Annotated in this window: 92 protein-coding genes and 3 pseudogenes (2 of these 95 cut by a window edge); 41 read left to right on the top strand and 54 right to left on the bottom strand. The window is 47.1% G+C overall.

Going from position 1 to position 115,343, the window contains the following annotated elements:
- Positions 1-1,183, bottom strand: the 5' portion of a protein-coding gene (locus AC1RR2_RS07325) for a PAS domain S-box protein (RefSeq protein WP_493221634.1). The gene continues 1,334 nt to the left of window position 1, outside the view; only the first 1,183 of its 2,517 coding nucleotides appear in the window; it begins with the start codon at positions 1,181-1,183; its stop codon lies off the left edge, out of view.
- Positions 1,184-1,724: 541 nt separating this feature from the next.
- Between AC1RR2_RS07325 and AC1RR2_RS07320 the strand changes: the two genes are divergently transcribed.
- The 10 genes from AC1RR2_RS07320 (at position 1,725) to prfA (ending at position 13,184) form a co-directional block, all read left to right on the top strand.
- The gene (locus AC1RR2_RS07320; protein WP_493221633.1) at positions 1,725-2,018 is read left to right on the top strand and encodes a hypothetical protein; all 294 of its coding nucleotides are present in this window, start codon (positions 1,725-1,727) and stop codon (positions 2,016-2,018) included.
- 335 nt (positions 2,019-2,353) lie between these two features.
- The gene (locus tag AC1RR2_RS07315; protein ID WP_493221632.1) at positions 2,354-2,647 is read left to right on the top strand and encodes a hypothetical protein; all 294 of its coding nucleotides are present in this window, start codon (positions 2,354-2,356) and stop codon (positions 2,645-2,647) included.
- 493 nt (positions 2,648-3,140) lie between these two features.
- Positions 3,141-3,923: a septum site-determining protein MinC gene (minC, locus tag AC1RR2_RS07310; RefSeq protein WP_493221631.1), complete on the top strand. Its 783-nt coding sequence runs from the start codon at positions 3,141-3,143 to the stop codon at positions 3,921-3,923.
- 48 nt (positions 3,924-3,971) lie between these two features.
- Positions 3,972-4,787 carry a septum site-determining protein MinD gene (gene minD / locus AC1RR2_RS07305; protein WP_493221630.1) on the top strand — a complete coding sequence of 272 codons (816 nt, stop codon included), beginning with the start codon at positions 3,972-3,974 and terminating at the stop codon, positions 4,785-4,787.
- Position 4,788: 1 nt separating this feature from the next.
- Positions 4,789-5,055 (top strand): cell division topological specificity factor MinE, encoded by a 267-nt coding sequence (gene minE, locus AC1RR2_RS07300; protein ID WP_493221629.1) that lies wholly within the window; start codon positions 4,789-4,791, stop codon positions 5,053-5,055.
- A 143-nt stretch (positions 5,056-5,198) separates the two neighbouring features.
- Entirely contained in the window at positions 5,199-5,891 is a 693-nt protein-coding gene (locus AC1RR2_RS07295; RefSeq protein WP_493221628.1) for a response regulator transcription factor, read from the top strand.
- Between the two features lie 320 nt (positions 5,892-6,211).
- A complete protein-coding gene (locus AC1RR2_RS07290) occupies positions 6,212-7,927 on the top strand; it encodes a FecR family protein (RefSeq protein ID WP_493221627.1) in 1,716 nt (571 codons plus the stop codon).
- Between the two features lie 115 nt (positions 7,928-8,042).
- Positions 8,043-10,505: a CHASE2 domain-containing protein gene (locus AC1RR2_RS07285; RefSeq protein WP_493221626.1), complete on the top strand. Its 2,463-nt coding sequence runs from the start codon at positions 8,043-8,045 to the stop codon at positions 10,503-10,505.
- Between the two features lie 90 nt (positions 10,506-10,595).
- On the top strand, positions 10,596-11,870 hold the full coding sequence (gene hemA / locus AC1RR2_RS07280) for a glutamyl-tRNA reductase (RefSeq protein ID WP_493221625.1): 1,275 nt from the start codon (positions 10,596-10,598) through the stop codon (positions 11,868-11,870).
- A 234-nt stretch (positions 11,871-12,104) separates the two neighbouring features.
- Entirely contained in the window at positions 12,105-13,184 is a 1,080-nt protein-coding gene (gene prfA, locus AC1RR2_RS07275) for a peptide chain release factor 1 (RefSeq protein ID WP_493221624.1), read from the top strand.
- A 136-nt stretch (positions 13,185-13,320) separates the two neighbouring features.
- On the opposite strand, the gene AC1RR2_RS07270 is transcribed toward prfA, so the two are convergent.
- The 13 genes and pseudogenes from AC1RR2_RS07270 to AC1RR2_RS07210 all read right to left on the bottom strand — a co-directional run bounded on the left by AC1RR2_RS07270 (position 13,321) and on the right by AC1RR2_RS07210 (position 26,332).
- The gene (locus AC1RR2_RS07270; RefSeq protein ID WP_493221623.1) at positions 13,321-14,100 is read right to left on the bottom strand and encodes a type 2 periplasmic-binding domain-containing protein; all 780 of its coding nucleotides are present in this window, start codon (positions 14,098-14,100) and stop codon (positions 13,321-13,323) included.
- Between the two features lie 108 nt (positions 14,101-14,208).
- The gene (locus tag AC1RR2_RS07265; protein ID WP_493221707.1) at positions 14,209-14,691 is read right to left on the bottom strand and encodes a sensor histidine kinase; all 483 of its coding nucleotides are present in this window, start codon (positions 14,689-14,691) and stop codon (positions 14,209-14,211) included.
- A gap of 27 nt (positions 14,692-14,718) precedes the next feature.
- Positions 14,719-15,366: pseudogene (locus tag AC1RR2_RS07260) on the bottom strand (histidine kinase dimerization/phospho-acceptor domain-containing protein); the annotation flags it as partial.
- 210 nt (positions 15,367-15,576) lie between these two features.
- Positions 15,577-16,926 (bottom strand): annotated as a pseudogene (locus AC1RR2_RS07255) (CHASE domain-containing protein); the annotation flags it as partial.
- 393 nt (positions 16,927-17,319) lie between these two features.
- Positions 17,320-17,817 carry a GNAT family N-acetyltransferase gene (locus tag AC1RR2_RS07250; RefSeq protein WP_493221622.1) on the bottom strand — a complete coding sequence of 166 codons (498 nt, stop codon included), beginning with the start codon at positions 17,815-17,817 and terminating at the stop codon, positions 17,320-17,322.
- A 253-nt stretch (positions 17,818-18,070) separates the two neighbouring features.
- Positions 18,071-18,892, bottom strand: a complete 822-nt coding sequence (kce, locus tag AC1RR2_RS07245) for a 3-keto-5-aminohexanoate cleavage enzyme (RefSeq protein ID WP_493221621.1) — start codon at positions 18,890-18,892, stop codon at positions 18,071-18,073.
- 130 nt (positions 18,893-19,022) lie between these two features.
- Positions 19,023-19,295: a hypothetical protein gene (locus AC1RR2_RS07240; RefSeq protein ID WP_493221620.1), complete on the bottom strand. Its 273-nt coding sequence runs from the start codon at positions 19,293-19,295 to the stop codon at positions 19,023-19,025.
- Between the two features lie 497 nt (positions 19,296-19,792).
- The gene (kal, locus tag AC1RR2_RS07235; protein WP_186892694.1) at positions 19,793-20,200 is read right to left on the bottom strand and encodes a 3-aminobutyryl-CoA ammonia lyase; all 408 of its coding nucleotides are present in this window, start codon (positions 20,198-20,200) and stop codon (positions 19,793-19,795) included.
- Positions 20,201-20,408: 208 nt separating this feature from the next.
- A complete protein-coding gene (gene kamE, locus AC1RR2_RS07230; RefSeq protein ID WP_314859232.1) occupies positions 20,409-21,173 on the bottom strand; it encodes a lysine 5,6-aminomutase subunit beta in 765 nt (254 codons plus the stop codon).
- A gap of 10 nt (positions 21,174-21,183) precedes the next feature.
- Entirely contained in the window at positions 21,184-22,746 is a 1,563-nt protein-coding gene (gene kamD / locus AC1RR2_RS07225) for a lysine 5,6-aminomutase subunit alpha (protein ID WP_493221619.1), read from the bottom strand.
- On the bottom strand, positions 22,743-23,861 hold the full coding sequence (gene kamB, locus AC1RR2_RS07220; RefSeq protein WP_493221618.1) for a lysine 5,6-aminomutase reactivase subunit KamB: 1,119 nt from the start codon (positions 23,859-23,861) through the stop codon (positions 22,743-22,745). Before kamB ends, kamD begins: the two co-directional genes overlap by 4 nt.
- A gap of 12 nt (positions 23,862-23,873) precedes the next feature.
- Positions 23,874-24,920, bottom strand: coding sequence for an L-erythro-3,5-diaminohexanoate dehydrogenase (gene kdd / locus AC1RR2_RS07215; RefSeq protein WP_493221617.1), 1,047 nt, complete (start codon positions 24,918-24,920; stop codon positions 23,874-23,876).
- A gap of 230 nt (positions 24,921-25,150) precedes the next feature.
- The gene (locus tag AC1RR2_RS07210) at positions 25,151-26,332 is read right to left on the bottom strand and encodes a KamA family radical SAM protein (RefSeq protein ID WP_493221616.1); all 1,182 of its coding nucleotides are present in this window, start codon (positions 26,330-26,332) and stop codon (positions 25,151-25,153) included.
- Positions 26,333-26,516: 184 nt separating this feature from the next.
- On the opposite strand from AC1RR2_RS07210, the gene AC1RR2_RS07205 reads away from it, so the two are divergent.
- Positions 26,517-26,960 carry an Lrp/AsnC family transcriptional regulator gene (locus tag AC1RR2_RS07205; protein ID WP_493221615.1) on the top strand — a complete coding sequence of 148 codons (444 nt, stop codon included), beginning with the start codon at positions 26,517-26,519 and terminating at the stop codon, positions 26,958-26,960.
- 96 nt (positions 26,961-27,056) lie between these two features.
- Here AC1RR2_RS07205 and AC1RR2_RS07200 read toward each other — a convergent pair whose 3' ends face one another.
- From AC1RR2_RS07200 to AC1RR2_RS07185, 4 genes are all read right to left on the bottom strand, one after another.
- Positions 27,057-28,298 carry a tetratricopeptide repeat protein gene (locus AC1RR2_RS07200; RefSeq protein ID WP_493221614.1) on the bottom strand — a complete coding sequence of 414 codons (1,242 nt, stop codon included), beginning with the start codon at positions 28,296-28,298 and terminating at the stop codon, positions 27,057-27,059.
- 203 nt (positions 28,299-28,501) lie between these two features.
- On the bottom strand, positions 28,502-28,948 hold the full coding sequence (locus AC1RR2_RS07195) for an SRPBCC family protein (RefSeq protein WP_493221613.1): 447 nt from the start codon (positions 28,946-28,948) through the stop codon (positions 28,502-28,504).
- Between the two features lie 91 nt (positions 28,949-29,039).
- Positions 29,040-29,621, bottom strand: coding sequence for a DUF6151 family protein (locus AC1RR2_RS07190; RefSeq protein ID WP_493221612.1), 582 nt, complete (start codon positions 29,619-29,621; stop codon positions 29,040-29,042).
- 157 nt (positions 29,622-29,778) lie between these two features.
- Positions 29,779-30,318 (bottom strand): hypothetical protein, encoded by a 540-nt coding sequence (locus AC1RR2_RS07185; RefSeq protein WP_493221611.1) that lies wholly within the window; start codon positions 30,316-30,318, stop codon positions 29,779-29,781.
- A gap of 403 nt (positions 30,319-30,721) precedes the next feature.
- Between AC1RR2_RS07185 and ald the strand changes: the two genes are divergently transcribed.
- Entirely contained in the window at positions 30,722-31,837 is a 1,116-nt protein-coding gene (gene ald / locus AC1RR2_RS07180; RefSeq protein ID WP_493221610.1) for an alanine dehydrogenase, read from the top strand.
- A 127-nt stretch (positions 31,838-31,964) separates the two neighbouring features.
- Here the strand turns inward: ald and AC1RR2_RS07175 are convergent, their stop codons facing one another.
- Together AC1RR2_RS07175 and AC1RR2_RS07170 are read right to left on the bottom strand one after the other, a co-directional pair.
- Positions 31,965-32,597: a head GIN domain-containing protein gene (locus AC1RR2_RS07175; RefSeq protein WP_493221609.1), complete on the bottom strand. Its 633-nt coding sequence runs from the start codon at positions 32,595-32,597 to the stop codon at positions 31,965-31,967.
- A gap of 215 nt (positions 32,598-32,812) precedes the next feature.
- Positions 32,813-33,214: a hypothetical protein gene (locus AC1RR2_RS07170; RefSeq protein ID WP_493221608.1), complete on the bottom strand. Its 402-nt coding sequence runs from the start codon at positions 33,212-33,214 to the stop codon at positions 32,813-32,815.
- Between the two features lie 457 nt (positions 33,215-33,671).
- Between AC1RR2_RS07170 and AC1RR2_RS07165 the strand changes: the two genes are divergently transcribed.
- Both AC1RR2_RS07165 and AC1RR2_RS07160 read left to right on the top strand, forming a co-directional pair.
- Positions 33,672-34,136, top strand: coding sequence for an Hsp20 family protein (locus tag AC1RR2_RS07165; RefSeq protein WP_493221607.1), 465 nt, complete (start codon positions 33,672-33,674; stop codon positions 34,134-34,136).
- Between the two features lie 183 nt (positions 34,137-34,319).
- Positions 34,320-35,723: an IgA Peptidase M64 gene (locus tag AC1RR2_RS07160; RefSeq protein ID WP_493221606.1), complete on the top strand. Its 1,404-nt coding sequence runs from the start codon at positions 34,320-34,322 to the stop codon at positions 35,721-35,723.
- Between the two features lie 59 nt (positions 35,724-35,782).
- On the opposite strand, the gene AC1RR2_RS07155 is transcribed toward AC1RR2_RS07160, so the two are convergent.
- Positions 35,783-36,688: a LysR family transcriptional regulator gene (locus AC1RR2_RS07155; RefSeq protein WP_493221706.1), complete on the bottom strand. Its 906-nt coding sequence runs from the start codon at positions 36,686-36,688 to the stop codon at positions 35,783-35,785.
- Positions 36,689-36,907: 219 nt separating this feature from the next.
- Between AC1RR2_RS07155 and hmgA the strand changes: the two genes are divergently transcribed.
- The 6 genes from hmgA to AC1RR2_RS07125 all read left to right on the top strand — a co-directional run bounded on the left by hmgA (position 36,908) and on the right by AC1RR2_RS07125 (position 45,010).
- A complete protein-coding gene (gene hmgA, locus AC1RR2_RS07150; RefSeq protein WP_493221605.1) occupies positions 36,908-38,203 on the top strand; it encodes a homogentisate 1,2-dioxygenase in 1,296 nt (431 codons plus the stop codon).
- A 121-nt stretch (positions 38,204-38,324) separates the two neighbouring features.
- Entirely contained in the window at positions 38,325-39,653 is a 1,329-nt protein-coding gene (fahA, locus tag AC1RR2_RS07145; RefSeq protein WP_493221604.1) for a fumarylacetoacetase, read from the top strand.
- A gap of 297 nt (positions 39,654-39,950) precedes the next feature.
- A complete protein-coding gene (locus AC1RR2_RS07140) occupies positions 39,951-40,646 on the top strand; it encodes a DUF2846 domain-containing protein (RefSeq protein WP_493221603.1) in 696 nt (231 codons plus the stop codon).
- 141 nt (positions 40,647-40,787) lie between these two features.
- Complete coding sequence (locus AC1RR2_RS07135) at positions 40,788-41,540, top strand: transporter substrate-binding domain-containing protein (RefSeq protein WP_493221602.1); 753 nt, start codon at positions 40,788-40,790, stop codon at positions 41,538-41,540.
- Between the two features lie 817 nt (positions 41,541-42,357).
- Entirely contained in the window at positions 42,358-43,740 is a 1,383-nt protein-coding gene (locus AC1RR2_RS07130) for a sigma-54-dependent transcriptional regulator (protein ID WP_493221601.1), read from the top strand.
- Positions 43,730-45,010 carry a sensor histidine kinase gene (locus AC1RR2_RS07125; RefSeq protein ID WP_493221600.1) on the top strand — a complete coding sequence of 427 codons (1,281 nt, stop codon included), beginning with the start codon at positions 43,730-43,732 and terminating at the stop codon, positions 45,008-45,010. The genes AC1RR2_RS07130 and AC1RR2_RS07125 overlap by 11 nt, the downstream gene beginning before the upstream one ends.
- A 32-nt stretch (positions 45,011-45,042) precedes the next feature.
- On the opposite strand, the gene AC1RR2_RS07120 is transcribed toward AC1RR2_RS07125, so the two are convergent.
- The 5 genes from AC1RR2_RS07120 to AC1RR2_RS07100 form a co-directional block, all read right to left on the bottom strand.
- Entirely contained in the window at positions 45,043-45,807 is a 765-nt protein-coding gene (locus AC1RR2_RS07120) for a DUF6090 family protein (protein WP_493221599.1), read from the bottom strand.
- A 93-nt stretch (positions 45,808-45,900) separates the two neighbouring features.
- On the bottom strand, positions 45,901-48,291 hold the full coding sequence (locus tag AC1RR2_RS07115) for an ABC transporter permease (RefSeq protein ID WP_493221598.1): 2,391 nt from the start codon (positions 48,289-48,291) through the stop codon (positions 45,901-45,903).
- Between the two features lie 18 nt (positions 48,292-48,309).
- Positions 48,310-48,990 (bottom strand): ABC transporter ATP-binding protein, encoded by a 681-nt coding sequence (locus AC1RR2_RS07110; protein WP_493221597.1) that lies wholly within the window; start codon positions 48,988-48,990, stop codon positions 48,310-48,312.
- 40 nt (positions 48,991-49,030) lie between these two features.
- Positions 49,031-50,329, bottom strand: a complete 1,299-nt coding sequence (locus tag AC1RR2_RS07105; RefSeq protein WP_493221596.1) for an efflux RND transporter periplasmic adaptor subunit — start codon at positions 50,327-50,329, stop codon at positions 49,031-49,033.
- A 140-nt stretch (positions 50,330-50,469) separates the two neighbouring features.
- Positions 50,470-52,980: a tetratricopeptide repeat protein gene (locus AC1RR2_RS07100; protein ID WP_493221595.1), complete on the bottom strand. Its 2,511-nt coding sequence runs from the start codon at positions 52,978-52,980 to the stop codon at positions 50,470-50,472.
- A gap of 556 nt (positions 52,981-53,536) precedes the next feature.
- Here AC1RR2_RS07100 and AC1RR2_RS07095 point away from each other — a divergent pair.
- Positions 53,537-55,420, top strand: coding sequence for a pre-peptidase C-terminal domain-containing protein (locus tag AC1RR2_RS07095; protein WP_493221594.1), 1,884 nt, complete (start codon positions 53,537-53,539; stop codon positions 55,418-55,420).
- A 164-nt stretch (positions 55,421-55,584) separates the two neighbouring features.
- Complete coding sequence (locus AC1RR2_RS07090; protein WP_493221593.1) at positions 55,585-55,920, top strand: zinc ribbon domain-containing protein YjdM; 336 nt, start codon at positions 55,585-55,587, stop codon at positions 55,918-55,920.
- Between the two features lie 116 nt (positions 55,921-56,036).
- Here the strand turns inward: AC1RR2_RS07090 and AC1RR2_RS07085 are convergent, their stop codons facing one another.
- The 6 genes from AC1RR2_RS07085 to AC1RR2_RS07060 all read right to left on the bottom strand — a co-directional run bounded on the left by AC1RR2_RS07085 (position 56,037) and on the right by AC1RR2_RS07060 (position 61,800).
- Positions 56,037-56,672, bottom strand: coding sequence for a LysE family translocator (locus tag AC1RR2_RS07085; protein WP_493221592.1), 636 nt, complete (start codon positions 56,670-56,672; stop codon positions 56,037-56,039).
- A 47-nt stretch (positions 56,673-56,719) separates the two neighbouring features.
- Entirely contained in the window at positions 56,720-57,109 is a 390-nt protein-coding gene (locus tag AC1RR2_RS07080; protein ID WP_493221591.1) for a hypothetical protein, read from the bottom strand.
- A gap of 65 nt (positions 57,110-57,174) precedes the next feature.
- On the bottom strand, positions 57,175-58,869 hold the full coding sequence (locus AC1RR2_RS07075; RefSeq protein ID WP_493221590.1) for a PAS domain-containing sensor histidine kinase: 1,695 nt from the start codon (positions 58,867-58,869) through the stop codon (positions 57,175-57,177).
- A complete protein-coding gene (locus tag AC1RR2_RS07070) occupies positions 58,836-59,360 on the bottom strand; it encodes a hypothetical protein (protein WP_493221589.1) in 525 nt (174 codons plus the stop codon). The genes AC1RR2_RS07075 and AC1RR2_RS07070 overlap by 34 nt, the downstream gene beginning before the upstream one ends.
- A gap of 170 nt (positions 59,361-59,530) precedes the next feature.
- The gene (locus tag AC1RR2_RS07065; protein WP_493221588.1) at positions 59,531-59,956 is read right to left on the bottom strand and encodes a pyrophosphatase; all 426 of its coding nucleotides are present in this window, start codon (positions 59,954-59,956) and stop codon (positions 59,531-59,533) included.
- Between the two features lie 125 nt (positions 59,957-60,081).
- Positions 60,082-61,800, bottom strand: a complete 1,719-nt coding sequence (locus AC1RR2_RS07060) for a response regulator (RefSeq protein ID WP_493221587.1) — start codon at positions 61,798-61,800, stop codon at positions 60,082-60,084.
- 332 nt (positions 61,801-62,132) lie between these two features.
- Here AC1RR2_RS07060 and AC1RR2_RS07055 point away from each other — a divergent pair, with 332 nt between their 5' ends.
- Both AC1RR2_RS07055 and AC1RR2_RS07050 read left to right on the top strand, forming a co-directional pair.
- Positions 62,133-66,218, top strand: coding sequence for a sensor histidine kinase (locus AC1RR2_RS07055; RefSeq protein ID WP_493221586.1), 4,086 nt, complete (start codon positions 62,133-62,135; stop codon positions 66,216-66,218).
- A gap of 130 nt (positions 66,219-66,348) precedes the next feature.
- Complete coding sequence (locus tag AC1RR2_RS07050; protein WP_493221585.1) at positions 66,349-70,437, top strand: DEAD/DEAH box helicase; 4,089 nt, start codon at positions 66,349-66,351, stop codon at positions 70,435-70,437.
- A 1,398-nt stretch (positions 70,438-71,835) separates the two neighbouring features.
- Here the strand turns inward: AC1RR2_RS07050 and AC1RR2_RS07045 are convergent.
- From AC1RR2_RS07045 to AC1RR2_RS07025, 5 genes are all read right to left on the bottom strand, one after another.
- Complete coding sequence (locus AC1RR2_RS07045) at positions 71,836-72,315, bottom strand: hypothetical protein (RefSeq protein ID WP_493221584.1); 480 nt, start codon at positions 72,313-72,315, stop codon at positions 71,836-71,838.
- Positions 72,316-72,324: 9 nt separating this feature from the next.
- Positions 72,325-72,654, bottom strand: a complete 330-nt coding sequence (locus AC1RR2_RS07040; RefSeq protein ID WP_493221583.1) for a hypothetical protein — start codon at positions 72,652-72,654, stop codon at positions 72,325-72,327.
- A gap of 181 nt (positions 72,655-72,835) precedes the next feature.
- Positions 72,836-73,603 carry a LytR/AlgR family response regulator transcription factor gene (locus AC1RR2_RS07035; protein WP_493221582.1) on the bottom strand — a complete coding sequence of 256 codons (768 nt, stop codon included), beginning with the start codon at positions 73,601-73,603 and terminating at the stop codon, positions 72,836-72,838.
- 19 nt (positions 73,604-73,622) lie between these two features.
- Positions 73,623-74,861: a sensor histidine kinase gene (locus AC1RR2_RS07030; RefSeq protein ID WP_493221581.1), complete on the bottom strand. Its 1,239-nt coding sequence runs from the start codon at positions 74,859-74,861 to the stop codon at positions 73,623-73,625.
- Between the two features lie 150 nt (positions 74,862-75,011).
- The gene (locus AC1RR2_RS07025; protein ID WP_493221580.1) at positions 75,012-75,725 is read right to left on the bottom strand and encodes a YceH family protein; all 714 of its coding nucleotides are present in this window, start codon (positions 75,723-75,725) and stop codon (positions 75,012-75,014) included.
- Between the two features lie 195 nt (positions 75,726-75,920).
- On the opposite strand from AC1RR2_RS07025, the gene AC1RR2_RS07020 reads away from it, so the two are divergent.
- The gene (locus AC1RR2_RS07020) at positions 75,921-76,463 is read left to right on the top strand and encodes a cytochrome b (protein WP_493221579.1); all 543 of its coding nucleotides are present in this window, start codon (positions 75,921-75,923) and stop codon (positions 76,461-76,463) included.
- Between the two features lie 76 nt (positions 76,464-76,539).
- On the opposite strand, the gene AC1RR2_RS07015 is transcribed toward AC1RR2_RS07020, so the two are convergent.
- Complete coding sequence (locus AC1RR2_RS07015; protein ID WP_493221578.1) at positions 76,540-77,514, bottom strand: alpha/beta hydrolase; 975 nt, start codon at positions 77,512-77,514, stop codon at positions 76,540-76,542.
- A gap of 172 nt (positions 77,515-77,686) precedes the next feature.
- On the opposite strand from AC1RR2_RS07015, the gene AC1RR2_RS07010 reads away from it, so the two are divergent.
- Positions 77,687-78,985, top strand: coding sequence for a dipeptidase (locus tag AC1RR2_RS07010; protein WP_493221577.1), 1,299 nt, complete (start codon positions 77,687-77,689; stop codon positions 78,983-78,985).
- A 51-nt stretch (positions 78,986-79,036) separates the two neighbouring features.
- On the opposite strand, the gene AC1RR2_RS07005 is transcribed toward AC1RR2_RS07010, so the two are convergent.
- Positions 79,037-80,221, bottom strand: coding sequence for a pyridoxal phosphate-dependent aminotransferase (locus AC1RR2_RS07005; RefSeq protein ID WP_493221576.1), 1,185 nt, complete (start codon positions 80,219-80,221; stop codon positions 79,037-79,039).
- A 173-nt stretch (positions 80,222-80,394) separates the two neighbouring features.
- Positions 80,395-84,057 carry a response regulator gene (locus tag AC1RR2_RS07000; RefSeq protein ID WP_493221575.1) on the bottom strand — a complete coding sequence of 1,221 codons (3,663 nt, stop codon included), beginning with the start codon at positions 84,055-84,057 and terminating at the stop codon, positions 80,395-80,397.
- A 509-nt stretch (positions 84,058-84,566) separates the two neighbouring features.
- On the opposite strand from AC1RR2_RS07000, the gene corA reads away from it, so the two are divergent.
- Entirely contained in the window at positions 84,567-85,532 is a 966-nt protein-coding gene (corA, locus tag AC1RR2_RS06995; protein WP_493221574.1) for a magnesium/cobalt transporter CorA, read from the top strand.
- 127 nt (positions 85,533-85,659) lie between these two features.
- Here the strand turns inward: corA and AC1RR2_RS06990 are convergent, their stop codons facing one another.
- On the bottom strand, positions 85,660-86,406 hold the full coding sequence (locus AC1RR2_RS06990) for a TorF family putative porin (RefSeq protein WP_493221573.1): 747 nt from the start codon (positions 86,404-86,406) through the stop codon (positions 85,660-85,662).
- Between the two features lie 170 nt (positions 86,407-86,576).
- Positions 86,577-86,876, bottom strand: a pseudogene (locus tag AC1RR2_RS06985) (winged helix-turn-helix domain-containing protein); the annotation flags it as partial.
- Positions 86,877-86,976: 100 nt separating this feature from the next.
- Here AC1RR2_RS06985 and AC1RR2_RS06980 point away from each other — a divergent pair.
- The 3 genes from AC1RR2_RS06980 (at position 86,977) to AC1RR2_RS06970 (ending at position 91,176) form a co-directional block, all read left to right on the top strand.
- Positions 86,977-88,503 (top strand): DUF4118 domain-containing protein, encoded by a 1,527-nt coding sequence (locus AC1RR2_RS06980; RefSeq protein WP_493221572.1) that lies wholly within the window; start codon positions 86,977-86,979, stop codon positions 88,501-88,503.
- Positions 88,500-89,207 (top strand): response regulator, encoded by a 708-nt coding sequence (locus tag AC1RR2_RS06975; protein ID WP_493221571.1) that lies wholly within the window; start codon positions 88,500-88,502, stop codon positions 89,205-89,207. The genes AC1RR2_RS06980 and AC1RR2_RS06975 overlap by 4 nt, the downstream gene beginning before the upstream one ends.
- Positions 89,208-89,274: 67 nt before the next feature.
- Complete coding sequence (locus AC1RR2_RS06970) at positions 89,275-91,176, top strand: potassium transporter Kup (RefSeq protein WP_493221570.1); 1,902 nt, start codon at positions 89,275-89,277, stop codon at positions 91,174-91,176.
- 54 nt (positions 91,177-91,230) lie between these two features.
- On the opposite strand, the gene AC1RR2_RS06965 is transcribed toward AC1RR2_RS06970, so the two are convergent.
- Complete coding sequence (locus tag AC1RR2_RS06965; RefSeq protein WP_493221569.1) at positions 91,231-91,626, bottom strand: DUF2845 domain-containing protein; 396 nt, start codon at positions 91,624-91,626, stop codon at positions 91,231-91,233.
- Positions 91,627-91,949: 323 nt separating this feature from the next.
- On the opposite strand from AC1RR2_RS06965, the gene AC1RR2_RS06960 reads away from it, so the two are divergent.
- Positions 91,950-92,819 (top strand): rhodanese-like domain-containing protein, encoded by an 870-nt coding sequence (locus AC1RR2_RS06960; protein ID WP_493221568.1) that lies wholly within the window; start codon positions 91,950-91,952, stop codon positions 92,817-92,819.
- Between the two features lie 79 nt (positions 92,820-92,898).
- Here the strand turns inward: AC1RR2_RS06960 and AC1RR2_RS06955 are convergent, their stop codons facing one another.
- Positions 92,899-93,807, bottom strand: a complete 909-nt coding sequence (locus tag AC1RR2_RS06955) for a C13 family peptidase (RefSeq protein ID WP_493221567.1) — start codon at positions 93,805-93,807, stop codon at positions 92,899-92,901.
- Positions 93,808-94,052: 245 nt separating this feature from the next.
- Between AC1RR2_RS06955 and AC1RR2_RS06950 the strand changes: the two genes are divergently transcribed.
- A complete protein-coding gene (locus tag AC1RR2_RS06950) occupies positions 94,053-95,096 on the top strand; it encodes an oxidoreductase (RefSeq protein WP_493221566.1) in 1,044 nt (347 codons plus the stop codon).
- A gap of 181 nt (positions 95,097-95,277) precedes the next feature.
- Here the strand turns inward: AC1RR2_RS06950 and AC1RR2_RS06945 are convergent, their stop codons facing one another.
- A complete protein-coding gene (locus AC1RR2_RS06945) occupies positions 95,278-96,681 on the bottom strand; it encodes an amino acid permease (protein WP_493221565.1) in 1,404 nt (467 codons plus the stop codon).
- 512 nt (positions 96,682-97,193) lie between these two features.
- Between AC1RR2_RS06945 and AC1RR2_RS06940 the strand changes: the two genes are divergently transcribed.
- Positions 97,194-97,616 carry a MarR family winged helix-turn-helix transcriptional regulator gene (locus AC1RR2_RS06940; protein ID WP_493221564.1) on the top strand — a complete coding sequence of 141 codons (423 nt, stop codon included), beginning with the start codon at positions 97,194-97,196 and terminating at the stop codon, positions 97,614-97,616.
- A 95-nt stretch (positions 97,617-97,711) separates the two neighbouring features.
- Here AC1RR2_RS06940 and AC1RR2_RS06935 read toward each other — a convergent pair whose 3' ends face one another.
- Positions 97,712-98,149 carry a hypothetical protein gene (locus AC1RR2_RS06935; RefSeq protein WP_493221563.1) on the bottom strand — a complete coding sequence of 146 codons (438 nt, stop codon included), beginning with the start codon at positions 98,147-98,149 and terminating at the stop codon, positions 97,712-97,714.
- A gap of 335 nt (positions 98,150-98,484) precedes the next feature.
- On the opposite strand from AC1RR2_RS06935, the gene AC1RR2_RS06930 reads away from it, so the two are divergent.
- The 3 genes from AC1RR2_RS06930 to AC1RR2_RS06920 all read left to right on the top strand — a co-directional run bounded on the left by AC1RR2_RS06930 (position 98,485) and on the right by AC1RR2_RS06920 (position 100,121).
- The gene (locus AC1RR2_RS06930) at positions 98,485-98,760 is read left to right on the top strand and encodes a nuclear transport factor 2 family protein (RefSeq protein ID WP_493221562.1); all 276 of its coding nucleotides are present in this window, start codon (positions 98,485-98,487) and stop codon (positions 98,758-98,760) included.
- A gap of 221 nt (positions 98,761-98,981) precedes the next feature.
- Positions 98,982-99,203, top strand: a complete 222-nt coding sequence (locus AC1RR2_RS06925; RefSeq protein ID WP_493221561.1) for a nuclear transport factor 2 family protein — start codon at positions 98,982-98,984, stop codon at positions 99,201-99,203.
- Positions 99,204-99,242: 39 nt separating this feature from the next.
- Entirely contained in the window at positions 99,243-100,121 is an 879-nt protein-coding gene (locus tag AC1RR2_RS06920; RefSeq protein ID WP_493221560.1) for an ankyrin repeat domain-containing protein, read from the top strand.
- 39 nt (positions 100,122-100,160) lie between these two features.
- Here the strand turns inward: AC1RR2_RS06920 and AC1RR2_RS06915 are convergent, their stop codons facing one another.
- Positions 100,161-101,273, bottom strand: coding sequence for an MBL fold metallo-hydrolase (locus AC1RR2_RS06915; RefSeq protein ID WP_493221559.1), 1,113 nt, complete (start codon positions 101,271-101,273; stop codon positions 100,161-100,163).
- A gap of 114 nt (positions 101,274-101,387) precedes the next feature.
- On the opposite strand from AC1RR2_RS06915, the gene AC1RR2_RS06910 reads away from it, so the two are divergent.
- The 3 genes from AC1RR2_RS06910 to AC1RR2_RS06900 all read left to right on the top strand — a co-directional run bounded on the left by AC1RR2_RS06910 (position 101,388) and on the right by AC1RR2_RS06900 (position 103,980).
- Complete coding sequence (locus tag AC1RR2_RS06910; RefSeq protein WP_493221558.1) at positions 101,388-101,996, top strand: TetR/AcrR family transcriptional regulator; 609 nt, start codon at positions 101,388-101,390, stop codon at positions 101,994-101,996.
- A 153-nt stretch (positions 101,997-102,149) separates the two neighbouring features.
- Positions 102,150-103,187, top strand: coding sequence for a M14 family zinc carboxypeptidase (locus AC1RR2_RS06905; protein ID WP_493221557.1), 1,038 nt, complete (start codon positions 102,150-102,152; stop codon positions 103,185-103,187).
- Positions 103,188-103,197: 10 nt separating this feature from the next.
- Complete coding sequence (locus AC1RR2_RS06900) at positions 103,198-103,980, top strand: alpha/beta fold hydrolase (RefSeq protein WP_493221556.1); 783 nt, start codon at positions 103,198-103,200, stop codon at positions 103,978-103,980.
- Between the two features lie 11 nt (positions 103,981-103,991).
- On the opposite strand, the gene AC1RR2_RS06895 is transcribed toward AC1RR2_RS06900, so the two are convergent.
- The 4 genes from AC1RR2_RS06895 to AC1RR2_RS06880 form a co-directional block, all read right to left on the bottom strand.
- Positions 103,992-104,525, bottom strand: coding sequence for a DUF1203 domain-containing protein (locus AC1RR2_RS06895; protein WP_493221555.1), 534 nt, complete (start codon positions 104,523-104,525; stop codon positions 103,992-103,994).
- 98 nt (positions 104,526-104,623) lie between these two features.
- On the bottom strand, positions 104,624-105,631 hold the full coding sequence (locus AC1RR2_RS06890) for a serine hydrolase domain-containing protein (protein WP_493221554.1): 1,008 nt from the start codon (positions 105,629-105,631) through the stop codon (positions 104,624-104,626).
- A gap of 50 nt (positions 105,632-105,681) precedes the next feature.
- The gene (locus AC1RR2_RS06885; protein ID WP_493221553.1) at positions 105,682-106,833 is read right to left on the bottom strand and encodes a nuclear transport factor 2 family protein; all 1,152 of its coding nucleotides are present in this window, start codon (positions 106,831-106,833) and stop codon (positions 105,682-105,684) included.
- 206 nt (positions 106,834-107,039) lie between these two features.
- The gene (locus tag AC1RR2_RS06880; protein ID WP_493221552.1) at positions 107,040-108,077 is read right to left on the bottom strand and encodes an AraC family transcriptional regulator; all 1,038 of its coding nucleotides are present in this window, start codon (positions 108,075-108,077) and stop codon (positions 107,040-107,042) included.
- A gap of 306 nt (positions 108,078-108,383) precedes the next feature.
- On the opposite strand from AC1RR2_RS06880, the gene AC1RR2_RS06875 reads away from it, so the two are divergent.
- Both AC1RR2_RS06875 and AC1RR2_RS06870 read left to right on the top strand, forming a co-directional pair.
- The gene (locus tag AC1RR2_RS06875; RefSeq protein WP_493221551.1) at positions 108,384-109,508 is read left to right on the top strand and encodes an SPFH domain-containing protein; all 1,125 of its coding nucleotides are present in this window, start codon (positions 108,384-108,386) and stop codon (positions 109,506-109,508) included.
- Between the two features lie 97 nt (positions 109,509-109,605).
- The gene (locus tag AC1RR2_RS06870; RefSeq protein WP_493221550.1) at positions 109,606-110,688 is read left to right on the top strand and encodes a TFIIB-type zinc ribbon-containing protein; all 1,083 of its coding nucleotides are present in this window, start codon (positions 109,606-109,608) and stop codon (positions 110,686-110,688) included.
- A 236-nt stretch (positions 110,689-110,924) separates the two neighbouring features.
- On the opposite strand, the gene AC1RR2_RS06865 is transcribed toward AC1RR2_RS06870, so the two are convergent.
- The 3 genes from AC1RR2_RS06865 to AC1RR2_RS06855 form a co-directional block, all read right to left on the bottom strand.
- Positions 110,925-111,359 carry a type 2 periplasmic-binding domain-containing protein gene (locus AC1RR2_RS06865; RefSeq protein ID WP_493221549.1) on the bottom strand — a complete coding sequence of 145 codons (435 nt, stop codon included), beginning with the start codon at positions 111,357-111,359 and terminating at the stop codon, positions 110,925-110,927.
- A 17-nt stretch (positions 111,360-111,376) separates the two neighbouring features.
- Complete coding sequence (locus AC1RR2_RS06860; RefSeq protein WP_493221548.1) at positions 111,377-112,540, bottom strand: hypothetical protein; 1,164 nt, start codon at positions 112,538-112,540, stop codon at positions 111,377-111,379.
- A 1,072-nt stretch (positions 112,541-113,612) separates the two neighbouring features.
- A protein-coding gene (locus AC1RR2_RS06855) for an alpha-2-macroglobulin family protein (RefSeq protein WP_493221547.1) crosses the window boundary here: on the bottom strand, positions 113,613-115,343 show its final stretch. Its footprint extends 3,384 nt past the window's final position; 1,731 of the gene's 5,115 nt are visible here — the last part of the coding sequence; the start codon falls outside the window, past its right edge; the stop codon is at positions 113,613-113,615.

The raw sequence follows: 115,343 nt of genomic DNA, 5'->3' as shown, positions 1-115,343 counted from the left end.
CGACGGTCTCAGTGCCATCTCTGGCAAAAGCGGTTAACTCGTAATTAGTCACTCGACTCTCGCGCAGTACGCGGCGGATTGCAACTTCAGCACGCTCTGGATCGGTAAAATAATTTTTAAACGGCGCACCGATCAGTTCGTCACGTGTGCATCCCGTCAATGATTCCATTTGCTGATTAACGTCGGTAATAATGCCGCGCGGATCGGTGGTCATTAAAGCGTCTATGTTCGATTCTATCAATGACCTTGTATAAAATTGTTGATCGCGCAGACGTTGATCTAGGAGTGCCTGTTGCGCCTCCACCTGCTTGCGGGCTGTGTTGTCAGTGCCGATCAGGAGATAACCAATAATCGCATTTTGATCGTCACGTAATGCCGTCACCGATACCACGGCTGGAAAACGACTGCCATCTTTACGAATATAGGTCAGCTCATAAATGTCCTCGATACCGCGTGACGCCTTGAACACCAAAGCATCAAAACCTGGCGTGATCAGCGTGCCGAGTTCTATGCTCAATTCGCCAGCCCGGGCGATCACTTCTTGTGAGTCAGAAATATCAGCGGGTGTGATTTTATCCACCACGTCCACCGCGCTGTAACCCAACATTCTTTCGGCACCGACATTAAAAATTTGAATCACACCTTTAGCATCAGTAGCAATGCTGGAAAAATTGGCACTATTAAAAATCGCATTCTGCAAAGCGCCTGCTTTGAGCAAAGCTTGTTCCGCTTGTTTGCGCGCGGTGTTATCAGTACCGATCAAGAGATAGCCGATGATGTTTTCTTGCGCGTCACGCAAGGCGGTTACCGACACGATAGCGGGAAAACGGCTGCCGTCTTTGCGGATGTAGGTCAGTTCGTAGATATCTTCGATACCACGCGAAGCCTTAAATACCAAGGCTTCAAAACCCGGAGTAATCATAGTGCCCAACTCTACACTCAGCGCCTCGGCACGGGCAATCACTTCCTGCAAATCAGAAATATCAGCGGGTGTGATTTTGTCTACCACATCGGCCGCAGAATAACCCAACATACGCTCAGCTCCGACATTAAAGATCTGAATCACGCCTTGGGCATCCGTAGCAATACTGGAGAAATTAGCGCTATTAAAAATAGCGTCTTGCAAAGCGCCGGCTTTCAACAAAGGCTGCGGTGCATCTTGCAATGAAGGGTCGAGTATCAAGGTTTTTCCTATTTATTTGTATTTGACAGCCACCGCCTACAAGCGGGATGGGAAGCAAGTCTTACGGGTACGCTAAAAATCTAAATTTCGTGCTGGTGTATCAATGCGAAAAAATTTTGAATTGTAAGAGCGGTCCTTACAGCATTTTTTCGGGAATTGAGTAAGTCTTGCTAGCGATGGCTAGGCGGATAAAGCTTTGACAGTCCGATGCGCTCAAATAGACAGCAGCGGCTGGGGGGATGGAATTGTCAGGAGTATGACATAGAAAGCCCTGCGCTTACGGATGCTAACTTAAATACAATCGTCCTTACTTCAGTCGCAACAATTATTTCTGAAAAAAGGACTTTTACAAGACAAATTTTTAAGCCCTTTTTTAAGCGCTATTACCAATTGAAACAATTAACATTTACATTGCAAGCCAACATTGCCGAATCGCAAGTATTTGTTTCATAAGAACTATTTTCAATAGAGATCAGAAATTTAGCTAAAGTTTTGACATCTTTCAGCCGTTACCAGCGAGTGTCTTTTTATTGATGAAATCATGTTCCCGCTGCAACTCTCACGTATTTTTGATTATCAACAACCCGAAACCGACGTTTATCGTTCGGAGCAATCGCGCGTTGCTCATGGTGTGAGGCCAAGCTTGCCGGCAGTTTCTATCGTGGTCGAAGAAAGACGTAAAGTGAGCGAGCGCAGGACTGATGACCGGCGCTTAAAGCAGCAGGCGACCTTTCTCAATACACGCAAAACACAAGGCAGAAGACGTTCGCCCGGTCGTCGCGCTACCGATTTAGAGAACATGACACAATATCGCCCGATTTCACTTAAAGGTTGATCTCGACACAAACCATGCGGGTCTATTTTGTCGCGCTGTCGGCGCCCCCCAGACATTACATGTAAAAATTCGTAGAGCAAGGCGCTTAATCCTGCTTACACGTAAATTCAAATACCTCTACAGTGAAATCAAAGGCCAGCCCCCCCTCAAAAAACCGCTGAGCAAGTGGTGTACCGTAGTTCAGGCATGAATCATGCTGATAGCCTGTTACCACTAAACTATGCATTAGGGGAAACGTCGCATCTACCGAAGCAAGTCGAATCGGTTGTGAACTGAAGTTTGCTAATTCAGAGAACTAGATGTGAACGTCCTCGATCAGTAAGCAAGGAAACACCATGACTATCCTGAGGATTTTTCAAGTATTTGACTTTTTTAAGTCTGACATCGCGCATCAGGCTGAGATTAGTTCGGGATCAAGTCCAGAACCTCGTGCCACGATTACTCCACAGCGAACCTACATCGCCAAAGATGGCAGCGTTCAAATTGATCGCAGGGGCGAACCAGATCGTCGGCATCGCGAACGTCGTAAAACGAATAGTCACCCGTATTTGGACACACGAAAAAATAACGGCAGAAGGCGCAGTTTTGGACGACGTTCGCGCGACCTTGACTCGGAAACGGCATTTTGATTTCAACACCCCGGCTCTGATCGTTTCGCTTTTTGCCTTGGCTTCTTAGCTAATTCATACCAACAGGGATTTCCTGCTCGAGCATGCCGCTCGTGTGACGCATTGATCATGGCATCAAGCTCTTAGCAGGCTGCGATCACGCCTTGATTTCCCAAATACGATGCATTTTCTGACGCATGCGGTGAAGCAAATTATTATTGCCTGACGTCGTCAGTCCCATCGCGGAATACAACAAACACTTGAAGCGCTAGAAATTTGCTTAGAATTCGAGCAAATATGGGAATTTTTATGCAGTTTTTTTGCTAAGCGGGCAATCAATTGGTAGGATGGAGCCTGCGCGTAATTGATGACGTTTTTTGGGCTGTTTTTGCCACATTTGAGTGGATACTTGGCAAACTTCGCTTGTTTTAACAGAATCTCTTGCTTTTCTTACCTTTAATGCTCATTTGTTTTTTTGCTCTTATTTTTACCATTTTCAATGTGAAGCAGCTTTATGCAAAATAGCCTGACCCGTAAACCCATAGAAATAAAAATATCCACGGTGGTGGCAGTGTCTGTCATTTTAAATGAGGCAGCACTGGCGACTTTGGAAGTCGCACTAAGAGAAATGACGGGCGGCACACCAGATTTTTTTGACGATGAATTTGCCATTATCGATGTAGAGAACATCGCGCACGAGACACTGGACTGGGCTGGCCTGATTGCCTTGTTTAAATCATGTGGTCTCCATGCCGTCGCTGTACGCAATGCAGCCGAAGAGCAATATGCAACGATACGTGCACATGATTTAAGCATCGATGTCGTGAGTAAGGCAAAACCAGAGTTGCCGAAAGAAGTAAGTCCTGTTGCGCTAGAGATCAAAGCCGAGCCTGCAGTAACAGAAACGCCTGTAGTTGCTGCGCCTGCACCAACTGCCATGCCTGCGGCGTTGGAACATATACCCGCCATGGTGATCGATACGCCGATACGCGCCGGTCAACGCGTGTACGCCCGTGGTTGTGACTTAATTATTACTGCCTCGGTGAACAACGGTGCTGAAGTCATCGCCGATGGCAGCATACATATTTATGCGCCACTGCGTGGGCGCGCCCTTGCTGGTGCGCGTGGCAATACCAATGCACGTATTTTCACCACCGCGATGGAAGCAGAATTAGTGTCAATTGCCGGTATCTATCAGACCTTTGACGCCGGCTTTCCTAAATTGGCAGCGAATCAAGCAGTACAAATCAAGCTGGTGGGTGACAGTATTGAAGTATCATCAATAAAATCTAGTTAATCCCGTTTTAGTACAAAACATAATTCAAGTTCATCGAAGGAGTACCCTGTGGCAAGAATCATCGTTGTGACATCCGGCAAAGGCGGTGTAGGCAAAACCACTTCAAGCGCGAGTTTCGCTTCTGGTTTAGCTCTGCGTGGACATAAAACAGCCGTGCTCGACTTTGACGTCGGCCTGCGCAATCTCGATTTGATCATGGGCTGCGAACGCCGTGTCGTATACGACCTGGTCAATGTCATCAGCGGCGAAGCGACCTTGAATCAGGCGCTGATCAAAGATAAGCATTGCGATAATCTATTCATCTTACCTGCGTCACAAACCCGTGACAAAGATGCATTAACTGAAGATGGCGTGGAACGCGTCCTGAATGATTTGATCAAAATGGACTTTGAATACATCGTCTGTGACTCACCAGCTGGTATCGAACGCGGTGCGGTGATGGCGCTGACCTTTGCTGACGAGGCGATCGTTGTCACCAATCCGGAAGTATCTTCGGTGCGTGATTCAGACCGTATTCTCGGCATTATTCAAGCCAAGTCCAAACGCGCTCAGGCCGGTGGTGAACCGGTAAAAGAACATTTGCTCATCACACGCTACTCACCAAAACGAGTCGATGCCGGTGAAATGCTGTCCTACACCGACGTCCAAGAGATTTTACGGATTCCGTTAATCGGCGTTATTCCAGAGTCAGAAACCGTTTTGCATGCATCTAACCATGGCAATCCAGCGATCCACATGAAGGGCAGCGATGTCTCAGAAGCTTATGGCGACGTGGTCGCGCGCTTCTTAGGCGAACAGCCGCCACTGCGTTTTGTGGAATATGAAAAACCAGGTTTGTTGCAACGTATTTTTGGAGGTAAGTAAGATGGCTTTGCTTTCTTTTTTGTTTAACACTAAGCCAAAAAGTGCGAATGCAGCAAAAGAGCGTTTGCAAATCATCATCGCACGTGAACGAAGTGGTGGTCGCGAAGGCTATGACTTTCTACCTGCATTGAGGGAGGAATTGATTGCTGTTATTTCTAAGTACACAAAAGTGAACCCCGAGGACATTAAAGTGTCTTTAGATAAACAAGGTAATTTAGAAGTCTTAGATGTCAACGTGATTTTGCCTGATGCCGAGTTACGTAACTAAATAGCACAACTAAGTTACACAACTAAGTTACACGACTAAGTTGCACAACTAATTTGCACCCTGTATGTATGCAGTGAAAAAACCTAAGCCCGTTTTTTCACTCTCTTCGTCACATTCTTTACCGAGCTTTTATCCAAGACCCTATGAGAATTGCCATACTAGATGATGACCAAAATTTGTTGGACCTGACCGTCGCGACTTTGACGGATGCGGGTCACACTTGCCACCCGTTCACCAGTGGCAAAGCAATGATGCATCAATTGCATCGTGAAAGTTTTGATCTGCTTATCTTAGATTGGCAAGTACCCGATTTGAGTGGTACGGAGATCTTGCATTGGGTCAGAGAAAAGTTATCGGCCACATTGCCTGTCCTGTTCATGACCAGCCGCTCTAGTGAAGACGATATCGTGACAGGACTGGCGGCAGGTGCGGATGATTACATGATCAAACCGATACGCCGCGCTGAATTAATCGCACGCGTCAACGCACTACTACGACGTGCTTATCCGACTCAAACTGCAGCCGAAATTGTGCAATTTGGCCCTTACGAATTTGCTGTCCGCAGCAGCCGCGCCAAACTCAATGGTGCAGCGATAGAGCTAACTCAAAAAGAATTTGATCTCGCTTTATTGTTATTCCAAAATCTGGGTCGCCCCTTATCGCGTGCTTATATTTTGGAAGCGGTATGGTCGCGCGATATAGAAATTCCCTCGCGAACGATGGATACCCATATCTCACGGGTACGCAGCAAACTGGATTTGCGCCCTGAAAACGGTTATCGATTAGCACCTGTTTATAGCTACGGCTACCGCCTGGAACAAATCGCTAAAGAATAAGTCAATAGTGCGCCATTAGCCAAATTGCGTTGGGAATAAATGCCTGCAATCGCAAGTGCGATTAATTTTTAAATTTTTATAGGACCTAGGCAAAATTGCGCTGGCTAAACGTGGCGCTGCAGACAGTGCAGTTGCACGACGCGGGTGTAGTGAGGAATTCAAGCGGCCCCCGCTTGCTCACTTAGCAGATAACAAATGCTTGTGTTATCGCGCCCAGCAAGGGAACGCAACAAGGCCAACGTCTGTTTTTCGTAAGTCCTATTTTACTGGCGGTCTGAAGAATGCCATGTTCTCAGATCCCGTTTGTGCTGGAGTAAGGTATGAAGCAATATGGTAGCAATTGTCTTTCTGTTCTCGCTAACCCCAAGTCCGCGCTGATTTATTTCTTGCTCAGCTGCGCAATCGGGGTGGTCAGCGCGCCCAGTTTGGCGCAAAAATTAAAAGGCAATCCAGGTACTTTCAGCGTCACTCCTGCGGAAGTCACCTACTACGCTTTGGAGCGCGATACGCTCACTAGCATCGCCAAACAATTTACCGACAAACCCAGCAACTGGGACTTGATAGGCAAACGCAATAAGATAGGCAATGACAGAACCATACCTGTCGGTTCCGGCATTATTATTCCTGCTGAGCTCTTAGCAGAAGAAATCAGCTCCGCGAAAGTGTATGCAATGGCGGGCAAAGTGCTGGAGATTAAAAAGAATGGGCTTGAAAGCGAATTAGAAGTAGGCAGTATCGTCACAGAAGGCAGTCAGATTGTGACCGGCAAAAATAGCTTTGCGACGCTAGTGTTAGTAGATGACTCCCGTGTTTCGGTGCCATCGAATAGTCAAATCAACCTGGCAAAACTCAGAGTCACCAAATACACCAAAAGTCCACGTACTGAGATTAAATTAGTACAAGGAAAAGTGGAGTCAAAAGTGACGCCCTTAAGTCAAAACAAGGGGCGCTACGAAGTGACCTCGCCCTTAGCCATCGCCGGGGTACGTGGCACCCATTTTCGGGTGGGCATCAACGACAACGGCATAGGCAATGAAGTATTAGAAGGTGGTGTCGCCGTCGGCAAAAAAGAAACCCCGAACGCTATCCTGCTCCCGGCGGGTCAAGGCAATGTGGTGAGCGCGACTAGCGTCGGCAAAGCTATAGAACTACTGCCAACACCAAGCTTAGTCGATGGCTATCAATTACAAGAGCGTCCAACACTGCAATTCACATTGAACCCGGTGAGCAATGCGGTCGCCTATCGGGCTCAAATCAGCACGGATGCGCAAGCTCAAAATATCGTAAGCGAATCACTCAACAAAGAGGCTCGTTTTAAATTCGACAATCTGATTGACGGTGCCTATTTCATCCGCGTCACGGCGCTCGACGCCAATAACTTAGAAGGCGTTCCTGCTATTCAGGCGTTTGTTTTGAAAGCACGCCCAGAGCCACCATTTCTACTACAACCTAAACATAAAGTCCGCGCCGAGTCTGTCACATTTAAATGGACAGAAACCAACATCGCCAAATCTTATCGACTGCAAGTGGCGAGCGACCTTCATTTTAAGAACATCGTACTGGATCAAGACAAAATCAAAGGCGTAGAATTGAGTACGTCCCGATTAGGTCTTGGTCAATATTTCTGGCGCGTCGCTACCGTCATTGAAAAAGACGCGGCACCTGATCAAGGACCATTTTCGTCGGCGCAGGCATTTAGTGTTTTGGCGCCACAAGGCATGAATACGGTCAACGATACGGGCGAAAATAACATGAACTTCAGTTGGCCCGCGGAACCGGGTCAGAGCTTTCTGGTACAGATAGCGCGAGATCCCGACTTCAAAAAAATCTATTTCAGCAAAGATCTGGATGTTGCCAGCCTCACTATCCCACGTCCTGAAAACGGCGTGTATTACATCCGGGTAAGAGCTACTGATGCTGACCGTTTTATCGGTAATTTCTCACCTGCCCAGAAATTTGAAATTCGCCTGCGTTGGACCACGGGCAACGGCGAACCACTCAACTCCTCGGGTGGTGCCGTACGTCCGGTTAACTAAATAGACGGGCGCTTACCCAAACCATAAACTGGGGTAAGCGCGACGCCGTTGCTTCATTTGCCTAAGCCTCAATTATTCGTTTACTCATAGCAAAGACAAGACGTCCAGGATCGTGATGAAATCGCCCAAACCCACCCAGACGCACAATGTCGCACTACGCGAATGGTGGATTTTGGTGTGTGCTTTGCTATTGTTGACGGTGCTGATGGTCGCGACAACGATGACCGCACGACTCGACCAAACGGTGTATGACCGCCTCTTGCAAACCCAAAACAAAGCAGCTCGTGAAGACATTATCATCGTCGCGATAGATGACTATAGTTTGGCTGAATTGGGCAAATGGCCGTGGCCCCGCAGTCGCCACGCGGAACTGATCAACAAACTCAATCAGTCTCAGGCTTTAGCCATCGGTGTCGATATCTTATTTTCTGAAGCTGAAAACAATCAAGCCGCCACCTCCGACAAGTTGGCGCAAGATGGCGATACGCAACTGGCACTGGCCATCGCCGCCAAAGGCAATGTGGTATTACCTCTCATCTCAGAGCAAGCTGGCAAGGGTTTGCGTGCAGCGCCGCCGATTCCAGCCTTGAGCAAAGCCGCTCATGCATTAGGTCATATTCATATCGAACTCGATTCAGATGGCGTTGCCCGTAGCGTCTTTTTGCGTGAAGGTATGCGGGCTCAGTGGTGGCCACACTTTGCCTTAGCGATGCATGATCTGGGTTTAGGCATACAACGTGATATGACCCAATCCACCAACTACGCTGGAACAAGGTCTTTCGCGCAAGCATTTTCCAACGATGGCAAATGGTGGCAGCGCGACTGGCAAATGCATATTCCTTATTATGGCAGCAGCGGTCACTTCAGCGCCGTGCCTTATGTCGCCGTATTACGCGGCGAAGTACCGGCAGATTTTTTCCGCGGTAAATATGTTCTGATTGGCCCTACCGCGACCGGTATGGCCGATGCCTTCCCTACGCCCGTGACTTCAAATGAAGGCACACTATCGGGGATAGAAATTAATGCCAATATACTCGCTAGCTTACTCGATGGTCGCAGCATCAAATCGCTCGCGATCTGGCAAACCGCTTTGATCAGCAGCATTGCGGTGTTGATTGCTTTGCTCAGTTGTTTCCTATTTTCGCCCCGCATTGCTTTAATAGCCGTCGCTTCGCTTTGTGCTACGATGTTACTGGCCAGCTTTCTTCTATTGTTGGCCGGCGTTTGGTTGGCGCCCTCGAGCGCCATCATTGTGCTGCTGATAAGCTACCCTTTATGGAGCTGGCGCCGACTTGAAGCAGCCATAGGATTTCTGGGTGAAGAATTTATTTTGCTCGATCAAGAACCGCATTTACTGCCTGAATTCAATCCAGATCTGACACTGAAAGAAGATAACACCCGCATCGCCCGACAAGAAATCCAAGACAAGTTAGGACGACACATCAGCGCCATGCGCGCTGCTGCACGCCGGGTGCGAGATTTGCGCCAATTCGTGACCGATAGCCTGTTTAGTCTGCCTGACGCGACCATGGTGACCACTACCGATGGCAATGTGGTCTTAACCAATCCAGCTGCCGTAGATTACTTCAAGAGCATAGGCATGCCGCATGTGATTGACACCTTGGTGCCCTACTTGTTCGCGAATATGAGTCATCCGCATACCGAATATCTTGTGGACACGCATAACGCAGGCAATCCGAATTTTAGCTGGTGGCATATTCTGGATCTGCAACAAACCCAGTTATTGAGTAAAGGCGTCGAAGTCATCGATCCCAAAAACCGCGACCTGATCATTAAGAGTGCCCCTTGTTACTCGGGACAAAAAGTCTTGATAGGCTGGATTATCAGTATTCTCGATATCTCAGAGATTCGTCAGGCAGAACGTCGCCGTGACGAAACCCTGCACTTCATTTCGCACGATATGCGCGGGCCGCAAGCCTCGATACTGGCATTAATAGAATTACAGAAAAGCAGCAAAACCGCGATCGCCCACGAAGACTTTTTAACTCGCATAGAAAAAGCCGCCAATACGACCCTCAGTCTCGCCGATAGTTTTGTGCAACTCGCGCACGCCGAATCGAATGAGTATCGCTTTACGACTATCGACTTCCAAGATTTATTGCTGGATGCGACCGAAGAAATGTGGACACTAGCAAGATCCAAACGCATCAAAATTGTGACTGAAATTCCCGAAGGTGATTTTCCGGTGCGGGTCGACCGCAGCTTAATGACACGGGTACTGACCAATCTACTGTCGAATGCAATCAAATATAGCCCGACCGATACCACCGTGACTTGTACGCTGGATTTCAATACCAAGAATCTCAACGACAGCATCGTTTGCCGCATACAAGACCAAGGCTATGGCATTGCCCGCTCCGAACAGAGCCGGCTGTTCCAACGATTTCAACGCCTGGGGCATGGAAAATCCGCGGAACAAATCAAGAATGACGGCATCGGACTGGGTATGGTGTTTGTCAAAACCGTTATTGACAGACATTTTGCCCATATCAGTTTTACCAGCGTGCCCGCCGAAGGTACTTGTTTTACGATAGAAATACCGGCACATAATATGTAAATAGCAATTGATTCTCCGCAAGAAACCTAAGCCATCCATGAACTGCTTGACGAGTCGCGCTATAATGACGCCCTCAAACCTCTAAATCCTATGCAACTACTCGCCGTCGGCCTCAATCACACGACTGCCCCTGTCTCTCTGCGAGAAAAGGTGGCCTTCTCTCCTGAGCAGATTTCTCAGGCGGTGGTTGGCGCGCGCGCCTGGTTTGCCCGTAGCGGTTCTCAGTTAGCATCCGAAACAGCGGTACTCTCAACCTGCAACCGCACTGAGTTGTATGCCGTTGCCGATGTGGATAATCCTATCGACATGACGGCGCATTTTTTGGCGGATTTTCATAAGCTGCCTTACGCGGATTTGCGTCATCATCTGTATACGCTGCCGCAAGACAATGCAGTGCGTCACGCATTCCGTGTGGCATCAGGCTTAGATTCTATGGTCTTAGGTGAGCCGCAGATATTGGGGCAGATGAAAGAAGCGGTACGCCAGGCTGACGAGGCCGGTGGACTTGGCACTTATTTACATCAATTATTTCAACGCACTTTCGCGGTCGCAAAAGAAGTCCGTTCGACGACCGAGATTGGTGCACATAGTGTTTCCATGGCGGCAGCGGCAGTACGTTTGTCACAACGCATCTTCGACAAGATTTCAGATCAAAAAGTGCTCTTCATCGGTGCCGGTGAAATGATAGAACTGTGCGCCACTCACTTCGCAGCACAAAATCCTAAGAACATCACCATCGCCAATCGCACTTTAGAGCGTGGCGAAAGCTTGGCACATCGCTTTGGCGCGAAGGCGATTCGACTAGCCGAATTGCCAAATTGCCTGCATGAATTTGACATCATCATTTCATGTACTGCATCGTCGCTCCCCATCATTGGTCTCGGCTTAGTAGAACGCGCCATCAAAGCACGCAAACATCGTCCTATCTTCATGGTCGACCTCGCCGTACCGCGCGATATTGAATCCGAAGTTGCCAAGCTCGATGACGTATTCTTGTACACCGTGGATGATCTCGCCAGCGTGGTACAAAGCGGCTTAGAAAACCGTCATGCCGCTGTCGCGCAAGCCGAAGCGATTATTGAAACGCGCGTACAATCGTTTATGCACTGGGTTGACGGTCGCCACGTGGTTCCTGTTATTCAAGATTTGCACGAAAGCAGCGAGCATGTACGTCAACACGAATTGGAACGTGCCCGCAAAATGCTGGCACGTGGCGATGATATTGAAGCTGTTTTAGAAGCCTTATCCAAAGGCATCACGGCCAAATTTCTGCACGGTCCGCAACAAGCTTTGCATCAAGCACAAGGCGAAGAGCGCGCACATCTTGTGCGCCTGTTACCACAATTATTCCGCACTAAGCGTTAGCTGCTCCATTTCAATTTTCACGCAATCAACTTGCGACATGCTTTGCACTGCTTTGATGGCTGCCATAGCCAGAGCCGAATTTCTATTTAAATCTCACATCATGAATTTGAAAACCCCTCAACGCCGAGGCGCCGAGACACCGAGGAAAAACGGAGTAAGAACTCTGCGCCTCTCTGCACCTCCGCGTCTCGGCGTTGAAGGGTTTTAAGACTGTCATTTTTCGTAAAGAACATTATGAAACCATCCATGCTACACAAGCTCGATCAACTCTCAGAACGCTTGGTCGAAGTGGGTCAATTACTGGTACAAGAAGGTGTCACCAATGACATGGACACCTATCGCAAACTCAATCGCGAACATACCGAACTAGAGCCTTTGGTCGCGCTGTATCACAATTATCAGCAAGCACAAAGTGACATCGTCGAAGCGCAAGCGATGTTGAACGATCCCGACATGAAGGAATTTGCGCAAGAAGAAATTCAAGCTGCGAAAGATCGTATCGAAGCGCTGCAACGCGAATTACAAACTATGTTGCTGCCCAAAGATCCTAACGATGAACGCAATATTTTGTTAGAGATTCGTGCTGGAACGGGTGGTGACGAGGCCGGTTTGTTTGCCGGTGATTTATTACGCATGTACACCCGCTTCGCCGAACGCAATCGCTGGCAAGTCGAAGTGATGTCCGAATCGCCTTCCGAGCTCGGCGGCTACAAAGAAGTCATCATTCGCATAGCTGGTTTTGGTGCGTACTCCAAACTCAAATTTGAATCGGGCGGACATCGTGTACAACGTGTACCAGCGACGGAAACTCAAGGCCGTATTCACACCTCTGCTTGTACCGTGGCGGTCATGCCCGAAGCGGATGAACTGACCGACGTCATCATCAATAACGCCGATCTGCGCATCGATACCTTCCGCGCCTCGGGTGCCGGTGGTCAGCATATTAACAAGACCGACTCCGCAGTACGTTTAACCCACATCCCAACCGGCATCGTGGTCGAATGCCAAGATGGTCGCAGCCAACATCAAAACAAAGCTCAAGCCATGCGCGTATTAGCGACTCGCATCATGGACGGTCAGCTCCGTAAAAAGCAAGCAGAAGAAGCCGCCACCCGCAAGAGCTTGATCGGTTCAGGTGATCGCAGTGAACGCATTCGTACCTACAACTACCCACAAGGTCGCATGACGGATCATCGTATCAATCTGACTTTGTACAAACTCGACTTCATTATGGATGGTGAGCTGACTGAGTTGACCAATGCTTTAGTCGCGGAGCATCAGGCGGAGTTGTTGGCTAGTTTGGGGGATGATTAAGTGTCGACGCAATGCGGTCTAAAGGCGAATACGGGCGGACTATATCCTGGATGAATGCTGACTGAGTGCTTGATGTGCTAGGTAAAAATCAAGAAGCACAGATGGTCTTGTGTTTTTTGATTAGGCTTGCCAACACTCACTGCGGAAACCACTTAGCCTGTATCTTCTTGATAACGCCATTCTTTTCTATGATTTGAAATCCACGATCAAACTGCTGTGATAGAAACAAGCCTTGCGCATGCTTCAGGCTAAAACCTATGGAGCCAGTCTGAACGCCGCAGTTGAATGCAAACCGCACTTTTTGCTCAGTACCCGCCAATTCACTTTTATGCATTTTTGATTGGTAGTCATTCGTCATAATGATGGACGCTAGGAATCGTTTTGCCGCTAACATTTTCAGGCTGTTGATGTCGGTCACCGATTCAAGAAAAATAGCGCCCTCACTTCTAAGTGCGATAACCTGATCCGGATATTCGTAACCGCGCGTCAAAGCGATGCGATCACCTTTCTTAAATTTACAACTTGATTCAGCAGTACGCGGTAACGGCCTTTCTATATGTTCGAACACATCGGCATTCACCTTAAATAGGGGCTTACTAGAAAATTTTAATACGCCTTGAAACTCAGGAAGCCAGCCCATACTAAAACAAGCGGGGACAGTACCTGACAAGACCCTAGATTTGCAACGCGAATAGGGAACTACACCCAGCTTCACTTGTATTCCGACCTCTTTAAATGCAGCTAAAACCAAATCATTCGCATAACCGCTGCCGTCCGGCTTTGACCAGGGGTCAGCGGCATCTTCCACCAAGATATGAACGACTTTTTGCCCAGCCTCTTGAGGTACTGCCAACGCTGGCCAATAACACAGCAAGAGAGCAAGCAAAAAGATTTTTTTTAGATTACCAAGTAGCATAAAAAACTATTAAGAAATAAGCCTGTCAGGGTGACGCTTTAATCAAATTCAGACTCAACTACCTTCACATCAACGGCTACCAATAATATCAAAAATAGACGCGCAGAATTATCCTCTGCCAGTACGTACATCGGCTATTTTCATGTCGATATAAAAGATTGATCCTTTCCCTATCTCACTGGAAAAACCGATAGAGCCGCCCATTTTTTCTATCATGGATTTTGCCAAACTTAGTCCCAAACCGGTGCCCGAATGTTTGCGTGTAACTGAGCTATCACCTTGGGTAAATTTTTTAAAGATTTGTTGACTGAAAGCCGCATCAATACCTATGCCATGATCACAGATTTTGACTCTGACAATATCGCCCATGCGTTCCACCACAATGTCGACCACACCATGGGGATGGGAAAATTTAATTGCATTCGAAATCAAATTACAAAGCACTTGCATATAGCGATTGTCATCAATACTCACATGCACATCGGAAAAACCTTCAGCTACGACGTTAAGCTTTACCGAGAATTTTTCAGCATAACCCATATTGTATTCAACTGCTTTATGCAATTGCTCAACCAAGCGATGGTTCTCCATTTTAAATAGCATGCCGCCATATTCTAACTTTTCAAAATCGAGAATATCGTTGATGAGCTGATGTAAGCGCTCAGCATTATTACTTGCGAGCTTAATCAATTTGAGAGCCGCTTCTGGAATCTCTCCTACCGCCCCACCACTGAGTAAACCCAGCGAACCACGGATCGATGTTAGCGGCGTGCGCAATTCATGCGACACCGTGGAGACAAACTCACCCTTAATTTTGTCCAGGCGCTTTCTCTCTGTCAGATCGTGCATGACCACGATATAGATCGATTGATCCTGTTGCGTAATTTTGGCGATAGCCAGTTCCAGGGACACCAAACTAGCATCCGACCGTCGCCTTTGCACTTCTATCATAGGCTTAGCGATGTGACTAGTACACGCAATAATCTGCGCAAAATTTAAGGCATCACCATGTTCATCCAGAAACAGATCCCCTAATGTGACCGCAGCTGCCGTTCCCGAAATTGCACGACTATCCACATCCAGAAATTTCTCTGCGGCCCGATTGCCTGACAATATCAATCCGTTAGCAGCGACAGTCAGGATGCCATCTGCCGCATGCTCCAGTATCGCTAAACGATTTTCTTCACTTTCCTGCAATTGTCTGGTTCTCTGTACCACCAAGGCTTCAATCTGAAAAGCTCGTCCGCTAATCGTCAAAAAATACATACCGACTAAGCCTGAGAACAACATGCCTGCAACCAAAGAAATCCATGCCGCCCAGGGACGGTGTTGCTCCAGATACGCATCCGTTGGTCTGGCCTGCAACTGCCATTCCCGCCCACCAAATTTTATCTTTTGACTGACCTCGGCAAGACTGAGATCATTGCCGAAATCATCTAAAAAAATGTCTGGCCTGAGTAGCTCACTACTAACATCAAGCAATCTTAGTTTGATCTCGTGCCTATCTTGTTCACTCAATAAATTGCGCAGTACATCACTCGGTCGCAATACGCTGACTACGATACCGAGTACAGCATCCAAGTTCTCAGGATGAGTCGAGGTCCGCGACTGACCATGGTCTATGTCGCGCACCGCCGTTATCAACACCGTACTTAGCTTACCGTGTTTTTCTTGAACGATAGTCAATGGCTCCGTCGCCACCGTACGCCTATATTTAATGGCCTCTTGTATGCTGGCACGTCGATTTGGCACTGAATACAAGTCGAAACCCAATGCTCGCTCATTACCGGCAAAAGGTGCGACATAGAGTATGGGGAAATACAAGTCGCGCAGGCCAGCGTTCTGCATATTTTTGTGCTGATCACGCTCAAGGATAGAGAATTTTTGTTGCAATGAACTAGCATGTTCGAGTTCAAAGGCCTTACGGTCTGCATTCAATAGTTTCGGCGCCCATTCGACGGCCGCCAACTCGCCCTTGTATTGCAACAAAGGTGCAGCTATTGACTCAAACTGCGGCAAACTCAGGTGAGGGAAATTTTCAAAAACCGTGGCTAATTCTTTTTGTCCTTCGACGTGCGCTTGCAGGCGAGATTGAAAGCCATGTACGATATTTTGCAGGCGATGTTTGAACTCTTGCGCCTGACGGTCTTGCTCCCAGTTTCGTACAGAGATATAAGTCACCATCATTAAGAATAAAATCAGCAACTGGGGCAGCAACACCGAATAACGACGTCCAGCCCATAAAGGTCTGGGTGACGCAAACAATACAAAGACGATAGGCGTAACAACTAATACACCTAAACAATCACCACCCCACCAGGTAATCCAATTACTAAACATGACACTGACCGGCATGATGCCAGCAACAAATAGACTACTGATTCCTACACTAGCACTGACTAGGCAGGAAAAAGGCCCCGCCAGCACCATAAATTTGAAAATTTCATCGTGATGATTTAGCTCTAAGGAAGTGGGTAAGAACTTCCTCACTAACCAACAACCGAAGACGGCTTGTGTCATCGCACCCAGCGCGATCACGGTAACCAGCATATAGGCGGTCAGCGATATGGCATGTTGGGTTTCCCAGGTAATCCAGAGATTTAATAAGATAGAGCCGATTGCAACGCCTGGCGCAAATCGATAACCGGCGATCAAAACAGCCGCCACCGCTAGCCCAGCAGGCGGGTAAATCGCCATGGCATAACCAGGCGGTATAGCTAACAGTAGAGAGAGGCGCCCAAGTATCAAATAAGCAAGGGCAAGAGCGCAGTTACCAAGAACGACTTGTCGCCACGGGTGACTCGATTCTGATAAGTTGGCATGCATCAGCTACGCTCCGAAGCCATGATTGAATTGCTAGGCGTACTCATTTTTCGGTAGGCCAAATTAAAACCAAAATCGAAGTTGGATAATCAGAAAACGATGCGATTTCGTTAAAATATCGTCTCGCTCACACTGGGTTCCTTAGCCCGCATGAAGTACCTTCACAAAAAATTGCAAGCCTGATAAAGATTGTGCGGGATATCCAATTTCATGGCAAGTGCCGCAGCTAGTTTGCTTAATCCCTGTGGCTGGATAGAAACGCGCAGTTTGGCTTCGGCATGTTTGCTACAAATTCACCACACCGTGTCGAACTAAGGCTGGTACATGGTAGGGATATTTTTATCACATTCGCGAACAACTAAAAAAGCACCGCACAACTGTTTGTGCAAGTGATTTTTAGTCACCTCTTGATAAATTGTATCGATAGAACTTGCTATCAATTTCCATTGCAAAAAAGTGCGATGGAAGCTCGCTCTTTGCCACTTCTTGAAAGCCATGTTTTTCATAGAAGCGATGCGCGGCTAAAAATTGTGCTGTCGTTCCCAAGTAAATGTCTTGAATCTTGTTCTGTTTGGACCAAGTCAATAGGCTGCTTAACAGGGATTTGGCGACACCGTATTCGGCACCTCGATGACTGGCTCTAACAAACATCTTACGTAAAGCAGCATGCGCATGTCCGATATCTTTCAAAGCGATACTTCCGACCACTTCATCGCCATCCAAAGCTAACCAAAAATTACCAACCCCTTGTTGATAAAATTCCGGGATAGCCAATAAATCTTGTTGCGTATCCAGTCCGACTGACAAGCCATATTCTTGCTGCTGGATTGGCAAAATCAAATCGATCACTGCTTGCGTATAGGCTGGCGTAAATGTCGTAATTTGTAAGTTCATTTTGGTTACACGGTCAGATAGATTCACCCACTATCAATTGAAGTGAGCACAAATTAATACCAAGCAGTATTGAATGTTGACGAGCATATGGCTGCAATATCGAGAAACTCAATACTTGGCTATCACTCATTACAGAATTCTGAATTTTAAGAGACACGCTTCGCCTATTCTCATGCTTAGCTCAAAAAAATTCAGGCCACCCCACCCACAAAAGGACGAGATGACCTGGTTCAATTCAAATTAGTAGCGGACCTTAGCTACGCGCAGACATACCCAAAATCTGCCGTGCTTCAGCAGGTGTCGCCACAGCTCTATCATGTTCACGGCTGATGCGTGCCACACGTTCAACTAATTGCGCATTACTGGTAGCGAGTTCACCTTTGCGGTAATACACATTGTCCTCAAAGCCAACACGGACATGACCACCAAGAATAATCGCCATAGTCGCCAAGGGCAATTGCGCTGCGCCAATACCAGCGACTGTCCAACTTGCATCCGCTGGCAATTGTGAGCGCATATACATCAAAGCCTCTGGCGTGCCAGCCATCGCGCCGGGAATACCAAGCACGAAATCAACATGCAAAGGTGCAGTGATTAAACCCTTTTTCAACCAGCGATTGACGGTGCTGATCATGCCGGTATCGAAGACTTCATACTCTATTTTGACACCCAAGTCTTTCATGGTCGTCGCGAAGATATCCATGTCGTCGGGATGATTCATAAATACATCGTTACCGAAATTGACTGAGCCCATCGACAGAGTTGCCATTTCTGGCTTCAACGTAACTGGCGCGAGGCGCTCCTGCGCTGTCATGCCAACTGCACCGCCAGTTGAAACCTGTACGATCACATCGCAACGTTCGCGTACTTTGGTGATGATCTGGCGATAGACTTCCTTGTCTTGCGTTGGTGTGCCGTCATCGTAACGTCCATGTACATGAACGATGGAGGCGCCAGCTTTGGCGCATTCGAATGCGGCATCGGCGATTTCGTCTGGGGTGATGGGGAGGTTAGGTTGTTGTTCGCGGGTGACTTCAGCGCCTGTTAGGGCTGCTGTGATGATGAGTTTTTCCATGATCTTGGTCTCTTTATTTAGTACATTCTTTGCGCATTCTTGCACAGATTGTTTAACTTATTTGTAGGGCGGGTGCAACCCGCGTTTTTTTCTTTTGTACTTCGTTTTTGCTTTCGAGTTTGCTCGTCGTTCACAGGTCGGGTGTGGCCCGACAGCCACTTCCTTTCTTTGCTTCGCCAAAGAAAGGAAGCAAAGAAAGGCGACCACGCTGCCACTGCCCTTCGGGTTCCCAATTATGCAGGACAAAAATGGGAAAGCTTCGAAACTCGCTTCGCTCAGACAACGAAGCTTTCTTTATCCATTTTCTGTCCTGCACAATTGGCAGTGTCAGAAGTGGATGAAAGTCAAAATCAAAAACAACTTCAAAAACAACACCAAAACAATCAGAGCCTACGGCATTCAATTTTCTATTAACCGTTGTAGGTCGTTGTTTTTGACTTTGCCTTTGACCTACCCCCGTTTGAGACGATGTAATTTGTGCTTCACAGAAAATGGATAAGAAAGTGTCGTTGTTTGAGCGAAGCGAGTTTCGACACTTTCCCATTTTTTGTGACGCACAAATTATGCTGAAGCGTAGCGTAAGCACCCGAAGGGCGAGTCTACGGTCGCCTTTTTTGGCTTACCTCTTTTTTGGCGAAGCAAAAAAGGTAAGTGGCCGTCGGGCCACACCCGACCAAGTACATGTTTCGCATCCGAGAACGTCAAATCAAAATACGAAAAACAAAGCAGCGCGGGTTTCACCCGCCCTACAGAACCTAAAACCCATCCCCATTCCAACCTTCCCCTTGAAGGAGAAGGAGTAAAGCGAGCGCTCTATCCGGATGCAGGCAAATCGCCATTTTTGTTGACAATGATTAGATTACCATTGCTCTACAATCGGCAATCACTCAACAAGTACGATTAGCGCTTAATCCGCTGAAAATCCGCCGGCACCACACAAGTCCCAGAAGCCTTGCAAACCACCACAGGCTCAGCCAACACATCCGCAGCAGAAACCTGTCCAGCAATCTTCGCAGGCGAAATCACCTTACGCGCTTCAAACTCCATCTTACGTGAAGTCTTGCCCATAGAAACAATACGACCTGTCGCTTCAATATAATCACCAGCAAACACCGGCGCCATAAATTGCACATTATCGTAGGCCACAAACAAACCTTCATCGCCGTCACTACGGATCAACAATTCTGTCGCGACATCGCCAAACAAATTCAACATCTTCGCGCCATCGACCAGATCACCTGCATAGTGCGCGTCGTGCGAACCCATGCGCAGGCGTATCAAACTCGTGTACTTGGATAAATCTTCCATCATTACCTCTTTTAAATTCGGTTCATTGCTCCCTTCTCCCGCAAGCGAGAGAAGGGTTGGGGATGAGGGGCGTTCTAATTCGGATAAAGTGATTTAGTACAAAAGACTATCCGTCTCCGCCGTCGTTTACCCACCAATGACCTTACAGCTTCAGAACCACCCTCACCCTAACCCTCTCCCGCATGCGGGAGAGGGAACATATATTCGATTACGCCGCGTGGCGCTTAATCCATTCATGAATCGCAAACGACGCCACATCTTCAGCATAAGACTTGGTACCAAAGCCGGCATCGTAACCCAACTCCTTCGCCAACTCATGCGAAATACGGGGACCACCAACCACCAAGATCACCTTATCACGCAAGCCTTCTGCTTCTAACAAGTCGGACAACTTGGTCAAATTATCGAGATGAATATTTTTTTGCGTCACGACTTGCGACACCAAAATCACGTCGGCTTTTTCTTCGATGGCACGCGCGATCAATTCTTCAGAATCGACCTGCGCACCCATATTGATGGCGCGCACTTCGTGATAGCTCTCTAGACCTTTGTGACCGTTATAGCCCTTCATGTTCATGATGGCGTCAATACCCACGGTATGCGCATCGGTTTCAATACAAGCGCCGATCACGACCATACGACGGCCCATCTTCTCAGCGATCAAAGCATCAATCGCATATTTATCGAGCGTTTCGTATTCTGGCTTCACGACTTGGAAGCTAGACAAATCGACTTGATGTTTGCACTGACCATACACGACATAAAAGCTAAAGCCTTTACCCATATCTTCGCAATGAACAACAGAGGGTTCTTCCAAGCCCATCAACAAAGCCAAACGCTTCGCGCCTTCTTTAGATGTTTCATCGAGTGCGACCGGCAAGGTGAAAGAAACCTGTACACGACCATCGTTCATGGTGTCGCCATACGGCTTAACCCACTGTTCTGGTTTTTTGATATCTGCCATTGTTGTCATGTTTTTCTCCTTAGGCTGCATGGGTTGGCAACGTCGTTGGCAACATCAATTGTGGGAATGGATTGTAGTAATCCGCGGCTTTAGTGATCACGCCAGCCAAACCTTTACCGCCGGTTGGTGTGCGTGAGATCTCTGCAAAGGTGCCCTTACCAATCGCTGCTGACAAGCCCATTTTTTCTATCTCTGCCAAGATGCTTTCTGTTTCTGCCAAAACTTCTTGTGCACGTGTTTCTATCTTACCGCCTGATTTGAATTCGATTTCAGAGTTCAAATCCTTCATGGTGCCGAATACATATTTCGCATTTTGAATCGCCAAGAAACGGTCTTGAATAAATGGCGTATGAATCGCTTCGGTCATCATTCCTAGCAAGTGAATATTTTGATTGGTGACCGTACTGACGATATTGAACAAGGTGTCCTGTACCTGGCCTTTGAAAATATTGCCTGTCATGTGTTTAGTCGGTGGCATGTATTTCAAAGAGGCATCTGGGAAAACCTGACGCACTAATTGGGCATGCGCCATTTCCCACAAGAAGCCGTTTTCTAATTCTGGGTGAATTTCGAATGCATGACCGAGACCCATTTGATCTGGCTGCAAGCCTGACAGATACGCAAACTGCTCGTTAATCAATTGTGATGCCAAGACCGTATGCGCGGCTTCATAAGCATCGGCTGTCGTCAAATAATTATCTTCACCGGTATTGATGATAATGCCCGCGTAAGCATTCACCATACGTGAGAAGAATTGATCGATGAAGGTACGCTTCATATTGATGTCGCGGAAGATGATGCCGTACATGGAATCATTGAGCATCATATCGAGACGTTCAATCGCGCCCATCGCTGCGATCTCAGGCATACACAGACCAGAGCAGTAGTTGGTCAAACGAATATAACGACCGAGTTTTTCACCAACTTCGTCCAAAGCGGCGCGCATCAATTTGAAGTTTTCTTGCGTCGCGTAAGTACCGCCAAAACCTTCGGTGGTTGCGCCGTAAGGCACATAGTCGAGCAAACTTTGACCAGTCGAGCGAATCACTGCAATGATGTCTGCGCCCTGCTCTGCAGCCGCACGTGCTTGCACTACGTCTTCATAAATATTGCCGGTCGCGACGATCAGATACAACCATGGCGTTGGTGCTTCACCCATCGTCTCGATTTGTTTGGAACGGTAAGCGCGTTGATTGGCGATACGTTCGCACATGATCGCCGCTTGCGCTTCGGTTGCTTTGCGCGCAGCATCTGCGTCTTTTGGCAAAGCCAAAGTCAGCGTGCCTTTAGAAACCGCCTCAGCAACTTCTTGCGCTGTCATCTTATTTTCTTGCATAGCAGCGACCACGATCGGTGCCGCGCCATGCTGCAATAAGTTTTGCGCTTGCAAATGATCAACGACCACGTTTGGCAAAGGCACATAGTTTTCATCAATGCCGTCAATGCCCAGCAAACGCAAAGTCGCGCGTTCTACCGTTGTGGTTGTGTACTGTGACATTTCATCGAACACTTGACGTGCGATGCGGCGCGCTGAATCGCGTGCGCGATCGATTTGTGCCTGATCTAGTTGTAATTGGCTCATGCTGCTTCTCCTGTTTCTTTAATTTTTTCGTCCGATGTCGCTTCTAGTACAACGTCACATACGTCGTAAGCGATGAAGGCATTCTTTGCCACATCCAAAAACTCAGCAGCGTCAAAACTGCCACCCATGGGCGAAAATGGATTCAAAGTAATCCCGGTCAGATTAATACCACGATACCCGACTAATTTCGCACCGAGCTTTTGAAAGATCAACAAATCGGTGTTTTCTATAAATAATTTCGTGCCATCTGCAACAACCACGGTCAATGCTGGATGACGTTCCGCCAAACTACTTAAGGCGCGCCACAATTGACGCCCAACTGCACCACTAACCGCAATCGTGCCCACATCGGCGTCGATGAATTCCATCAATTTCGCGCCAGCATTTAAAGTAGCAATTTCTTCTAAAAATAGCGTCTTGCCCTGTTGATCCCAAATACCAACACCGCCTTGTGTGAACACGGCTTCGCATTGCGCCTTTATGCCTTCATCCGCTTGTTTGATGCCGAGAATACCAAGACGATCACGCGTCTTGCGAATCACGTCTTGTATGCCACCACCGATTGCAGCACCGGTTGCCAGAATCACGCCGTCAGCAATCGCTGGAGACGCATGGTGACTGCGGCCTAAAGCGCCATCCAAAATCACCAAACTCGCGCCGCATTGACGCAAACGTGCGATCACTTTTAACTGATCACTGCCACGCGACGCACCAGCGACTTCCATCTCACCATATTCCATGACTTTGACGACCAAAATCTCACCCATAGGGCTATCGATCTGCGTGGAGTCAATCAACTTCCAACGCACTTTAGCGCGCTGCAAAGTTTCGCGTGCGGTAGCAACTAAATTTCCTGGCCACACCATGATCGGTGGTTTTGGGTTGAAAAATACTTGATCGCGGTCTTCACCATCACGACCGATCGAGGTTAAACCGATATCGACTTGCCCCGCCGCTGCTTGCGCCAGAACGTGATTCATCGCAACCGTCTTACCGGTATTTTTGGTCATGCCCATGACCGCTAAAGTCTGCATGCCACTATCGTGGATGCGTTGCCATAGCGGGCTGGTTTTGATGCTACTTAAATTGGGATGTTTGAACTCCATCGTCGGCATCTTTCTATGCTGTTAAACGTAGAGTTCAGTGAACAATTTGCGCAGTGTTTCACTCTCGCGCAGCAAGGCTAAAGAATGTTCTGCGTGACCAGTTGCGTAGCCATTGCCGACGATCATTTCCACGTCTTTACCTACACCTTCTGCGCCGAGAGCGGCTGCAGTAAAGCTAGTTGCCATAGAGAAGAAATAAATTTTACCGTGCTGTTTGGTGGACAAGATGCTGCCCATCTCGGTGTTCTGAATATTCACGCAATTGATGACTAAATCGGCCATTGCGCCATTGGTCACTTTCGCTACGGCTTCCATCAAGGCCAAAGCATCGGTCGCATCGACTTGTAAAGTATGATCAGCCCAACCTAATTCTTGCATGCGTTTGCAGTCTTTTTCAAACGGAGAAACACCGATCACGCAACCGTTTTTGCCAGCGCGTTTTTTCGCTTCGTACACACACAAAGTACCGGACTTGCCACCACCACCGATGACGACAACGGTGTCGCCTTCTTTGACCAAACGCGCTGTTTGAGCAGGCGCACCAGCAACGTCCAAAATCGCGAGCGCCATCTTTTCATCGATGTCTTCTGGCAGTTTCGCGTAAAGGCCAGTTTCAAACAAAATCGCTTTGCCTTTGATATCGACCTGATCTTTTTGCATGTGAATCTTGACGATTTCATCAATGCGCAGAGGTGTCAATGACAAGGAGACCAAGGTAGCAATTTTGTCGCCTACTTTTAAGTCAATCTTGCCAGCTAAGGCTGTGCCAATTTCCAAAATCGTACCGATTAACATGCCACCAGAACCCGTCACAGGATTGTGGTGCTTGCCGCGCTTTTCGACTATGCCTTTGACGATCTCAGCAACTTTGGCTTCATCGCCATTCGCTTCTTGTTTGATTTGCGTGAAGCTGGCAGCGTCGATATTTAAAGCAGAAACATCGATCAGGATTTCGTTGTCGGTGATCTCCATCGTGTTATCGATTTTCCACGCGCCTTGTGGCAATACGCCTTGTGGTTCGATAACGCGGTGGATGCCGTAGGGGGAGCTTGGGGTTGTGAATGTCATGATGAGCAGATTGGGATAGTTAGGTAGATGATCGCCGCTAATGTCCCCTCTCCCGCAAGCGGGAGAGGGTTAGGGTGAGGGTGATTGAAATAGTTGCATCATTGGAAAAAAGCAATACCGAAATTCATTCCAATAACGACCAACATTCATAGCTGAACGCCTGTCAAAGCATGCTTTGACTCCCTCCCCTTCTCCCGCCTGCGGGAGAAGGGCTTTGATACCGAAGCAGATTAGTTACTACGCGTAGGCAAACTAAAGTTATGACCCAAGCCAGGCATGTCGATGGTCATGCCTTTGTAGTTACGGCACTTCACTGTCGTACCGCTACCGTCTGGTAACTCTTCTTCACGTACATACGTCGGAATGATAGGCAATTTACCCAAACCACCCAAACCATCGACCACAAAGGTTGGCACTGCTGGACCACTGATCCAACCACGCAAACCTTCATACAATTCAATCATGCGGTGATGTGGCACGATGAAGTGTGCAGCACCTTCCACCATGTCAGTGGAATACACGTAGTAAGGACGTACACCCATTTCTATCGTTTGCATAAACAAATCACGCATCACTTCGACGTCATCATTCACGCCTTTCAAACACACGGTTTGCAAGCCCATCATGATGCCGGCTTTTTGTATCATCTTGACGCGTTGACGCAGCAAAGGGGTGATTTCTTTTGGATGACCGATATGGATGTTGATCATCTGTACGCGATGCTTTTCCAGGACAGCGCACAACTCTGGAGTAACGCGTGTTGGCAATTGCACGACCATACGTGAACCCATGCGCAAGAAGCGAACATGCGGTGCACGGCGACGAATTTCACCGAGGATGTAATCTAAACGCTCATCCGTAAATGTCAACGGATCGCCACCAGACAAGAGTACGTCGTCAATCTGTGGATTGCTTGCGATGTAATCGATAGATGCTTCGATTTCGTCTTTGGCCACTGAACCATCAGGCTGAGACACCATACGCTTACGTGTGCAGAAACGGCACAAAGTCGCACAAGTATTGGAAACCAAGAACAACACACGACGTGGATAACGATGGACCACGCTAGTACCAGGAATCGTATCGCCCTCTTCGCCTAATTGATCCAAAGAAGTCGCGAAACCAGGAATGGTTTGTTCGTGATGTGAAGGCATGTATTGCAAACGGATAGGGCAATTTGGATCATCTTTATCCATCAATTTCGCCATGTAAGGCGTAATCGCTACCGCGAATTTTTTGTAGACTGTGTTATCCACATCTTCCACATTATTCAATACACCCATCAATTCAGAATGGTGAGAATAACGACGTGTAAACTGTTTTTGCCAAGATTCTGACTCTGGATCATAAGCGTCTAATTCTTCGCGTGTCAGTAATTTCTTGATAGGATTAAATTCGACTTTTTGTTCCATGATGTCTCTCTCTTTATGTAACTAATGACGGCAAAATGTGATGGGTACCCATACGGGCAACAGGGAGATAGTGTAAAGAGGAGTTGTGCCGCGTCAAACGCACAAAATGACTTAAACATCAGAAAAAAATCAGTCATAATGTATGACAATCAAACAAAGTGCCTGAAATTCAGCAAAAATAGCAATGTCACAACAATTAGATCCACTAGACCAGCAAATCATTGACCTGCTTAAAGTCAACGCGCGCCTACCGATAGTCGCGATGGCAAAAGCCCTAGGCTGCGCCCGCAGTACGGCTCAATTACGCCTCAAGTCTTTAGAAGACCGCGGCATCATCAGCGGCTACACAGTGGATGTTTCGATTAACCGCAGTCGCCCCAGCATACGCGCCATGGTCTTGATTTCTATAGAGTCTCAACACGAACCAGAAATCATGCGCGCGCTTACTAAGCGCCATGAGATCATCAAGCTCTATACCGTCAGCGGACGTTACGATTTATGTGCGATGCTGTCGACCGAATCAACACACGAGCTCGATGCCGTGATTGATAAGATCCGTTTAATTAAAGGCGTTGTGGATACGTTTTCGACGATTTTGTTGTCGACTAAGTTGGATAGGCCAGAATAAAGCCACCTCAATTGAAGCTAATCGAATTGACCGACAAGCCTGTTCCGCTAATTCGAACCCTAGTTTGAATTAAATACTCAAGCCGGGCTAATTGCTCTATTGAGGTATTGGGCTTGGACGAAGCGCGTATTTGTCGATAAATTGTTGTATGCCTAATGGATGTAATTTTTTCCAGCTCTCAAATTCGCTTCTATACGATTCGTCAAAGAAAAATACAAATATAGCAGCCTCAATTTGACCATCTTTGACAAACTGACGCAGCCGTTGCAATAAAGGGTCTCGCAATTTGGTGTTTTTGTGCTCTTCTTGGAATACGCTATTCCAGCTAAGGCGCTCCACGTCAAATGGCTTCGCCCCCTTACTCATAGACTTGAGATTCGCATCTCCAATTTCCTTAGCAGCAAGAAAATTGACTTTGCTTATGCCATATTGCAACCAAACGGCGCTATCAACATCGGCACCCTTAGCGTCGATCTTGGGATCAATCTCTATCGTGTAACTTTGCGCCCCGTCTTTATTCTCGACTTTTAGACGAACAGGGCGTTTCGCATTTAATACCTGCAAGGGGCCATCGCTCATTTGAGTCAAGGCTGAATATTGATCCCAGGCAGGTAAGTAATTAGGCTGAATTTCTATCGATTTCATCAAAGACAATTTCACCATTTCAATAGGACGTCCCATTTTTGTCTGTGCATGCGCCAGGAAGCGCCAAGCCTGAAAATGACGTGGATTGACGTCGATAGCTCTTCGATAGCGCAACTCTGCCTCATCAAATTTAGCTAATTGAAAGTAGCAATCCCCGGCGTACAAGATCGCTTCAGCAAATGTGGGATCGAGGCTGAAGGCGTTTTCATATTTGCTGATTGCTGCCAGAAAATCACCAACTTGAAAAAGACGCTCGCCCTCATTAAACAGATCTATCGCCTCCCGATTCGTAGAGGAAAGCCCTGGTGTGGTGGGTGCCGCCAATGAACGCAGTGTTTCTTGCGCCATTGGATCCCCCACAAATAATTCCAGCGCCCGAGTGGCTGCGGCTCGCGCTCTATCACGATATTCTTGAACAAACTTGGGATCGGTTTTAGTCGATGCAAACAAATAGAGTGCGGCTGTATGCGACCATGGAGCTGAAGCTTTTGGATCAGCTTTACTTGCAAGGCTAAATTTTTCCAGAGCTTCATTGATCTTTGATTTTGACCAAAAGACATTTCCCTCTTGAATCAAGGATTTCGACTTCGCGTTTCCAAACAGCACATCCTCGTCGGTTTGAGCATATATATCAGACGCGAACAAACAACACAGAAAGAATACTATTTTTAAGAGGTATTGAGTCATGGACATAAAATGAGAGTGCGCTAGAAAAGATTAATTAGAAAATCGCTTAATTACAATTGCGCAGAAAAACCATAAACACGACCAGACCAATCAGTGCACCCGCGATTGCGTCCATCTGCCTGAGATACCAAGCTCTGTCCTTTTTATGCACGGTGATGGCCCATCAAAATCCATACTTGCCCGAGAAGCACATCGCCCAAGTTCAAGTTTCAACCCGGAATTTCAGGCTCTACCAAGTTCGCCAACTGCAACAAAGACTCTTGCCATCCCAAATAACACATTTCCACAGGAATCATTTCTGGAATGCCTTCTTGTGTAACGCTCAGTTCAGTACCGCAAAGCACTTGCTTGAAATTGACCGTCACCGTCATCACTTCCGGCATGGACGGATCATCAAATTGATCGGTATAACGCAACAAAGATCCATGTACCATCTCTAGGTACTCACCACCGAAAGAATGTCCATTGCCAGTAGAGAAATTACGGAAAGACATTCTAAACGTACCGCCTACTCTCGGATCCATATGATGCACTTGGCAGGTAAAGCCATAAGGTGGAATCCACTTCGCCATCGCATCGGCTTCGACAAAAGCGCGATAGAGTTTATCGGGGCTAGTACGAATCACCCGGTGTAATTTAACGGTATTGCTTGGCATGATGTCTCCTTGTTTACTTGTGCAGAATTCCAGAAAAAATTAACTCACAGTGTCAACATTGTTCACTATGCGTATGCTTTTCAAGCATATCTTATCGACTTTTAAGCTCCTTGAGCTGCGCTGGCGTCAAAATCTCCGCCTGCACTATGGGCAGACCTTGGGCGTCAAAGAAAGGCGATTTTTTATAACTCCCACTCAAGCGTGCAGCTAAAGTCATCGCGATAAAGCGCAAGACAACGGGCAGTACACCTTTCTGCACAGGTTGCGTTTCACCCAGCGCTGCTTGCGTCTCCATCCAGGCGGTCACGGGGCCAAAATCTTTTTCGATACCGGCAGGATCCAAGGCACTGTGTATCAATCCGATAAACGCCATTTTAGGTTCAGCCATGATATTGCCTAAGGGTGACTTACAACAAGTGGCATACCAACGCAACATACCCTTATCACTCAGCCTTACTGCAGCAAGAAATTCTCGCCCCTTTACCAAGCGCAAACGTGCCTGACTGACTTGGACAATTTCCGTTCCACCTTGCGCATCCAAGACTTGCTCAGCGCGACCAAGGAAATGCGCAAAAGCCCGGCAATCACTGCAGTAACAAATAATGCGATTGTGTATCCCCTCGCCTTCCAGATGCGCCCGAACTCCGCCGCATTGACATTGAATGGTGTGCATCACGTAATTTCCTGATTAGATTAATGAACATGGTCCAACACAGACTAAGGTTTTTGTAGCGAACGGCCTAAATTTTCCAAATGAGGCGGCACCGGTTTATGCTCAAACCAAGCGAAAAAACTCAGCGCATTTAGTTTGTTTGAATCGAATACTTAATTTATGAATTGAGATTGGCAGCGTCTCTTAAAACAGCATTCACTTGACGGATAAATCGCCAGTGAATGATCCAAAGAATGATCGCCAACAGTCCCGCGATCGAACCAATTTCATTGGGCAGTAAAGACACTATCTGCGCAGCACACCAACCAAGACCAGACAACAGACCGAATCGTTTAAACCTATGAAGTGCCAAATTATGCTGCGCTTCTTGTTGCAAAGATTTCGCCACGTTCGCAATGATAAAGAAATCCTCAACGAAATTATAAGGAATGAGAAACATCAACCAAACGCTGTTTGGCTTAGCTGTCCTAGCACTTGGGTCTACCAAGGAAAGTGTTCGATGAAGATCACGACAATATAAAAAAACGATTGCGAGAAAAACCGTCACGAGAACCATGCTTCCTAGGAAACCAAGTAGCTCAATTTCTTTAAAAACTCCTCCCGTTGCGGCCGGATGCAAGAAAGGGAAAACTAAGGCATAGCTTACTGGGAGAGTAAGTGCGATTTTGAACAAGACGAGCGCAATATTTCGATTCATTTTCTACCGGATAAACATTTCTATTAGTTGCTGCAGAGTTAAAGTTAAGACATGCTAACTTGTGAATAGTTAAAACTCAACTCAATTAGCCGTCTCCAACGGTTTATCTAATCAAGCTCAGATTGATAGCACATTGAATTCCGTCACGTTTTCAATACAAACACTGAGATTTTGTAAGAAATTCCGTACATTGTGCGAATGCACAATTACTCACCATCAGCAAAATCAAGTCTTTTGAACTATTACCTAAACAGCCCATTTTTCCGGTGCCATAATCAAACCCGGCTGATTACCCATCTAGTCAAACATAACAATAAGAAATGGCGTCGGGAATAAACTTCCCGACGTCTTCGTTTTTTTTCAATAATTTTCCAAAAAAATTCCATACCAAGAAAGAGACATCATGATCGTAGGCGTACCTAAAGAAATTAAAAACCACGAATACCGCGTCGGTATGACACCCTCCTCAGTGCGTGAATTAACCTCACGTGGACATCAAGTGCTGGTACAAAAAAATGCAGGTACCGAGATTGGATTAAGTGATGAGCAATACCTAGCGGTCGGTGCAGAATTAGTCGAAACCGCGAAAGAAATATTTGAACGCGCGCAGATGATCGTCAAAGTTAAAGAACCGCAGCCTGTTGAATGCGCGATGCTGCGTCCGGGTCAAATTTTATACACCTACTTGCACCTCGCACCCGATCCAGAACAAACAGCCGCTTTGGTCAAATCCGGCGCTATCTGTATCGCCTACGAAACCATCACAGGTGCGAATGGCGGCTTGCCTTTATTGGCACCGATGAGTGAAGTTGCAGGTCGTATGGCGATCCAGGCTGGTGCAGCACATCTGGAAAAATCCAAAGGCGGTATGGGTTTGTTATTAGGTGGTGTACCAGGTGTCGCTCCCGCGCATATCGTGATTATCGGCGCAGGTGTAGTCGGTACCAATGCGATGCAAATGGCGGTTGGCACCGGCGCGCGCGTGACAGTGTTAGATAAAAGCGTTGATCGTTTACGTCAATTAGATCTGGTGTATGGCAATCGAATTTCCACACTTTATTCCAATGCACAATCTATCGAGGAAGCGGTACTCTCCGCCGATTTGGTCATCGGTGGTGTCTTGGTACCAGGTGCAGCCGCGCCAAAATTGGTTAGCCGTGATCTGATCTCACGCATGAAAAAAGGTGCCGTGGTAGTGGACGTGGCGATTGATCAGGGCGGATGTTTTGAGACCTCTCATGCCACCACGCATGCTGAACCAACTTATGTCGTTGATGGCGTGATTCATTATTGTGTGGCGAACATGCCAGGCGCGGTGGCACGTACTTCCACATTCGCCTTAAATAATGCGACAGTCGGACATGCGGTAGCCTTGGCAACTAAAGGTTGGAAACAAGCTCTGCGCGACGATGTGCATTTGCGCAATGGATTGAATGTATGCGAAGGTAAAGTGACTTATGAAGCCGTGGCGCGCGATTTAGCTTATGAATATGTCGCGGCGGATAGTGTATTGAGTTAAACCCGTAGGTGCGCTCGACGTATCCAGAGTAGTCCCGTTAGCGCAATGATCTTCGATACTCAAAAAGAAATGCCGACCTGAGATTAACTCTTCCAGGTCGGCATTTTTTTATTCGTAATAAGAACGCTTACTTGCCAGCACTGACGCCACCAATACCGTCGACCGTTTTGCTAATCGACTTTGGATTGCCAAAATAATTCAAGGAACCGATACCCTGTACATTCGCTTTGAGTTTCTCTGTTGCGGTCACTTCAACGGAACCTATGCCTTCCACCGTTGCATCGACGTTTTCGGCGACTAAAGCTTTAGCATCAACAAATCCAACACCTTGCGCACGCAATTTAAAATCGCGGACTTTGCCGCTCATTTTCAACAAACCAACGCCTTCATAATTCAACTCAAACCGGTCGCCAGCAATTTTACTAACCGTGGTCAAGCCGGCACCTTCCATTTTGAATTTGGTCAATGCGGGCATGGTCACGATTACTTTTAAATCATCGGAAATGCGGATATTCTTTTTTTCTTTGTAGCTGATCAAAAGCTCGTCGCCAGAAATATCGGTAATGATTTTTTCCATGTATTTATCATCGCCTTTGACCGTGATCGAATGCGTACTGCCAACTACAACTTCTACCGATAACGCACCTTGTGTGCGTATCGTACTAAAGGGCGTCACCTTACGCACTTGCTCACCGGCAGTGGCTAAAGTACTGGCCAGAGCGAGGCCTATTGTGAAACATGAAATCCAAATTTTGCGCATAATGAGCTCCAAAGGCGAATGAATTGATAATTGATCGGTAGGTTTCTTTGACAACAAAATTGCAATAGGAGCAGTTTGCCTATGTTTTTGTGTTTTGTGTGGCAAACCCGATGAAATGTCATTTTATGGGTTCAGAATGCAAATTACTTATCAGCAAACGTAATACAAATAAAAACGGCGCATGAAGCGCCGTTTCTATTTTGCGAAAGACCAGATTATTTCGCTGGTGTAGCTGGTACCGAAGCCGCTGCTTTTTCTACTGCTTTCTCGGTGTGCTTTTTAACTGCTTTCTCAGCATGCTTAGCAGGCGCAGTCGCCGCTTTGACATCGGCGCTAGCTGCAACTTTTGCAGCCGCCGGTACGCTAGCCGCTGTAGAAGCAACTGCTGCGGCTGCGGCTGGCGCGGGTGCTACTACGCTCGCTGCTTTCGCTGCTTCAGCTTTCACCGCTGCTTTAGGAGCAGATGCTACGCTTGCCGCAGCGGACGCTGCTGCTGGTGCACTTGCAGCTTGCGTTGCCGTTGGTTTTGCTGGCGCTGCTGGCGTTTGATTAGCGTGTGCCAAAGCTGCGCCAAAAGAAATTGCTGTTGCAACGAATGTCAATGCGATTTTTTTCATGATAAATTCCCTGTAAATTGAACTGCAAAATTGAGCTACATAAAAGTAAGTACTAATCCGGTGCTGCATTTTTTTCTTGCTGATTCGCAGTGCTTGCTGCGTACTCCAATAACGAGGCCCATCTTTTATCTGTTGACACGAATTTCAAATATTTTCTAAATCTTTTTTTTGCATAGACTGAAATTGATCTAATTCATTAGGTCGCTAACTAGCCACTACTTAGTCGCAAGTACCAAGCTTAAAACAATTTAACAATTCAAGTAATTTCGTTCTCCTAGCCCCCAAAAAAACAAATTGAATTGGGGATGGATTGACCGCTTTCAAGTCCCCTAAAAATTTAAATAATTTCTCTTGAAAAGTCTTTTTCCCATCTGCATATCGGTATCAGCAGATGCTCAAGTGAGGTCTGCAAATTTTCTTAAACCACATATCGCTTCACTTTATAAGGATATATATCATGCGTAATTTTGACTTTTCTCCACTCTATCGTTCTGCCATTGGTTTTGATCGTTTGGCTCATTTATTTAATGAGGCACAACGTGCCGAGGCAACACCGAGTTACCCACCTTACAATATTGAATTGGTCACAGAAGACCAATACCGCATTAGTATGGCTATCGCTGGATTCGACCGTAGTGAGATTGAAATTGAAACCGAGCGTGATGTATTGAAAATCGTCGGCCGCAAAGCAAAACCTGAGACTCAGGGCACGTATTTGCATCGTGGTATTGCGACACGCGATTTTGAACATAGTTTCCGCTTGGCGGACCATGTCAAAGTAGTGGGCGCACGTTTAGATAATGGTCTGTTAAACATAGAATTGCAACGTGAGATTCCTGAAGCGCACAAGCCACGCCGCATTTTGATAGATGGTGAAACGCTGCGTTCGGTAGGCCCTGTTGATCAATTGCAGGCAGCATAAAATTCAGAAAACGCCTGTAGTAAAATTTTTGTAACTACTTCTTTTTTAGTTCCCCTCCTGGCGTGGCTGGCAACAGTCACGCTTTTTTTCGTCATACATCTTCATTAAGTTTTTTCATAGGACTTGCCAAATCGACTCTGTTAAGATGCTCATTAATCAAGCAAAAAAATCGGAGGAGGAACTATGTACTATCTTAGAAGAATGCTTACAGCTGGTTTACTGTTCATCACACAAGTGGCCTACGCTCAACAAACAGCAACCGTGCGTGTCGATTACCTACACAGCGGCAATGCAAAACAAGAGCACTATGCCTTAGATCGTGTGCTAATCGAACCCTTGCCTTGGCCAGGCAATCTTAAGAAAAATATTGATCACACGAATCGCGGCCTTAATTTATTTGAGGTGCGTGACAAAGCAAGCGGTGAACTGCTTTATTCGCGCGGCTTTTCTACGGTGTTTGGCGAATGGCAAAGCACCGAAGAAGCAACGAAGTTAGATCGGGGCTTTCAAGAATCACTGCGTTTTCCTAAGCCCAACAAACCGGTCAACCTCCGCGTTTTAAAACGCAATGATAAGAATCAGTTTCAGACAGTATGGAGTGTCGATATCGATACCGATGCACAAGATGTCATTAAGAAGCAATCAGAATCCAAGCTTAAGCCTATTCCCATACATGTCAGTGGCAACTCTGCAGACAAAGTCGATTTACTCATCATCGGCGATGGCTACACACAAAAAGAGATGGCAAAATTTGCGTCCGACGCCAAACGCATGAGCCAATATTTATTCACGGTTTCTCCTTTTAAAGAAAGGGCGAAGGACTTCAATATTTGGGGACTGGCGGTGGCAACTAAGGAATCCGGCGTATCTCGTCCTTCAACCGGACAATATCGTGCTTCCAGCCTCGGTGCGCGTTATGATATTTTTGGTAGTGAACGTTACGTGTTGACCTTAGACAATCGCGCTTTGCGCGACATCGCACAAAATGCGCCTTACGAATTTATTGAGATATTAGTCAACAACGAAACCTATGGCGGTGGCGGTATTTTTGGACAATTCTCCACTGCGGCGGCAGGCAATGACTGGGCTAATTATTTGTTCGTACATGAATTCGGACATCATTTCGCTGGACTGGCAGACGAGTACTACACTTCGCCGGTCGCCTATCAAACTGGCGGCGAAATTAAACAAGAGCCATGGGAACCGAATGTCACAGCCTTGAAAGACCCCAGTCAATTAAAATGGAAACAGCATGTCAAAGCGGGCACAAATTTACCTACAAAATGGCCAAAAGAAAGTTATGAGGAGGCCTCACGAGCCTACCAAAAGATACGTGCAGACTTAAGAAAAAACAATCGCCCTGAATCAGAAATGAGCGCCTTGTTTAAAAAAGACTTGATCGAATCCACCCAACTATTTTCTAAAGATCCTCACTATCACAGTATAGGTGCCTTTGAAGGAGCCAACTATGAAGCGCAAGGCTATTATCGTTCACAAATGCAGTGCTTGATGTTTGACCGCAGTGAGAAATTCTGCCGCGTCTGCCAGGATGGAATCAGCGGCATTATTGACCTGTATTCAAAGTAGAAGAATTACTGAGTTTTCAAGCACTAACTTAAGCAGATGTCTTCAATTTTTTAGCGTGCCTATTCTGAAAACATCTGGACCAAAAGATTACGTAACCAGAGATTGCCTTCATCCTGTGCAAAACGTCGGTGCCAAAAAATATTCGTCTGTAACTTTGGCAACTTGATCGGCGGTTTTGTGAAATTTAATCCGAAAGCCTTGGCGGCACTAAGCGCCAGCTTTTGCGGTACGGTGGCCACCAGATCCGTAACGCTGAGGATATAAGGCACTGAAGAAAAATGCGGCACAGTAAAGTGTGCTGTGGCACTAACGCCTGCCTTTTCTAAACTATGATTAATCTTGTCGTAGGGGCTTTCTTTGGTCGACACAATCAGATGCTCAGCACTTAGAAAGTCTTTTACTGATACGCCCTCTTTCAAAATCGGATGCTGTTGCCGATACAGACACACATAGTCTTGCCGAAATAAACGACGGTGATACAAGGCGCCGGACATGGATTCAAAAGCGCCTATCGCCAGGTCTATCCTACCGGTTTCCATTTCTGCCATTAGATCGACGCTATTGGCACGGATTGTTGAGATTTGTACTTGCGGGGCGTAACGGCGACATTGTTCAATCAAAATCGGCATAAAATGCATTTCACCGACATCCGTCATCGCCATCGTAAAGTGTCGCCTACTGCTGGATAAATTAAACCCATCTTGCTGATTAAGTGCCTTGGTTATATTAAGTAAGGCTGCCGCCACCGGATCGGCTAGTTGCTGTGCGAAAGGCGTCGGTTGCATACCCTGTGATGTACGTACAAATAGCTCATCATTAAAAGTCTTGCGCAAACGCGCCAAGGCATTACTCACCGCGGGCTGTGACAAACTGAGCTTGCGTGCGACGTTAGATATTTGCCGCTCTTGAAACACTTCCTGAAAGACCACCAGTAAGTTTAAATCTATATCTTTAGCTTCTATCATATTCTCTCTCAACCACCCATTATTGATATTGTGAATGAGCTTCATTTTAGTATTTATATCGTAAAAATGCAGAAATTGCACTACATTACTGATCTGATTAAGACCGATTCAAATTCTTACAATACAGAGAAATTCAAGACTCAATTTATTGCCTCTTACATTTCTCCTTGCCTCCGTGACCGTGAGTTAAGAGGCTTTAAGCTTTTTTGAGGATAAAAAATGAACCAACACTATATGAGCGGTTTCGCAAACGAATTTGCTACTGAAGCCCTGCCAGGCGCCTTGCCACTCAATCAAAATTCACCACAGAAGTGCGCCTACGGCCTATATGCCGAGCAAATTTCTGGTACCGCATTCACCGCCCCTCGTCATGCCAATCGCCGCACCTGGACTTATCGCATCCGCCCAGCGGCCATGCATCAGCCTTTTGTGCAAATCGATAGTGGCAATTTGACCAATGATTTCGCACAAGTACCGAGCACCCCCAATCAATTGCGTTGGGATCCGCAGCCAATGCCGACGACACCAAACGATTTTATCCAAGGCTGGATGACCATGGCTGGTAATGGTTCTGCTGATGTACAAACCGGTTGTGCCATCCATCTGTATGCGGCAAACCGCGATATGACAGATAAATTTTTCTACGATGCCGATGCGGAGTTACTCATCATTCCGCAGCAAGGTCGTTTGCATATTAAGACTGAACTCGGCTTGATTGATATTGAGCCGCAAGAGGTCGCCGTGATTCCACGTGGGCTGCGTTTTCAAGTGAACTTACCCGATGGTGAAGCACGCGGTTATGTGTTTGAAAATTTTGGGGTGATGTTAAAACTGCCTGATTTAGGTGTGATCGGTTCCAATGGTTTAGCCAATCCACGTGATTTCTTAACACCGATCGCATGGTACGAAGATCGCGAAGGCGATTTTGAACTCGTCGCCAAATTCAGCGGTAATTTGTGGAGTGCAAAAATCGGCCACTCGCCGCTCGATGTCGTTGCCTGGCATGGCAATATGGCGCCGTACAAATATGATTTGCGTCATTTCAATACCATAGGTTCTATCAGTTATGACCATCCTGATCCGTCTATCTTTTTGGTCTTGCAATCACCGAGTAATACGCCGGGCGTCGACACTATCGATTTTGTGATTTTTCCACCGCGTTGGTTAGCAGCAGAAAACACGTTCCGTCCGCCTTGGTTCCACCGCAACATCGCCAGTGAATTTATGGGTTTAATTCATGGTCAGTACGATGCTAAATCTGGCGGTTTCCGTCCCGGTGGTTCTAGCTTACACAACTGTATGAGTGGACATGGCCCCGATGCGCCTACCTTTGAAAAAGCCAGCATTATCGACACCAGTACGCCACAGAAGGTCGACAATACGATGGCGTTCATGATAGAAACCAATACCATCATTAAGCCGACCCGCGCCGCGATGGAGTCGCCTTTGTTGCAAGCAGATTATTTCCAATGCTGGCAGGGAATTAAAAAGAATTTCGATCCCTCACAAAAGTAAATGAATCTTATGTAACAATTTGACCGTAGTAGCTTAGAAAATGTAGAGTAAGCTTTAAGCAAAGCTCTATGTATTTTGCGCTTCTGCGGTTCTGTATTTTATCTTGCAAAGAAAGTCCACTATGTCAGTACAACTTAACGACACCCATAATCCGGCATTACGTAGCTGGGTCGCTTCGGCCAACGAGGGCAATACGGATTTTCCGATTCAGAATCTACCTTTTGGCGTGTTTCGCCGTGCCGATAGCAACGAACATTTTCGTATTGGTGTCGCTATTGGCGACCAGATTCTGGATCTGAGTTTAGCGCAACAAGCTGGCGTATTTTCCACCATCATGGATGCGCGTTTAGCGCATGCTTTATCAGCAAGCTCATTAAATGCGTTGATGGACTTGGGCAATACTGTGTCCTCCGCAGTGCGCGCTGCTTTGTCGCACGCCTTACGTGAAGGTGCCTCGGCGCAAGCGGGCTTACACGCAACTTTGGTAGCGCAGGCTGATGCTGAGTACGCACTGCCAGCACAAATTGGGGATTACACCGATTTCTACACTTCAGTTCATCACGCTACTGCTGTCGGCAAATTATTCCGCCCAGATAATCCTCTACTTCCCAACTACAAATGGGTGCCTATTGGCTACCATGGCCGGTCTTCTTCCATAGGCATTTCTGGTCAACAGTTCCGCCGTCCTATCGGTCAAACCATGCCACCCAACGCGACCACGCCAGTATTCGCACCAGCCAAACGTATGGACTATGAGTTTGAAGTTGGCGTGTTCATCGGTCAGGGCAATGCCTTGGGGGAAGCGATTGATATAGCCCATGCGGAACAACATGTATTTGGTATGTGCTTACTCAATGATTGGTCCGCACGCGATCTACAAGCCTGGGAATATCAACCTTTAGGGCCTTTCCTCGCGAAGAATTTTGCCTCCACGATTTCCCCTTGGGTGGTCACCCTAGAAGCCTTAGCGCCCTACCGTAAAGGCTGGACACGCGATGCGGCTGATCCACAACCATTGCCCTATTTGGACCATGCCGATCTAAGGAATACTGGCGCCTTTGACCTCCAACTGGAAGTCTTGGTATTGACAGAAAAAATGCGTCAAGACGGCACTCCAGCACAACGACTGTCTCTGTCGAACTTCAGTCATTCTTATTGGACGGTATCGCAAATGGTGACCCATCACACTGTCAATGGTTGCAATTTACGCGCCGGCGATTTTTTGGGTTCCGGCACGCAATCGGGTCCTTTGCCAGAGGAAGCAGGGTCTTTATTAGAACTGACCGAAGGTGGCAAAAAAGCTATCCTCTTGAGTAATGGCGAACAGCGTATTTTCATTGAAGACGGCGACAGCATCATCATGCGTGGTTGGGCACAAAAAGACGGCGCACCACGTATCGGTTTTGGCGAGGTCGAAGGCCGCTTATTACCGGCTCGCGAACTGACTTAAGTCTGAATCAGACTAGGTAAAAGCGTGCACACTGATGCACGCTTTTTTTACGCCCATCCCTGATTACTAAGCGAAGCTCAGTCGTATTTCAGCAAAATCTGCCAATTCCCCCACATTGACGCGGCTTAGCGCATTTTTTTCTTCTCTAAGTGCCAAGAATTTGCTTAAATAGCTGCACTCTTTAAGTTTTATTATTTGCAGACAAATTACAGGAACAACATGGCGCGTCTATTTAAATTTCTTACGATTACTTCCCTTCTTAGTCTTGGGCTGCTTACTGGATGCGCTTCTATCAAAATGGCCAGCCCTAATGACGATGCCAGAGCCAAAACTTTCGCTACCCATCCTCAGCTAGCCACCGTATATGTGTATCGCAATGAATTTATGGGTGCCGCAATACGCATGGCGTTAGAAGTGGATGGCAAGGAAATCGGAAAAACAAGCTCTAAGACCTATTTCGCATTAAAGCTGGCGCCGGGCAAGCACAGCTTAGTATCCAAGGCAGAAAATGACTCCAGCTTGGATCTCGTCACTGAAGCAGGTAAAAATTATTACGTCTGGCAAGAAGTAAAGATGGGGCTATTATCCGCCCGCTCAAAATTGCAACTGGTCGATGCGACGCAAGGCCAGGCTGGAGTCAGAGAATCCCAGTTAATTGATACTAGTCCTGATACTGCAAAGACGACGAGCAACGCTGCCGTCAGCGCTTCGCCACAAGTTGGCACTATGAACGGCACTGGAACGCCAACGGCATCAAGCACGCTAGCTCAGAGCAATTCAACTGAGATGAAAATTGAAAAAATCCCTTTCGAGCTAGGCGTCTCCTCTATTACCGTCGAGCGCATGGCCAAACAAAATAGTTGCCAGTCAACGAAAGGCGCCGGCTTACTGTATAAAAAAGGCACCGTCGAAGTCTATCGCATCGCTTGTGAAGATGGTCGCGAATTAAAGGCTCGTTGCGAACTTCGTCAATGTGAGTTTTTTACACCATAAAAATTGATGTCCCGTAAAAAAAGCGCGCCCGATGTTGCGCGCTTTTTTTTCACTAGTACAATGAAACAGGCTGTCTGATCACCGTTTTTGGCCGGTACGCATCTCCCTATTTGAGTGTTAACAACGGATCCAAGGATTCCTATGCTATTCCTTCACCGATCGCTGCTCATTCTGATTTGCCTGAACTTGCTAACGATACCGCCACTTCATGCCCAAAGCATCACGGTGGCTTGGCGACAGAAACCTCCTCATCAATACATAGAGAATGGCAAAGAGAAAGGCGCATTGCTTGAATTAGCCAAACAAGTCTTCGCCGACACGCAACTCAAAGTACGTTTTGTAGAAGAGCCCGCCAAAAGGATTTGGAATAATTTTTCTAACGGCATTCCCAATTACTGTTCTTTTGGCTGGTACAAAATTCCCGGCCGTGAAGCATTGGTACAATTTAGCCAAAGTTTCCATAAAGACCCACCTCATACTCTCATAGTCGGTGCCAAGGCTTTGAATAGGGTACAGGCGCATAAGACCCTGATCAGTTTGCTGCAAGATCCACAATTAAGTCTGGCCATTGTGGATGGCGTTTCCTATGGAGAAATGCTAGATGGGCTGTTCAAACAAAGTAAGAACCATATCGTACGCAGCAGCGCCGCACCCGCGATTATGGCGCGCATGATCCACGCTGATCGCGCCTCATTCATGCTGATAGATCGCGAGGATTGGCATTATTTGCAGGCGACTGAAAGTAATTTGAATGAGCTGACTCAACTCGATATGCAAGATATGCCACCAGGCTTAGATCGTTACATCATTTGCAGTAAAGATGTAGCCCCCGCCGTGATGAATAAAATTAACGCATCATTAGCCAAAATTTCTGCTACCAACAATTTGAAATAAACATTAGTAGTGAGAGATCGCCACAAAGTAGGATGTGCCAAGACTAGCTGATAGTCGTCGAACACAAAGCTAGAATTTCTAGCCGCGAAATTACCCGGTCAAAACAGAAATGGCGTATTGGCGGGCAGTGGATCTTCTACATGATTCTTAGCAATTAGGGTGCATATTCAAAACTTTATTTGAAAACAATTGCATCCAGAATGCGAATGGGTTTCAGTTCAATGAACTTGGCGGTCAATGATAATTTCAAACCTCACAATCCCGAGGCGCAAAAAAGCTGGGCGAAAATCTGTAAATGACTTGCTGTTCATACTGATCCGCAACGACTCCGTACATCAGTATTGAGCTGTTCAATTTTTTATTCAATTCTTTAGACAACTCGGTTCCCTCTTTCAAAACTGATATGTAACACCGCTGAGTAAGATCGCACAGATAACGATCACGATAAAGCGCACTCTCCGTGTTGCGCGTCGCCCGAGTAGTCTGCGATCGCTGCGCCTGTCAATTCGCTGGTCGGGTTCAAGATTCATCGCCGCTCCCATTTATTTTTTTGTATTGCAAGGAATGCAGCAAATAGTATGCCATCCATTTGGCAGGGTAGTTCGCCTTTGGATAAGACAACAGACATAAAAATATCGTCCGATATTGAACACTTTGCTTGTTCAATATCGGACACCCGCAAGGTTTTTAATGGCAGGCTGAACATGGCGACTATTTGTCTATTGCGAGTGTGGTAAGGCGCAGATAGAATGAATCCCTTTCGCCTATCACCTCGACATTTGCCCGTTTTGTGGCCAATGCTAAAACCTCAGCTACCATGTCCACAAGTCCACGTTTATTGATCATCGACGATGATCCCGATGTTGCGATCGCTGCGCAAATGTTGTTGCGCCGACGTTATGGTGAGATCATGGTGATCAATCATCCAAGTAAAGTCGCGGCGGCGCTGAAAGAAGACTTACCTGATTTGGTACTACTCGATTTTAATTTCACTGCGGGTCGCACTGATGGTGCCGAGGGTTTGGCGATGTTAGATTTATTGCGCCAACAACAGCCTGCCCCGTCAGTGATCGCCATCACCGCCTATGCTGATGTGCCTTTAGCTGTCGAAGCCTTGAAACGTGGTGCCTGTGATTTCGTCACCAAGCCTTGGGATAATGCACGTTTGTTGGCCACGATAGAATCAGCACTGGCATGTCGTCAACCTAATCTCCCCAATACCGACGCCCTTACGATGTTGATGGGGCAATCGCAAGCGATGCGTGAATTACGTGCCATGATTAGCCATATCGCACCGACCGAAGCGAATGTGTTGATATTGGGTGAAAACGGCGTTGGCAAAGAATTGGTGGCGCGTGCCATCCATGCTTGCTCGGCGCGAAAAAACGCCAGCTTTCTTGCGGTCGATATGGGAGCCATTCCCGAATCTACCTTTGAGAGTGAACTCTATGGTCACAGGCGTGGTGCGTTTACCGATGCGCGACAAGATAGGCCGGGGCGTTTTCTGGCGGCCAAGGGCGGGGTTTTATTTCTCGATGAAATCGGCAATTTGCCTTTATCCGGACAAGCCAAATTACTCACGGCTTTAGAACGCCGCGAGGTCACGCCTGTCGGTGCGGATAAACCCGAAAAAATTGATGTACGTATTGTCAGTGCGACCAATTTACGCGAAGTCAGTTTGTTTGATCCTCAGATTTTTCGCAGCGATTTATTGTTTCGTTTAAATACCATCGTGTTGCGGGTGCCTGCTCTACGTGAGCATGCTGAGGACATCCCTGAATTGTTGGCGCATTATTTGCGTATTTTTGAGGCTCAATACCAAAAACCCACCAAGCAAGTTGATCCCGCTAGCATGCAACAGCTATGCGCATGTCATTGGCTAGGCAATGTGCGCGCCTTAAAACATGCTTGTGAACGAGCGGTGATTTTGGGTAGGCAAACCCATTATCAGTATGCTGATTTTGGGATCATGGAGACGAAAGATGTAGCGACGGCGCGACCGCTGGCCGGTGATGAAAAATCCATCGCAGCAAACAGCATCGCGCCTGATTCACCTGAACAATTCAAATTGAGCGAACTTGAAAAAGACACCATCAGCAACGCGTTGACGCAAGCCAATGGCAACATCAGTCAAGCGGCAAAATTACTCGGTTTGAGCCGCGCAGCTTTGTATAGAAAATTAGAAAAATATGGACTTTGACCTTTCCACAAGCAAGCAACAAGGCAAACAAACACTGCTCATTTTTTGTATCTTGGGCGTCGTGCTGTTGTTGCTGGCAAGCGCTATAGCTAGTTACGCTTTGAGCGATCCACGAATCGTCGAGGTGACCCGGCTCTTGGTGTTAAGTGCGATCATCGGTCTCGTCGGCGGACTATGTTTTGGGCAAAATTTGTATCAACTAAGTAAGCAAAGAGTCAGTCTCGTCGCGGAAATTGCCCCCCATATGCCAATTACTCAGACGCAATTGCAACAACAATTTTTGCAGGTCGATAGTCGTCTAGAACATGCACCGATAGCCTTGTTTGCGATAGAAGACAGTCGACAAGAAAGAAGCGTGCAAGCGATCAATGGCAATGCGCGCCGCCTCATCGCGCCGGGGCGTGCCAGCAATTTGCCGCAACTGTTTGCTCAGATCAAAGAACAGGAAACAGGCAAACGTAGCGTCATATTATTTGAAACAGAACAAGGCATAGAGCGTGCGCTATTGTCTTGCAGTAGTCTCTCCATTGGTGACCGTAATCAAATCATCGTCGCCTTGATGCCAGTCGAAAGTGAATTGCAATTAGAAGCACAAAATGCCTGGCTCAAACTAATACACGTGTTAACCCATGAGATCATGAACTCACTCACACCGGTGGCCTCACTATCACGTACCGCCAGCGATTTACTGGTAGAAAACCAGTCACAATTGCCTGCGCTCGATTATCAAGATTTGCACATGGCGCTCGATGCAATCAGCCGTCGTGCGACTGGCCTGGCTGATTTCGTCAGCAGCTATCGCAGCTTATCGAATGTACCGGCAGCCAATCCCGAGCTGATAGAACTCGATCACTTGCTGGCGCGCTTATACACACTGACAATCAAGAGTTGGAGCGAACGTGGCGGACAAGTGCACATACGGTGTGAACCTGCTAATCTGAGCGTGATGGCCGATCCCAATCAGCTGGAACAAGCATTAATTAATCTCATCAAAAATGCCGAAGAAGCGACCGCTCATGTTCTGAAACCGGAACTGAGCTTGCATGCCAAATTGACCCGAGGCGGTCGCATGCGTTTAGAAATTAGTGACAACGGCCCCGGGGTTCCCGACGATTTAATCGCCCAAATTTTCACGCCTTTTTTTTCAACCAAAGAACGTGGTAGTGGCATAGGCTTAGCCTTGGTCAGACAACTCGTACAAGGCAATGGCGGCACTGTGCGTTATGCACATCGGGTACAAGGTGGGGCGCAGTTTATTGTGACGATTTAAACCCAGGCAATCTTCTTTATCCCAAACCGCGTCTATTTCTTCTGTGAGAAAAAACTCGATTCTTCATTGCCGGGATAAGTCGCGTCAATGTCCTTAATAATGGCAGTGCCAAGATCAATATAGCTGCGATAGCTTTCTATTAGCTTTTCTCTATCTAATAGACGCGTTGCAAGCCGCTTTCCTTTGCGTGCACTGATCAGTTGATAATGATGAGTAAAGTCGTCGTCACCAGAGAAGTCATTTTCCAGATAGGTTTGTAAACTCATTTGTTGCTGCATCCAGCTTTGCTCTGTACTACGGAGTATCGATAAATGACTTTGATATAGATTCGTAATTCGCTCTAACAATACATTGTTTTCAATATTGGTCAGTTTTCCGCTCGATTTGAAACCATCGTAGCGGCTCATCAATGGTGTAAACGCATGCTTCTTCGTGATTGCGGCATAGGCTTGGTCGAAGCTGGCTTCATCTGTCTTGGCTAAGGCAGGTAGATCCAACAAATACTGCAAATGCTGTTGACGCTGTTGGTCTTCGTTCATCACGATATAAAGCTGATTGATATCTGCGCGCAAATCGCGCTTTAATCCCAGTAAGAAAGACCGCACTTGCTGTTGCTCGTGTTTGTGCTCACCTATCCCATGCAACCAAATACTCAGGCTCACCGCGAACACAATAATGGCAATTTCTAAAGCGATCTCTTTGAGTTTGTGCCACCGATCATGTGTAGGATGATGCGATTTATCAATCGCAATGTCGATCACTTTTTTGGTGTGGTCAGCTATTTCCTGAAAAGCCATAAGGGAATTCCTAAATCATTAAAAACGAAAGTACAAAAAGCAGAATGAGCACATCTGGCGATGCACTCATTTTCATGGCCCATATGTTTATTGCTAATCGCGCAGCACTTTTACCGGGGCAATACGAACTGCCGCGATGGTATGTCGCAGCGTGGACAGTAATGCGACAATCACACCGATGAGCAATGCACCAAACACAGTCCACAAGCCTATCGGTGCTTGATCCTGAAATTCCGCCAAATATTGATGGATACGGTAGACGGCAATCGGCAAGCCTAACAGTGCACCAATTCCTATCAGGAGAATAAATTCACGCCCAACCAGCTTGGCAATCGCCATTTTACTGGCACCATACAATTTTCTGAGTACAATTTCTTTCGAACGTCTTTGCACGCTATACGCCGCCAATACATAGATACCAAACGCTGCAATCGCAATCGTAATCACACTAGCAGCGGCTAATAATTGTGCCACATGCATGTCCAAGGCATTACGTTCTGAGAATTCACTTTCCATGGTATTCATACGTAGCATCGCGTTCGGAAAATAGCGGTCCCACATGGCTTCAATCGCTGTTTGCAATTGCTCTTTACTACCCTCAGTACGAACCGTGAACACACCACCCCACGATTCCAAAAAATAAAACGAAGCTTGTGCCGGACTTCGAGGATCAGCGTTTCTCACATCAGGAACCACGCCGATAACCTGTGCGTTCTGTCTTCTTAACTTGAGAAATTGCCCAACAGCTTCCTCGTTACTTTTAAAACCCAGTCTCTTCACCGCGCTTTCATTGAGTATGGTGATTTTCTTATTATCAATTTGATCGACATTGGGATCAAATACGCGTCCAGCTTTCGCTTGAATTTCATGCGCATTAAAAAAATCTGGGTTCACCGATAACCAACGCAAATTAATCGGCGCAGAACCTTCTCTTTGTACAGAATCACCGCTAGTGAGTTCGCGCATTAAACTATTGGTAGCCGATATTTTGGTGACTCCGGGTATTCTTGCCACCGCGTCGCGGAATGCTCGACCATTCGCGGATTGTAAGCCCTCGGGCGTATTAACTACCAGCAGTGGTTTGGGATCAAAACCAGGATTGAGATGGCTCACATAATAGGTCTGCCAGGTCACAGCAATCGCCGTCGCCGTTAATCCCATAGCCGTACCAAACTGCAAGACCGTCAATAGGCGACGCATTCTGAGACCACCAACGGTTTCTGCATTGCCACGACCGGATAAGGCAGCGCTAGGTAACACTTTCAAAGCGGACCAGGCGGGGTAGGCACCGGAAGCAATTCCTAGCAGGACGCTACTTAATAAACAGATAGTGACACTAGACCAGCTAAACATACCACTCAGATCCAAAGAAACCATGTCTGAAAAGTTGGGTAAAACCATCCATGCAACCAGCAAGCCGAACCCAGAGGCCAGTAAACAAACCAATATAGATTCGCTAAAGAATTGCTGCAGGACCCGAGCGGAACTGGCACCCAATACTTTACGCATGGCGATTTCACGTTGTCGCCGTAAGGCGCGCACCGTCGCCAGATTCAAATAATTTGTCATCGCCAAAGCTAAAATAAGGATGGCGATTGCACTCAAGCCCGCTAACATTTTTTTGTCTTGTAATGCCGATCTGCGACTATCTGGATCTAGATTTTGGACACGTAACTTGTCTAGCTTAAATTCAAGCAAGTTGGGATTATTGTTATGGGCAGCGAGAAGTGGCTTAATAAACTCATCGAAGAAAGCCGATTTTTTGTACGCTGTTTCAATCGCAGTCACCGCCTGTTGTGGCGTGACATTGCCGAGAAATTTGACAAAAACCGTACCATTGGTTGAGCCCCAATTATTAATCGCGTTTTTCTGCCTTTCCTTATCCCAAGCTTTATTGTTTATCCCACCTAAAGCCGCATATGGCCGGGTAGTCGTCGCAGGTGGCGTTGCCAGAAGTGCGGTCACGGTAAAGGTGTCACCATTTACTAACAAGGTTTTACCAACCACATCCGTATTGCCAAATAACTTAATGGCTGTTGCTTCGGTCAAGGCCATCGCATCTGGTCGCTTGATGGCGGCGTCCAGATCACCGACTAAGGGTTTGATGCCGAAAATTTTACGAAAATCCGGATCGACCAAGCTTATCTCTATCGATTGCACACGCTCACCATAACGTACATCAATCGACTGTGGGGAATAGACTGAAGCGATCAAGGGCAGACCACTTTCGACCATGGCTTGCCTAGCCTGAAAACTGGTGCCGGAATTCCAGCCACCAAAGCCTTCGATGTTCCAACGCTCTTTCGCGTAATAAATCTGATCATTTTCAGCGATGTGAGCGTCGTAACTGAATTGGTGGCGCACCAAACCCAACAATAGAAAACAGACGGCGACACCAACTGACAAGCCTAAAATAACGATGGCGGAATAACTAGGTTCCTTGATTAGCAAACGCCAACCAATTTTAAAATCTCTAAAATTCATTATCATCCTTTAATCCTATTAGGCTGCGCGCAAGGCATCGACTACCACACGTCCATCAAGCAAATGCAAGGTGCGGGAAGCTTGTGCTGCGTGTGCTGGTGAGTGTGTCACCATCACCACCGTAGTGCCCTCAGCATTGATCTGGCGCAGCAAGCGCATCACTTCATCACCATGGGCGGTATCCAAGTTGCCGGTTGGTTCATCAGCTAGCAGGATGGCGGGATTGGCCACCAAGGCACGGGCAATTGCCACCCTTTGTTGCTGACCACCGGACAATTGTGAAGGGCGGTGTTTGGCGCGATGACTGATACCGAGTTTTTCTAGCATCGCTGCGACTCTGACTTGGCGCTCCTTGGCGGGCGTATCGGTGTATTCCAGTGCCAATTCAACGTTTTCAAACACGCTTAGTTCTTCTATCAAATTGAAGCTTTGAAAAATGAAACCAATACGCCCACGGCGCAATTGATTCAATTGGGCTTCGCTCCATTTCGCGACGTTCTTTCCTTCAAAAAAATAGTCGCCTTCACTTGGTACATCGAGTAAGCCGATCAAGCCTAGCAATGTCGATTTACCGCAACCGGAGGGCCCTGTGATGGCAACGTATTCGCCGGCATCAATATCTAGATTGATCTTATCTAAAGCGGTGGTTTGCACTTCGCCGGTGACATGAATTTTGCTGACCGCATTCAATTTGAGCATGATGTTCTTTCTTCAATAGAGGTATTCAGATAGGAATTGTTTACTTATTCGCAGAGCGGTTAATTTGTAATCGTTGCGCATTCAGGAACGGGGTGTAACTGGAAATCAACACGTTTTCACCGACCTCCAATCCAGAAATAATTTCGACTTGCCGGTTGCTTCGATGTCCCACTTGTATCGCGCGCCGTTCTGCCGTCTTACCGTCCTTATCGACGACGAACACCCAGGTGCCGCCGGTATCATTGACAAAAGCGCCCATAGGCAAAATCTTTGCTGGAGCAGGATCGCCCAAGGTAATGGTGGTATCCATACTTTGGCCAGGACTGAGCTTATCCGGTGCGCTATCGATAAATTTTAGCTCTACAAGAAAACGTCCATCTTTTATTTGCGGGAAAACCGTTTTCACCTCAACCGCGTACTGCTTATCCTGTATCCGGGCATTGCCCTTTTGTCCCAAACTTACACGCGTCAAATAGTATTCGTCCACCTGAGCCACCAATTTGAAATGCTTAGGATCATCTATCCTGCCGATACGCTTACCCGTATTAACAGATTCCCCTACTTGTAATTGAAAATCGGTCAATTTGCCATCAATCGGCGCCCGCACAGCTAAGGCTTCTACTGTGGAACTGACCAATTTCAATCCTGATTGCAAACCATTGATACCGGTTTCCATTTGCGACAAGGCAGCGCTTCTGACCTTCGCCTCTTGTGCTTGATTGAGTAGCTCTTCATTGACGGCAAAGCGCTGTCTTTCGACGGCATCTTGCGACTCCTCCAATGCAGCGCTAGAAATAAATCCTTGCGCTGCTAAGCGCACATTTCTCTCGTGTTTTTTCTGCGCTTGTACCAAATCGAATTGCAACGCAGATAGCTTGCGTTGATGATCACTGGCCGACATTTGAAAGCCAACCCGCATATTGGCCAGATTAGAAATTTGTTGCGTGTGCTCGCCCTTGCGTTGCAACAGGTCGAGGTTACGTTGTGGATTAGAAAGCCGGAACAATAATTGTCCCTTCTTAACCATGGCGCCGTCTTGAATAAACACTTCTTCTACCCGGCCAGATTCGACCGAATCTAGCATGACCGTATTATAGGGCTGGGCGTTGGCGCGCACGATGATGTCATCATAGAACACTGCTTTTTGCAGCGCCTGTATCCTCAAATCGGCAGCCGACACTTGCATACCTTTAGGCATCCATTGCCAAGCAAACCCAGCCAGTATCACCAAGGCCAGTACTGACGCTCCCAGCTGAATTATTCGTCGTTTGTGATTCTTAGGAACCACTTTATCCATGGCAGCACCCGATGCCAAGGAACTTACGCTATGACTTTCCATGCAAAACCTTTTACAAAAACCAATATAAAAAGTATTGCAAACATCATGCCAGCAAAAAACGGGCTGTTTTAGCGGTTTTTTGGCCAATTCTCAGCGCTTACAAAAATAAGGCGTCCGAAAACGGACAGTGTTGTGTTCAATTACGAACGTTTCTTGAGAGCATCTATTCTCTCTGAAATTTTCTTCACCAACTGCGATCGAACTGCCTGCATCACTGCCTTCCAATCACCGGGCAAGGATTGCCGAAATAGGTAGGCGCTTGGATACCAGGCGGTATCAGTACGCTCGTGCATCCACCTAAAATCAGCTTCATACGGCAGCAATAGATACAAAGGTTTTCCCAAAGCACCCGCTAAGTGAGCTACCGAAGTGTCGACGGAAATGATCAGATCCAGATGGTAGATTGCAGCGGCGGTGTCGCTGAAGTCGTCTAGTTTGTTGGCAAGTACATGAATCCGTTTACCAAAGCTGCGCATCAAACCTAAGCCAGTCTTTTCTGCCTTTGTGAGTTCTTTTTGTAATACATAATAATCCGCATCCAATTGCAGCAAGGCATTAAATACCGAAAAGGGGATACTACGATTTTTATCGTTTTGATGTGCTGCCGTGCCCGCCCACACCACACCTATTTTCAGGCGTTCACTTGAAGGAATGCTCTGTGCCCATTGCTGTGCTTTTTGGCTATCCACTTTCAAATAGGCTAGCTGTTGTGGGATATCTTGCGCTTGTAATTGCAAAGCCAAAGGCAGGCTTAATAGAGGGCATTGATAGTCGAACGCAGGCATGGATTCTGACGCCGCAGTACGCGCGAACACCTTTACTGGTAAAGAGTTGAAGAGTTTGACAAGGCTGGCAGGTACCTCAAAAATAACTTTCACATCATCTGCCCGCAAGCGCTCTTGTACCAAGCTCAACAAGCGACAAAATTGCAAGGTGTCGCCCAAACCTTGTTCAGCATAAATCAATAAAGTACTGCCATGCTTCAGCCTTTGTCCTAGCCACATAGCCTGATTGAAATTACGTTTAGAACTCTCCCATTGTGCGTTCTTCCAACGCCATTCATACAACTTCCAGCCTTCGTCAAATTGCCCCAGGCTGAGCAGACACATCGCCTTATTCAAACGCGGACTGACATAGTCGGGATCAAGTTGTATGGCGCAATCAAATCGTTCCAGGGCTTCATCAAAACGGCGTAACTTCTGCAACACGACACCCCAGTTATTTTGCAAGATCGCCGACTGTGTTTGCACTTCACTTTGTCGCCGGTAAGCTAGTTCAGCTTCTTGCCACAAGCCTTGTTGCAATTGTTGATTGGCGATATCTATTGCCGACACGCCGCTTTGTGGCATCTGCACGTGTGACGCAGTGCCAGCGTGGGTCTTGGTTTCTGGATTCTGAAAATGCTGTCTCAACTCATCCCTTACTTTTTCCAAAGTGACTGACCAATCGCTGACAAGCGGCTGTCGAAACAAACGTGCACTACGGTACCATGGGCTGTCATCGCGATCTAATAGCCAGCGAAAATCAGGCAAGGACGCTAATAGTATCCAACATGGCTTACCCATGGCACACGCTAAATGAGCGACCGAAGTATCGACGCTAATCAGCAAATCCATCTGATGAATCAGCGCGGCAGTATCGGCAAAATCGAGTAAGTCGGCACTGTGTTGGTAGACCTGCTGCTGTTGCAATAATTGCTGCTCACTGGTGCTGATTTCTTTTTGCAAGCTATGAAATTCCCATTGCGTTTGCGACGCTAGCGCGTTCAATACATCAGACAGTTTCAGGCTACGTTTCTTGTCATTGCTATGCTGAACCGAGCCTGACCACACCAGTCCTATGCGTGGCTTATTCGTTGCCGGTAGTTTTTGCGACCACTTTTTCAACGAGGCTAGAGGCGCAAAAATGTAGGTCCCGGGATCAGGAATGGTCTCCCAATTTGTATTGAGAACAGCTGCTATGCTCAGCATGGAAATCTGATAATGAAACGCAGGGATGGTAGCGCCTGCAGAAATGACCTGGATATTGTCAGCCTGCTGCCATTGACGCACGCTGTGATGCAAGAGGGTATACAGCGCCTTATCCACGACTAAAATCACTTGGGCTGCAAGTAACGCCAATTGCATAGCGTAGCGACAAAATTGGATGGTGTCGCCAAAGCCTTGTTCGGCATGCAGTACGATTATTTTTCCACTCAGCTCGTCTTGACCGTTCCAACGCGGGAAAGCATGCAATTCCGGATGAAGCGCCATGGAGGCATGTTGCCAGCGCGCCTCGTAAAGTGGCCAGGCGGTTTCGAAGCGTCCAAGTAGCAAGCACAACATCCCTTTGTTAGCCTGCGCGATGCTATCTTGCGGCACTTGTTCTAAGGCAGTATCGTAAGCCTGCAGCGCTTCCTCGAAACGATGCATATTCTGTAGTGTCATTGCCCGCTTGTTTTGTAAGCCCGGCAATGCTGGCTGTAGTTTCGCCGCTTGCTCAAATAGCTGAAGTGCCGGCTCAAACTGATCGGTCTGCAGATAAAGTGTCGCCAGTCCGACCATGGCCTCGGCGTGCTGCGGCTGCTTTTGTAAGAACTTCACATAGGCGTCTTGCGCCTTCTGAAGTTCACCGGCTTGATGTAAGCGCACTATCTTAGAAAATTCATTCACACTATTTATTCACACTATTAGTTATACGCACTGTTTTTGGCGATCCGCACGCTCAACAAAGGCGATTGCTTCCCTATACACATTCTATTCTGCTATCGCTCTGACAAGTAATGCGAAACAGAAATAGCGACAAAAATTCACAAAATTCTGAGAGGCGGCAATCCCCCACTACGCTTGCCTAAGCACTGTGCTCGAATAAAATATGCGACACTATAATATTAAAAAATAAACTAATATTCAAGAAAGACTGAGTTTATTTTTAATACATAAACACATTGAATCATCGCCGAAAAGTGGCTCTGAACGGTGATTCTTTCCTGTTTAAGTCGTCACGAAAAATTTATCTAAAAGTCTTTTCGAATGTATATACATATCAGCCTTTTATAAATATATTCCAAGCATATTGTATTTCTGATTTTTCTGTTTAACTCTGTTTTCGCTTCATCTTCACGCCGCTGTTTGCAATGCTAATCCCAGATTGGAAACAGCGTTTTTTTCAAACTGAAGCGTCATTTCAATAACGGGCTCACAACTCAAAACACAACAGGGAGACACCATGAAAAAAACAATCAAGACAATCAAGACATCTAGCAGCATCACTTCCAGCCTGCTTTCAGCACTGCTGGCAACTGGCCTTATTAGCGGCGGCAGCGCCTTGGCGGCGGACAATTTACAGGTCAAAGCCAAACTAGAACTTGGCAGCGTCAACGCCGTCATCAATGGATTGGCGGCACAACATGCCAATCCAAATGCTCGCTTTCTGCGCTCTACGACAGGTGCCAACAAAGAAGGCGGGCAAGAGTTAGACACCGACATCACCGATTACCATTTTAAAGATGGTTTGTTGTCAGTATCCGGCAGAGCGCGTGGCGTCGCGAATTCTACCTTCGTACTTAAGGGTAATGCCCAAAGCATCAAAGGGTATTTGGTCAGGCATGACACTAAAAAAGCCTACGAATACAGCACCGATGCCAAAGGCGTAGTCAGCGTGGTCGAAGTCGCCATCAGCAAAATTATTCCCGATCTGGATGATCAGTGGTTAAAGGCGACGACGATCAACAATCTGGCTGGCGCCATACATCCTGTATATAGTCCTATGGCCTTACGTCAGGCGAAACACATCGGTCCTTACAATAATGAAGATGTCACTAAGCTAGAGAGTAAGCCAGGTAGCGCGTGGGTGTTTTATCTGAATCACTCTGCGGTCATGAGTGGCTCCACGCCTTTGAATGGCGTGACTAAAGAGAATATGTATCGGGCGTGGCAAATCGTTGCCGACCAATACTCCATGTACAACATCAATATCACCACCAATCCTGCGGTCTACAACGCTGCAAAATCTGCCAATATTCTGCGTACTGGTGTGATCAACTTCGTCAATCAAGATGGCCGCTCGAATGCGCCATTGAGCTCTTTCGGCACCACGTCTGCGGGCACTTTGTACCGAAATCCTTCCAGTGGCTTTGACTATGGCTATGGAATCGGAATGACTGCAGCGCACGAAGTAGGTCATCAAATGGGTATGAACCATGATCGTGGCGGCTCAGGTGGCGAGTACTTCGAAGGTATCGCTGCCTATCAATGGGGTCCTATCATGGGCAACTATTGGATGGGTGCCAACTGGGCAGCTAGCCGCTGGACCTGGAGTAAAGGTGAATACAATACCGCGAGCAATTTTGAAGACGATTTACGTATCATGAACGTCAATGAGTCCGTGCCATATGTGACCGACGATAATCCTTCTGGCAAAGCTTTGAGTATAGGAAGCAATGGCGCGATCAGCGCCACCAGCAATTTCGGACAAATCGAAAGAACGGGCGATACCGATACCTTTACTTTCACGGTCACGGGTACGGGCAAGTTAGACTTAAAAATTGATCCGATTGAATATTTTGGCATGCTCGATGTCGACGCAAAAATCTACAATGCCGCAGGTACACTCATCGCCAGCAGCAATAAAGCGGTGAACCGCTCTGCAGAATTCATTGCCTTGAATTTGAGTGCAGGTGACTATCGTCTGGTCATCGCAGGGGGGGCGGAAGGAACGCCTAAAAATGGCTTCTCCAATTACTCTTCTTTAGGCTACTACGCCATGCAAGGGAGTCTGACCGGCGCTACCCCACCACCAGACGTAATCTTAACTAGTGGCGTGGCCCTCACGGGTCAAGGTGGCGCAACTGGCACGTGGAAATACTACGCAATCGACGTACCAGCCGGCAAAACCAACATCGTATTCTCCATCAACGGGGCAAATGGCGATGCCGATCTATTCACGCAATTGACCAGCAAGCCGACTACTACGGTCTACAAGTGCAAATCAGATGGCGCAACATCGGTAGAAAGCTGCACCGTGAATGCACCCGCAGCAGGTCGTTACTATCTGGGCGTGTATGCTTATGCGACTTACTCAGCCTTAACGGTGAAAGCGACCGTCAACTAAATTGGCCGATATGCAGTAACCATAGACAAAACGGAGCTTCGGCTCCGTTTTTTCATTAAATTCAGATTCACAAAAATACGCCAGAAATTCGAGCCAAATCAAACTAAAGGCAGGTGTTGGTCGGTTATACTAGGCTACTTTACTCGTTTTTTCTGAAAGAATGTATGTCGAATGTACCCGCCTGCCCAGTCTGTGGCTTAGAAAATACCTACCCCGACGGTGAGAATTATATGTGCGCCGATTGTGGTCATGAGTGGCCTATACAAGCTGCCGCTGAAGAAAGCGATGAACGCATCGTCAAAGACTCTAACGGTAATGTGCTGTCGGATGGCGATGCCGTGGTGTTGATCAAAGATCTAAAAGTAAAAGGTTCATCAACTACCTTAAAACAAGGAACCAAGGTAAAAAGCATACGCCTGGTCGGTGGCGATCATGAGGTAGATTGCAAAATGGATGCGGGCAATTTTATGTTAAAAGCTTGCTACCTGAAGAAGGTCTAAGAACCTGGCGATCCAAAGAACTCAGTAAAAAAATCAGCGCTCAAACGGCGCTGATTTTTTTACTACGTTATGCCTAGAGCCTGTTGCCTAGAATACAGGTCAACAGACCCTAGTCACTACACAGACCGGTGCTGGCGGAATAAATGTAAAGCAATCGCGGCCAGTACAAATCCCATAAAATACCGTTGCACGGACAGCCATTTCTTATTCTCAGCAAACCATGCCGCCATACTGCCAGCAGAAAACATAATGATGAGATTCATACTGCCTGCAATAAAAGTTTGTATGCCACCTAATAAAAAGCTTTGAAGCAAAACGGAGCCGCCATCAGGCTGTATGAATTGCGGTAAGACCGACATATAAAATACCGCCACTTTAGGATTTAATGCGTTGGTCAAAAAACCCATCATGAATAATTTTTTCGGCGTTTCATCCGGCATACTTTGCGGATCTAATGGCGAGCGAGCGCCGGGACGCACGGCCTGCCATGCCAGCCACAACAGATACAGTGCGCCCAAATATTTTAGAATTTCATAAGCCATAGGAATCGCCATAAACAAGGCAGTCAATCCTATCGCGGCAGAACATACATGCACCGCAAATCCGCACACCACACCCAGCCAAGAAATAAAACCTGCACGTGTGCCCTGGCAAATCGAGCGGGAAATTAAGTAGATCATATTCGGGCCTGGCGTGACCGCCATCAACAGCGACGCTCCCGCAAAGATCCAGATTGCCTGATTAGAGATCATTATTCATCGAGTAAAAACAAAAAAATAAGCGCAGTAAGGTGAACGAACTAACTTGATACTTCCGGCTTCGCTTTCAGCACCATCACCAGCATCAAAATCATCGCGACCAACACCGCCAAAGATGCGCCAGACAATAGTGGTACGAGTTTTTCTTCTGGCACTGCCTGAGAAAAGAGCAAAAATAATCCTATGCTCATTCCGACCGCACCTAGGTGATGCAAAATAAATTGTGTGCGGGCGATCGCGCCTTGCTGCGGCCTCAACCAAAGCTTATGAATCACGGCATACATCATAGAAACAACAAATCCTATCAATAAAATATGGGCATGTGTCACATGCTGAACATGATCATGCGAGGCCGCCATGATAATCCCTAATGTCATACCAATCACAGCAAAGCCTAAGGCGGATAGTAAGTATTTTCTATCGTAGTTCATCTTCTTCTCCTCTAATTGAAATTCACTGAGTGCATTCCCGTACTTTCCAACAATCGTCATCTTGATTACACATCGTGTTTTGGCAAACGAATCCAAAACATCGTATGTACGCCTTCTTCCGATACAAATCCAATTTGCCCCTGCATTTTCTCAATTAAGACTTTAGAAATATGCAGCCCAAGGCCCGCACCTTCTTTCTGTCGTACTGCGGCATGACTTGCCTGAGCAAATTTTCCAAATATTTGCGAATGAAATGCAGCGGGGATACCTGCGCCGTAATCTTCAACTTGCAATTGGTAGTGATCATGATCAGACAAAATGCGTATCGTTACCAATCCACCCGTCGGCGAGAATTTGGCGGCATTCGACAATAGATTCGCCATTACCTGCATCAAGCGATCAACGTCTCCCCACACCATAGCAACTTTCAAATCGCTGTGCAGTTCGAATCTAACCTGATGCATTTGCGCATAGGACGTATTTGCATCCATTGCTTGTTGTGCCAATTGGCACAGATCCACGGCTTGCAAAGACATCGTCATCTGTCCTTTTGCCAGTTTTTCGAGGTCAAGGATATCGTTCACCAAGATACTCAAACGCTGACTATTGCGATTGGCAATTTTCACCAAATTCAAGGCTTTTTCTGGCAATTCGCCGGCTACGCCAGATTCTAATAGCCCCATAGAACCACGGATGGAAGTCAACGGTGTACGCAGCTCATGACTGACGATGGAAATAAATTCGGATTTCAAATGTTCTACTCGTTTTTGCTCTCGCAAATCAAGTACAAAGCCTACCCATTCATCTTCACTTTGTTCCAAGCGCGAGACGCCTAGCATAACCGGTATCGTTCTGGCATCGCCAGCAATGATCTCGGTTTCGAATGGTGCTACCGTATCATGTTGCGCCAGGCTCTCGACGGCTAAGCGCTGCTTGCTACTTTCAATTTGTGTGCTGAGCTCAAACCAATTCACACCATGACCTTTCAGCGGCACCACACCCAAGCTATCGCGCTGTAAATCCAGCATCTGCAACAACACATCGTTGGCATCTATCATGCGTCCTGTGCCATCGCATTCCATCATGCCTATCAAACTAGAATTCATCAGACGTCGCAGACGCATTTCGTTGATCTGCAAAGCCTGATAGTTCTTCAGAATTTCATCTTCCAATTGTTTATTTTTTTCTGCCGCCAATGACTGCTCGGTGATGTCGGTAATAAAGCCATGCCACAATATGCTGCCATCAGCTAATTTCTCTGGCTGCGCCTGACCTTGCCGCCAGCGCAACCCCTGCTCAGGCAAAATTACCCGATACTGGCAGCGCCAGGGCTGCAAACTCGTCGCCGATTTTTGTATGGAGAGCTCCACCTTTGCATAATCATCGGGGTGCAGGCGGGAAAAAACCAATGCAGCATCTTGCGTTACCTGCTCTGGTGTGACTTCATAAATCTGCTGGATACCCTCACTGGCATAAGGGAAGCGGGCACTGCCATCGGGCGCCAATTGATACTGAAAGATAGTGCCTGGCACCTGCGCCGACAAACGGGCAAACAAGGCAATCGCATCTTTCAATTGGGTTTCTGTGCGTTTTTGTTGTAAGGAAAAACGATCAATACAAATCAAAACAAAGCCAAAACTAACGAAAGCAGCGAACACGTAGAAGACCAAAAACGCGACATCATTAATTGGATTTGCACCAAATGGTGCTGCCGCCGGATTGGTATTCAATACCGCATAGTAGAAACTGCGAAACAGCAAAAATACGCCGCAGAATAAATAGTAGCTAAAAATCGGAGGCTAAATAAGTGTTTATCTACGCTGCTAAATAGTAGCTGTGCGCTTTTTAAGATGACAATAGCCACCAATAAAGAAATCCACACATTGCGCGCCGCAAAATCTAATTGAACTATCGTGTAGTAGCTAGTAAAACATGCCTCAATCAAGGGCAAGCTTAAGTAAAACCAGGGCTTAATCGTCTGTCCGGTGAATTCTGCCAATATGAACAGATACCAAATGTAAGCAGATAACAACAGTGCCTGCCCGACTACGATAGACACAAGATCCGGGATCAGCCCTCGTAAGACGCCCAACATGGCCCAAGCCAAGGCTTGCAACAAAGTTGCCTTTGCCCAGCGCGATAATCCTGTTACCTGCCCCAAGGAATCGCGCGATGCAGCGAACAAAGCGATCCCAATCAACAAGCTACCAAAGCTAATAATGAAGACGATAGTCCTGGCGTCTAGATTCATGCTAAGCGGCGCTCCATCTGGCGATTAGGTACAAGATTGATGATGTCGCCGCATCAAACCGGCGACATCACGGGTTCAGGACGATTGCTTATTACTAGTGCTTATTACTAGTGCTCATTGCTAGCGCTCAAAGCGATAAACTAAAAAACTAAATCACGCCTGCATAAAAACTATTTTAGCGACGCCAACAGTTCTTGAATCTTAGGCTCGGGCTTCCAATAGCCAGGGCCTTTCATGACTTTGCCGCGTTCGTCATAAATCGGCAGTCCATCAGCACCGAGTTTTGAAAAATTTGATTGCATGATGATGGATAAAATCTGGTCTTGCGGCAAACCAAATTTCGCCATTTCCGACGCACAATAGACCTGTATATCGCCGAGCAAATCGGCCAACATCGTTAAGACTTTCAGCGGATCTTCGCCGGCATTTTGTGCCGCGATAATCTCGTCTATCTCATGTACTTCTTCCATTAAGATATCTTTGAATGCGGCCATACGATCTGCGGCAGGAACACCGACATCCAAGCTAGGGCTAGGGTTCACCGGCAACTTGTAAATGCCATTAAATTTCTTAATATCTTGCGAAAATTCACTCATTACTTTGACTCCATTCTATGTCTTGCATTTAATTTTTTGACTCAACTTCCCTGACTCGACTCAAGATTTTGGCGATACGAAAGCCGCCTCCATTTCACACATAAGGAATCAAGATCAGTTTGGTATCAAGCGCTGTGTAATTGATCCGATAGAGTGACGCCAGACAAGCTAAGGCTGGCCATTCTCAACATGGCTTCGACCTCTTCGCGATTACTCGGCTTACTTAAACAAGCATCAAAACCGGTTTGCAAATACGAGGCACAACTCTGCGCATCGTCATTACCCGAGTAAGCGATAATAAAACTGGGGGGCTGCGCATGTTGCGTCTGATATTGACGGATACCATGTAAGGCTTCGATACCGCCCATAATCGGCATATCAAGGTCCATGATAATGATGTCTGGACGTTGCAACATGACTTTTTCCAGTGCCATGCGACCATTGATTGCTGAGTCCAGCGTGTAACTTTCCTCAGGAATATACTCGCCCATCACCATCTGATTGAAATCATCGTCGTCCACCAATAATAAAGAAAACCTGACGCCCGTCGAGCTAGCGATATGCCCAGAGCCATCTTGAATTAAGGGCGTTACGCCATTACCAGGTCGCGTTGCCTGTGGTGCCTGGCTTCGGTTCAAAGTCAAACACAGCGTGGTACCTTCGGTATCTGAGGTCTGCATGCTTAAACTACCTCCCTGCACCGTCGCCAACAGATGTGAGGAATAGGTACCTAGCCCGGTACCGCCGCGCTTACCGGATGTCGCGTATTTAGCAAAAAATTGTTCACGCAGCGTGACAGGCACCGTGCCTTGATTATGGATGCGTAGCTGCACCTTGGCATCATCAATCAGTGTGATGTGTACGACACTATGTTCAGGCGCCGCTTCTACCGCATTTTTAATCAAATTCCCGAGTATGGAATAACATAAAGAATCATCGGCTTCGACATACACAGTGGGCGCTTGCTCTGGCAATTGTATGCTGACGAATTTAGACATTGCCTGTGCCCGCAATCCCACCGTAACAAGCTTGGCGATAGACAATAGATCTACCGCAGTGGGGCGAAAGACATAACTACCACTCTCCATGCGGAACAAATCCAAGGACAAATTCACCATGCTGATTGCGCGATTCGAAGCATGTTCTATCATGCTCAAAATTTCTTCCTCATGTGCAGACAAGGTGCGTCCAGCGCGAAATAATGAAGGCGCTGCGGCAATGCTGACCAAAGGGGTTTTCAGATCATGCCGGGCGATTCTTTCTACGTCTTCCAAGGTACGCAATGCTTGTTGCAGTGCCTGATTTTTTTCATCTAACTCATGCGTTCTTTGCTCCACGCGTTGTTCCAACAAGCGTTCAGATTCCTGCACCTTACTCAGCATCACAGCGAGTTCATTATTTAATTCGCGGAGCTGCTGATTTTGTTCGCACAAAGTGCGCTCATGTTCATAGGCCAAGAAGGCTGACTTCACGGTCAGAATAATATCGTCGTGATTAAATGGTTTTTCTAAAAACCGATATAAGTTAGCTTGATTAATCACTTTTTTGACGCCGTCAAAATCGCTTTGACCGGTCAACATAATCGTGATGGTTTTTGGGCTGCGTTGGTGCAATTGAATCAATAACTCATCGCCACGCATACCCGGCATGATGAAATCGGAGATGACTATACTCAGGTGCTGTCCTTGTTGCTCAAGGTCTTCCAATAACTCCAAAGCCTCGGCACCACTCTCCGCGATTTCTATCAACAAATCATTGCCCATTGCATGCGTCAGCAAAGTACGCAATGCAACTAAAACTGTGGTGTCATCATCGACACATAAAATGATTCCGCTATCGATCATAAGCTGCGCTACTGTATGGTCTGAAAAAATACAAAAACATGAAGACGATGAGTACATCGCCTTATCGATTTGATATATTGCTATGTCATTCTGAGATCCTGTCTGGAGCAGGATAAAACCCGAGTATCGCTAATCAAGTATTCCCGAATTTTCTAATGATCGCAAGCCTACTCGCACACAAAGTGTGCAAATTGAATTAGAAATGAGCAGATTCGGCAATACCATCACCAGTGGCACGGATAGTCATTGCTAATTGACCACATTCCTCACGCAGCATTGTGCGGCAATGCTACTATGCAAACACATTTCTTCCGGCTTTGAACAAACCAGCGATGCCTATCCTTCCAGCACTCACTGCTATCATCAGCGCAGCACTTTTGATATTAAGTCAAAGTATCTCGCTTGCTCATGCAGCAACTGCAACTTCGACAGCAAACGCCAAGCTTGAATCTAGTGATGTCGATAAAACGCTGTTGACCAATAAAGACTTCTCTTACGCCCAACATTATTTCGAGCGTATCGGCAATGAAGATTCTTTGCCTATGAATATCGTTACGGCACTGGCGCAAGATGCACAGGGTCTGATCTGGATAGGTACGCAAGGTGGACTGGTACGTTACGATGGTTATCATTTTGAAAAATTCGTACATAACCCACGCAATCCTGATTCGATTTCTGGCGATTATATTAAGAGTCTTTGGGCTGCACCTGATGGCAAGGTCTGGATCGGCAGTTTGAGTAGTGGCATCTCAATTTTCGATCCAAACACGGGAAAATTTTCTCCCTTACGTTACGGTAGCGAAGGGAAGCAAAGTTTAGATATAGGCTCGATACAGAGCATCAAAGGCGATAGTCGAGGTGGCGTCTGGATCGTAGGCTCAGAACAAGGACTCTTGTATTTAAGCCCGGATCGCAAACAGGCGACAGCGTATCGACATCGCGCCGATGATCCACTCAGTCTATTAGACGACAAAGTGCGCAGCATCTATCTCGATCAACAAGAGACGCTATGGATAGGTATGAGTAATGGCTTACAAAAACTCACCAAAAATAGCCCTCATTTTGAACTCGTCGCAACTGATTCCACGCAAAGTGACTCCTTGAGCGGGCACGAAATTCGCAGTATCTTCCAAGCGCAAGATGGCAAAATCTGGTTGGGCTTTGCAAAAAATGGCGCCGCCTGGATAGACCCCAATAGCCAGCAATTGCATAGAGTAAAACTAGACAATTTGGGACTTAATAGCTTCGGTGACAATGTCATCGACATCATCACGCAAGTGCGCCCTGAAGAAATCTGGCTCTCACGTTACGGCTACGGCATTTACATCTTAGATGCGGCTAGTGGTGAGCTTGTACACAGAATACGCAATGATGCCGCCGTGCCGGGCAGTTTGGCCTTCGATCAAATTGGTGCCATGTTGTTTGATCGCTCCGGCATGTTATGGGTAGGCTCCTGGGGTGGCGGTTTACAACGTTATAGCAATCATCAGGAAGCAGTGCGCATGCTACGCCACAGCCCGAATCGTAGTACAGGTCTGACCCGTTCCAACATACGCAGTATGCTAGAAACCAGTGACGGTAAAATCCTATTTGGCTCCGATGGCAATGGCATCGATATTTTTGATCGCCAATCAGGCTTAATCGGTGGTCATCGCACCGACAACGCCAGACCTGATAAAACCATCGCTGCCGCAGTCTTGGCTTTGACCCAAACCGCGGATCAAAGCATCTGGGCAGGTACGCGACAATCCGGCTTGCAAAGACTAGCGGCGGGCAAAAAAGATTGGCAAACTTATTCTGTGACACAAGGTCTGCCTAGCAATCAAATTCGTAGCATTTACACCAGTAAGAATGATGAACTATGGGTAGGCACGACTTTGGGGGTCGCGCTATGGAAAGCAGATCAACAAAAATTCATCAGCTTCAGCGAATTTTCTGGTGTCGCGATGAACAGTTATGTGACCTCGTTCACCGAAGATCAGCAAGCGCGCATTTGGATAGGTAGTGAATCTGGCTTGTGGATGTACCAACCAGGCAGCAAGCATTTACAACAAATATTGCATGATCCTATGTTGCGAGATAGCTTAAGTTCCAATGAAGTCAACGGCCTATTGGTCGACCGTCAGGGGCAATTGTGGGTCGATACCGCGCAGGGATTGGACAGACTGATAAGCTGGGATGGCAAGACCGCCAAATTTGAACACATCAGCGATCAACTCGGCCGCCCCGGCCTCTATTTTGGTGCCAATTTATTAGAAGACAAACTCGGGCGCATCTGGACACAATGGTTTGTATATGACCCCAAAACCAAGCGTCTACACGATTTATCTAAATCCAATGGGCTTGATATAGGCACGGCATGGGTAGGCTCTTATTTGCGCACACGAGATGGTTTATTTCTCTATGGTGGCACACAAGGAGTCGCGGTCATACGCCCAGAATTATTTCAAGCTTGGTCGTATCAACCACCGGTCGTTGCAACCGGACTTAAAATCAATGGTATCGATCAGGCTATGGGCTTACTCCAGCACGGCCTACAGTTACATCCTGAACAACGCCATTTTGAAATCGAAGTCGCCGCGCTCGATTACTTGTCGCCACAAAAAAATCGCTATGCATATCGCCTGCTTGGCTACCAAAATGAATGGATAGAAACCGATGCCTCACATAGAAACATCAGCTACGGCAATCTATGGCCAGGTGATTACACTTTGCAAGTCAAGGGCAGCAATCGGCAAGGCGACTGGAGCCCAATAGAGCTGTCGGTGGCGATAAAAGTACTTCCCGCTTTTTGGCAAACTTCATGGTTTATTACGCTTTGCTTGGTGTTGACCGGTAGTTTAATTTATACCTTGTACCGCTGGCGTTTAGCTCGTGTCAAAGAAGAGAAACGCAATCTACAAAAATTGGTCTCTGCCAGAACTGAAGATATTTTGCAATTAGCCGAAGCAGGTCAGGGTTTAACCGCAAGCCTGGATACCGAGCAAACCTTCGAAAAAATTCATAAACAAGTTTCTGCACGTCTCGATGCCCACGTGTTTGGCATCGCCTTTTGCGAAAACAGCGATCAGCCCGACGCATTGATAGAACTAGATTATCTAGTAGAAGACGGCGCCCGTCAGCCCCCGATTCAATACACGCTCAATGAACAACATACGCCCGCGGTCTGGTGCGTACGTCAAAAGCGCGAACTGGTGACGGCTAACCGCGAAGAATTATTACAATTCATAGGCAGTATCCCGCCCCTAAAGTATGGGCAGCCTATGGAATCCATCATCTATTTGCCACTCTTTGTCGAGGCCAAAGTCATCGGTTGCATGACAGTACAAAGTCCGCGTCAACAGGCCTATAGCCAAGATCAATTAGAATTCTTGCGCGCCTTAGCAAGCTATGTGGCAATCGCGGTCGCCAACTCACAGTCACATCGCCATTTATTAGACGCACAAAGACAATTAGCGCAACAAGAAAAAATGGCTTCGCTAGGGCAATTGGTTGCGAATGTAGCGCACGAAATTAATACGCCGATAGGCGCGATCAAATCGAGCGGTAATAATATTTCTACCGCACTCGACATGGCCATGCACGAGCTGGCTGATTTGATGGCGATACTCGATAAAGAAGCACGGGAATTATTTATAGCATTGATCGCGCAAGTCAAAGCGCAACAGCATCTGTTCAACACCCGCGAAGAACGGCAGCTGATCGCCAGCACCGCCGATGCATTAAACCGATTAGGATTAGACGATACGCGCCGCAAAGCCAAGGTCATGGTGCAACTACGAGCACAGCAGCAACTGGAACAATTCCTGCCACTACTCCAGCACCCAGAATCAGATCGTATATTACAAGCCGCCAGCTCCATCGCCGCCATCGTACACAGCGCAGAAAATATTCAAGTCGCGGTCGACCGCGTCTCAAAAATTGTATTCGCGTTTAAATCATTCAGCCGCATCGGCAATCACACTGAAAAAACTTTAGCCAATCTACGCGACGGCATGGAAACCGTACTCACGCTCTACCAAAACAAAATCAATCAAGGCACCGAGCTCATTTGCCAATTCGAAGAAATACCAGCGCTGCTATGCTGGCCGGATGAGCTGGTACAAGTCTGGGTCAATTTGATCCATAACGCACTACAAGCTATGAATTACCAAGGGCGACTGACGATAAGCATACAAAAAATCGACAACAACGCCGTCGTCAGCGTCAGCGATACCGGCGCCGGCATACCCGAGGCCATACGTTCCAAAATTTTTGACGTCTTCTTTACCACCAAGCCAGTAGGAGAAGGCAGTGGCCTGGGCTTGGACATCGTCAAAAAAATCATCCACAAACATAGGGGTAGTATCAGTTTTGAGAGTGAGACGGGTAAGGGGACGACGTTTATGGTTAGTTTGCCGTATGAGACTAAAACATAAAGTGATAAATCTCAAAGATTTTGCGGTAAGGTGTCAAATCTAAGCTAAACAATATGGTCAGTCGCGGTATAAGTTAAAATCCTGTCTATTTGCTTTTAGCCCATAAACACCCTCAAGCGCATTACACCTCATGTCTCAATTCGACCATCTAGCTCCTGAAGACTTTCCATTTTTGTATGCGCTTGCGCTGTTCGACGCGCCATTAAGTCAGGCTGCTATGTTGGAGCTTTTGCTGATGCGTAGGGAGTCGATTGGTAAAGCGGGTGAAATCCCTGGTATTTTGACGGTGCGCGATTATTTGGCGCGTTTGCATGAACAACAGTTGGTCGTGCCAATTAGCGGTAAAGGCTATGCCTTGGCAGAGGATTTACAGATGCCGGTTTTGCTGCATTTGAAGCAGCATGCGGATCTGGAAAATTGGGTTAGTAGCATTCGACAGCTGCTCGCAAAACGAAAAGAATATGATAATTGGAAAGCAAAAAACGCCGCCTTTTGCCGGCGTGAATTGCTGTTTTCCTTATTCATGAATAATGCTCAAGGAATGGCTTATTGGCGCGACGAATTTTTTTCCGCCAAAAGCGAAGACAGAACAACGCTGGCAGAAATCCTGTTCCGCAGTGCGCAGGGGGAAGAAATATTTTCAGGCTTTGATAAAGCGGCACAAGCCTTTCTACTTTCCGACCTCTTTTTTGACGCTAATTGGTACCTCATGGATGTGCGACGTGCCTACGATTACACGCACAGATATTTAGCGACGTTCGGTCCAGCTATAGTGTTTGTATTTGAACAGTTTGCCTGGCAATCCCTGTTGCGCGGTGAATTTGAGGTACTGGAAGCGATCGCCGATTTGTGTCCAGAATCGGAGCTAGCGAACTATCAATTCATACTCGCAATCAAAAAAAATGACTACCCAAAAGCCTTGGTTCTGAGTGAGGCCATCGTCAAGCAAATAAAACAGAAAACAGGGAAACGCAAAATACATCTGAGCGATGTATTGGGACTACTGTACACCGTGAGCCTACTGGCTTGTGATGCACCGGAACAGAGAAAAAAACTGAAAGAACATGTCGACGAAGGCATCAAACAAAACGATGGCTTCACCTATTATTTATTAGAGGCGCTGAGCAATCATCTAAGCCAAGGTGTCGCGCTGCAAGCCAAGCGTTATGTGCTGCATCGTCAGCTCAACGTTGAAACTCTGTTCGAGGGATTAGCGCTGTTCTGGGAAGATCAAGCGCAACGCGAAGATGCGCATGATCGTTTACAAGCGGCATTTCAGCTGTATCAAGAGCACGGTTATCATTGGCTGGCAGCGGAAGCCGATGCTCTGTTGGTCAAGCAATTTAAAGACCCCCCCCAATTGGCGACTTGGCATCAAGAGCGGCAATTGCAGCCTTTACTGCTAGCATTCAAAAAAGAAGAAAGCTGGCAACGAGCTTTGCAAGCACTAAGCAATTTGAATAGTGCGGAGCCTGAACATAAAAAAACCACCGCTGATACTCGTCTGGCATGGATGCTCAGCTTGTTACGCGACGATGCTCAGTTAGAACCGCGAGAACAAAAAGCCAGCGCCAAAGGCGTGTGGGGCAAAGGCCGTCCGGTGGCGTTAAAGCGCTTGTTAGAAGGAGACGAAGCACTGTCCTATTTGAGCGAACAAGATAAAAAAATCGCGAGCTGCATACGCAAAACTTACAGTGGCTATTACGGCGGCAGTGAATATATGTTGGATGTTGAAGCTGCCTTACCTCTGCTGTTGAATCATCCGCATGTGTATTGGGGCGATGCACCTGACACCCGAGTCGAGATCGTCAAGGGTGAGATCAGTTTATTACTGAAAGAAAAAAATCAGCAAATCAGCCTGCAATTAGAGCCCGCCTTACGACAAGACCAGGCCTACCTGATACGCAAAGAAACCCCGACCCGACTGCAGCTATTTAGCTCCAGTCCAGAGATCAAACAAATTGCGGGTATTTTAGGCACAGGCTTAACCGTACCGAGCGCCGCGAAAGGGCAACTAGTTGATGTGATCGCTGCGATCGCGCCGCATCTTTCCATCCATTCCGATCTACCAGAATTAGCGCAGCACATGCACACAGTAGCGGCTGACTCAACTTTATTTGCGCATCTACTTCCCTTGAAACAAGGCTTGCGGGTGCAAATTTTGGTGCGTCCTTTAGCGGAATCTGGCTGGTTCACGCCGGGTAAAGGCGCAGCCCACGTACTCGGCGAACACGAAGGCAAACCCGTACAAGCCAGCCGTGACCTCGCGCAAGAAAAAAACGCTTTGCAAAGCTTACTGAAAACTTGCACCGCCTTCTCTGAAGCAGAAGAGAACAATAATGAATGGCAATGGCAGGAACCAGAGCAATGCCTGGAGTTATTAACGCAACTAAAAGCGATACCTGAGACGCAATTGCAATTAGTCTGGCCCGAAGGCGAACGCTTCCGCCTGCAAGGTCAACGTGGTCTCGGCAATCTGCGGCTATCGATTAAAAAGCAAGGTGAATGGTTTATTGCTGGTGGTGAAATTAGTCTGGATGATGGCAGAATTTTGGCCCTGCGCGAGCTACTGCAGATGGCGGCGACCAGCAAGGGACGATTCTTAAAATTAGGGGATAACGAATTTCTCGCCCTAACCGACTCCTTCCGCAAACGTCTGGACGAACTGCGCCTGTTTGGCGAATTGAGCGGTAAAGAGGGCGTACGACTCAATCCCTTAGCCGCCGCCGCAATGGCAGAACTAGCAGCGGAAGCCGGTGAATTAAAAGCCGATCAAGCGTGGCGCGAACAAGTGAGCAAACTCGACGCACTGGCGCAATTTACACCGCAAGTACCGTCAACGTTACAAGCACAACTACGCGATTATCAATTAGAAGGTTTTCAGTGGCTGGCACGCTTAGCGTATTGGGGCGTGGGCGCCTGTCTTGCTGACGATATGGGCTTGGGTAAAACCGTACAAACCTTGGCACTCTTGATCGACCGCGCACCACTAGGCCCAGCCTTAGTGATTGCGCCTATCTCAGTCGCCATGAACTGGCAATCCGAGGTCGCCCGTTTTGCGCCGACCTTGCGCGTACGCGCCTATCAGCAACAACGTTCTTTAGAAGATTTAGGTGCTTTCGATATCGTCATCGCCAGCTATGGCATGTTGCAGCAAGATGCCAGTGCCTTTGCCAATATGCATTGGCATAGCGTGGTCTTAGATGAGGCGCAGGTTATCAAAAACGCTGCTACCAAACGCAGTCAGGCCGCGATGGCACTGCAAGCCGATTTCAAAATGATCGCCAGCGGCACGCCAATAGAAAATCATTTAGGTGAATTGTGGAACCTATTCCGCTTTATTAATCCTGGGCTATTAGGGTCAAAAGAAAGCTTCGCTGAACGCTTTGCCTTACCGATAGAAAAAGGCGACAAAGTCGCACGCGCTAATCTCAAAAAATTAATTCAAGCCTTCATCCTGCGTCGTACCAAGACACAAGTTCTCAGCGAATTACCGGCTCGTACCGAGATCAATCTACAAGTCGAACTCAGTGATGAAGAGCGGCATTTGTACGAAGCCTTGCGTCAAGAAGCACTAGACAAAATTAGTCAGGCCGATCCGAGCAAAGGGCAAGCCATGCAAGTACTGGCCGAGATCACCAAACTACGCCGCTTCTGCTGCCATCCAAAACTGGTCATGAAAAACGCCAAAATCAGCGGCAGTAAATTAAGTGTATTGCAAAGCACCGTAGAAGAATTATTAGAGAACCGCCACAAGGCACTGGTATTTAGTCAATTCGTCGATCACTTAGCTTTAGTACGCGAATGGCTGGACGAACAAGGCATTGCCTATCAATATCTGGACGGCAGCACGCCCGCTCTAGAAAGAAAAAAACGCGTCGATGCCTTCCAAGCGGGACAAGGCGATATTTTCTTAATCAGCTTAAAAGCGGGTGGCACCGGTCTCAACCTGACTGCCGCTGATTACGTAATCCATCTCGATCCATGGTGGAACCCGGCAGTAGAGGACCAAGCTTCCGACCGTGCCCACCGCATGGGACAACAACGCCCTGTCACCATTTATCGCCTGGTGACACAAGATACGATAGAAGAAAAAATCCTCGCCTTACATGCGGAGAAACGTGATCTGGCGGATAGTTTGTTAGATGGTGGAGATGGGGCGGCACGTTTAGATAGTGCGGCTTTGTTGAGGTTGATTCAGGATAATGGGGCGGGGTAGGTTTTGGTTTTTGGCGTTTTAATGTGATTGGATTTTAAGGTTTGAGTTTGTAGGGCAGGTGAAACTCGCGCTGTGTTTTTTTCGCGCAATTGATTTTTGTAAGTACTCATCGTTTGCAGGTCGGGTGTGGCCCGACCAGCGAACCTTAAGCATGTATGAAGGTGAATGTCAAAAACGAAAATTCGGTAACTCGTTTGCAAAAGTCAAAGCAAACTATAAACATGTCTGATACCGTGAACGGTGGGTTACGCTTACGCTAACCCACCCTACAAAAATATTACGACTTACGGGTTTTAATGTTTGGATGCGGATTAAATTTTATTGGCGTGATCGACTTTTGTAAGTACTCATCGTTCACAGGTCGGGTGTGGCCCGACAGCCAATTACCTTTTTTGCTTCGCCAAAAAAGGTAATCCAAAAAAGGCGACCGTAGACTCGCCCTGCGGGTGCTTACGCTGCGCTTCAGCATAATTTGTGCATCACAAAAAATGGGAAAGTGTTGAAACTCGCCTTCGGCTCAGACAGCAACACTTTCTTATCCATTTTCTGTGGCGCACAAATTACATCGTCTCAAACGGTAGTAGATCAAAAACAAAATCAAAAACAACCCCAACACCAACACCAAAACAATCGTGATCGACTGCAAGCCATTTTTCTGCTATCAGTTGTAGGTCTTTGTTTTTGACTCTCATCCACTTCTGACACTGCCAATTGTGCAGGACAGAAAATGGACAAAGAAAGCCTTGTGTTTGAGCGCAGCGAGTTTCAAGGCTTTCCCATTTTTTGTCCCGCACAATTGGGAAGCCGAAGGCCAGTGGCAGCGTGGTCGCCTTTTTTGGGTTACCTTTTTTGGCGAAGCAAAAAAGGTAATTGGCTGTCGGGCCCCCCCCCCGACCAGCGAACCTTAAGCATGTATGAAGGTGAATGTCAAAAACGAAAATTCGGTAACTCGTTTGTAAATGTCAAAGCAAACGATAAACATGTCTGATACCGTGAACGGTGGGTTACGCTTACGCTAACCCACCCTACAAAAACATTACGACTTACGAGTTAATTACAATTGTAGGTCGTTGTTTTTGAATTTGCCTTTGATCTACCACCGTTTGAGACGATGTAATTTGTGCGTCACAGAAAATGGATAAGAAAGTGTCGTTGTTTGAGCGAAGCGAGTTTCGACACTTTCCCATTTTTTGTGACGCACAAATTATGCTGGAGCGTAGCGTAAGCACCCCAACGGGGCGAGTCTACGGTCGCCTTTTTTGGATTACCTTTTTTGGCGAAGCAAAAAAGGTAATTGGCTGTCGGGCCACACCCGACCTGCAAACGATGAGTACTTACAAAAATCAATTACACGAATAAAAAAACACAGCGCGGGTTGCACCCGTCCTACAAATTACCTCAATCAATCCGACCAAATTCCTGCTGAATCCACTTCAAAGCAGAAGCCTGATTCAAACTAAAATCGGGTCGCACTTTGACTTTTGCAATTTGCTCCCCCTCAGCATCAAACGCACTCAAATAAGCATAAGGCTCATCTTCATCGGGAATGATTTGCAAACAGATTTTATAATCCATCTCCGCACCACTCACGATCAAATTCTTATTCAAAGTCGCATGCAATTGTTGCTCATGACGGCGAACGAATTCGCTGGCAGTTTTCACTAAAGTATTGAACGCATTGTGATCTAAAGGCTTAGGATTTTTTTTATCGCGTCCCATAGTCCATGGTCCAATCAACGCCGGTTCTGCCTCACCATCTTTATACATGGCGACCGCCCAGCCGTCGTCATCCTCATTCTTAATCACGCGTGCGGTCCAAGCTTTAGCCTGCCACACCCGCGCTTCTTGTATTAGTTCTAAATCTTGATCTGACATCATCGCGATCTCTTATTTCTTCACTGCGGCGGGTTTAGCTGAATTAAAGACTTTGACGATACGGACGCCCTCGCTACCTGTATCACAGGTGTAAGCGCCATCTTTTAATTGTATAAATTGTTCCGCCTCTAATTCGAGCACTTGTCCGTTGACGTTCAAAGCGCAGCTACCGGTCAAGACATAAACACGAAAGCCGTGTGAAGCTTTGATCGTGATGCTTTGGTTGGCTTCATAGGCATTGCTGTAAAACTTATAGTTTTCTGTAGGACGGTGTTGTTGGCGTACGCCGACTTCAGAGATGGCGGTGTCTGAAATATCAGACCAAGATTGAATTTGTGACATGGGAATTCCTAGGAAATAATGTTGAAGTGATATGTCTGCTGGGGGCTGTTTGCTTTTCCGTGTCTAATTTACATAGAAAACTCGGAAAATCGCCTAAACAGTGAAGAAGATGCCGGAGTATACGTGAAATTTGAGATTTCCGACTCAGGCATCAGCAAGAGCCAACTGAATGATCAGCGCTTCATTCTCTAAACAAATAAGTGAAATTCCGGCTCACCAAGAGTTTTTCATGACTACCTTTAATCAAGATCTGCATACGCTCCGCATCCAAACGCTCTGCTGCCAGAATCGCTTTGGTATTCACAACAGTAGATCTATGTACTTGCCAGAATTTTTCGCTATCCAAGCTATCGATTAAGTCTTTCAAGGCAGTGCGAATCAGCGCTTCGTAATCGGCGAGTACCACCCGTGTGTACTTGGTGTCCGATTGAAAAAACAAAACCTCATCGACATCAATTAATTTAATCTGCTTACCTACCGTCGCTTTGATCCATTTCATTTTTTCTGGCTTCGAGACAGCGGCGGACGCCGAGTTTTGCAGGCTTTGTTGCAAACCACTTAGTAAGCTAGAGAGATCACTAGGTACCGCATGCAATTTTTCTTTGAGTCTTTCTATCGTTTTTTCCAGACGTTGCTCTTGCACCGGCTTGAGCAAATAATCGACGGCACCCGCATCGAAAGCCTCGATCGCGTACTGATCATAGGCCGTAATAAAAACAATATGCGCCGCTTTGCCTATCTTTTTTGCGACTTCAATTCCAGACATACCAGGCATGCGGATATCCAAAAAGACGACCTTAGGTTCAAACTCTAAAAAACCATCCCAGGCATCATTCCCGTTCTCGGCCACTTTCACGATCTCGGCCTGCGGCCAGCATCTTTCTAATTGCCCGAGCAAGCGATCACGCATCAAAGGCTCGTCTTCGGCCACTAAGATTTTTATCGTCATTGGATCATCCTGTTTTAAATCATGTCGACACATTTGGTACCAGCGGCAGCGTGATTTCCGCGATGACGCCGCCCGCTTCTACTTCACTAATATCGAGTCCAGCCTTTGCTGAATAGGCGAGGCGCAGGCGATCACGAATATTTTGCAAACCTATACCATTGCTTGGTTTGTCACTTAAGCCCACGCCCGTATCTCGCACCGTAATACAGAGATCACTACCCAAGGCCGCTGCGCTAATGTGAATGCTGCCGCCACGAATTGATGGTTCCAGTCCATGCTTGATCGCATTCTCCGCCAGCGTGAGCAACACCATACTTGGGATCTTATAGTTGGCAAATTGCGTCGGCAAATCCATGCTAAATGTCAAACGATGCGCCATACGTACTTGCATCACTTCCAGATAAGCCCTCACCATGGCGAACTCTTCTTCCAAAGTAATTTGCTCGGCACGCATTTCACTCATACTGGCACGTAAAAAGACGATCAGGTTGGCGGTTAACTCGGCGGCCTTTGATTCACCATGCGGCCCCTTGCTACCCTGCTCTGCTAATTGCTGTACCGCGCCCAAAGTATTAAAAAGAAAATGTGGCTCTATCTGCGCCCGCAATAAACGTAATTGTGATTCGCTGAGTTCACGCGCAACTTTCTCGCGTTCGGCTTCCCATTGCATCTGTGTGGCGATACGTTCATAACCCATATTGCGCCATGCTGCTACCGCGCCCACTAAAATGCCATATATGACACTCACAACCGCCGATGCCAAAAAGATGCTCGGTGCTCGCTCTTGTATCGCAGATAAAAGTGGTTTATTTTTCAGTAAGGCACCGATTGCGCTTCCTACGAAAGCGCCGCCAATTATGCCTGCTTGAGTTAACAGAAGAATCTTGTATTTTTTCTCGACGATACGCCGATAGTTAAACCAGATACCGGTCAAGCCAGCCAACAGACTAAAACCCAACAGGTTCGCGATCAGAATCGCTGATGTCATACCTAAACTGGTTTTCCAGAAGGTGATAGAAAGACCAATAGCACAAAAAAATAAAGCACAAGCGGCTAATGCACGCCATAAGCGCCAGCCATTATAGGTACTACAAAATTGATGCAACTGCCTGCGCTCTATCGTCGACAACTGAGCCAGACGTTGCGCGAGCTTCTGGTTTAGCGTTCCTTGCACCTGCTGCGCCAACTCAGGTTGGAGCATGATCGCCATCAGTTCATCATTCCAAGCCTGATACCAGGCGGCTAATCGTCTCCACATCGTCATTTCCCTCGCCTTCTGTCAAAGTAAGCTTATGCTAAATCGCTTCACACCTGCTTTCCAGGCAAATACGATCAATGACGAAAACGCTGGGTTCAAATACGATTTGTTTAGATTTTGTAGCATGCGGTTTGAGTGTGAAACCGCCAATTACTCAAACTGCTTGGCGAATTGAGAGAACTGTTCAGTCAACTCTGAGACTTGCTGTCGCAGCGTTTGTACTTCATTTTCAAGTGCTGTTATACGGTCTGCGTTGCTAGCACTGACCTCACTTCTATACGATTCTACTGGTCGGACTGAAAGAGCTTGGGCATCTTCTTCAGTACAACTTAATAAATGTACATAACGCGCTTCTTTGCTGCCAGGTGCTTTAGGCAAGCGGGTCACCAACGGTGGGTATTTATCCATCAAATAAGTCAAGCTTTGCTCTACTTGTTCGACCGAAGAAAACTCATGCAAGCGACCACAACGATTGCGAATTTCTCCTGCCGTTTGCTCACCACGCAACATCAAAGTGGCGAGCACCGCTAGCTTATCTTGATCGAATAGATATTTAATCCTGAGTCTATGTTCATACTTCGCCACCCGAGCGCCCGCTTGATGGATTACACCTGCCAGTTTTTTCAGTACCAGCCTATCAATCGCCTGCACCACGTCGTCTTCAGTCAAATTCATCACAGGATCACGACTGCTTAATTGATTGCAGGCGTTCACCAGCGCATTGAGAGACATGGGATAATTATCTGGCGTTGCGGCTTCTTTCTCAGCTAATGAAGCCAAAACTCTAACCTCTGTGGCATCGAGCAGCGCCGATTTCGGACCGCTACTTTCGTGATTACTGGTCGTGATGGTCTCTTGATTCATATCAATCCCAAGGAAGGTTTTAGGTTTTTTCTGTTTTTTGCTAGTATAAAGGTTTAGCTCAACAATAAGGATAGTAAGTCCAGATTTGGACAGCTGTCCTTGACTAGTCCATTATATTTTCCTAGCTTCATTGTCTCTCACGATTTCAATTGGCAAATTGCTAGGGCTTGTTCCATTACCTGATTAGGATAAACCATGAACAATTCTCTCACGAAGAATGCGCACTATCACAAACTTAGTATAGGTCTGCATTGGCTTATGTTATTCCTCTTGATCGCCGTCTATGCCACGATAGAACTACGTGAATTTTTCCCCAAAGGTAGTGATCCACGCAAAGCGATGAAAATGTGGCATTTTATGTTGGGTTTGTCCGTCCTAGCGTTTGCCGTCGTTCGCTTGATTGTGCGCTTGCGTAATCCTACGCCAGCGATTGTGCCGGCACCGCCGAAATGGCAAGCGATGATCGCGAACCTCATGCACTTTGCACTTTATGGATTAATGTTGGGTATGCCGATTGCGGGCTGGCTGATCTTAAGTGGCGAGGCACAAGTCATACCGTTTTTTGGTTTTGAATTACCGCCCTTGATGGCGCCAAACAAAGAACTGGCACATCAGATCGAAGACTTACATGTGACTTTTGGAAAAACCGGCTATTTCCTGATTGGCCTGCATGCCTTAGCAGGTCTGTATCACCACTATGTGGTCAAAGATAATACTTTACGTCGCATGCTGCCGTGAATCTACCCTCGCAGGTAACAAAAAAAGCCGATAAACCAAAATGTTTATCGGCTTTTTTTCACACAATTTTCTGAATTCACTTCTGCGCAAAACTTTTCTTCAAAAAATTAATCAAGGGATTAATGAAGCTTGGATCTAAATAAAGATAGGGATTGCTATACGAGGCCACTTGTTCCTTTAAATCCATAGGCACTTGCTTCAAAATATGATTCATACCTTTGATCACATGTAATTGCGCCATAGGTTGCGACTTGGACAATAGCAAAGCTTCACTAACGGCTACCTGAATATCGGTATCGCCCTGAAAGATCGCCACCGGCATTTTTAAAGTTTTAATCACCTCAGCCGGCACTACACTAAACCAAGAGATCAAATACGGCTGCACACTGGGTCGGTACAAAGCTAATAAGGGCGCAGGAATTTCTTGCACCAATTCGCCTTTTTCTAATTTACTCAAGATAGTTTCATTCAACTTCAATAAATCGGGCGGCAATTTATCTTGCAATTGCGTACGCAGAATTTTTGAAGCAGATCGTGCCGGGCCGGCTAAAGAAACATAGGCAGCGACATCGCTGCTTTGTGCTGCCAGCAGGCCTACACTAGCGCCTTCACTATGACCAATAATAGCAACTCCAGAAAAACGCGGATCGGCATTGAGTTGCTTGACCCACGCCTGTACGTCAGCGACATAAGCTTGAAAACGTAGTTCTTCCTCCGATTTTCCAGCGGCGAAACTTTCGCCTATGCCGCGCTTGTCATATCGCACGCTGGCGAAGCCGGCAATCGCCAATTCTTCTGCCAACATTTTCAGACTATCATTTTTGCCTTGCAATGCAGGGCTATTACCATCTCTGTCGGTGGGTCCAGAACCCGAAATCAACAAGATCACCGGTGGCTTGACCTTATGCCCCGGGATTAACAAACTGCCATACAGCGTATTCGCGCCCTCACCCGAGGTGATGCTGGACTTTAAAAACTCGGCATGTGCTTGCGCTGCCAAGCCTAAAGTGAGCACCCAAACACAAAAGAGCAATCGGTTTTTAAGTTTCATAAGCCTCACCATTCAAATCGAATCTGACATTTTTTACATCACAAAACTGTACCTGAATTTGCACATAAATTCCAGATCACCCACTGAGAAGTTGTGCGTTTCTGCGAAGCCGCCTATGCTGTAGCACTTTGGCGTCGCCACCTGATCTGCCCCTCTTTTGGAAACCCTCATCATGAAAAAAATCAAGCGATTGCTGCTTATTCCCGCTCTGGCATGCGGACTTGCCTGCGGCCCTCTTACCTACGCCCAAACAATGCCAAAAGATGCTGATCCTCAGCTATGGACACGCGCCCTAAAAATACATCGTAGCGCTATCATCGTCGACGGTCACAATGATATTACTACCCCCTTGGTCGACGAAGACTTTAATCTGGCGAGCAATACCATGGGCCAATTTCATCGCGATGGCGACCCCTTCCATACCGATCTGACACGACTCAAAGCAAGCGGCGTGACCGGCGATTTTTTTTCTATTTATGTTTCAGGTGACAGCTTAAAAACCGGTGGCGCCATGCACAGAGCGATGGACATGATAGATGCGCGCAACCGCGAAGTCGAAAAACATGGGAAATTTTTAAGCGCTTGTGAAAGCAGTGCCGATATCCGACTAGCCAAACAACAAGGCAAAGTCTGCGCTTTGATGGGCATAGAAGGGGGTTACGCGATAGAAAATTCCCTGCATGCCTTGCGCAACTTCTACCGCCTCGGCATACGTTATATGACATTGACCCATAACGTCTCGCATGACTGGGCGGATGCCCACGCAGATGTCGCGAAGAACAATGGCTTAAGCGGTTTTGGCAAAGACGTGGTGAAAGAGATGAACCGGCTTGGTATGTTGCTGGACATTTCACATGTCTCAGAAAAAGTCATGCACGATGTGCTTGATATCTCCAGCGCACCTATCATCGCTTCACACTCAGGTGCTCGCGGCATCAACGACCATACGCGCAATGTGCCAGATGCAGTGTTGAAACGTCTGGCAAAAAATGGCGGCGTCATTATGATTAATTTTTTCCCCGCTTTTCTTGATGCCAGAACCAATCTAGAAATGCAGCAACGTGGCGAAAAACTGAAATCTGAACTCAGCACTTTGCAAGCAAAATTTAAAGACCGTCCCCAGGCTTACCCTGAAGCCGAGCGTCAATTACTAGCACAACACCCTATCTATATCAGCAGCTATACCCGCATCGTTGATCACATCGATCACATCAGAAAAATTGCGGGCATCAATCACGTAGGTCTGGGTTCAGACTACGATGGCATTCCTATGCTGCCAGCGGGCATGCAAGGAATGGAAGATCTGGCCTTAGTCAGCTACGAAATGCTGCGCCGTGGCTATACCGAAACCGAAATTAAGAAAGTCTTAGGTGAAAACTTTTTACGTGCATTTGCCCAAGCTGAAAAAATCGCAAACAGTCGTCATCGCACTATCAGCGGTGACGGCAGTCTCAGTAAGCTGCCTAAATAAGCTACCTAAATAAGCTGCCCAAATAAACAACAATCAATTATTTGACTGGGCTTAACGAGAACGCCAAGTTTTCAAACCACGCGCAATACGTTCCACCGCTTGCTCCAAACGGCTTAGATTTTGGGTATAGGCAAATCGCACATGCTGATGTGATTGATGCTGACCAAAATCTAGCCCAGGCGTGAAGGCGACAAATTCGGTTTCTAAAAAATGCTGGCAGAAAGCATACGCATCACCGCCAAAATCACTGATGTTGGCATACAAATAGAAAGCACCTTCTGGCTCCACTACAATTTTAAAACCAAGATTTCTTAACGCCGGCAATAAGAAATCTCTGCGTCGTTCAAACTCGTGCCGACGCTCTTCAAATATCGCGATGGTGCGGTCTTCGAAACAAGCAAGCGCTGCGTATTGCGCAATACTGGGTGCGCTAATATACAAATTTTGCGCCAGCTTTTCCAGATCCGACACAGCGTCTTCTGGCGCTACCAACCAACCTAGACGCCATCCCGTCATGCCAAAATACTTGGAAAAACTATTCAACACGAAGGCTTCATTATCGACTTCCAATACGCTGCTGGCATCCACACCATAGGTCAAGCCATGATAGATCTCATCGACCACCATATGCCCGCCCTGTGCACGAATCGCCTGCGACAAAGCCTGCAATTGTTCACGGCTGAGCAAAGTTCCGGTGGGATTGGCGGGTGAGGCAAGTAAAGCGCCTACGGTCTCTGCGTTCCAATGTTGCGAGACTAATTCTGGCGTCAATTGATAATTTTGTTGAGGTGTGACGGGCACCAATTGCGCCGACGCTTCTATCAAGCGCAAAAAATGTCGATTACAGGGATAACCAGGATCGGCCATGAGCCAATGCTTACCCGGGTCCACCAGCAAACTAGTCGCGAGTAACAAAGCACCAGAGCCTCCCGGCGTAATTAGAATGCGACGTGGGTCTATATTCAAACCATAACGCTGTTGATAAAAACCACTGATTGCCTGACGTAATTGCGGCAAGCCACGAGCTGCGGTATAACTGGTTTTACCGGCGGCCAATGCCGCCTGACCCGCCTCAATAATAGGCGCCGCCGTCACAAAATCGGGCTCTCCGATTTCCAGATGAATCACATCATGTCCCGCTGCTTGTAGCTCATTGGCGCGGGCTAACAAAGCCATTACGTGAAAAGGTTCTATCGCTCGACTGCGCGCGCTATAGGTCTTGCCAAAAGTAGTCATATCATTGCCGAAAATGAGAAAAGCAAAATAAATCGATGCAAGCTTATTGCAGGCGCACAGTGTAGTGACTAAATCCTGATTTGGGAAATATGCAAACCTAATTGCGCCATCACGAGAAGTGATATGGAAGAAGTAATAGGCAAATTGAGAATTTAAATTTGCAGCTTGCTTACCTAAGTTTTATCCAACAAAGACAAGGCCTCATCATATTCATATTGTGCAATATGTTGATTTAAGCGCTCTAGCAGTGTGCCATCGAAGAGACGCATCAAAGCCAAACGATGTTCCTCAAAAAACTGCGGACAATCACCGCTATAGTTGACCAGTTGTTCGCGCAATTGTTGCAAGACTGTCGCCAACATGTCATGACTAAAATCGGCAGCGCCTTCATGTTCAAGCGCTGTGACGTGATACGCGGCCGACTCTTGCACCGGTAGTCGCTGTTGTAACTCGCCCAACACCAGACTTAAAGACTTATCTAATCTTTGCCAGATAGGCGTCAACTCGTCCTGCACTTCCTGGCTGTTGATCGTTTCGTCAGTACAGTTATTCAGTGAACACTCCAATTGCATTGCGTCTAACTGAACTTGTTGAGCACCTATACTGCCGGCCAATCCTTTTAAAGTATGCACCAGCATCGCTGCCTGACTCAATTGGCCACACTCTATCGCATTGCGTAATTGCGCAGCAGTGCTTATTTGTCCCTCACAAAATCGACGTAAAACTTTCAGATATAAGTCTTGTTTGCCCATCATTTGACCAAGTCCCTGCACGCTATCAATATGCTTGAGACTGCTAAAATCGTATCCGGCTGTGGCGCTAGCTTCGCCACGATTTTCATTAATGTAGACGTGGTCGTAGGCAGTCAATTCTTGCTGTACATGAAGCGCTTCTGGCGCACTCGCCTTGTATTCTAACCAGCGTGCTAAGGTAGTGAATAAGGCATCCGGTTGCACTGGTTTCGCCAGAAAATCTTGCATGCCTTCGTCCATACAACGTTGCCGCACGTCGGCCATCGCATGCGCAGTCATGGCGATAATTGGCACGTGATTCAAATGTGGATTCTGACGTATCTGGCGCGTCGCCTGATGGCCATCCATGCCTGGCATTTCCAGATCCATCAGTATCAAATCATAGTAGTCATCATCAGCGGCATGCAGTTTATCCAGAGCTTCTTGACCGGCCGCAGCGAGCTCAACCCGTATTCCCACTGTCGCTAGCAATTCCACCGCTATCTGTTGATTGGTTTCATTGTCTTCGACCAGCAAGACGCGGGTGTCCGCATAATGATATTGCGCACTAAAGATAGTACGGCCTATCTGTAGCAAGGCCGATTCACTACAGGTATGGAAAGGTAAGAAAAATTCAAAATTAGAACCCGCTCCCAAACGACTTTGTACATGGATGCTGCCACCCAATAATTCCACTAGTTGACGCGAGATCGACAATCCCAAACCAGTACCACCAAATTTGCGACTGGTAGAACTATCCGCCTGATTAAATGCAGAAAACAAACGCTGCATTTGTGCCTCATTCATACCGATACCCGTGTCACAGACGGAAAAATGGAGTTCCAAGGCTTGTTCTGTAGGATTACTCCTGTCAAAATCCTCCGCGCTACGCAAATCAAGTGCAATACGCACGCGACCACTCTCAGTAAATTTAATCGCATTATTCACCAGATTGATCAAAATCTGCCCCAGTCGCATGGCGTCCCCGACCAGGAAACGTGGAATATACTCAGGTATGTCCAATACCAATTCCAGGCCCTTGTCATGCGCCTTTTGCACGGTGACCGTATGCACATGCGAGATCACATCATCCAAAGAGAAGGGGCTAAAATCAACTTCCATTTTGCCCGCTTCGATTTTAGAAAAATCGAGAATATTATTGATAATGCCAAGTAAGGCATTACCCGCATCATGAATTTTACTCAGATAATCTCGCTGCTTCGCTGTCAGGTCAGTGCGCAAAGACAAATACGCCAATCCTATGATCGCATTCATAGGCGTGCGAATCTCATGACTCATGGTAGCGAGGAAAGTGCTCTTGGCTTCATTCGCCAGCTCGGCCATTTCGCGAGCACGTAATTCCGCCGCGATTTTTTCTGCCAGCATTTGTTGATGACTGCGTTGCGCCTCTGCTTGTAAATCTTGATCAAACAGAGAAGCAGTGTGGATGATGGAACGAATCTCATCAGGACGATATTGATTAAAATCGAGCTTACCACCGATGAGCAAAATACCTGTTAATTGCCCACGGTGAGTAAACGGCACCAACAAGGCATTTTCGCCAGTAGAACCTTGCAAAGAAAGTGGCAGACGAGAACTCAACATGCGCGCCAGATCACCACCAAGGGCATGAATACGGTTGGGACCATCTTCAAAATCACCGGTGATCAAAGTGCAAAAGCCCTCATGACAATGATAGATTGCCGTGCGTGCCCCGCCGGTATAAGCGCGCAAGGCATCGAGATAGTGCGCAGCTAATGCTTCCTGTCCCGTGATATTGGCCGCATTGGCCACCGCGATTTGCAAAGCTTCTTCCTGCGCTCGCCATTTAGGGTACAACCAGGTTCTGACTAACTGCTCGGCGCCAGCCCGAAACGGTTTGTACAAAGCGATCAGAATCAAACCGCAGACCACATCAAACAACAAAGTTTGCCAGCGCACTTGCAGCGTCAACATGGGTGCAATTAAATACTGCATGAGCACCAAACAACCGAGTATGCCACCCGTCACCAAGGCATACACGCTAAAGCGATTGATCGCAAAACTAAAATCAAATAAGCGATTACGCAACAAGGCATAGCCCAGGCCGCAATACGCAAGGAAAATAATCGAAGAATTAAAAAATTCAAAATACGCCACCGCGCGTTCTTCGTCCATGATGCGGAACAAATTATGGAACAGATAAATCGCATAGATATTTCCCATGCAAAATCCTATCCACGCCAAACGCTGACGCGTAATACCGTTACTGACCCGCCATGAAATCGCCAGCGCACCTAGAGACAAAACCACAGAAGCAATCGCCAGACAACGACGCAGCATGCGCAAATTCACCCATTCTCTGACTTCCCACGGCAGTATGCCCAGTTTCAAAAAAATGTGGTACAGGGTATAACTGGCAAACAAACCGGCATACACATAAAAACCGTAGCGCACCCAAGGCAGACGCCAATGTGGCCGGTCTTCAGGAAAAATCAGACAAAAATAGGTAAAAAACACATATCCGACAAAGAGTTCTATCGGAAACAAATAGACACTCAGAAAATCTTGTAGCGCACCACCAGGCAAGTAAGGAATGAAGGTATCAGGAATAATCACCAACATGGCAATCGCCAAGATACGCATCGCACAACTTGCCAAATGACGCCAGGAAATCAAGGTAATAATCAATAAAGCGATATAGGTCGTCGCGAACTGTACCAAGGTGATTGCTTGCCAAATCGTCGCATGCGCCAGATTTTTTAAAATGGGTTGGACCGACAAGGTTTCAAAGCTATCGATATTCGACGACGAGCGGTACAAACGCAATGGCACGCGATCTTGTCGCGCCAACAAACGGCCATCATCGCCAGGATGTTCAAAGACCACATGGTCACCGACCTTGGCTCCGGCCGCGGCTAAAGGCGACGCAGGGACAATTTTTTCAATTGGCAATCGATAGTCTTGATCCGGCGCGCCAAACACGACACCTAATTCAGCGGCCACTTCTGGTGCCGCCGCTCGTTCCCATTGCTTGGTCGCCCAAATATTCAGCACGCCAAAGACCAAGACCAGACTGAGCATCAGTGTCTTAAATTGCGTATTGCTGAGTAAGGCAGACTTCATTTTTCTAAACTCTAAAAATCAGGATGGAATCATGCGACACAGGACATGGAGCAAACGAAGCGAGATCGTGACAAGACTGAACACACTATTACCATAAAATAAAGCAGTCTCTTTATTTTGAGAAACTCAATTCTAAATGTGAAGCGCATATTTCTAGGTGTTTTTGCAGAAATATTGTATTAAATCACTGAGATTGTGGTGCAAAGGTAGCTATAAAATGCGGCTTGGCAGACTAAACCGCACTGATGGAGCAAGAGCAGCAAGACCTTCAATTCTCTTAGCCTCGAGTATTCATGCTAATTTAGTATCACTACCGCATCATGACTTCTTATGCATGACGATTCAAAACTACACAAATAGAGCCGCGATCCGCATACACATCGCATTTTGAACTGCCGCGCCTCTGCGTTTTGGCGTTGAAAGCTTTTCATTTTTGTCCAAAGTCACAAAGTCAAATCAGGTAAGATTTCATATTCAATTGACACCTGCCAAAACGGAGAAATTTACTCATGCTCATTAATTGCGTCGCCTATCAGGAAGGCAAAAAACTGGCAGACATTTTGGTCGAAGATATCAGTGAGTACGTAAAACGTAACGATTGCTTCGTATGGGTCGCATTAAAAGATGCAGAGACCGATGAACTCACGCAGATGCAAGTTGAATTCGGTTTGCATGAATTGGCGGTAGAAGACGCCATGAAAGGTCATCAGCGGCCCAAGATAGAAGAATACGGCGATTCCTTATTCGCGGTGATGCAAACCGTCGAGATAGTCGATGGCGAATTATCCGTCGGTGAGGTCGACGTTTTTGTCGGAGAAAATTATGTACTCTCTACCCGTAATCGTTGTCAGCAAGGTTTTCTCGGTGTGCGAGCCCGCTGCGAACGTGAACCGCATCATTTGATGAAAGGCTCGGCCTTCGTCCTGTATGCCTTAATGGATGCAGTGGTGGATCGTTACTTCCCGGTGGTCGATGCATTGGAATCAGAATTGGAGACCATAGAGGAACACATCTTTACCAAAGGTTCGCAGCGACTAAATATCGAACAACTGTACCAACTCAAACGCAAAGTCATGACACTCAAACATGCGATCGCGCCTTTACTAGAAGCAGTTGGCAAACTCGATGGCGGACGCGTTCCACCGATCTGTGTCGGCACCCAAGAATATTTCAGGGATGTACACGATCACCTGTATAGAATTAACACTTCCATAGAGTCGATCCGGGACACCATCAGCACTGCGATTCAAGTGAGCCTGTCACTGGTGAACATAGATGAGAGTGAAGTCAACAAACGACTCGCGGCTTGGGCCGCGATCTTTGCAGTCGCAACCGCATTCGCTGGCATCTGGGGTATGAATTTTGAACACATGCCGGAGTTAAAATGGGAGTATGGTTATCCCGCTGCGCTCGGCTCGATGATTGGTGTTTGTACTTACCTGTATTATCGTTTTAAAAAATCAGGTTGGCTATAAGTGTCATTCGGAGAACTTCAGGATTCCGCCACACACATGCTTCTACCAAACCTAGTACACATGTGTGGCAAATCGTTCAGTGCTTCAGAACTTCAGACAATCCATTAGACACTTTACAAAAGAATGACTAAAAAGTCTTACTCAACATCGCCACAACAGACGTCTTACCAAGGAATTTTCCATTGGCTGGCGAAGCATAGGCAACCTCTCCAGCATTGGTCCCGATCACCGCTAAAGATGCGCTTAGCACACCAAAATCTTTAGTGACGCCGATCTTCCAATCGGTATATGCGTAAGTATTATTATTCTTCACTGACTGATGACCCGCATGCAAGTTCAACACCAAGCCGCTATCAATTTCAACATTCGCACCGATGTCTAGGTAGCCGCTGTTTTTGCTGTTCGCAAAACCAAACAAATTCGTCGTCGAGTGCGAGTACTTCGCATACGCTGGTCCATAGTTGAGCTGACCGTAAATTTCTGTTGTATTCGCGCTTACAGCCAATCCATTGGATGGATACACGTAAGTCAAAACACCGACGTCATAACTGATGTCACTAGTCAATGAACCGCGCTTACCGGCATACAAATCAATTTCAACGCTACCGCCACCACCGGCGTCTTTGGTCCATTTGATGGTCGAAGCCCAAGCGCCTACATACCAACCGGACGAATTATTCACGTAATCTGCACCGCCTTGCAAAGCGGGTTGCAAACGCGTTTGGGAGATCCCGCGATAACGATAATCCGATGCTAAAGCCGCGTTGAAGCTAACTTCATGCTCTGGTTTAACCACTGGTGCTGCGTCTTGTGCTTGCGCAGCTTGAGTGCTAAACAAAGTCGCGATTGCCGCGGCTAATAGTACTTTTTTCATATTACTTCCTTTCAAATTAACGACTAGGTCGTTCTGGTGAATGTTCTTGTTAAATCAAGTTACGTCAAGAACACAAATATTTCAATTAAAAAATTGAGACGTATAAAGTCCCTATCGACGAATCAATTGATCGTCGATTGCTACTCATCAAGGGATTAATTTATAGCGAGCTAGTGTGGAAGCATCAAACGATATCCAACCGCCGTTTCGGTCAACAAATACTGGGGCTGGGTAGGATCGTCTTCCAATTTTTGCCTCAGGTAACGCATATATATCCTTAAGTAATGACCACTTTCCCCATGCGATGGGCCCCAAACTTCTTTGAGCAATTGCGGATTCGTCACCACTCGCCCCGCGTTGTTGACCAAGACGTTCCGCAATCTAAATTCAGTTGGCCTCAGATGCACCACTTCGTCAGCTTTGGTGACTAATCTGGCCTTCATATCGATCTTCACATCGCCAAATTGCACGATACCACTCAGGTCAACCTCGGGGGCGGGATGTAAACTAAGTGTAAAAATTGCGTTACGCCCTAACACTTTTCTTATGTGTCGTATGTTAGGCTTTCGTATGACATTCACTTTTAACCACATTTTTCGGCACTTACGAGCATGGCTAATCCTGCTCGCATTGCTCACAATGGCAACTTTGCTGTCGTATTTACTTAGCGCTTACGTCAGTTTCACCAGTCAGGCGATGCTGTTTGTGCTGGTCGTGACGATCGCGGCTTATCAATTAGACAGACGACAATCCGTGGTCGGTGCGATTGCTTCCGTTTTGCTGCTGAATTTCTTTTTTGTGCCACCGACCTGGACTTTTCATGTTGAACAGTCTGAGCATTTGATCGCCTTGGGTACGATGTTGATCGTGGCCTTGACCATCAATCAATTGACCACCCGCCTAAAACTAGAAACCGTACTCGCCCACCGCAATGAACAACGCGCGCGCCAGTTGCAAGAGCTAGCGATACATTTGGCGGTTACCGACAGTGTTCCTGCCATTCAGCAGTTCGGGCAACAGGCATTTGAACGCGCCTTTCATGGCAGTAGCCGACTGGTATTAGCGCATGAAGAGATAGAAGGCGAACCCGCATCGATCACACAACAACAGCTAGATGGACTGCAATATTGTATGAAGCACGTGCAGATCCTAGGTGCGGGCAGCTTGCGCTGGGGCGAGCTCGATGACTGGTATATTCCTATAGGCAAGCCTGACAAAATCGTTGGCGCCGTCCTGATACAAGCAGCGCCGCGTGATAACACCGATGACCTCGAACATGCAAAGGCGATTTGCTCTCTACTTGCGCAGGCATTCGAGCGTTTGCAATTAAACGCCAATATGCAAACCGCACAAAATGAAGCGCAAAAACAGCAACTACAGAGCACCTTTCTCGCCGCCATCTCACATGATTTGCGCACACCGCTAGCGGTGATGGTGGCTGCCGCGAGTTCTTTGCAAAGCCAGCGTGATAAGCTCGCTCCCGATCAACAAGATCGCTTGTTACAGAATATGATGGACGAGGCGAATTATCTGAGCAGTGTCGCGGACAACACATTGCAATTGGTACGTCTTACGCATGCAGAAAACAGTCTGCGACGCGATTGGGAATCGATAGAAGAAATCGTCGGCGCTGTTTTGGCAAGGATCAAACAGGGAAATAATGAAACACGTATTCAAGCTACTTTAGAAAAAGACTTACCGCTTTTGCGTCTCGATCCAGTACTGATTGCACAGCTGCTGAGTAATCTACTAGACAACGCATTGAAATATAGTGATGAACTGGTGGAGCTGGACGTCTTCGTTCAACATGAAACGAACCCAGCATCATTGCAAATAGCGATCAGAGACCGCGGCCCCGGTATTCCAGACGCAGAGCATGACAGTATCTTTATCGCTTACTCACGACTAGCAAAGTACGACCAATCCAATCAACGCAGTGCTGGTTTGGGATTGGCGGTCTGCCGTGCAATTGCCAAAGCCCATGACGGCAATTTGGTGGTTCAAAATAGAAACCAGGGTGGCAGCTGTTTTGTACTCACGCTGCCGATTCCCGAACTGCCCCCATTGAAGCCCGAACTAACAATAACGAAGCCATGACGATACGCATCCTCATCGTTGAAGACGATAAAGAAATCCGCAAGCTGATACACGCCAGCCTGAGCATAGAAGGCTTCGAGGTACAAACCGCGACCTCTATCAGCGAAGCGAGTGCCATGCTACAACATGCCCTGCCCGATCTACTATTGCTTGATTTGGGTCTACCCGATGGCGATGGCGAACAGCTAGTGCGCCTGTTACGTAGCCAACATAATTTGCCGATTTTGATTATCTCAGCACGCCATCAAGAAGCACAAAAAATACGTTTGCTCGATGCCGGTGCCGATGACTTTTTAGTGAAGCCCTTCAGCATGCCCGAGCTCTTAGCGCGCATGCGCGTCGCCCTGCGCCATCGGGGCACACGCTTGGCGGCTGCGATCACCGAATATAGGCATCTGGATTTATTTGTCGATTTGGCCAAACATATAGTCACTTTACGCGGGCAAGTCATCCACCTGACACCAACCGAATTCAATTTACTAGCGCGCTTGGTTCGCAGTGCTGGTTATCTGGTCACACATAGGCAATTGCTAAGTGATGTATGGGGGGCGGAGTATATAGAGCATACGCATTATCTACGCCTCTATATGGCGCAACTCAGAGCCAAGATCGAGGATCACCCCGCCGAGCCACGTTATCTGCTCACCGAAACAGGAGTCGGCTATCGACTGGCTAGCTCCGATGACCATTCCAACGATAATTAAGATCCTTATGCCTTCCTAACACCGTAACCAAGACAATCAAAGCCTGTTCAATTTTAGTCAGGTTTTTATGAGTCAGGTATCCAATCATCAAGGCGCTCAAGAGATTCAGCGCGAAAGCGTTGCGGCACTCACTTTGGGCGCGTTAGGCGTAGTCTATGGCGACATCGGCACCAGCCCGCTGTACACCATGAAAGAAATTTTCAGTACCCATACTGGCGTGCCGCTAGACGCATTGCACATCATCGGTGTGGTTTCTGTCATCTTTTGGGGACTCATGACGGTCGTCACTTTGAAATACGTCACACTGATCTTACGTGCCGACAATCGTGGCGAAGGTGGCATCATGGCCTTGACAGCGCTGGCCAGCAAAGCCGCTGGCAGCACCCACTTGCGTCGCGTCGGCCTACTCCTGGTCGGTGTGCTCGGTGCTGCTCTATTCTATGGCGACAGCGTCATCACGCCGGCCATTTCGGTCTTGAGTGCGGTGGAAGGCTTAGAAGTCATTTCACCCAATTTCAAACCTTATGTTTTACCAATTTCAATCGGCGTATTAATCGCCCTATTCGCCATGCAGCGTTATGGTACTTCCGTAGTCGGCAAATTATTTGGTCCTATCATCGTGATTTGGTTTGCCACCCTCGCTGTGTTCGGTGTCATGCAAATCACGCAACAGCCAGCGATTCTTGCTGCACTCAATCCTCTGTATGCGGTGCAATTTCTATGGGAACAAGGCGCACACGTGTTCATCGTCGTCGGCGCTGTGGTACTGGCATTTACTGGTGCTGAGGCCTTGTATGCGGACATGGGGCACTTCGGTAAAAAGCCGATACGGCTGGCCTGGACTGGTTTAGTTTTACCTGCTTTGGCTTTAAACTACATGGGGCAAGGCGCGCTATTGATGCGCGATGCATCGGCGATTAGCAATCCTTTCTTCCAGCTGTTCCCCGATCAAGTGTTAATGCCCGCGGTGATCCTGGCTACCTTAGCGACAGTGATTGCATCACAAGCAGTGATTTCCGGTGCGTATTCGATGACCAAACAAGCCATGCAACTCGGCTTGCTGCCCCGCATGCAAGTCCATTTCACCTCGGTCAAGGAAATTGGCCAAATTTACATACCTAGTGTGAATTGGATTTTATTGGTCGGTGTCTTATTGACCGTACTCGGTTTCGGCAGTTCATCAGCGATGGCAGGTGCTTACGGTATCGCCGTGACCGTCACCATGTTGATCACGACCTTGTTGACCTTCTTCGTGGTGCGCCATGCCTGGAATTATCCTCTCGCATTGGCACTAGGAGCGACAGGTCTCTTCATGACTTTGGATGCCTTATTGGTGGTGTCATGTTCCTTCAAAATCATCGAGGGTGGTTGGTTTCCTTTGGTACTTGGCGCCATCATCTTCACCATCATGGCAACCTGGCGCCGTGGCCGTGAGCTGCTGATCACTCACATACAACAAGATGATCCTGAACTCTTACCTTTCATCACCGCACTCTCAGCCGACGACATGTACCGTGCTGCCCGCACGGCGATTTATGCGGTCGCCAATCCTGACACCGTGCCACAAGCCCTGATGCATAACTTGAAGCACAATCAGGTGCTGCATGAACGCAATCTGATTTTGACCGTGGTGTTCCACGATGTGCCATGGATAGCGGAAACTGAGCGAATACAAGTCGAAGCGCTGGTGCCAGGTTTTTGGAAGGTGAAAGTGAATTACGGCTTTAAAAATGAGCCAGATTTACCGAAAGCCTTAGAGCGCTGTGAACAGCACGGCTTACCTATCAATTTATTTGAAACTTCGTATTTCTTAAGTCGTGAAATCGTGGTACCAACCAAAGGTACTGGTATGGCGCATTGGCGCGAACTCTTGTTTGCACTGATGTCGCGCAATTCTCGCAGTGTGGCAGACTTTTTCCACTTGCCAAATAATTGTGTGATTGAATTGGGAACCCGGGTACAAATCTAAACAAACCAGCGCAAAAAAAAACGAGCCCCTTGGCGAAACCAGGTGCTCGTTTTTTTATTGGCCGTAACCCAGATCTTGTATCTGTTTTAGACGCCCATCTTCGAATGTCAGCAATTGCATAAAGCGTTGCGAACCAAAGTTATACACCCACTCTTCAATCTGAATTTCAATCTCGCGCTCGTACTCAACAGCATTGCGATTGCCTTGCATAGTCACCAGCACTGGCGGCAAGACTTGATTGCCAATCGATTGACGCACCCCAATTCGACGTCGCTCTACTCTTTGATCCTTGGTCGCCGGGCTACCGCACTTTTTCATGACTTCCATTTTGTGCATACCGACATCGATTACGTAAGAGTTGCAGCGAAAGGCAAGCGCTTGTGCTGTATTTGGCATACTAAAAAAGCCAGTGCTTAGCGCGAAAACTAAGGCGTAACGATAAATTTTCATAATGCGGATATAAAAGTAAGTAATGGTCGACACAAACAGAATCGCACGGGAAGAGAGTTTCAACGGTATGAGGATTGATATGGTTGACCGCGTAATTTTTTCAAAATGCGCATGCTAGGGCGACCTCGGTTATTAGGTAAAAGCGACACTTCGATTATTTGTACACAAACCCTACTCAAGCCCTATCGTTTAAAACAAGCATCCTTGCAACTTTACATCAACAAACTAGTCTTCGAGAATTTTTCCAAACAAGCAAAGTAAATTAAGCTAAAAACATGACTTATGATAAACTTTGCTTTCCTCGTCTTCGCTTCTACTTCACTATGAAACACGCTCTCAGTTTCGCCCTCAAAATTGCATCAACCACACTCTTGCTTACAGCGTGTTCACAAATACCAGTCGTACCTATAGAAAAAATCGAACTCAGTGAGACTGCGAAAAAGGCGTTAGAACAGTACAAGAAGTTGGGTGGTAAGAAAGCCTTTGCAGTTGCTAGCAATGGTGCTTATGGTTTTAGCGGCAAACAAAGTTCGAACGAGGCCGCTGTGCGCACGGCACTGAAGCACTGTCAGAATTTTGCTGCTATGCCCTGCCGTATCAGTTATTTAAATGACGTCGCGTTTGAAGCGCAATACCAAAACCATGCGAATGCCTCGCGTAATGCGCTGACCAAGCTCAACACGGATGGCTATCACTACAAACTCTTAGAAAACATGGATTGGCATATTCCCACGCCTAGTCAATTTCGCACGGCTGAGGAAGGCATACATTTTCCGACACCCTTGCATTTAAACGGAATTACCACGCTGCAGACCGATGCCTTGATTGAGAAGATTAAGAGCGGCAACTTGCTGCTGATAGACGCTCGCTATATCAGCGACAATCCTGATCCCAGTTTACCCAACGCCTATTTATTTGATTATGCGGGGCTCGCTTATAGCGATGCGACACAAAATCAAAAAATCTCGCAAGGGATCGACAAAATGATGAAAAAAATCGCCCCAGACAAAGCTCAACCCATCGCGGTGTTTTGCACTTCGGTAGAATGCTGGCTGAGTGTAAATACGGTGATGCGCCTGCAGACTCTGGGCTATACCAATCTGTATTGGTATCGCGGTGGAATTCAGGCTTGGGCTGTCGCCAAACTACCTTTGGTAAATACAGTACCTTTTGTCACCTTCCAAGGTTTGTAAATGATACCGTTCCGGACTTAGAAATAAAAATGGGCACACGTAACCGGTGCCCATTTTCCTAACTCTGAACGATGAACATTTATTCTGTTCTTGCTGCGCTGATGACACTAATTTTCGTATCCGCCATGAGCCAGTCATTTTGTGGTTTTGCGGCCAATGCTTTCATCTTATCACCGATAAAGATCTGCGGCTCTGATGGATCCAGTTTTACTTTTGCCTCAAGTGCCGAGATGCGTTTTTTCGTCATTTCAAACTCGTCGACTAAAGACAATTTTCCATCATGCTTGTCACCAAATAAGGCATCAATGAAGAAAGTATTTTTTGCTAGCGGTTGGCAACCATAAGAGACTTTGTTCTCTGCCGCTGCGGTCAGAATAATCCGGTTTTCGTTTTTTAATGTAGGGATCAATGAACCCGAATGACAAGCCGAGATAATCAAAATGGTCGGCGTATCTTTTAAGGGTGCCAGCGCCGACGCTAAATGGTAGTCCAAAATACTCGCATAATCACGACCACCTATCTGTGTCGCCAACAACTTGGTATAGCCATGGGTCGACAACATAATGGTCACGATATCGCCTTTCTTAACCTGACTTGCAATCGTCTTCACGCTGTCGGTCAGGCTACCCAAGTGAGCAAAAGGCGTTTCAATTTTTTCCTGCTGCAAGGTATTGTCAAATACCAAAGATAAGGTTTGCGGATACTTCTCACGCAAGCGGCTCTCGGTCAATAGAACATCGCCACGAAATGCATTCGAACCCGAATGGAAACCAAATCCGGCAAACCATAATTTAGGGCCCGCCATGCTTGCCGCTTGCTTCAACACTTTCTCTCGCTGCGCCTGCGCTAAGACAATTGAGCTCTGTTGCGCGAGCGGGTTCTCTGGTGTTAAGCCTTGAGGCGCTTTGACTACTGGCGCTGTTTGCAGGCAGCCATTCAATACCAAACAAAGCAAAGGAAAAATAAAAGTAGATCGAAGGAATCGCATAATAGGAATTTGAAAGTAAATGGGCGTCAATTGTTCAATTAATGCAGTTAATTCAGCTGTTTCACATTTCAAATATTATAACTTAAATTAAAATTATTGCATTTCTGTAGCTGTATATACGATACAAATAAAACCGTTTCCGTTTATGATTCGCGGCTCGGAAATCTATTTTCCTGACCCACCGACAATCGGGGATGTCAAAGGTCTCAATTTATCAACCGCATTTACCAACAAGAGTTCACCGCATGGCATCCACATTGAAAGTCGGCATTCTCGGTTATGGCTACGCTACCGCAACCTTCCACGCACCGCTGATCAATGCGGTGCCGGGCTTGGAATTGGTCGCTATTTCGAGTAGCAATGCTGCCAAGGTGCACGCGGACTGGCCGCAACTCGAAGTATGTAAGACGGCAGAAGAACTCATCGCGCGCACCGATATAGATCTGGTGGTGGTTCCCACGCCTAACGATACACATCATGCTTTGGCCGCCCAAGCTTTAGCTGCTGGCAAACACGTGGTAGTGGATAAGCCCTTCACGCTGGATATCGCCGAAGCGCGTGATTTGATTGCGCGTGCTGATGCAGCGCAAAGACTGCTATCGGTGTTTCATAACCGACGTTGGGTCGCGGATTTTTTGACAGTACAAAAGCTATTGGGGTCGGGGCAACTAGGACGTATCACACATTTTGAATCGCACTTCGATCGTTTTCGTCCCGAAGTCAGACAACGCTGGCGCGAAGGCGCCGGCCTTGGTAGTGGTTTATGGTATGACTTGGGACCACACTTACTTGATCAGGCGATTTGTCTATTCGGTATGCCACAGACGATTTATTTAGACCGCATTTTGCAACGCGATGGGGCATTAGCGGATGACTGGTTTCATGCGCTACTCGGTTATGGCGAATTACGCGTGATACTGCATGCCAGTATGTTGGTGGCACACGAAGGACCGCGCTTTATCATACACGGCACTAATGGCAGCTATACCAAAGAGGGCATAGATCCCCAAGAGGACGCACTAAAATCAGGTCAGCGCCCGGGCGACAAAGATTGGGGTATCGATGACACCATGGGCCGACTGGACCTCATGCGTAGCACTTGGATGCAGCACTCACAAGTAGTCAATGAGCGCGGAGATTACACACGCTATTACGCCGCCGTACGTGATGCGATTTTGCACGGCGCGCCCAATCCTGTGCCCGCTACTGAGGCTTTGCAGGTGATGCAATTGCTGGAGGCGGGTATGCTCAGTGCACGTGAAGGTCGTTTGATTGTGCTACATCAGTGAACCGGACCTGAGCTTGATGTCATTACGATCAAGCTAAATATTCAAAAGCTTCAACGCCGAGGCGCTGAGACGTCGAAAAAATGAAAGGAGAGGAAGCAAAAACTATCTTGGATTTTCTCTGAGTTCCTCTGCGCCTCAGTGTCTCTGCGTTGAGGTTTTTTTGGCTTTCTTATTTCTTTTATCACCGCTTACGATACCAAACAAAATACAAAACACTGAGCACTATTAAAAATGGCACACCGGTCGCAAGCGTCATTTTGAATTCTTCAGTAAACGCGGTCGTGATCATCAGGGCCAACATCAAGCCCGCACCGAGCAGAGTCAGCCACGGGAAACCCCACATACGAAATGGCAGCTTAGTCTTGTTGTGTTTATCCCAGTATCGACGAAACATCCAGTGCGTAACGAAAATCATAAACCACGCAAACATGGCACCGAACATGCAGATGGCCATCATCAATACGAAAGACGATTTCGGGTACAAGACGCTTAAGATACCCGCTACTGCAATCCCTGCACACGACAAGAACAGCGCCTGCATAGGCACGCCCTGTCGATTTAATTTACCGAATACTGCCGGTGCAAAACCAGCGCGCGACAGGCTAAACATCATGCGCGTTGCGGTGTAAAGCTGACTATTCATGGCAGATAAAGCGGCAACCAAAATCACAAAATTAATCACCCCCGCCGCACCGGGAATATGTGCCGCCTCCATCGCCGTGACAAACGGGCTCTTGCCCTGCCCCGCTTGTATCCAAGGCACAATCGCCAGCACTAAGATCAAAGTCAATAGATAGAACACGACTAAGCGCACTAGTGCAGAACGGAAAGCGCGTGTGATGGCTTGCTCTGGATCTTTGGCTTCGCCCGCGGCGACAGCGATCATTTCTATACTCAGATAACTAAACAGAGCGACGATTACCGCCAGCCACATGCCAGTCAGGCCCTTGGGGAAAAAGCCGCCATATTGCGTGTAATTAGCGAAGCCTATGGTGCTTATAGTTTGAGGTGAGGACTGCGCGGGTGCAAAAAATACCATCCACGAGCCAAGCACGATGAAGACGACGATCGCGACAATTTTGATCGTGGAGAACCAATATTCTATGGTGCCAAACACATGCACGCTCAAGGCATTCGCAAATACCAAGCTGGCAGAAAATAAGGCTATCCACAACCACGCGGGCGAATCGGGTAACCAATATTGCATATACAAAGCAATCGCCGTGACCTCGGTACCTATCACCAGCACGTTCGCCGCCCAGTAGGCATAGCGCACGACAAAGCCGGCCCATGGACTGACATAATGTTCAGCAAACGCGCCAAACGATCCCGAGGTCGGATGCGCGACCGTCATCTCGGCCAGACAAGCAATCAATAGCAAAGCAATTAAAGCACCGATGGCATAACTCAAGAGTACGCTGGGACCAGCAAAGCTGATCGCAAAACCACTGCCCAAAAATAAACCCGTACCAATCGCACCACCTATCGCCAACATAGACATCTGTTTGCTATTTAGGCTGCGCTTCAAGCCTTGCTCACGCGCTACGATTTGTTCAAAACCGCTGTCATTATTATTGCTCTGCATAGTCGCTCCGTTGATCGCCGACTGCTTATTAGAGTCGGGTGGCGCATTATCCTAGAAACGGCGATTGACCGCTTCAAAGTTAAAGCAAGTCTAAGATTTATCGAGGGATTCAGTCGTCAATTCTTCTCACCATTTTGGTGAGTACGCTACAGGCTCGATTGCACACTTTTCCGCCTCTCTGGACTTCGTTACTCCTCCTATGAACATGGAGGTTCCGTCGTCGTCGCGCCTCGCCAGAGAGGCGGAAAAATGCACACTCGAACCTGTCCAATCGCCGTTTCTAGGATTATAGAACGACCAGACGCGCCAGACGGAAACGCGCTTAGGAAGTGTGGTTCAATTTCACCACGGAGCAGTGCAAGAACTATGAACAATAGGGAATTAAAGAACGAATATATTTGATTAATCCTTGACCAATCAAGCATTAATCAAATACAATGCAATCTTAATGCGATGGCTTTTCAGCATTTCTGCATTTTTTATGACTTTATTTATTCGAAAAAGGAAACCAAATGGCTAGCAACTCCGCGGCGATGCAATTAATCATGTCACTCAGCGTCATACAGACCCAGATGCTAAAAAAGGTCGATCAACAACTGAGTCTGCATGGCATTAGCTTTACCGAATTCACGGTCATGCATCATTTGAACAATGCGCCTAACTACAGCATGCGTCGAATCGATTTAGCAGAAGCGGTCGGTTTAAGCGCATCCGGTGTCACGCGCTTATTACTCCCTATGGAAAAGATTAATCTAGTGGAGAAGGAGCTCAATCCACGTGATGCACGTGTCAGTCTGGTGAAACTGTCAGATGCTGGTATCGCCTTGTTTCAAGACGCCCTGCAAAGTTTTGAAATCGGTGCGACCAACGCGACACGCGGACTTGAAGCTAGCCAAATTCAACAATTGCAAAGCTTACTCGATGTAGTACGTTAATTTGTTTTTGGTCGATGAGTATGGTGTATCGGGTATTGAATTTTCCCCTTCTGCGCCAAAAAACTGGTATGCCGTAGGGGGGCTAAAATTTAGACTCAAATTTCTACGTCGCACACAGGAATAACACTCAGCATTGCTCTGACTTGAAATAATTCTTTGCCTGTAACAAAGACACGATATCGTGAATCAGCAAGGCCCCCAAACGGTATGACATCCTGCCATGCAGCGATGCCGGCAAGGGCTAATTGTTGACACAATGCACCCGCATTTGCTTCAGACTTAAACAATCCCACGCAATGATCATGACGCATTGCCATCACAGCATCGAAGAAAAACACACAAGCTGGCGCTTCCTCACAAGACGAAAAAATGGGCGTGGAATCACGACCACGCTCGGTGTAATAAACCTGCCATTCGATACCCTTTTGCGAGATACAAAGCGCATCAGATACAGTCCCGCGCTTGCCTATAGCATAGAGTGATTGATTGCAGCCCGCTTCATAAAGTCTTTGGCTTAGTTCTTGGATGTTCAACTAATTAATCTCAAAAAAGCTCAATAGTAGCTTGCATCCCAAGAAACCAGGAAGGATTAAAGTCGACCTTGATAGCGTGACTTTGCGCGAATTCGGTAACGCTACCGACGATGGCAAATACGAATGCGATACTTTCTTGCGAATCCTTCCTAACCAAATAGAGCAGCTGCGAATTCTAAACTGAGGGGAAAAATAAGAAAGTTAAGCAAGCTTGCATTACCTGATCTTGACAATGAATTCCTGCGGTCACAAATTCAGGAACTATGTTGTCGTTAGCGTGTCACACTAAGGCAGGTGTTTTTCAGCGTCTTTACTTTTGATGAGAGGATTACATTATGAGCTTGGTAGCATTTATTGTGTCTACAGCGCTATTCGCTACTACTTACCAGATGCCCGCCAGCGAAAGCGACCAGGCGACAATCACAGCGATAGAAGCGACTTGCTTCGATTATGTTGATGGTCAACTGGAAGCAGACCCAGCTCGGGTTGCACGTTCGCTACATCCCGACTTAGCAAAGCGTTCGGTGATCGGTGATACACCTGACGAGAGGCAAGGGCCTGTTGACCTTTATTTTAGGCAAGCGAATGCGCGCAAATGGGCACAGGGCTAGGCGCAAGCTGCGAGGTAGTGCGAGTACTATGAGCAGATTGCAACAACGCCGTGTGCCCATTTGAGCCATTCCCGGAGGGTTTCAATCAAAACGCACGATGGACTGCGTTGCATCTCTTGCTGGGGCGGCCAGCCGCAGCGGCGAGATGCGCCTTGCCATCCTGCGTTTTGATTGAAACGCTTGACTAAAATATAGGTCAACAGGCCCTAGGCCTGCGCCGCATGTCAAAAGAGGAATTAGTGGCACTCACAAAAGACGGTGCTTTGAAAACACCCAAAGAGCAATGGAATCGTACTTGCAAAGTACTCGATGTCAGCGACACTGCCGCTTCGGTCCGCTTAGAGACACCTTGGTTTGTTGACTACTTCCATATGGGACGCTTTGGTGAACGCTGGATCATTGTGAATGCACTGTGGTATAGCAAGCCCAAGAAAATTAAGTGAAAATAGCACGATGAACATCACATCAGGAGCGAGCCCATCATGTTCTACCGATCCCACAAAAATTGTCTGACAGCCATATTGCTGATCGCAGGCATTACCATCCATACTGCCAACTTTGCCTCAGCACAAACTGTCAACCTCGAGGACAAATTACTAGAAGCAGCCCGCCAAGGTAAAAGCCTAGTCTTAAGCGAACTACTCCAATCTGGCGCAAATCCACAGTGGCGCGATAAAGATGGCTATGACGCTTTCGACTATGCGATAGAGCGACATCAATTCGACATCAGTCAGCTTTTGTTAAGGCAAGCGCTAGAGAAGACACTAAAGAAAGTAGAAGACCAAGAATACGTCGACGCGGTCTTGAATCAACAAGTCGTACCAAATCCGAGCATTTCTATGCCAGTCAAAATTGCGCTCTTGCGACTGCTCGCCAATCAAGGAAAAACCAAGGAAGTATTACAATTGATAGCAACTGGCGTGGCGGTGGATGCCGGTGCCGATACGGGCTATACGGCCTTAGCCTTAGCTGTGCGTTGGCAACATAGGGAATTGATCACGCAATTATTGCAAGCGGGAGCCAATCCAAACACCCACACCAATAGCTGCTACCAAACTACGCCTTTAATGGAAGCATCACGCGATGGCAAAATCGACATCGCCAGGCAATTGATTAACAATGGTGCCAAAGTTAACGAGCCGGATAAATTTGGTGACCATGCTTTAAATTGGGCGGCATTTTTTGGCCATGTAGAATTCGCCCAATTATTATTAACACATGGAGCGGATTTAAGCCGCACCGGACAGACCGACGATAACGCATTAGATGTAGCGATACGACAAGGCCATAGCAAGCTAGTTGAACTATTGAGAAATGCCGGTGCCAAACCTCATCTCAAAAAAGTAAACAGCTCGCGCTAGATCACAATGAGGATGGCACATTCACAGCGCCAGCCTTAGTCAAGGTTCAGCCACGACCGAATATAACGAAGCAATTGCAGGCTTTGCTTTATTGGTCGTCTGCGGTGCAGGCAATTGCTCCAACCACCAGCGTTGACCCGCTTGCGCTTCCGCTATATCGACCGCTTCGCCCATCATAGGTGTGCTGATTTTGACTTGATGTCGCTGCGCCAGATCGGCGATACGATCAAAGGGCTCATGCCAAGCATGTAGTGCTAGATCAAAAGTGCCATTGTGAATCGGTAGCAGGCGCTTGCCGCGTAAATCGAGATGTGCTTGCAAACTTTCTTCCGGTTGCATATGCACGTCCGGCCATTGCTTGTCGTAAGCGCCAGTTTCAATCAAGGTCAAATCAAAAGGACCGTATTTTTCACCGATCTCTTTAAAGCCTGCAAAGTAACCCGAATCGCCGCTAAAGAAAATACGCTGATCTTGATTTAAGATAGTCCATGAAGCCCATAAAGTTTGATCACGATCACGCAAACTACGTCCTGAAAAATGTTGCGCCGGTGTCGCCACCAGTTCAACCGCATTTTCAAGACCTTTAATTGACGTGCTTTGCCACCACGCTAATTGCTGAATTTTTTCCTCAGGAATACCCCAAGCGATCAACCTGTCACCCACACCTAGAGGCGTAATAAAATGCTCGACATTATCAGCGAGTTGCAAAATAGCGGCGTGATCTAAATGATCGTAATGATCATGCGACAAAATCACCGCTTTAATCGGTGGTAAGTCGGCGACGCTGATTGGCGCCTGATGGAAGCGCTTAGGTCCCATCCATTGAAACGGCGATGCGCGTTCAGAAAATACCGGATCGGTTAACCAAAACACACCCTGCATCTTCATCAACAAAGTCGAATGTCCCAAGCGATACAAAGTGTTGTCTGGTGCAGTTAATAATTCTTCGCGCGTTAATTCCAGCACCGGAATACTACCTGCTGGCTCGGTATTCTTTGGTTTGTTGAAGAAGAATTTGAAAGCGATTCCCAATGTTTTTAGAAAGCCCGGTTCGCGCAAGGCACGTCCATTTTTGAATTTGGCAGGCGTCACTTTTGTTGATGCTTTTTGATCGGATGTTAAGACAGAATGAGGGGCGCGGCGAACAGTCATAGGGAAATTCCTTCATTAAACAAAAAGTACACTACACAGTGTAGTTTTAAAACTCAATAAAGTAAACTACTTAGTGTAAAATTTGCGTAATTTCTTAAATCTCGAATGAAAGCCATGTCCACGCCTCTACGCCAAACCGATCGTAAACGTATTGCGATTTTGCAAGCTGCCATTGCTGAGTTTCGCAGCAACGGCTTTGAAGCCACCAGCATGGACAAAATTGCCGCCACGGCAGAGGTCTCCAAGCGCACCGTGTATAACCATTTTCCCGGCAAAGAAGATTTATTCGCGGCGATCTTGATGCACTTGTGGGAAAGCGCCTCAGCACAGAATGAGTTCACGTATCAAAAAGAGCGCACGCTCAAAACGCAGCTACAAGAATTTTTAAACAAAAAAATGCACATGATGTGCGACCAGGATTTCATGGATCTGGTTCGCGTCGCCGTCGCCGCCACCATACACACGCCAGAACGCGCACGCGACATGGTGGATAGACTCAACACACGCGAAGAAGGCATCGTCGCCTGGATCAAAGCCGCACAGGCCGACAAAAAACTCAAAGCGGGTGACGCCATCTTGATGGGCGATATGCTGCAAGGTCAATTAAAGTCCCTAGCCTTCTGGCCGCAAATCGCCATGGGACAACCCCTACTCACAGAGGCTCAACAGAAAAAAATCATACAACTGACAGCAGATATGTTTTTGCAGTATTACGAAAAATAAAATGCTAGTTATTAAGGAATGGCATCAAAAAACTGAACAAGACCTAAAATCTTGCTTTCAATATTCGACTACACTAGCATGGTTGACTTGGGCTAATTGCTGAACTGCAATTAGACAGCTAAATTCGCACGTTTCTGAAAGTCTGCATCGACTATGCCTGCACTCCCAGAATTACAAGAACTTGAGCGCCTCATACAATTGGGGAAAAACCATCTCGAAGTTAATATCGCTTGTGAGGTACAGGTCCAGCATAAGTGTTTTCCAGTATATCAATTAGCACTCGGCAATCCTGATCCGCAGCTTCCCGCCATAGGATTTTTTGGCGGCATTCATGGCTTAGAACGTATAGGTACACAAGTGTTACTGAGCTATTTGCGTGGCTTACTTTCACAGTTGGCGTGGGATAAAAGTTTGCAACAATTATTGCAGCAAGTACGTTTAATATTCATGCCGCTCATCAATCCTGGTGGCATGTGGAAATCGACACGCGCTAATCCGAATGGGGTAGATTTAATGCGAAATGCGCCGGTCGACGCCCAGGGCAAAGTCCCCTTCTTGTTGGGCGGACATAGGGTTAGTCCGCGTCTGCCCTGGTATCGCGGCAGTATCGGTGCCGAGATGGAGATTGAGAATCAGGCGCTGTGCAAAGTGGTTCGCGAGCAGCTCTTGCCTCGTCAGTTTAGTATAGCGATTGATTGCCATTCTGGTTTTGGTTTGGTCGATAGAGTCTGGTTTCCACATGCACATAGCCAACATCCAATTCCACATCTGGCAGATATTTTGCGTCTGGAAGAATTGTTTCAAGAAACTCACCCGCACCACCGTTACCTGTTCGAACCACAAAGTCTGCAATACAAAACCCACGGCGATATCTGGGACTATCTGTATTTACACCACCAAGAACTAACGACAAACGCAAGCACAGCGACTAGCAAGCCCAATACGTTTTTGCCTTTAACTTTAGAAATGGGTTCTTGGTTATGGGTAAAGAAAAATCCCCGTCAATTATTCTCAAGGCATGGGATGTTCAATCCTACGGCAGAACATCGATTGCATCGTGTATTGCGACGCCACGCATCATGGCTGGATTTTTTGGTACGGGCTGGCTGTGGCTATCAAAATTGGATGAGCACAGGTCCGCAACGCCTGCGCTTGCAAGAGCGCGCCGTTGCACGTTGGTACCGTTCATGAAAGAGCGAAAATGACGACTTGGGTATTATTGCGAGGCTTAATGCGGGAATCGCGTCATTGGGGTGAGTTTCCACATCAATTACAAAAAGTGATAAGCGATGAAGATATTGTCTGTCTCGATTTTCCTGGAAATGGCGCGCTTTTCAAGCAAAACAGCCTGACTACCATTCCTGAAATGGCGAACCATTGTCGCCAACAATTACTGGCAAAAGGATGCAAACCGCCCTATCACGTATTGGCCATTTCACTCGGTGCGATGGTCGCGGTGGCATGGGCAGACTCATTTCCTGATGAGCTGGAATCGCTGATCTTAATCAATACCAGCATGGCGCCGCACAATCCTTTTTTTGAGCGACTGCGTCCACAAAATTATCCACGTTTGTTACGCACTCTATTATTCGGTAATACCCAAAAACGCGAAGCACTGATTCTTAAGTTGACCAGTCAAATGACCGACAAGAATACTGGAATCACCACCATCGACCAATGGATACATTACGCACGTGAATGTCCTACAAAGCGCAGCAATATTCTGCGTCAGTTACGCGCCGCCTCACAGTTTCAAGCGCCCAAACGCGCGCCCATATCAGCAATCTTACTTTTGGCGGCACAACAAGATCAATTAGTGGACGTGCATTGCTCTCAAACCTTGGCCGAAAAATGGCAAGTTCCATTGCGTCTCCATCAGCAAGCCGGACATGACCTGCCTTTGGATGATAGCCCATGGGTGATCAAGACAATTCAAACATGGCGTAGAGATATTTTAGGCGATAAGGAATTTGATGTCGCTTAGACGTGACAATGTCAAGAGCACGCCCGTTCAATTCGGCATGCGTAACAACCGTATGTAGGAAATCTGACTAAGACAAATTCAACTTCCTGCTTAGCCAACAAACTTTGCAAGTCCTCTTCGCATTGCAGCGGCGTAGTAAGACAGGCGTCAACAATACGCTCTTGCGCTGAATAAGCACGTAGAACGAATTGTTGTCCAAGGTAATGCTGCGCTATGAGCCCCGGTAGGCGCTGGGGACGTACTTGCGTATTCTTATATTCATGTTCATGGGCACGAATAAAAATAGGACCATATTCCTTATACGGACCGGCGACCTCAAACGGGCAGTAACTTGCCAAAATCAATTCCTCACCAGCCGTTGCCCTATGTAAGCTATCCCGACACGGCTCACCGCCACGCGCAATCAGGTGCTCTACAGCTTGACCTTGATCATCCACGCTCAACTCGCGGACGCGCTGTATGAATGTCGGTTTAACAGGAATGATTTTGTAAGACAAATCGGATGGCGCTTTTTGTTCTATGCTTTGTTCTACTCTTTGTTCCATGCTTTGCACCATTTACGTTACGGTTGAAGAGCTGACATTGTCAGACATCAGCGCCAATAATGATCGCCAAATTCGGACATGCAATTAGGGTCTTCTCATCAAGGAATCGCCTCCGCCATCAATAGAAGTCGATTGACTATCGCATCCAAACCAGGTCGCTGCACACTGGGAATAAACATGGCATTCGCTAACAAAATCAATGTCATCTTCTTTTGTGGCACTTGCCGATAGGCCGTAGCCATGCCACCAGTAAATCCATATGTCGCCACACCGTTCAATTCAATCAAATCCCAGCCATGAGCGAAATTTCTGGGCTTAGCGTAGACAAAAGGCTGACGCAATCTAGCAAAGCTGGAGGTTGAAAGTATGGCGCCCGCATCTAATTTCTTATTCCATTCAAGAACAGCTTCCATACTCAAATTCAAACCAGCCGCACCGTAATTGTAGTGAGGGAAATGCCAATTGCGCTTGGTCAACTTGTCACCGACATTGTTATATCCCGAACTAAAATTAGGCTTGACCGCGAGATGATTGCCCTCAAAAAATGCAGAAGCTTGCGTTCCTGAAAACTGAGTTTCCATGATGTAGGAACTCAAGCTTTGCCCTAGTATCTTTTGAAAAATACGATTGAGTAGCCAATAATTCGTTTGGTTGTAATCAAACTGAGCGCCGGGTTTGAATAGAATCGGCTTCGCATACACCGCTTGCTGTGCCTCAATTTCAGGTAAATTTTCGTACGCAACGATATCGGGCAAACCCGAAGAATGACTGAGTAAATGTTCAACTTTTACCTCGCGCCACACCTCAGGCAAATCCGTTAAAAAATTCACCAGCTTGCTATCTAGCGACAACTTGCCTTGCTCTATCAGTTGATGAACCGCGACTGCCGAAAAAATCTTGGTACTTGAAAATAGAGGAAACACGGTGTCATCTGAAACAGGCACGGAGAATTCTAAATTTGCCAGCCCATAATTACCTCTGTGTATAAGCTTGCCATCTCTAACCATCGCCAGCGCTAGGCCGGGTATGCGATGCGATTGCTGTATCTCTTGTACATAACGAACAATCTCGTTCTCGCTTTGAGATCGAGCATGAACATGGGGCATACTGAATAACAATAAACAGAGAAAGCAAACTCGCGCTAAACAGATCAACATTATTTCTTCTCATCCAGTAAGCGAATCACCGCTTCAGCCACCGCAACCGAGGATTCCCAATTCATCCCAGTCACCAGACGTCCATCGACCTCAATATGACTTGAACCATTCGCGCCAGAGGTGAATTTTCCTTTGCGTTGCTTAATCGTCGTTTCTAGCGAAAAAGGGTAGGCCTTAAAAATGGGCGATTGTTGATTCAGGTAGCGATCCGGAAAACTAGTCAGTAATTTATCACTCAGTAAAAATGTCCCATCACGCTGTTTCAAATTACTAATACCTTGGGTACCCTGGCAAATCGCTGCAATCACACCGCCTTGCTGCTCATAAATCTGCATGGCAATCGCTTGTATAGCCGGATTATCGGCAATCTCAATAATGGCGGAACCGCCACCGATATAATTAATGGCAGCGTAATCCTTCGCTGCGATCTCGGTGGGATGTTTGGTATGCGACAGCGCCCACATAAAATCTCGGTCATAGAGATGCTGCCTCTGCACCGTATCTGAGGTATTGATCATTTCCAAAGGGACAGAACCGCCCTGCTGGCTGACGAAATCAACGGCATAACCCGCTTTGATAAAGGTCTGATACGCGTACGCTAGCTCGGGGAAATTATTCCCTGTATTCACCGAGGTTCCAGGATATTGCTGCGCATTAGACACGACAAACAAAATCTTACGGCCGTGCTGTGGTGTATTTTCTCGAATGGCCGACTTACTAATGATTTGCCAAGTACCTTGAATTTTCTTGAGTAAAAATACATCGACAAAGCGTATACCTGGCTTTAATAGTAAGATTTCTGCTTTCGCAGTGGCGACGTCGCCCGTCACTTCCATACTAATTAAGCGGCCAATTCGCCCATTAAATTCCCCTTTCTTTTCTGCGGGGAAAAGTTGCGAGTATTCCAACGCACCCATTTCGCGCAAGGCATCGTCTTTGCCGGGCAAATATAGACGAGCATTGACGTAAAAAGCTTTGCTGATCTGGCTTTGATCGTTATAACTGGTTCCATTCAAGTACCAGTGTATGGCTTGTTTAATGCCTTTTTCTTCCTCATTGTCAGCCACTACAGACGTAGCGAGACTCCGGTCGACTACCGCAAACCAACAACAAAACATAAAAAGAAACCGTACAAAGAAAATTTGATTCATCGCTTCACCTTAATCCGAAAAATATTTGTTCATTCATTGTTCAAATACAAATCGGTGTTCAGAGCTGACTGACTTTTCAAAAACGTCAAAAGCGCAGCGGCTATGAACACCTGATTTGCAGGTGCTCAATGTAAGATAGGTAGGAAGGTTTGCTGTTCCAAACCATGATTCAGGATTACAGAATCATAATTTCGGAGGGTATTGCACTATGAGGCGGACGCAGCGCGATAGTTGGCAGGTGTCTGTCCGGTGATTTTCTTAAACGCAGCGAAGAAGGTGGAATTGGAGTTGAAGCCACAACGCTCAGCGACTAGTTCCATGTTCAAATGTGACTCGTTGAGCAACAGTTTCTTGGCATGGTCGATACGAAACTCGTTCACATAAAGATTAAAACTTTTATTGAGTTTATCGTTTAAGACTTGCGAAACGGTGGTTTGCAAACTTCCGACTTTTTTGGCCAAGAGTGCCAGAGTTAAATTCGGATTCAAATATAATTGTTGTTCATTCATGACTTGATTCAATGACGTCAATAAGGTAAGTGCGTCGTCTTCTGTCAATTTGCGTTTTTGATACTTTTCTTTTTTACCCGTCTCTACCAGCGCTTCATTGCGCAACATCAATACGACAACCGTGATGTGTACGGAGAAGGTAAATGATAAGGCGCCGACGATGTATGAGGTTAACGGGGTACTCAGGTATGCGATCAAAATCAAGCAGCTACTGCAATAAGCACTCAAGAGAAGTAAGGTGCTGCGGGGCATGCGCCCTACATCATCAAACAAAATCGCACGTGATCGCCACAATTGCCACCCGGCCGCCAACAAATATAAGAACCAAAAAGCATGTATGCCATAAGTAGAATGGCGCCAGATAAAACGATACTCGGCATACGGAAAGAGCACACCAAGAGCGATCACAAAAAAGGACAAGCCAAGATGCCAGCGCCATTCGCGCCCCGCAGCCTCTTGTCGTAAATCGCTCAGATGATAATGCACATAAAGGTAGGTCAAAGGTCCAATCAGCAAACACGCCGATAAACCAAACTGTAAAAATTCAACCGCAAGATTTGGGTTGAAAAAGTAGAAAGTCGATTTGGCGGTACGCACTGAGATCGCTAGTAATAAGGCGCCCAACATACTATTTGCCAAGCGATGCGGACGGCGACTAAAAAAATAGATCGCCAAAAAAATGCCGTTCATCGCGCCAAGGGCGCTGAATAAGAATAAGAATTGACCTGAGATCATTGGTGAATGCTAAAGAAATAACAGCAAATGAAATTCGCGAGTATAAACTTATTCGTTATTGAGCAGTCACTTATCAATCAGCAATGAATTCAAGCCGAATAATTCATTCACGCTTGAAATTACCCAACAGGCAGCCCGCGTAGACAGTAACACAGCACTTGTGATCCTGTGCCAAATAGGCAATACTACAATGCTAGTAAAATGCTGAATGCGATGTCATCCTGCAAGGTCTGCTGAATAGCACTTACATGAACTTACTAGTAAATCTGGCGCAATTTCGTTTTAAATTGAAGATTGGAGAACACCATGGGACTGTGGAATAAACTAAGTAATGAATTCATCGATATCGTCGAATGGTTAGACGACAATCCCAATGTGATGGTGCATCGCTTCGAGCGCTACCAGAACGAAATCAAAATGGGCGCAAAACTCACCGTGCGTGAAGGTCAAGTTGCTGTCATGGTCAACGAAGGTCAGATGGGCAAGGGACAAGTGGCCGATGTATTCATGCCTGGCATGTATGATCTGAGCACTGAGAACATGCCGCTTCTCAGCACCATCAAAGGCTGGAAATATGGTTTCAACAGCCCATTCAAAGCCGAAGTCTACTTCTTTAAAACCACGCGTTTCACCAATTTAAAATGGGGAACCGCTGGTCCGGCAACCATGCGCGATCCTGAATTTGGGGTCGTCCGTGTCACCGCATTTGGTATTTACGGCTTGCGCATTCGCGATGCGAAAACGGTGTTATTGGAATTGGTCGGTACACAGGCTGACTTTACCATTCAAGACATCGAAGAAAATCTGCGCGGCAAAATTGGCTTGCGCATCAAAGAAGTCATGCCCGAAATCGGCGTGCCGGTGATTGACTTAGAAAGCAAAGTGAGTGTCGTTGGCCAGCGCATACAAGAAAAAATTGCAGGTGATTTTGAACAATACGGCTTAGAACTGTGCGAAGTCCAAGTTCAAGATATAGGCCTGCCAGAGGAAGTTGAAAAAGCGATCGACCAACAAGGTGCGATGCGCGCCATCGGCAATATGCAACAATTCGCCCAGTACCAAGGCGCACAGGCCTTACGTGATGCAGCACAAAATCCCGGCATGGCAGGCGCCATGATGGGGGTTGGTGTGGGCGGTATGTTAAATCAAAGCATGGGCAATCTGTTTCAAGCGAATCCTGCGCCTAGCACAGCGACTGCGGGAGCAACTCCACCACCGTTACCGGGAGCGACGCCTTATTTCGTCGCTATCAACGGCGCACAAGCTGGACCTTTCGAGCGCACAGCATTGCAAACACAGGTCACCAATGGCGCCTTAACACGCGACAGTCTGGTCTGGCGCCAAGGTATGGCGGCATGGGCGAAAGCTGGTGATCAGACAGATTTGCAAGATCTGTTTGCGGCATTGCCCCCACCGCTACCACCACAATAAACTATTGGCAGTACCGATCTCACATCGAATGAATATCGTTCGATGTAAGATCGCATCAATTTCGCCCTGACCGTCATCGTTTTTTTTGGACCCGCTTGTGACAACCAAAACTTATCCCTGCACCCAATGCGGTGCCAAACTTGAATTCGCTCCGGGCCAGTTGGCACTCAAATGCCCTTATTGCGGCAATCAAAATCAAATCGAAGCCAATGAAACCGAACAGGAAATTGCCTACGAAGAATTAGATTATCAAGCCTTTCTGAGCAAACAAGCGGGCAATGAAGCGGCCATCGAACAGCAGACCGTTAAATGCACGGGATGCGGTGCGCAATCGCAGTTTGGACAAAACATCGTCTCGGATCGTTGTCCATTTTGCGCAGCACCAATGATCGCCGCCAACGCCTACGCCAAGCGCCAGATTCAACCCAAGGCCATCGCGCCTTTCGATATCAAAGAAAGCGACGCCCGTAAAAAATTCAGCGACTGGGTGCATGGATTATGGTTCGCCCCCAACGCCCTCAAGCGCGCCTATCGCGCCGAGCGCGGACTGAAAGGAATTTACACGCCCTACTGGACCTATGACGCCGATTCTGACACCACCTACCAAGGGCAACGCGGCGTCGATTACACCGTCACCGAAAGCTATGTACAAGACGGTGAAACCAAAACACGTCAAATCACCAAAACAGATTGGTACCCGGCCGCCGGTGAAGTGCAAGTCAGTTTCGATGATGTCTTAGTGATCGCCTCTAAAACGCTACCGAAACAATATGCCGACAATCTGGCGCCTTGGAATCTGGGTAAGCTACAGGGCTATCGCGATGACTATGTCTCCGGCTTCACGGTCGAAGCTTATCAAGTCGCGTTAGAACCCGGTTTTGTCGATGCCAGAGCTATCATGGAAGACGCCATACGTAGCGCCATCTGCCGCGACATAGGCGGCGATCACCAACGCATCACCGCCATGCAGCCACGCTATTCCAACATCAGTTTTAAACACATCCTGCTACCGATTTGGTTATCGTCCTACAAATACGGCGAGAAGACTTATCGTTTTTTGGTGAACGGACAAACCGGTGAAGTACAAGGTGAACGCCCTTACTCCTACTGGAAAATCGCGGGCGCGGTTTTGTTGGCGTTTGTTGCGGTGATGGTGGTGATAGCTTTGACGAAGAAATAGATTGAACGCTGCTCTCTTGGCGTTACAGTTTCTAAATTTTAGTAAGCCGATCGACAGATAAGCTATCTATCCAACACTTATGTACATTCCCGCTAAACCAAATAAATCGCGGCACAAGGTCTAGGGCCTATTGCCCTATCTATCGTTAGTTCACCCACAATTTTTTAAAAAATCCATTCCAAGATCCACATCAGCGCACCTTGGAACGGGTGTGACTGTCAATTCAACACGATTTATCAATCAATTTCTAACAAAACTTTAACGCTGTTATCAACTGCGCTTTTTTCGATATAGCCTACGGCATCTGGATTGCCAGCGACTATTTTTTTGACTTCAATACTAGTAAGTGCTTCTCTAGGCGGTGAAGATTTGCCAGAAAAGACTAAGCGTGCCCATATTGCTTTTACCTGCCCTGGCGTTTTATCAGCCACCTTGCTATAGAAATTCTTCCTCAATTCGGAAGTTTCGCTTTGATCCACTAGCACTGGCGTACCGGCGCCAGGTAGTTGACTCGATTTCCCGAGAAACAAGGCTGCGGTCTGTTCTTTGCTCATACCAGTGACAGCACTTTTGGCACCCACCACCACGGCGATTTGTGCACACGCAAAGTTGCTCATACTGCTAAGCAAAAGTGTCGCCATACTCATGGCGATAAGTAGCTTCTTTTTCATGATCCGCTCTCCTTATCTCAAAATACGCGGTCGTAACTCAAGCGTAGAACCGTGGCATTGCCACCAAAATTATTGGTGACATCGGTGTGTCGATCAATTTGTGCTTTGACCGCACTACTCGCATCTAGATCGTATTTCAAAGTCAGAGACCAACGCTTGTAGGATTGCGGCGCATACTTATTTAGATCAGAGCTCTTCTCCTTGTATTCCGCATAGTTGAGGAAAGGCGTCCAATCTCCCAAATGCACTCCCGCACCTAAGGTAAATGCTGGGGCTTTATAACTGTATCCGCCAAGACTAAAGTCGCGCCGTAACTGCGTGACTTCGGACAAAATGAACCATTTATCGAGATCGAGATTAAGGGATAGACCGTAAGCGCTGAGCTTCGCCGTATCGTCTTGTTCGAGATCGAAGACTTGAGTACGAGCATTCGCTTGCATGTAGACACCACGTACCGTCAACGGACCATTGTTCAACTCCATATCACCACCGATGATACTTTTCCAAGACACTTCAGATTTATTCGGATAGTACAAGCTCAAATACAATGGATCTTTAACTTTCTCAGAACCAAAAAAAATGCTGGCTGTAAGATTCGTGTCCCCGAAATTATTGTTATAGCGCAGGCTGGCGCCGTTGTAGTTGGTCGCTTCCCAACCATATAATTCTGGCGGCGTACTCACCCAAGGATAGGACAGTCCAATATCCTGAAAATCCGAATAGTAATAAAGTGGAATTCGCTTACGTCCAAGCTGAACTTCCCAATGTTTATCCAATTTATATCCGCCATAAGCCCATTGAATATTTGGTGTGTTATCGGTTCCGCGTACTACAATTTGGCTTACCAAACTGAAATCGGCATTCGGTTTGTAATTGAACTGAATACCAGCTCGAGATTCAGGTTTGAGAGAGAAATTATCACGATAGACACCTGCATTTCCCCAATCTGCGGTATAGCAGGGACAATTCGCGCCAGCGACAGGAGTGCCATTGACATCGCCTTGTATCACTTTACCTCCAACCAAGGAAACGAACCCGGTAATTTTGAAATCTGTACCTGTCTCCTGCGCCAAAGCGACGGAAGTTAAGGTATTCGATATTAAGAATAATGCCAAGGCGAAGAGAACAGCGTTTTGTGTGAAAGGTGAAAACTTCTTGAAGCGTGGATCGGCATGAATCATGATACTTCTCCTTCTCATTGGATACACAAAGATGCAAACTGACAATGCATGTTCGGCTCTTTTTTTCTACATAGCAAGAAAATTACGGCACAGCACTATTTAAATGTCGCTTAATTTCTATTTTGTCTCAGAAATAGACCAAATGAATTACGCTATATCAATTCATCCTGGGGTCTATTTAAACATGACGATGTCAACTTTGTAGAAAGTTAACAAATCGTCGATAGATATACTTATCCTTTCCGCATCTTAAAAAATGGCAGGTTCCGGCATAGATAGAGCCGTCCTCCTAGTGGCCTTAGCCCCAAAGTTAATCGAAGACAGCGTGGCGTCAATTACACCACCACCGGGAGTATGTAGAAGACGGCGAAACTAAGACAATTGAGGTCACTGAACTAATCGGTATCCAGCCGCAGGTAGAGTACCGGTCAATTTTGATAGGGTCTTAGTTTTCATATCTAAAAGCTAGCTAAACATTGCCCAGACAGACTTACTGGGTGACATCTCGATAGGCATAGGCCTATCGCGATGACCAGATGCCGGGCTTCGTCGACGCCAACTGCCGCGACATAGGCGGCGATCACCAACGCATCACCGCCATGCGCTCACGCTATTCCAACATCAGTTTAAACACATCCTGCTACCGATTTGGTTATCGTCCTACAAGTATGGTGAAAAGACTTATCGTTTTTTGGTAAACGGACAAACCGGTGAAGTACGATGTGAGCGCCCTTACTCCTACTAGAAAATCGTGGGCGCGGTTTTGTTGGCGTTTGTTGCGGTGATGGTGGTGATAGCTTTGACGAAGAAGTAGACAGAAATTCACATAATGCTTGACAAAGACAAATGATAATAAATTAGAAAATTTCAACTATGCAAGGAGGTCGCAATTTGCGACCTCCTTCTTTCCCTGTGTGTCATATTGAGACATGAATTAGACATCTTGCCTTACCAACGAAAGTCACTGGATTCCTGCTAAAAGCACGCAGGAATGACGTAGTTTGCAGTGTCATTTAACACCTCAAGGACGATATCGATGTACGCATCCTTGAGGCATTACCTAACAAACCAACTACTTCCCACCCCGCGGATCAAGCACATTCACCGCCTCTGGTGAAGGTCCATAAGCTCGGATGTCGGGTCGGTACATATCTTCAGCATAGGTCCCCGGCACATGGAAACGTCCCGGTGTAACGACGCGTAGCATGTAGAACAGATTGATAGGGTTGCCGTTGAGTCTGACCGCGGCAACGAATCTATCGTCTCGGTATTCCTTATGCTTGATGCGTTCATCTGCCATGGCCGCTGCGAGGTTGACACCATCGATGCTGAATTCGCCTGCTTGCGGGCCTTGTGAGATGTTGAGATTTTCCACCTCTAAACCTGCTGGGATATGATCGATCACCATCGCATCTTCGATGATTTGTTTAGACTTGGCGGTGACGCGTACGATCAGCATGTCGCCGACTTTGAGATTGCCGCCGCTCCATGGCTTGCCGGCAACGGTAAACCATTTGCGTTCTAAGCTGATTTTTTCTGCACTTGGAATTGGCAATTTCAATGGATAGCCACTGGCTTCAAGTTCTATCCACAATGGATTCGCACTCTTGTTTTCCAGTGTGATGCCCTTAAATGCCAAGGCGGGATCGAAGCTGCGACTTTCGCTGTTTTTTGAGCTGATGGTGTTGCTTCCTTCGGCGGTTTTAAGCACTACTTCCCACGGATCGGTGACGGAGCCTCCGGCTGCCCGTGCTGCCAGGAATAAGGCAATCCGTTCTTGGGTGGAGAAATAGCCGCGTGGCTTACCAAGACGATCTGCGAGGTTGATCAACATGGTTTCACGTTGTGGATGAGTGACTTTATGGCGCAACATCAATGCGTAAGACATAGCTTGATCGCGCACTGCCGTACCGTAATCTCCAAGCCAATCCCATTCCCAATCGGTACGCACGCCATATGGTTTCGTCATGGCGTCGTTAAAGGCGACTTCAGCGCGTTTTTGATCGCCCATCATTTGCAATGCCAAACCAAGGTGGACTAAAGGCAAAGGTGATTTGGCACGATCACGATAGCTGTCGTGTAGCAAACGTAACGATGCTAAAGACGCTTTTTGATCACGTGCCAACATATAGCCTATGTGCGCTAATTCAGCAAAACGTTGATGACTGTTGCGAATCAAATCGTAATCACGCCAGTCATAGCGACCGTTGGCATCAGGCTTAAGCGCGGCAGGCAATGGCGAGAACTGATTCGCTGCGCCATTGAGTTTTTCCGTCATCCATTTTTGTGCGCGCTTGCTCATTTCTTCTGGCACGTTAAAACCAGCTTCGCGGGCATCCGCTAAGAAGCTAGTGACATAAGGCGTCAGCCATAATTCGTAAGCGCCGTCGTTACCATTCCACAAGCGGAAGCCGCCTTCCGCACCTTGCATGCCCGCGATGCGACTGATCGCACCTTCGATAAACTTGGCACGCTGCTCGCGTGTATGCGGTGTTAAACCAACTGCTTTGGCACCTTCTTCATCAATGTAAACATGGGGATAAGCGGCGCTGGTAGTTTGTTCTAAACAACCATAGGGATAGTCGAGCAAACCCTTGACGATGCTGCGTACATTCAATGGTGGACGATTCGACATTGCGACACTCAAGGTGGCTGAACCACGGTAGAAACGTTCTATCATGTTTGCATCGAGTTTTTGTGTCGCACCCGGCTCTATACGCAGACGACGTGCATCTTGTTCACGTGGTACTGGCGGCTGGATTTGCAGCGCAAATTCCCTATGAATCACGACCGGCTTTGCGCC

The sequence above is a fragment of the Undibacterium sp. GW821-FHT11H02 genome, assembly GCF_058808015.1.
Note: the sequence above shows the minus strand (reverse complement) of the source record. Positions and strands in the feature narration are given on the sequence as shown.

What these genes read in the sequence shown, in the direction of transcription:
- AC1RR2_RS07320 (WP_493221633.1), top strand. Translation starts at nt 1,725, where the DNA reads ATGTTCCCGCTGCAACTCTCACGTATTTTTGATTATCAACAACCCGAA.
- AC1RR2_RS07315 (WP_493221632.1), top strand. Translation starts at nt 2,354, where the DNA reads ATGACTATCCTGAGGATTTTTCAAGTATTTGACTTTTTTAAGTCTGAC.
- minC (WP_493221631.1), top strand. Translation starts at nt 3,141, where the DNA reads ATGCAAAATAGCCTGACCCGTAAACCCATAGAAATAAAAATATCCACG.
- minE (WP_493221629.1), top strand. Translation starts at nt 4,789, where the DNA reads ATGGCTTTGCTTTCTTTTTTGTTTAACACTAAGCCAAAAAGTGCGAAT.
- AC1RR2_RS07295 (WP_493221628.1), top strand. Translation starts at nt 5,199, where the DNA reads ATGAGAATTGCCATACTAGATGATGACCAAAATTTGTTGGACCTGACC.
- AC1RR2_RS07290 (WP_493221627.1), top strand. Translation starts at nt 6,212, where the DNA reads ATGAAGCAATATGGTAGCAATTGTCTTTCTGTTCTCGCTAACCCCAAG.
- AC1RR2_RS07285 (WP_493221626.1), top strand. Translation starts at nt 8,043, where the DNA reads ATGAAATCGCCCAAACCCACCCAGACGCACAATGTCGCACTACGCGAA.
- hemA (WP_493221625.1), top strand. Translation starts at nt 10,596, where the DNA reads ATGCAACTACTCGCCGTCGGCCTCAATCACACGACTGCCCCTGTCTCT.
- prfA (WP_493221624.1), top strand. Translation starts at nt 12,105, where the DNA reads ATGAAACCATCCATGCTACACAAGCTCGATCAACTCTCAGAACGCTTG.
- AC1RR2_RS07270 (WP_493221623.1), bottom strand. Translation starts at nt 14,100, where the DNA reads ATGCTACTTGGTAATCTAAAAAAAATCTTTTTGCTTGCTCTCTTGCTG.
- AC1RR2_RS07265 (WP_493221707.1), bottom strand. Translation starts at nt 14,691, where the DNA reads ATGGAGAACCATCGCTTGGTTGAGCAATTGCATAAAGCAGTTGAATAC.
- AC1RR2_RS07250 (WP_493221622.1), bottom strand. Translation starts at nt 17,817, where the DNA reads ATGAACTTACAAATTACGACATTTACGCCAGCCTATACGCAAGCAGTG.
- kce (WP_493221621.1), bottom strand. Translation starts at nt 18,892, where the DNA reads ATGGAAAAACTCATCATCACAGCAGCCCTAACAGGCGCTGAAGTCACC.
- kal (WP_186892694.1), bottom strand. Translation starts at nt 20,200, where the DNA reads ATGGAAGATTTATCCAAGTACACGAGTTTGATACGCCTGCGCATGGGT.
- kamE (WP_314859232.1), bottom strand. Translation starts at nt 21,173, where the DNA reads ATGACAACAATGGCAGATATCAAAAAACCAGAACAGTGGGTTAAGCCG.
- kamD (WP_493221619.1), bottom strand. Translation starts at nt 22,746, where the DNA reads ATGAGCCAATTACAACTAGATCAGGCACAAATCGATCGCGCACGCGAT.
- kamB (WP_493221618.1), bottom strand. Translation starts at nt 23,861, where the DNA reads ATGCCGACGATGGAGTTCAAACATCCCAATTTAAGTAGCATCAAAACC.
- kdd (WP_493221617.1), bottom strand. Translation starts at nt 24,920, where the DNA reads ATGACATTCACAACCCCAAGCTCCCCCTACGGCATCCACCGCGTTATC.
- AC1RR2_RS07210 (WP_493221616.1), bottom strand. Translation starts at nt 26,332, where the DNA reads ATGGAACAAAAAGTCGAATTTAATCCTATCAAGAAATTACTGACACGC.
- AC1RR2_RS07205 (WP_493221615.1), top strand. Translation starts at nt 26,517, where the DNA reads ATGTCACAACAATTAGATCCACTAGACCAGCAAATCATTGACCTGCTT.
- AC1RR2_RS07200 (WP_493221614.1), bottom strand. Translation starts at nt 28,298, where the DNA reads ATGTCCATGACTCAATACCTCTTAAAAATAGTATTCTTTCTGTGTTGT.
- AC1RR2_RS07195 (WP_493221613.1), bottom strand. Translation starts at nt 28,948, where the DNA reads ATGCCAAGCAATACCGTTAAATTACACCGGGTGATTCGTACTAGCCCC.
- AC1RR2_RS07190 (WP_493221612.1), bottom strand. Translation starts at nt 29,621, where the DNA reads ATGCACACCATTCAATGTCAATGCGGCGGAGTTCGGGCGCATCTGGAA.
- AC1RR2_RS07185 (WP_493221611.1), bottom strand. Translation starts at nt 30,318, where the DNA reads ATGAATCGAAATATTGCGCTCGTCTTGTTCAAAATCGCACTTACTCTC.
- ald (WP_493221610.1), top strand. Translation starts at nt 30,722, where the DNA reads ATGATCGTAGGCGTACCTAAAGAAATTAAAAACCACGAATACCGCGTC.
- AC1RR2_RS07175 (WP_493221609.1), bottom strand. Translation starts at nt 32,597, where the DNA reads ATGCGCAAAATTTGGATTTCATGTTTCACAATAGGCCTCGCTCTGGCC.
- AC1RR2_RS07170 (WP_493221608.1), bottom strand. Translation starts at nt 33,214, where the DNA reads ATGAAAAAAATCGCATTGACATTCGTTGCAACAGCAATTTCTTTTGGC.
- AC1RR2_RS07165 (WP_493221607.1), top strand. Translation starts at nt 33,672, where the DNA reads ATGCGTAATTTTGACTTTTCTCCACTCTATCGTTCTGCCATTGGTTTT.
- AC1RR2_RS07160 (WP_493221606.1), top strand. Translation starts at nt 34,320, where the DNA reads ATGTACTATCTTAGAAGAATGCTTACAGCTGGTTTACTGTTCATCACA.
- AC1RR2_RS07155 (WP_493221706.1), bottom strand. Translation starts at nt 36,688, where the DNA reads ATGATAGAAGCTAAAGATATAGATTTAAACTTACTGGTGGTCTTTCAG.
- hmgA (WP_493221605.1), top strand. Translation starts at nt 36,908, where the DNA reads ATGAACCAACACTATATGAGCGGTTTCGCAAACGAATTTGCTACTGAA.
- fahA (WP_493221604.1), top strand. Translation starts at nt 38,325, where the DNA reads ATGTCAGTACAACTTAACGACACCCATAATCCGGCATTACGTAGCTGG.
- AC1RR2_RS07140 (WP_493221603.1), top strand. Translation starts at nt 39,951, where the DNA reads ATGGCCAGCCCTAATGACGATGCCAGAGCCAAAACTTTCGCTACCCAT.
- AC1RR2_RS07135 (WP_493221602.1), top strand. Translation starts at nt 40,788, where the DNA reads ATGCTATTCCTTCACCGATCGCTGCTCATTCTGATTTGCCTGAACTTG.
- AC1RR2_RS07130 (WP_493221601.1), top strand. Translation starts at nt 42,358, where the DNA reads ATGTCCACAAGTCCACGTTTATTGATCATCGACGATGATCCCGATGTT.
- AC1RR2_RS07125 (WP_493221600.1), top strand. Translation starts at nt 43,730, where the DNA reads ATGGACTTTGACCTTTCCACAAGCAAGCAACAAGGCAAACAAACACTG.
- AC1RR2_RS07120 (WP_493221599.1), bottom strand. Translation starts at nt 45,807, where the DNA reads ATGGCTTTTCAGGAAATAGCTGACCACACCAAAAAAGTGATCGACATT.
- AC1RR2_RS07115 (WP_493221598.1), bottom strand. Translation starts at nt 48,291, where the DNA reads ATGAATTTTAGAGATTTTAAAATTGGTTGGCGTTTGCTAATCAAGGAA.
- AC1RR2_RS07110 (WP_493221597.1), bottom strand. Translation starts at nt 48,990, where the DNA reads ATGCTCAAATTGAATGCGGTCAGCAAAATTCATGTCACCGGCGAAGTG.
- AC1RR2_RS07105 (WP_493221596.1), bottom strand. Translation starts at nt 50,329, where the DNA reads ATGGAAAGTCATAGCGTAAGTTCCTTGGCATCGGGTGCTGCCATGGAT.
- AC1RR2_RS07095 (WP_493221594.1), top strand. Translation starts at nt 53,537, where the DNA reads ATGAAAAAAACAATCAAGACAATCAAGACATCTAGCAGCATCACTTCC.
- AC1RR2_RS07090 (WP_493221593.1), top strand. Translation starts at nt 55,585, where the DNA reads ATGTCGAATGTACCCGCCTGCCCAGTCTGTGGCTTAGAAAATACCTAC.
- AC1RR2_RS07085 (WP_493221592.1), bottom strand. Translation starts at nt 56,672, where the DNA reads ATGATCTCTAATCAGGCAATCTGGATCTTTGCGGGAGCGTCGCTGTTG.
- AC1RR2_RS07080 (WP_493221591.1), bottom strand. Translation starts at nt 57,109, where the DNA reads ATGAACTACGATAGAAAATACTTACTATCCGCCTTAGGCTTTGCTGTG.
- AC1RR2_RS07070 (WP_493221589.1), bottom strand. Translation starts at nt 59,360, where the DNA reads ATGAATCTAGACGCCAGGACTATCGTCTTCATTATTAGCTTTGGTAGC.
- AC1RR2_RS07065 (WP_493221588.1), bottom strand. Translation starts at nt 59,956, where the DNA reads ATGAGTGAATTTTCGCAAGATATTAAGAAATTTAATGGCATTTACAAG.
- AC1RR2_RS07060 (WP_493221587.1), bottom strand. Translation starts at nt 61,800, where the DNA reads ATGATCGATAGCGGAATCATTTTATGTGTCGATGATGACACCACAGTT.
- AC1RR2_RS07055 (WP_493221586.1), top strand. Translation starts at nt 62,133, where the DNA reads ATGCCTATCCTTCCAGCACTCACTGCTATCATCAGCGCAGCACTTTTG.
- AC1RR2_RS07050 (WP_493221585.1), top strand. Translation starts at nt 66,349, where the DNA reads ATGTCTCAATTCGACCATCTAGCTCCTGAAGACTTTCCATTTTTGTAT.
- AC1RR2_RS07045 (WP_493221584.1), bottom strand. Translation starts at nt 72,315, where the DNA reads ATGATGTCAGATCAAGATTTAGAACTAATACAAGAAGCGCGGGTGTGG.
- AC1RR2_RS07040 (WP_493221583.1), bottom strand. Translation starts at nt 72,654, where the DNA reads ATGTCACAAATTCAATCTTGGTCTGATATTTCAGACACCGCCATCTCT.
- AC1RR2_RS07035 (WP_493221582.1), bottom strand. Translation starts at nt 73,603, where the DNA reads ATGACGATAAAAATCTTAGTGGCCGAAGACGAGCCTTTGATGCGTGAT.
- AC1RR2_RS07030 (WP_493221581.1), bottom strand. Translation starts at nt 74,861, where the DNA reads ATGTGGAGACGATTAGCCGCCTGGTATCAGGCTTGGAATGATGAACTG.
- AC1RR2_RS07025 (WP_493221580.1), bottom strand. Translation starts at nt 75,725, where the DNA reads ATGAATCAAGAGACCATCACGACCAGTAATCACGAAAGTAGCGGTCCG.
- AC1RR2_RS07020 (WP_493221579.1), top strand. Translation starts at nt 75,921, where the DNA reads ATGAACAATTCTCTCACGAAGAATGCGCACTATCACAAACTTAGTATA.
- AC1RR2_RS07015 (WP_493221578.1), bottom strand. Translation starts at nt 77,514, where the DNA reads ATGAAACTTAAAAACCGATTGCTCTTTTGTGTTTGGGTGCTCACTTTA.
- AC1RR2_RS07010 (WP_493221577.1), top strand. Translation starts at nt 77,687, where the DNA reads ATGAAAAAAATCAAGCGATTGCTGCTTATTCCCGCTCTGGCATGCGGA.
- AC1RR2_RS07005 (WP_493221576.1), bottom strand. Translation starts at nt 80,221, where the DNA reads ATGACTACTTTTGGCAAGACCTATAGCGCGCGCAGTCGAGCGATAGAA.
- AC1RR2_RS07000 (WP_493221575.1), bottom strand. Translation starts at nt 84,057, where the DNA reads ATGAAGTCTGCCTTACTCAGCAATACGCAATTTAAGACACTGATGCTC.
- corA (WP_493221574.1), top strand. Translation starts at nt 84,567, where the DNA reads ATGCTCATTAATTGCGTCGCCTATCAGGAAGGCAAAAAACTGGCAGAC.
- AC1RR2_RS06990 (WP_493221573.1), bottom strand. Translation starts at nt 86,406, where the DNA reads ATGAAAAAAGTACTATTAGCCGCGGCAATCGCGACTTTGTTTAGCACT.
- AC1RR2_RS06980 (WP_493221572.1), top strand. Translation starts at nt 86,977, where the DNA reads ATGACATTCACTTTTAACCACATTTTTCGGCACTTACGAGCATGGCTA.
- AC1RR2_RS06975 (WP_493221571.1), top strand. Translation starts at nt 88,500, where the DNA reads ATGACGATACGCATCCTCATCGTTGAAGACGATAAAGAAATCCGCAAG.
- AC1RR2_RS06970 (WP_493221570.1), top strand. Translation starts at nt 89,275, where the DNA reads ATGAGTCAGGTATCCAATCATCAAGGCGCTCAAGAGATTCAGCGCGAA.
- AC1RR2_RS06965 (WP_493221569.1), bottom strand. Translation starts at nt 91,626, where the DNA reads ATGAAAATTTATCGTTACGCCTTAGTTTTCGCGCTAAGCACTGGCTTT.
- AC1RR2_RS06960 (WP_493221568.1), top strand. Translation starts at nt 91,950, where the DNA reads ATGAAACACGCTCTCAGTTTCGCCCTCAAAATTGCATCAACCACACTC.
- AC1RR2_RS06955 (WP_493221567.1), bottom strand. Translation starts at nt 93,807, where the DNA reads ATGCGATTCCTTCGATCTACTTTTATTTTTCCTTTGCTTTGTTTGGTA.
- AC1RR2_RS06950 (WP_493221566.1), top strand. Translation starts at nt 94,053, where the DNA reads ATGGCATCCACATTGAAAGTCGGCATTCTCGGTTATGGCTACGCTACC.
- AC1RR2_RS06945 (WP_493221565.1), bottom strand. Translation starts at nt 96,681, where the DNA reads ATGCAGAGCAATAATAATGACAGCGGTTTTGAACAAATCGTAGCGCGT.
- AC1RR2_RS06940 (WP_493221564.1), top strand. Translation starts at nt 97,194, where the DNA reads ATGGCTAGCAACTCCGCGGCGATGCAATTAATCATGTCACTCAGCGTC.
- AC1RR2_RS06930 (WP_493221562.1), top strand. Translation starts at nt 98,485, where the DNA reads ATGAGCTTGGTAGCATTTATTGTGTCTACAGCGCTATTCGCTACTACT.
- AC1RR2_RS06925 (WP_493221561.1), top strand. Translation starts at nt 98,982, where the DNA reads ATGTCAAAAGAGGAATTAGTGGCACTCACAAAAGACGGTGCTTTGAAA.
- AC1RR2_RS06920 (WP_493221560.1), top strand. Translation starts at nt 99,243, where the DNA reads ATGTTCTACCGATCCCACAAAAATTGTCTGACAGCCATATTGCTGATC.
- AC1RR2_RS06915 (WP_493221559.1), bottom strand. Translation starts at nt 101,273, where the DNA reads ATGACTGTTCGCCGCGCCCCTCATTCTGTCTTAACATCCGATCAAAAA.
- AC1RR2_RS06910 (WP_493221558.1), top strand. Translation starts at nt 101,388, where the DNA reads ATGTCCACGCCTCTACGCCAAACCGATCGTAAACGTATTGCGATTTTG.
- AC1RR2_RS06905 (WP_493221557.1), top strand. Translation starts at nt 102,150, where the DNA reads ATGCCTGCACTCCCAGAATTACAAGAACTTGAGCGCCTCATACAATTG.
- AC1RR2_RS06900 (WP_493221556.1), top strand. Translation starts at nt 103,198, where the DNA reads ATGACGACTTGGGTATTATTGCGAGGCTTAATGCGGGAATCGCGTCAT.
- AC1RR2_RS06895 (WP_493221555.1), bottom strand. Translation starts at nt 104,525, where the DNA reads ATGGAACAAAGAGTAGAACAAAGCATAGAACAAAAAGCGCCATCCGAT.
- AC1RR2_RS06890 (WP_493221554.1), bottom strand. Translation starts at nt 105,631, where the DNA reads ATGCCCCATGTTCATGCTCGATCTCAAAGCGAGAACGAGATTGTTCGT.
- AC1RR2_RS06885 (WP_493221553.1), bottom strand. Translation starts at nt 106,833, where the DNA reads ATGAATCAAATTTTCTTTGTACGGTTTCTTTTTATGTTTTGTTGTTGG.
- AC1RR2_RS06880 (WP_493221552.1), bottom strand. Translation starts at nt 108,077, where the DNA reads ATGATCTCAGGTCAATTCTTATTCTTATTCAGCGCCCTTGGCGCGATG.
- AC1RR2_RS06875 (WP_493221551.1), top strand. Translation starts at nt 108,384, where the DNA reads ATGGGACTGTGGAATAAACTAAGTAATGAATTCATCGATATCGTCGAA.
- AC1RR2_RS06865 (WP_493221549.1), bottom strand. Translation starts at nt 111,359, where the DNA reads ATGAAAAAGAAGCTACTTATCGCCATGAGTATGGCGACACTTTTGCTT.
- AC1RR2_RS06860 (WP_493221548.1), bottom strand. Translation starts at nt 112,540, where the DNA reads ATGATTCATGCCGATCCACGCTTCAAGAAGTTTTCACCTTTCACACAA.